The 115343-nt window shown below is 45.7% G+C and carries 103 protein-coding genes (1 of these 103 running past the window's edge); 39 read left to right on the plus strand and 64 right to left on the minus strand.

From position 1 onward, the window contains the following. The first annotated feature begins 591 nt into the window (after positions 1-591). A complete protein-coding gene (locus M0413_RS10220; protein WP_249554046.1) occupies positions 592-1761 on the plus strand; it encodes an acyltransferase family protein in 1170 nt (389 codons plus the stop codon). Between the two features lie 379 nt (positions 1762-2140). Here M0413_RS10220 and dnaJ read toward each other — a convergent pair whose 3' ends face one another. Beyond that, positions 2141-3274 (minus strand): molecular chaperone DnaJ, encoded by a 1134-nt coding sequence (gene dnaJ, locus M0413_RS10225; protein ID WP_037414972.1) that lies wholly within the window; start codon positions 3272-3274, stop codon positions 2141-2143. Positions 3275-3383: 109 nt separating this feature from the next. Next, positions 3384-5303 carry a molecular chaperone DnaK gene (dnaK, locus tag M0413_RS10230; protein WP_037414974.1) on the minus strand — a complete coding sequence of 640 codons (1920 nt, stop codon included), beginning with the start codon at positions 5301-5303 and terminating at the stop codon, positions 3384-3386. 286 nt (positions 5304-5589) lie between these two features. Here dnaK and M0413_RS10235 point away from each other — a divergent pair, with 286 nt between their 5' ends. The 3 genes from M0413_RS10235 to M0413_RS10245 all read left to right on the plus strand — a co-directional run bounded on the left by M0413_RS10235 (position 5590) and on the right by M0413_RS10245 (position 7523). Then, positions 5590-6510: a DMT family transporter gene (locus M0413_RS10235; protein WP_249554048.1), complete on the plus strand. Its 921-nt coding sequence runs from the start codon at positions 5590-5592 to the stop codon at positions 6508-6510. Between the two features lie 123 nt (positions 6511-6633). Then, the gene (gene ybaK, locus M0413_RS10240; protein ID WP_169547468.1) at positions 6634-7110 is read left to right on the plus strand and encodes a Cys-tRNA(Pro) deacylase; all 477 of its coding nucleotides are present in this window, start codon (positions 6634-6636) and stop codon (positions 7108-7110) included. 110 nt (positions 7111-7220) lie between these two features. Further along, positions 7221-7523 (plus strand): hypothetical protein, encoded by a 303-nt coding sequence (locus M0413_RS10245; RefSeq protein WP_037414983.1) that lies wholly within the window; start codon positions 7221-7223, stop codon positions 7521-7523. A gap of 58 nt (positions 7524-7581) precedes the next feature. Here the strand turns inward: M0413_RS10245 and M0413_RS10250 are convergent, their stop codons facing one another. The 5 genes from M0413_RS10250 to M0413_RS10270 form a co-directional block, all read right to left on the minus strand. Continuing rightward, positions 7582-8859: a glutamate-5-semialdehyde dehydrogenase gene (locus M0413_RS10250; RefSeq protein WP_249554050.1), complete on the minus strand. Its 1278-nt coding sequence runs from the start codon at positions 8857-8859 to the stop codon at positions 7582-7584. A 12-nt stretch (positions 8860-8871) separates the two neighbouring features. Continuing rightward, positions 8872-9990 (minus strand): glutamate 5-kinase, encoded by a 1119-nt coding sequence (proB, locus tag M0413_RS10255; RefSeq protein ID WP_037414989.1) that lies wholly within the window; start codon positions 9988-9990, stop codon positions 8872-8874. Between the two features lie 177 nt (positions 9991-10167). Further along, positions 10168-11457 carry an NCS2 family permease gene (locus M0413_RS10260; protein ID WP_037414991.1) on the minus strand — a complete coding sequence of 430 codons (1290 nt, stop codon included), beginning with the start codon at positions 11455-11457 and terminating at the stop codon, positions 10168-10170. A gap of 408 nt (positions 11458-11865) precedes the next feature. After that, positions 11866-14031 carry a TonB-dependent siderophore receptor gene (locus tag M0413_RS10265; protein WP_172587439.1) on the minus strand — a complete coding sequence of 722 codons (2166 nt, stop codon included), beginning with the start codon at positions 14029-14031 and terminating at the stop codon, positions 11866-11868. A 919-nt stretch (positions 14032-14950) separates the two neighbouring features. After that, positions 14951-16489, minus strand: a complete 1539-nt coding sequence (locus M0413_RS10270) for a M17 family metallopeptidase (protein ID WP_249554052.1) — start codon at positions 16487-16489, stop codon at positions 14951-14953. A gap of 218 nt (positions 16490-16707) precedes the next feature. Between M0413_RS10270 and M0413_RS10275 the strand changes: the two genes are divergently transcribed. The 3 genes from M0413_RS10275 (at position 16708) to M0413_RS10285 (ending at position 20620) form a co-directional block, all read left to right on the plus strand. Further along, positions 16708-18171: an aminoacyl-histidine dipeptidase gene (locus M0413_RS10275; protein WP_249554054.1), complete on the plus strand. Its 1464-nt coding sequence runs from the start codon at positions 16708-16710 to the stop codon at positions 18169-18171. A 184-nt stretch (positions 18172-18355) separates the two neighbouring features. Then, on the plus strand, positions 18356-18910 hold the full coding sequence (locus tag M0413_RS10280; protein WP_218677770.1) for a PDC sensor domain-containing protein: 555 nt from the start codon (positions 18356-18358) through the stop codon (positions 18908-18910). 63 nt (positions 18911-18973) lie between these two features. Next, positions 18974-20620, plus strand: coding sequence for a methyl-accepting chemotaxis protein (locus tag M0413_RS10285; protein WP_055647152.1), 1647 nt, complete (start codon positions 18974-18976; stop codon positions 20618-20620). Between the two features lie 30 nt (positions 20621-20650). Here M0413_RS10285 and dinB read toward each other — a convergent pair whose 3' ends face one another. The 17 genes from dinB to M0413_RS10370 all read right to left on the minus strand — a co-directional run bounded on the left by dinB (position 20651) and on the right by M0413_RS10370 (position 38334). Next, entirely contained in the window at positions 20651-21724 is a 1074-nt protein-coding gene (gene dinB / locus M0413_RS10290) for a DNA polymerase IV (RefSeq protein ID WP_047533933.1), read from the minus strand. A gap of 174 nt (positions 21725-21898) precedes the next feature. Then, entirely contained in the window at positions 21899-23902 is a 2004-nt protein-coding gene (locus M0413_RS10295; protein ID WP_249554056.1) for a methyl-accepting chemotaxis protein, read from the minus strand. Between the two features lie 299 nt (positions 23903-24201). After that, positions 24202-24669, minus strand: coding sequence for a bacterioferritin (bfr, locus tag M0413_RS10300; protein WP_011071356.1), 468 nt, complete (start codon positions 24667-24669; stop codon positions 24202-24204). 9 nt (positions 24670-24678) lie between these two features. Continuing rightward, positions 24679-25152: a bacterioferritin gene (bfr, locus tag M0413_RS10305; RefSeq protein ID WP_037415005.1), complete on the minus strand. Its 474-nt coding sequence runs from the start codon at positions 25150-25152 to the stop codon at positions 24679-24681. 238 nt (positions 25153-25390) lie between these two features. Next, positions 25391-25615 carry a (Na+)-NQR maturation NqrM gene (gene nqrM / locus M0413_RS10310; protein ID WP_011071354.1) on the minus strand — a complete coding sequence of 75 codons (225 nt, stop codon included), beginning with the start codon at positions 25613-25615 and terminating at the stop codon, positions 25391-25393. A gap of 11 nt (positions 25616-25626) precedes the next feature. Continuing rightward, positions 25627-26685, minus strand: coding sequence for an FAD:protein FMN transferase (locus tag M0413_RS10315; RefSeq protein WP_037415060.1), 1059 nt, complete (start codon positions 26683-26685; stop codon positions 25627-25629). Between the two features lie 98 nt (positions 26686-26783). Further along, complete coding sequence (nqrF, locus tag M0413_RS10320; RefSeq protein ID WP_249554058.1) at positions 26784-28040, minus strand: NADH:ubiquinone reductase (Na(+)-transporting) subunit F; 1257 nt, start codon at positions 28038-28040, stop codon at positions 26784-26786. 46 nt (positions 28041-28086) lie between these two features. After that, positions 28087-28695 carry an NADH:ubiquinone reductase (Na(+)-transporting) subunit E gene (gene nqrE / locus M0413_RS10325; protein WP_006080469.1) on the minus strand — a complete coding sequence of 203 codons (609 nt, stop codon included), beginning with the start codon at positions 28693-28695 and terminating at the stop codon, positions 28087-28089. Between the two features lie 5 nt (positions 28696-28700). Next, the gene (locus M0413_RS10330) at positions 28701-29333 is read right to left on the minus strand and encodes an NADH:ubiquinone reductase (Na(+)-transporting) subunit D (RefSeq protein WP_037415013.1); all 633 of its coding nucleotides are present in this window, start codon (positions 29331-29333) and stop codon (positions 28701-28703) included. Continuing rightward, positions 29333-30121, minus strand: coding sequence for a Na(+)-translocating NADH-quinone reductase subunit C (locus M0413_RS10335; RefSeq protein WP_037415022.1), 789 nt, complete (start codon positions 30119-30121; stop codon positions 29333-29335). Before M0413_RS10335 ends, M0413_RS10330 begins: the two co-directional genes overlap by 1 nt. Further along, positions 30114-31313, minus strand: a complete 1200-nt coding sequence (locus M0413_RS10340; protein WP_037415023.1) for an NADH:ubiquinone reductase (Na(+)-transporting) subunit B — start codon at positions 31311-31313, stop codon at positions 30114-30116. The genes M0413_RS10335 and M0413_RS10340 overlap by 8 nt, the downstream gene beginning before the upstream one ends. Then, positions 31313-32647: a Na(+)-translocating NADH-quinone reductase subunit A gene (locus M0413_RS10345; RefSeq protein ID WP_037415063.1), complete on the minus strand. Its 1335-nt coding sequence runs from the start codon at positions 32645-32647 to the stop codon at positions 31313-31315. Before M0413_RS10345 ends, M0413_RS10340 begins: the two co-directional genes overlap by 1 nt. Before the next feature lie 403 nt (positions 32648-33050). Beyond that, complete coding sequence (locus M0413_RS10350; protein ID WP_144374727.1) at positions 33051-35102, minus strand: TonB-dependent receptor domain-containing protein; 2052 nt, start codon at positions 35100-35102, stop codon at positions 33051-33053. Positions 35103-35232: 130 nt separating this feature from the next. Beyond that, positions 35233-35742 (minus strand): S-ribosylhomocysteine lyase, encoded by a 510-nt coding sequence (gene luxS / locus M0413_RS10355; RefSeq protein ID WP_037415025.1) that lies wholly within the window; start codon positions 35740-35742, stop codon positions 35233-35235. Positions 35743-35897: 155 nt separating this feature from the next. Further along, positions 35898-37004: a TRAP transporter substrate-binding protein gene (locus tag M0413_RS10360; RefSeq protein WP_144374728.1), complete on the minus strand. Its 1107-nt coding sequence runs from the start codon at positions 37002-37004 to the stop codon at positions 35898-35900. 212 nt (positions 37005-37216) lie between these two features. Next, positions 37217-37537, minus strand: coding sequence for a BolA family protein (locus tag M0413_RS10365; RefSeq protein ID WP_037415031.1), 321 nt, complete (start codon positions 37535-37537; stop codon positions 37217-37219). A 134-nt stretch (positions 37538-37671) separates the two neighbouring features. Beyond that, positions 37672-38334 (minus strand): alpha-ketoglutarate-dependent dioxygenase AlkB family protein, encoded by a 663-nt coding sequence (locus M0413_RS10370; RefSeq protein ID WP_144374729.1) that lies wholly within the window; start codon positions 38332-38334, stop codon positions 37672-37674. Between the two features lie 259 nt (positions 38335-38593). On the opposite strand from M0413_RS10370, the gene M0413_RS10375 reads away from it, so the two are divergent. Both M0413_RS10375 and M0413_RS10380 read left to right on the plus strand, forming a co-directional pair. Continuing rightward, positions 38594-39727 (plus strand): methyltransferase, encoded by a 1134-nt coding sequence (locus M0413_RS10375; protein WP_144374828.1) that lies wholly within the window; start codon positions 38594-38596, stop codon positions 39725-39727. A gap of 211 nt (positions 39728-39938) precedes the next feature. Next, positions 39939-43091, plus strand: a complete 3153-nt coding sequence (locus M0413_RS10380) for a DUF2339 domain-containing protein (RefSeq protein WP_144374730.1) — start codon at positions 39939-39941, stop codon at positions 43089-43091. A 78-nt stretch (positions 43092-43169) separates the two neighbouring features. Here the strand turns inward: M0413_RS10380 and M0413_RS10385 are convergent, their stop codons facing one another. Next, the gene (locus tag M0413_RS10385) at positions 43170-44462 is read right to left on the minus strand and encodes an O-acetylhomoserine aminocarboxypropyltransferase/cysteine synthase family protein (protein ID WP_144374731.1); all 1293 of its coding nucleotides are present in this window, start codon (positions 44460-44462) and stop codon (positions 43170-43172) included. A 593-nt stretch (positions 44463-45055) separates the two neighbouring features. Here M0413_RS10385 and M0413_RS10390 point away from each other — a divergent pair. After that, on the plus strand, positions 45056-45454 hold the full coding sequence (locus M0413_RS10390) for a GreA/GreB family elongation factor (RefSeq protein ID WP_037427074.1): 399 nt from the start codon (positions 45056-45058) through the stop codon (positions 45452-45454). 530 nt (positions 45455-45984) lie between these two features. Here the strand turns inward: M0413_RS10390 and M0413_RS10395 are convergent. Beyond that, a complete protein-coding gene (locus tag M0413_RS10395) occupies positions 45985-46764 on the minus strand; it encodes an AraC family transcriptional regulator (protein ID WP_144374732.1) in 780 nt (259 codons plus the stop codon). Positions 46765-46950: 186 nt separating this feature from the next. Between M0413_RS10395 and M0413_RS10400 the strand changes: the two genes are divergently transcribed. Continuing rightward, complete coding sequence (locus tag M0413_RS10400; protein WP_144374733.1) at positions 46951-47841, plus strand: DMT family transporter; 891 nt, start codon at positions 46951-46953, stop codon at positions 47839-47841. 134 nt (positions 47842-47975) lie between these two features. Continuing rightward, positions 47976-49607 (plus strand): methyl-accepting chemotaxis protein, encoded by a 1632-nt coding sequence (locus M0413_RS10405; RefSeq protein ID WP_249554060.1) that lies wholly within the window; start codon positions 47976-47978, stop codon positions 49605-49607. 149 nt (positions 49608-49756) lie between these two features. On the opposite strand, the gene M0413_RS10410 is transcribed toward M0413_RS10405, so the two are convergent. After that, positions 49757-50596 carry an FAD:protein FMN transferase gene (locus tag M0413_RS10410; RefSeq protein WP_037415047.1) on the minus strand — a complete coding sequence of 280 codons (840 nt, stop codon included), beginning with the start codon at positions 50594-50596 and terminating at the stop codon, positions 49757-49759. Between the two features lie 562 nt (positions 50597-51158). Between M0413_RS10410 and M0413_RS10415 the strand changes: the two genes are divergently transcribed. The 4 genes from M0413_RS10415 to M0413_RS10430 all read left to right on the plus strand — a co-directional run bounded on the left by M0413_RS10415 (position 51159) and on the right by M0413_RS10430 (position 54801). Beyond that, positions 51159-52496 carry a Na+/H+ antiporter NhaC family protein gene (locus tag M0413_RS10415; protein WP_249554062.1) on the plus strand — a complete coding sequence of 446 codons (1338 nt, stop codon included), beginning with the start codon at positions 51159-51161 and terminating at the stop codon, positions 52494-52496. A 190-nt stretch (positions 52497-52686) separates the two neighbouring features. Then, the gene (locus M0413_RS10420; protein WP_037415052.1) at positions 52687-53382 is read left to right on the plus strand and encodes a hypothetical protein; all 696 of its coding nucleotides are present in this window, start codon (positions 52687-52689) and stop codon (positions 53380-53382) included. Between the two features lie 11 nt (positions 53383-53393). After that, entirely contained in the window at positions 53394-54158 is a 765-nt protein-coding gene (locus tag M0413_RS10425; RefSeq protein ID WP_037427083.1) for a 23S rRNA pseudouridine(2604) synthase RluF, read from the plus strand. 373 nt (positions 54159-54531) lie between these two features. After that, entirely contained in the window at positions 54532-54801 is a 270-nt protein-coding gene (locus M0413_RS10430; protein WP_169547450.1) for a hypothetical protein, read from the plus strand. Between the two features lie 7 nt (positions 54802-54808). Here M0413_RS10430 and M0413_RS10435 read toward each other — a convergent pair whose 3' ends face one another. Both M0413_RS10435 and M0413_RS10440 read right to left on the minus strand, forming a co-directional pair. Continuing rightward, positions 54809-55429, minus strand: coding sequence for a LysE family translocator (locus M0413_RS10435; RefSeq protein ID WP_037427088.1), 621 nt, complete (start codon positions 55427-55429; stop codon positions 54809-54811). Positions 55430-55515: 86 nt separating this feature from the next. Continuing rightward, positions 55516-57066, minus strand: coding sequence for a S10 family peptidase (locus M0413_RS10440; protein WP_249554064.1), 1551 nt, complete (start codon positions 57064-57066; stop codon positions 55516-55518). A gap of 203 nt (positions 57067-57269) precedes the next feature. On the opposite strand from M0413_RS10440, the gene M0413_RS10445 reads away from it, so the two are divergent. The 4 genes from M0413_RS10445 to M0413_RS10460 all read left to right on the plus strand — a co-directional run bounded on the left by M0413_RS10445 (position 57270) and on the right by M0413_RS10460 (position 63351). Next, the gene (locus M0413_RS10445) at positions 57270-57815 is read left to right on the plus strand and encodes a thioredoxin family protein (RefSeq protein ID WP_037427092.1); all 546 of its coding nucleotides are present in this window, start codon (positions 57270-57272) and stop codon (positions 57813-57815) included. Between the two features lie 503 nt (positions 57816-58318). Continuing rightward, the gene (locus tag M0413_RS10450; RefSeq protein ID WP_249554066.1) at positions 58319-59785 is read left to right on the plus strand and encodes a sigma-54 interaction domain-containing protein; all 1467 of its coding nucleotides are present in this window, start codon (positions 58319-58321) and stop codon (positions 59783-59785) included. 159 nt (positions 59786-59944) lie between these two features. Continuing rightward, positions 59945-61378, plus strand: a complete 1434-nt coding sequence (ccoG, locus tag M0413_RS10455; protein WP_249554068.1) for a cytochrome c oxidase accessory protein CcoG — start codon at positions 59945-59947, stop codon at positions 61376-61378. Between the two features lie 368 nt (positions 61379-61746). Beyond that, positions 61747-63351, plus strand: coding sequence for a long-chain-fatty-acid--CoA ligase (locus M0413_RS10460; RefSeq protein WP_055647027.1), 1605 nt, complete (start codon positions 61747-61749; stop codon positions 63349-63351). Between the two features lie 93 nt (positions 63352-63444). Here the strand turns inward: M0413_RS10460 and M0413_RS10465 are convergent, their stop codons facing one another. The 4 genes from M0413_RS10465 to M0413_RS10480 form a co-directional block, all read right to left on the minus strand. Beyond that, on the minus strand, positions 63445-65232 hold the full coding sequence (locus tag M0413_RS10465; protein ID WP_218677779.1) for an ABC transporter ATP-binding protein/permease: 1788 nt from the start codon (positions 65230-65232) through the stop codon (positions 63445-63447). A 287-nt stretch (positions 65233-65519) separates the two neighbouring features. Then, positions 65520-66077 (minus strand): heme utilization protein HutZ, encoded by a 558-nt coding sequence (gene hutZ / locus M0413_RS10470; RefSeq protein WP_037427099.1) that lies wholly within the window; start codon positions 66075-66077, stop codon positions 65520-65522. Between the two features lie 33 nt (positions 66078-66110). Further along, positions 66111-66596 carry a heme utilization cystosolic carrier protein HutX gene (hutX, locus tag M0413_RS10475; protein ID WP_370687114.1) on the minus strand — a complete coding sequence of 162 codons (486 nt, stop codon included), beginning with the start codon at positions 66594-66596 and terminating at the stop codon, positions 66111-66113. Positions 66597-66695: 99 nt separating this feature from the next. Beyond that, positions 66696-68789: a TonB-dependent hemoglobin/transferrin/lactoferrin family receptor gene (locus M0413_RS10480; RefSeq protein WP_249554070.1), complete on the minus strand. Its 2094-nt coding sequence runs from the start codon at positions 68787-68789 to the stop codon at positions 66696-66698. A 245-nt stretch (positions 68790-69034) separates the two neighbouring features. Here M0413_RS10480 and M0413_RS10485 point away from each other — a divergent pair, with 245 nt between their 5' ends. From M0413_RS10485 to M0413_RS10515, 7 genes are all read left to right on the plus strand, one after another. Then, positions 69035-69955, plus strand: a complete 921-nt coding sequence (locus tag M0413_RS10485) for an energy transducer TonB (RefSeq protein WP_249554072.1) — start codon at positions 69035-69037, stop codon at positions 69953-69955. Positions 69956-70051: 96 nt separating this feature from the next. After that, positions 70052-70795 (plus strand): MotA/TolQ/ExbB proton channel family protein, encoded by a 744-nt coding sequence (locus M0413_RS10490; RefSeq protein ID WP_037421517.1) that lies wholly within the window; start codon positions 70052-70054, stop codon positions 70793-70795. Beyond that, positions 70792-71229 carry an ExbD/TolR family protein gene (locus M0413_RS10495; protein WP_047538389.1) on the plus strand — a complete coding sequence of 146 codons (438 nt, stop codon included), beginning with the start codon at positions 70792-70794 and terminating at the stop codon, positions 71227-71229. Before M0413_RS10490 ends, M0413_RS10495 begins: the two co-directional genes overlap by 4 nt. 93 nt (positions 71230-71322) lie before the next feature. After that, positions 71323-72276, plus strand: coding sequence for a hemin ABC transporter substrate-binding protein (locus M0413_RS10500; RefSeq protein ID WP_249554075.1), 954 nt, complete (start codon positions 71323-71325; stop codon positions 72274-72276). 2 nt (positions 72277-72278) lie between these two features. Further along, on the plus strand, positions 72279-73295 hold the full coding sequence (locus M0413_RS10505) for a FecCD family ABC transporter permease (RefSeq protein ID WP_037427112.1): 1017 nt from the start codon (positions 72279-72281) through the stop codon (positions 73293-73295). 11 nt (positions 73296-73306) lie between these two features. Continuing rightward, a complete protein-coding gene (locus M0413_RS10510; RefSeq protein WP_249554077.1) occupies positions 73307-74125 on the plus strand; it encodes a heme ABC transporter ATP-binding protein in 819 nt (272 codons plus the stop codon). 86 nt (positions 74126-74211) lie between these two features. Next, the gene (locus M0413_RS10515) at positions 74212-74553 is read left to right on the plus strand and encodes a DUF2956 domain-containing protein (protein ID WP_169547436.1); all 342 of its coding nucleotides are present in this window, start codon (positions 74212-74214) and stop codon (positions 74551-74553) included. Here the strand turns inward: M0413_RS10515 and M0413_RS10520 are convergent. From M0413_RS10520 to M0413_RS10530, 3 genes are all read right to left on the minus strand, one after another. After that, positions 74550-74918, minus strand: coding sequence for a hypothetical protein (locus tag M0413_RS10520; protein ID WP_249554078.1), 369 nt, complete (start codon positions 74916-74918; stop codon positions 74550-74552). The two genes, M0413_RS10515 and M0413_RS10520, sit on opposite strands and share 4 nt — an antisense overlap. A 114-nt stretch (positions 74919-75032) precedes the next feature. Then, the gene (locus M0413_RS10525) at positions 75033-76502 is read right to left on the minus strand and encodes an NAD(P)/FAD-dependent oxidoreductase (RefSeq protein WP_249554079.1); all 1470 of its coding nucleotides are present in this window, start codon (positions 76500-76502) and stop codon (positions 75033-75035) included. Next, positions 76499-76849 carry a winged helix-turn-helix domain-containing protein gene (locus M0413_RS10530; protein WP_169547434.1) on the minus strand — a complete coding sequence of 117 codons (351 nt, stop codon included), beginning with the start codon at positions 76847-76849 and terminating at the stop codon, positions 76499-76501. Before M0413_RS10530 ends, M0413_RS10525 begins: the two co-directional genes overlap by 4 nt. Positions 76850-77047: 198 nt before the next feature. Here M0413_RS10530 and M0413_RS10535 point away from each other — a divergent pair, with 198 nt between their 5' ends. Together M0413_RS10535 and M0413_RS10540 are read left to right on the plus strand one after the other, a co-directional pair. Then, positions 77048-77599: a DUF924 family protein gene (locus tag M0413_RS10535; RefSeq protein WP_144374829.1), complete on the plus strand. Its 552-nt coding sequence runs from the start codon at positions 77048-77050 to the stop codon at positions 77597-77599. Between the two features lie 166 nt (positions 77600-77765). Then, the gene (locus tag M0413_RS10540; protein WP_231570547.1) at positions 77766-78587 is read left to right on the plus strand and encodes a substrate-binding periplasmic protein; all 822 of its coding nucleotides are present in this window, start codon (positions 77766-77768) and stop codon (positions 78585-78587) included. Between the two features lie 5 nt (positions 78588-78592). Here the strand turns inward: M0413_RS10540 and M0413_RS10545 are convergent, their stop codons facing one another. The 3 genes from M0413_RS10545 to M0413_RS10555 all read right to left on the minus strand — a co-directional run bounded on the left by M0413_RS10545 (position 78593) and on the right by M0413_RS10555 (position 80052). Beyond that, positions 78593-79030 carry a universal stress protein gene (locus M0413_RS10545; protein WP_088586037.1) on the minus strand — a complete coding sequence of 146 codons (438 nt, stop codon included), beginning with the start codon at positions 79028-79030 and terminating at the stop codon, positions 78593-78595. Positions 79031-79202: 172 nt separating this feature from the next. Then, positions 79203-79634 (minus strand): universal stress protein, encoded by a 432-nt coding sequence (locus M0413_RS10550; protein WP_249554080.1) that lies wholly within the window; start codon positions 79632-79634, stop codon positions 79203-79205. Between the two features lie 19 nt (positions 79635-79653). After that, positions 79654-80052: a SpoIIAA family protein gene (locus M0413_RS10555; RefSeq protein WP_037421553.1), complete on the minus strand. Its 399-nt coding sequence runs from the start codon at positions 80050-80052 to the stop codon at positions 79654-79656. Positions 80053-80248: 196 nt separating this feature from the next. Here M0413_RS10555 and M0413_RS10560 point away from each other — a divergent pair, with 196 nt between their 5' ends. Then, on the plus strand, positions 80249-81673 hold the full coding sequence (locus tag M0413_RS10560) for a coniferyl aldehyde dehydrogenase (protein ID WP_249554081.1): 1425 nt from the start codon (positions 80249-80251) through the stop codon (positions 81671-81673). A 22-nt stretch (positions 81674-81695) separates the two neighbouring features. Further along, the gene (locus tag M0413_RS10565) at positions 81696-82304 is read left to right on the plus strand and encodes a TetR/AcrR family transcriptional regulator (RefSeq protein WP_249554082.1); all 609 of its coding nucleotides are present in this window, start codon (positions 81696-81698) and stop codon (positions 82302-82304) included. 88 nt (positions 82305-82392) lie between these two features. On the opposite strand, the gene M0413_RS10570 is transcribed toward M0413_RS10565, so the two are convergent. From M0413_RS10570 to M0413_RS10615, 10 genes are all read right to left on the minus strand, one after another. Continuing rightward, complete coding sequence (locus M0413_RS10570; protein ID WP_037421563.1) at positions 82393-83199, minus strand: CsgG/HfaB family protein; 807 nt, start codon at positions 83197-83199, stop codon at positions 82393-82395. After that, positions 83199-83594, minus strand: coding sequence for a curli assembly protein CsgF (locus M0413_RS10575; protein WP_037421565.1), 396 nt, complete (start codon positions 83592-83594; stop codon positions 83199-83201). The genes M0413_RS10570 and M0413_RS10575 overlap by 1 nt, the downstream gene beginning before the upstream one ends. A gap of 10 nt (positions 83595-83604) precedes the next feature. After that, the gene (locus M0413_RS10580; RefSeq protein ID WP_249554083.1) at positions 83605-84015 is read right to left on the minus strand and encodes a curli production assembly/transport protein CsgE; all 411 of its coding nucleotides are present in this window, start codon (positions 84013-84015) and stop codon (positions 83605-83607) included. Positions 84016-84267: 252 nt separating this feature from the next. Continuing rightward, the gene (locus M0413_RS10585; protein WP_249554085.1) at positions 84268-85923 is read right to left on the minus strand and encodes a sensor histidine kinase; all 1656 of its coding nucleotides are present in this window, start codon (positions 85921-85923) and stop codon (positions 84268-84270) included. A 40-nt stretch (positions 85924-85963) separates the two neighbouring features. Beyond that, on the minus strand, positions 85964-87400 hold the full coding sequence (locus M0413_RS10590) for a sigma-54-dependent transcriptional regulator (protein WP_099456896.1): 1437 nt from the start codon (positions 87398-87400) through the stop codon (positions 85964-85966). 97 nt (positions 87401-87497) lie between these two features. Further along, a complete protein-coding gene (locus M0413_RS10595) occupies positions 87498-88697 on the minus strand; it encodes an ABC transporter permease (RefSeq protein ID WP_249554087.1) in 1200 nt (399 codons plus the stop codon). A gap of 11 nt (positions 88698-88708) precedes the next feature. Then, complete coding sequence (locus tag M0413_RS10600; RefSeq protein ID WP_203432137.1) at positions 88709-90013, minus strand: ABC transporter permease; 1305 nt, start codon at positions 90011-90013, stop codon at positions 88709-88711. Between the two features lie 8 nt (positions 90014-90021). Then, a complete protein-coding gene (locus tag M0413_RS10605) occupies positions 90022-90762 on the minus strand; it encodes an ABC transporter ATP-binding protein (protein WP_037421582.1) in 741 nt (246 codons plus the stop codon). A 108-nt stretch (positions 90763-90870) separates the two neighbouring features. After that, a complete protein-coding gene (locus M0413_RS10610; protein ID WP_037428407.1) occupies positions 90871-91146 on the minus strand; it encodes a hypothetical protein in 276 nt (91 codons plus the stop codon). A gap of 94 nt (positions 91147-91240) precedes the next feature. After that, positions 91241-92503, minus strand: a complete 1263-nt coding sequence (locus M0413_RS10615; protein ID WP_037421587.1) for an efflux RND transporter periplasmic adaptor subunit — start codon at positions 92501-92503, stop codon at positions 91241-91243. Positions 92504-92892: 389 nt separating this feature from the next. Here M0413_RS10615 and pyrC point away from each other — a divergent pair, with 389 nt between their 5' ends. The 5 genes from pyrC to M0413_RS10640 all read left to right on the plus strand — a co-directional run bounded on the left by pyrC (position 92893) and on the right by M0413_RS10640 (position 97024). Continuing rightward, a complete protein-coding gene (pyrC, locus tag M0413_RS10620; RefSeq protein ID WP_249554089.1) occupies positions 92893-93924 on the plus strand; it encodes a dihydroorotase in 1032 nt (343 codons plus the stop codon). Between the two features lie 131 nt (positions 93925-94055). Beyond that, on the plus strand, positions 94056-95102 hold the full coding sequence (locus M0413_RS10625) for a hypothetical protein (protein ID WP_249554090.1): 1047 nt from the start codon (positions 94056-94058) through the stop codon (positions 95100-95102). 131 nt (positions 95103-95233) lie between these two features. Continuing rightward, a complete protein-coding gene (locus M0413_RS10630; RefSeq protein WP_249554091.1) occupies positions 95234-95596 on the plus strand; it encodes a nuclear transport factor 2 family protein in 363 nt (120 codons plus the stop codon). Between the two features lie 195 nt (positions 95597-95791). Then, entirely contained in the window at positions 95792-96238 is a 447-nt protein-coding gene (locus tag M0413_RS10635) for a hypothetical protein (RefSeq protein WP_069453393.1), read from the plus strand. Between the two features lie 492 nt (positions 96239-96730). Next, positions 96731-97024 (plus strand): DUF3144 domain-containing protein, encoded by a 294-nt coding sequence (locus tag M0413_RS10640; RefSeq protein ID WP_037428416.1) that lies wholly within the window; start codon positions 96731-96733, stop codon positions 97022-97024. 216 nt (positions 97025-97240) lie between these two features. Here the strand turns inward: M0413_RS10640 and M0413_RS10645 are convergent, their stop codons facing one another. The 5 genes from M0413_RS10645 to M0413_RS10665 all read right to left on the minus strand — a co-directional run bounded on the left by M0413_RS10645 (position 97241) and on the right by M0413_RS10665 (position 102661). After that, positions 97241-97579, minus strand: coding sequence for a hypothetical protein (locus tag M0413_RS10645; protein ID WP_047540620.1), 339 nt, complete (start codon positions 97577-97579; stop codon positions 97241-97243). A gap of 193 nt (positions 97580-97772) precedes the next feature. Then, complete coding sequence (locus M0413_RS10650) at positions 97773-98909, minus strand: glucosaminidase domain-containing protein (protein WP_249554092.1); 1137 nt, start codon at positions 98907-98909, stop codon at positions 97773-97775. 427 nt (positions 98910-99336) lie between these two features. Continuing rightward, positions 99337-100419, minus strand: a complete 1083-nt coding sequence (locus M0413_RS10655) for an HD domain-containing phosphohydrolase (protein WP_047538334.1) — start codon at positions 100417-100419, stop codon at positions 99337-99339. Between the two features lie 77 nt (positions 100420-100496). Beyond that, complete coding sequence (locus tag M0413_RS10660; RefSeq protein WP_249554093.1) at positions 100497-102032, minus strand: methyl-accepting chemotaxis protein; 1536 nt, start codon at positions 102030-102032, stop codon at positions 100497-100499. Positions 102033-102442: 410 nt separating this feature from the next. After that, positions 102443-102661: a hypothetical protein gene (locus tag M0413_RS10665; RefSeq protein ID WP_037428423.1), complete on the minus strand. Its 219-nt coding sequence runs from the start codon at positions 102659-102661 to the stop codon at positions 102443-102445. A gap of 1081 nt (positions 102662-103742) precedes the next feature. Here M0413_RS10665 and M0413_RS10670 point away from each other — a divergent pair. Next, positions 103743-104528 (plus strand): 5'-methylthioadenosine/S-adenosylhomocysteine nucleosidase, encoded by a 786-nt coding sequence (locus M0413_RS10670; protein ID WP_172591419.1) that lies wholly within the window; start codon positions 103743-103745, stop codon positions 104526-104528. Positions 104529-104645: 117 nt separating this feature from the next. Then, positions 104646-105914: a NupC/NupG family nucleoside CNT transporter gene (locus tag M0413_RS10675; RefSeq protein WP_172591599.1), complete on the plus strand. Its 1269-nt coding sequence runs from the start codon at positions 104646-104648 to the stop codon at positions 105912-105914. A gap of 187 nt (positions 105915-106101) precedes the next feature. On the opposite strand, the gene M0413_RS10680 is transcribed toward M0413_RS10675, so the two are convergent. The 6 genes from M0413_RS10680 to M0413_RS10705 form a co-directional block, all read right to left on the minus strand. Continuing rightward, positions 106102-106485 (minus strand): MAPEG family protein, encoded by a 384-nt coding sequence (locus M0413_RS10680; RefSeq protein ID WP_011073500.1) that lies wholly within the window; start codon positions 106483-106485, stop codon positions 106102-106104. 91 nt (positions 106486-106576) lie between these two features. Beyond that, positions 106577-107401 carry a cobalamin-binding protein gene (locus M0413_RS10685; protein WP_249554094.1) on the minus strand — a complete coding sequence of 275 codons (825 nt, stop codon included), beginning with the start codon at positions 107399-107401 and terminating at the stop codon, positions 106577-106579. Positions 107402-107416: 15 nt separating this feature from the next. Beyond that, on the minus strand, positions 107417-108454 hold the full coding sequence (locus M0413_RS10690; protein ID WP_172587402.1) for a T6SS phospholipase effector Tle1-like catalytic domain-containing protein: 1038 nt from the start codon (positions 108452-108454) through the stop codon (positions 107417-107419). A 592-nt stretch (positions 108455-109046) separates the two neighbouring features. Continuing rightward, a complete protein-coding gene (locus tag M0413_RS10695) occupies positions 109047-109961 on the minus strand; it encodes a HEPN domain-containing protein (protein WP_240292415.1) in 915 nt (304 codons plus the stop codon). A gap of 87 nt (positions 109962-110048) precedes the next feature. Further along, complete coding sequence (locus M0413_RS10700; protein WP_172589347.1) at positions 110049-110417, minus strand: hypothetical protein; 369 nt, start codon at positions 110415-110417, stop codon at positions 110049-110051. 88 nt (positions 110418-110505) lie between these two features. Beyond that, a complete protein-coding gene (locus M0413_RS10705; protein WP_249554095.1) occupies positions 110506-110973 on the minus strand; it encodes a hypothetical protein in 468 nt (155 codons plus the stop codon). A 792-nt stretch (positions 110974-111765) separates the two neighbouring features. Between M0413_RS10705 and M0413_RS10710 the strand changes: the two genes are divergently transcribed. Then, complete coding sequence (locus M0413_RS10710; protein ID WP_240292419.1) at positions 111766-111990, plus strand: hypothetical protein; 225 nt, start codon at positions 111766-111768, stop codon at positions 111988-111990. An 86-nt stretch (positions 111991-112076) separates the two neighbouring features. On the opposite strand, the gene cobO is transcribed toward M0413_RS10710, so the two are convergent. The 4 genes from cobO to M0413_RS10730 form a co-directional block, all read right to left on the minus strand. Next, positions 112077-112700 (minus strand): cob(I)yrinic acid a,c-diamide adenosyltransferase, encoded by a 624-nt coding sequence (cobO, locus tag M0413_RS10715; RefSeq protein ID WP_069453400.1) that lies wholly within the window; start codon positions 112698-112700, stop codon positions 112077-112079. 15 nt (positions 112701-112715) lie between these two features. Next, positions 112716-114335, minus strand: coding sequence for a cobyric acid synthase (locus tag M0413_RS10720; protein WP_413739952.1), 1620 nt, complete (start codon positions 114333-114335; stop codon positions 112716-112718). Between the two features lie 126 nt (positions 114336-114461). Next, complete coding sequence (gene cobU / locus M0413_RS10725) at positions 114462-115067, minus strand: bifunctional adenosylcobinamide kinase/adenosylcobinamide-phosphate guanylyltransferase (RefSeq protein WP_249554097.1); 606 nt, start codon at positions 115065-115067, stop codon at positions 114462-114464. Further along, a protein-coding gene (locus M0413_RS10730; protein ID WP_037414785.1) for an adenosylcobinamide-GDP ribazoletransferase crosses the window boundary here: on the minus strand, positions 115064-115343 show its final stretch. Its footprint extends 509 nt past the window's final position; 280 of the gene's 789 nt are visible here — the last part of the coding sequence; the start codon falls outside the window, past its right edge; its stop codon occupies positions 115064-115066. Before M0413_RS10730 ends, cobU begins: the two co-directional genes overlap by 4 nt.

Raw genomic sequence — 115343 nt, forward strand, 5'->3', positions numbered from 1 at the left:
GTAGTAATCTTCATAGGTGGACCCGTCCTCTTTCTGATGAGTTTTAGCGACTACATCGTGGCCCATTGCGAGGCCGATTTAAAGTGGATGGGTCCATTCCATTATCCATGACCGGACTCACGCAATTTATTCCAACGCCCCGCGGCAACTTCGCAGGGGAAGGTGAACTCCTGAATTTGTAGTGTTATCGATTAATCCCCAAAGCACTTAGCCTGTATTATTTTTTTGGAAAAATATTAATCACTGAACTTACTATAATGAACAAAAAATGAACGCTCACGCGATTAAACTGAACTTCACACTTTCAATAATCACAACTAAACTCGCAGAAATCTGGTTTGGCGATATATAGTATCGTTATTTCTATTTGTTAATAGCCAAGGGAAGAACCTGCAATCATTTATGATGTCAGCGTGAGTTTGTTTCACTTATATTTTAAATAAACTTAAAGCGTTTTTAAAATATTGATGATAAAATCAATAAAACTTAGTCACCATGCTGCTACTGGCGAAAATAAAAGCAATACATCCTTTAATCTAAAAACCATTTATCTTGAACATGAATTATTATTTTTAAATTGCGAGTAATAAATTGATAAATACTAAAACTAGATATGTAAGACTAGACGCATTTAGAGGTTTTTTAGCAATAGGAGTCGTTGCTTATCATTCACATCTCCACCCATTTTTCCCATGGTATTGGATGTCTATGGATGTGTTTTTTGTAATGTCTGGCTTTCTTATAACCAAATCTATGATTAGTATCAAGGAAAAAAAAAGAGGAGCAACAGATTTTTTCGTATATAGGGCCGTTAGATTACTCCCTCTTTTTTTTATTGTGCTTTTTTCAGTTGAGCTATTTATTTTTATATGTAATCAAAATTTACTATTTCAAAGTTGGAGTGACAAAGTTGAATCAGGTTTCTCTTTGTATTATTTTTTTATGTTGCAAAATGTTGACTTTATTTTGTGGGGGGAAAAGGTGTTTCCTAGAGGAATTGGTTTGGACCACTTTTGGTCGCTCATTATTGAGGAACATTTCTATGTAGTGATGGGTTTGTTATTTTTTTATTTTTATGACTCAAGGTTTTTCTCGGTAAGAAATATACTATTAATTTCTGTATGTCTTATTTTATTTTCGAATTTATATCGTTATTATGGCGGTCATTGGTGGACATTACCTGCAAGGCTTGATGGGTTTGTTCTTGGAAGTGTTTTGGGCATGTATATTTTTATAGAAAAATTCAGCTTCCCCATTTCTTATAAGTTAAAAAACTTTTTCATTTTTATATTTATATTTAGTTTAGGCTTTACGCTATTTAACATATTCAATTCCTACAATATGCCTTATTATGACTACATGAATTCAAGTTCGAGGGGGACGGATATTCTTTTAGCATCATTACTATCTGTTTTTCTGATCTATAATATTTTTAAACAAGATATTATGCATCCAGAAGCTAACGGAATAACAAAGTTATTTTCATTAATTGGGCTTTTCAGCTTTGAATTATACGTTATTCATTACCCAATAAAGTATGTTATTGAAAAGTTATTAATGGGTGTGATGGAAAACTGTTGGAGTTATAACAACTCATTGATTAACCTGTCGTGCGATAGTTTATTTTTTGTTTTATTATTATGTATTTCCATCCCTACAGCTTGGTTAATTCATGTAAAAATTACCAGCCCAATATCAAATAATAGAAATAAAATAATAAAAAATATTAGTTTATTTTTTAAAAAGACCAGAAAGGCATAACATTTATCAGATATACGAAGGACTTAAAAGGGATTAAGCACGTCATGGAAGTGACCGTTGACGGCATGGTCGCTCATTCACATCTGACCCATAGGGATATGGGAAATGTCACTATGATGCCGGGAGCATCATTGACCATGTGATCGCGGCATTCGCACATCCATACGCAGCATATGCCGTCATCGAGCCCTCAGGATGACTTATTTTTACCCCATAGTCAGGCGAGTCACTGAAATGACTGTGCTTAATTGATTGCTGCGGACAGAGTTTGAAATTTGAGCATGCAATCAAGCATAAAAAAGCCCCGCTAGTGCTAAACACTGCGAGGCTTTATTTATCTAGTGCGCAGCTAACATAACCGCTGCGCCACCCAACCTAATTAGCTATTTAGGTCTTGGAAAAACTTCTTCACGCCATCGAAAAAGCCTTCAGCCTTTGGGCTGTGCTTCTTTGATTCACCGGTTAAGGTGGCTTCAAATTCCCGCAGGAGTTCTTTTTGACGCTCGTTTAAGTTGACTGGCGTTTCCATCACGACTTTGCAGAGCAAGTCGCCAACGGCATGGCTGCGAACCGATTTAACCCCTTTTCCACGCAGACGGAACATACGGCCCGTTTGCGTTTCGGCTGGGATCTTCAGGCTGACTTTACCGTCCAGTGTTGGCACTTCAATCTCACCACCGAGCGCCGCTTTACTGAATGAAATCGGCACTTCGCAGTAGAGGTTGTTGCCATCGCGAACAAAGATGGCATGTTCACGCACACTGACCTGAACGTATAAATCGCCCGCTGGGGCGCCAAACTCGCCCGCTTCACCTTCACCCGCTAAACGAATACGGTCGCCAGTGTCGACACCTGCTGGGATCTTAACTGACAGTGTCTTCGTTTTTTCGACACGGCCATCGCCATGGCACTTAGTGCAAGGATCTTTAATGATCTTGCCGCGACCATGGCAGGTTGGACAAGGCTGTTGCACGGTAAAGAAACCTTGGCGCATTTGCACTTGGCCTTGACCATGACAGGTTGTACAGGTGGTCGCCGACGTGCCTTTTTTCGCACCGCTGCCGTCACACACATCACAGCTGGCTAAGGTTGGAATACGCAGTTCTTTGGTGAGGCCTTTTACGGCTTCTTCCAGTGATAACTCTAGGTTGTAACGTAAATCTGAGCCGCGGGCTGCTTGGCGTTGACCGCCACGACGTCCACCGCCGAAAATATCGCCAAAGACATCACCGAAAATATCACCGAAATCGCCCGCGCCGCCGTAGCCACCACCGCCGCCGCGATTGGGATCCACACCCGCATGACCAAATTGGTCATAGGCCGCTTTTTTGTTGGCATCGGTAAGGATTTCGTAGGCTTCTTTGACTTCTTTGAAGCTCGCTTCGGCAGCTTTATCGCCAGGGTTGCGGTCGGGGTGAAACTTCATCGCCAAACGCTTGTAGGCTTTTTTAATTTCACGTTCGCTGGCGTCACGACCAACGCCTAATACTTCGTAATAATCTCGCTTTGACATAATCTCATGCTTCTCAGCTTAAGTTGAACGAACGGGCGTTAGGGTTTCCCCGTAACGCCCGCCTAGAAATTAACTATTTGAAATCAATCAATTTGATTGAGAGCAAATGTTATTTCTTGTCGTCTTTCACTTCTTCAAATTCAGCATCGACAACGTCATCGGCAGTCGCGTTAGACTGTTTAGCAGCACCTTCTTGTGCGCCGCCTTGAGTTTGAGCTTTAGCCTGAGCGATTTCCATCAGCTTAGCAGACGCTTCAATCAGCGCTTGAGTCGCTTTTTCAATGGCTTCTTTGTCGTTGCCTTTTACAGCAGTTTCAACCGCGCTCATTGCCGCTTCAATCTTAGCTTTGTCTTCGCTTGGCAGTGCATCGCCCGCTTCTTCAACTTGTTTCTTAGTTGCGTGAACTAAGCCGTCAGCTTGGTTGCGAGATTGCACTAACTCTTCAAACTTCTTGTCTTCTTCAGCGTGGGCTTCAGCATCACGTACCATTTGCGCCACTTCTTCTTCGCTTAAGCCTGAAGAAGCTTTGATGGTGATGTTTTGTTTCTTACCGGTTTTCTTGTCGGTTGCAGAAACATGCAGAATACCGTCAGCGTCGATATCGAACATCACTTCAATTTGTGGCATGCCACGTGGTGCAGGCTCAATACCGTCTAAGTTAAATTGACCTAATGACTTGTTCGCGCTCGCTTGCTTACGCTCACCTTGCAGTACGTGAATGGTTACTGCACTTTGGTTGTCATCGGCTGTTGAGAACACTTGCTGTGCCTTAGTCGGAATAGTAGTGTTTTTCTCAATCAGCTTGGTCATTACGCTGCCCATGGTTTCGATACCCAGAGACAGTGGTGTTACGTCTAACAGCAGAACGTCTTTCACGTCGCCTGACAGTACGCCCGCTTGAATCGCAGCACCTACGGCTACGGCTTCGTCTGGGTTTACGTCTTTACGAGGTTCTTTACCGAAGAAGTTAGTCACCGCTTCTTGAACCTTAGGCATACGGGTTTGACCGCCCACTAAAATCACTTCATTGATGTCTGATACTGATAAGTCAGCGTCAGCCAGTGCCACTTTTAATGGCTCTAAAGTACGAATGATTAAGTCTTCAACCAGTGACTCTAACTTAGCACGGGTGATTTTCACCACTAAGTGCTTAGGACCTGTTGCATCTGCAGTGATGTATGGCAGGTTCACTTCAGTTTGGTTGGTGCTTGAAAGCTCAATCTTCGCCTTTTCAGCCGCTTCTTTCAGACGTTGCATTGCTAATGGATCTTTACGCAGATCTAAGCCTTGCTCTTTCTTGAATTCGTCAGCTAAGTAGTTGATTAAACGGTTGTCAAAGTCTTCACCACCTAAGTGAGTGTCACCGTTAGTCGCTAATACTTCGAAGGTTTGGTCGCCGTCGTTGCTGTCGATTTCGATGATCGAGATATCGAATGTACCACCACCTAAGTCATACACTGCAACGATGTTGTCGCCTTGCTTCTTGTCGATACCGTAGGCCAGAGCTGCAGCCGTTGGTTCGTTGATAATACGTTTAACTTCAAGACCTGCGATGCGGCCCGCATCTTTAGTGGCTTGACGTTGTGAATCGTTAAAGTATGCAGGAACGGTAATTACCGCTTCTGTCACTTCTTCACCTAAGAAGTCTTCTGCTGTTTTCTTCATCTTTTTCAAGATTTCAGCAGAAACTTGTGGTGGAGCCATTTTGTTGCCACGTGATTCAACCCAAGCATCACCGTTGTCGGCTTGGATAATTTTGAATGGCATGATGTTCACGTCACGTTGAACTTCGTCATCTTTGAAGCGACGACCGATCAAACGCTTGATCGCGAAGAATGTGTTATTTGGGTTAGTTACAGCTTGGCGTTTTGCTGGCTGACCCACGATGGTCTCATCATCGGTATAAGCGATGATAGACGGGGTTGTGCGATCGCCTTCAGCATTCTCTAATACGCGTGCTTTGCCACCATCGAGGACAGCTACACAAGAGTTTGTTGTGCCTAAGTCGATACCAATAATTTTACCCATGAGGTCCTCCGAAAAATTTCTGTCAAACTAAATTAATAAGTTGGTTTTGATATGGGGCCGGACGCATTTTTTTCAAGTCCACTGTTGGCCACCTTCTCAGCCTTAACACCTATATTGGGACAGGGAATTTAATTACAAGGGCCATACAAAAAATTTTCTGATTTATCTTTTCGAAAAACTCAGCTGTATAAAATATTCAAAACGGTAAAATCCGCTTGCATATCAACAATAGCTGTTATTCAATCTGCGCACATTGAGTGGCGGTTTAAGTGCATAGGGTAAGAGTGTGAAATCTTCAAATTTGGCGTATGTGTACGGCATGGGTGCGGTATTCCTCTGGTCGACGGTGGCAACCGCCTTTAAGATTGCCCTCGGATTTTATAGCCCGTTGCAACTGGTGTTTGTGGCGGTACTCACCTCAATCGTCGCCCTTGGCGCCATTCTCGCTTGGCAAAAAAAGCTACCGCTACTTAAAGCGCAGCTGTTGCGTCGCCCGACTTTTTATCTGATCACTGGGCTGATTAATCCCTTTCTTTATTATGTGGTGCTGTTTAAAGCCTATTCACTGTTACCCGCCCAGCAGGCGCTCTCACTTAATTACACGTGGGCGGTATTGCTACCGCTGTTAGCTGCGCCACTGCTGAAACAACATTTGCGTAAGAGCGATATGATTGCGGCACTGATTGCCTACTCTGGGGTATTTATTATTGCCACCGGCGGCGATGTCAGCGGTTTTCGCTTCGATAGCCCCCTTGGCATTGGGCTGGCGCTGACTAGCACCCTGCTCTGGTGCCTATATTGGATTGTGAACACCAAAGATCAAGGCGACCCCGTCGTCAGCCTACTGTTGAGCTTTTTAATCGGTTTACCCTTTATTACCATCACGCTGTTACTTACCGATGCGATCCCTAGCTTTAGCATTAAAGCCGTGATGGCGGGGATGTATGTCGGCTTATTTGAAATGGGGATTACCTTTGTACTCTGGTTAATGGCGCTTAAAACTGCGACTCGCACCGCCAATATCAGCACCTTAGTATTTTTATCGCCGGTGATGTCGATTGGTTTTATTGCTTGGATTTTGCAAGAAACCATCGCCACCGCAACCTACATTGGCCTAGGCTTTATTTTAAGCGGCATGATGTTGCAGCAATTATTCCCGCGCTATCTGGAGCGCAAAACCAAACTCAACACCAAACTTGCGGACTAAGCAACGGATAAGGTGCCTTACTCGGGTATAGATAATTTATGCCCGAGCTAACATTTTAAACGCCAATAAAGGGCTACTATGGCGGACTTTTATTGCCCCAGAAATTGACGCAAGGAGTAAAGCATGACACCTGCCGTACAAATGGCAAAGAAAGCCAAAATCCCCTTTGAAATCTTAGAATACAGCCACGACCCACACTGCGCCGCCTACGGCGAAGAAGCCGCCAATGTGTTAGGCCTCGCTCCCGCGCAGGTATTTAAAACCTTACTGGTCGCGACCGATAAAGCGCATCCGCCGCTTGCAGTTGCGCTCGTTCCAGTTGATCATCAACTCAATTTAAAAGCCGTAGCCAAATGTTTAGGCCAGAAAAAACTGCAAATGGCCGATGCGGATTTAGCGCAAAAGTCTTCCGGCTATTTGGTTGGAGGGATCAGCCCGTTAGCGCAAAAGAAGCAACTGCCAACGCTGATTGATGAAAGTGCGAAGCAATTTGACAAAATCTATGTCAGTGCTGGTCGCCGTGGGCTTGAGATATGTCTCGCTGCAAATGACTTAGCGAAGTTGTGCCGCGGAACATTTGCCGATATTAAAACCCTATAACTTAAACTCGGTCTAGAAAATTCTTTTACACGCTATCCATAAAATCATTGAAAAGCCCCCCTTAACCGTCTATAAATTAAACAATCGGTTAAGTGACTAAGGATAGTCATATGGAAAAATCAACCCATTGGAATCAAGAAGATGGCATAACCCCTATCGGTTGGGTTGCCATGCTGGTGTGTATCGCCCTTTTTATCTACGAGCATTTTTGGGGGAATGGTTTTACCACCATGGTGGTGATGCTCTATTGCAGCTTTTTACTTCCGTCGGTATTACTGACTCGCAAAGTGCAAGAGAAGTATTTTCTCTATACCTTGGAATATATCCGGCCCTTTCGAAAATTCACCACAGTGATGTCAATCGCTTTTGTATGTTTATGGCTGATTGCCACCTATACCCCACTTATCCACTAAGATAAAGATTTACCACTAAAAAGCCGCTTTTCAGCGGCTTTTTAGTGTACCAATCAGGCTATGAACGACTCGTATAATCGCCCCACGCTAACCACTTATAGGTGGTTAGCGCCTCAAGCCCCATTGGGCCACGGGCATGGAGCTTTTGCGTGCTCACTGCCACCTCGGCACCTAGGCCAAATTGGCCGCCATCGGTAAAGCGGGTACTGGCATTTACATACACAGCGGCCGAATTAACCTCATTCATAAAATACGTTGCAGCATGGATATCATCGGTCAGAATCGCCTCAGAGTGCCCACTGGAATAGGTACGGATATGGGCAATTGCTGCATCAATATCACTCACCACTTTAATGCCTAAGGTCAAAGATAACCATTCGGTCGCAAAGCTTTGCTCCGTTGCCGGGGAAATATCAAACCCCAACCCATCGAGCAGTGTATAGCTTTGTTCACACACCGAAAAACGCACACCTAAACGATGTAAATACTCGGCAATTTGTGGCACAAAGCGCTCGGCAACGGCGTTATCCACCAGCAAGGTATCCAGAGCATTGCATACCGTTGGGCGCTGCACTTTTGCGTTGGCAATCACCTCAAGAGCCCGCTCAAGATCGGCATGTTTATCGACATACAGATGGCAGATCCCAATGCCACCTAAAATCACCGGAATTGTCGCTTGCTCGGCACAAAGGCGCTGTAAGGCTTGTCCGCCACGGGGAACAATCATATCGACATATTGGTCGAGCTTAAGTAGCCCTGTGACTAAGGCTCTATCGGGAGAATCAATCAATTGCACCGCATCGACAGGCAGACCTTGGCTTGCAATCGCTCCACGGATCACTTCACTAATCAGTTTGTTGGATTCGAGGGTCTCTTTTCCGCCACGTAAAATCACCGCATTACCGGTTTTAAGTGCCAACACCGCAATATCGACCGTCACATTCGGCCGTGCCTCATAGATAACCCCAATCACCCCAAGCGGTACGCGGCGGCGCGTGAGCCTTAAGCCATTGTCCAACACTCGGCTACCGAACTCTTCGCCAACGGGATCGGCAAGGCGAACCACATCGCTAATGTCACCGATAATCCCCGCTAGGCGCGACTCGGTCAGTAATAGACGGTCGATCATCGCATCACTCAAACCATCAGCCTTTGCGGCTACAACGTCTTTGGCGTTCGCCGCAAGAATAGCCTGAGTGTTCTGCGTCAAGGCCTCGGCAATCGCCTCGAGTAAATCCGCTTTCTGTGCGGCGCTAAGATTTGCTAAGGCATAGCTGGCTTGCTTAGCTTGACTACCCAGTTGTTGTAAATATTGCGCTTGATTAGTTTGACTCAAAACAGACCTCGCTTATAAGACGACCATGTCGTTGCGGTGCACTATTGCGTCACCATAATCGTAACCGAGTACAGACTCGATTTCGTCGGAATGTTTACCTGCAATTAACCCTAAGGCCTCACCACAGTAACGGGTTATGCCTCTGGCAATGATTTTGCCTTTTTGGTCAACCAATTGCAGCGTTGCCCCGCGTTCAAATTCCCCTTTAACGCCAATAATGCCCTTCGATAACAGGCTGCGACCTTTTTCGGTCACGGCTTTAACGGCGCCCGCATCGAGCACCAGTGAACCTTGGGCGGCGGGTCCCGCTAAAATCCACTGTTTACGACTCTCTAACGGATTTTCGATCGCACTAAAATGGGTGCCAATGGATTCTTTAGCGACCACCTTTTTAATCACATCGGGATGATGACCCGAGGCAATGACCACTTCAATCCCCGCACGACGAGCGATATCGGCCGCTTCGAGCTTAGTCGACATCCCCCCGGTGCCTAACCCCGAGACCGAACCACCCGCTAACAGGCGCAAACTGTCATCAATTTTCTCAACCTGCGAAATCAGTTTGGCATTGGGATTGGTGCGTGGATCAGCATCGAATAAGCCCTTTTGATCCGTCAACAAAATCAACAGATCAGCATCACACAGCAATGCTGCGCGCGCTGACAAGTTGTCGTTGTCACCCACTTTGATTTCGTTAGTTGCAACCGCATCATTTTCATTGATGATGGGGATAATATTGTGTGCCAGCAAAGCATTAAGCGTATCGCGGGCATTCAAATAGCGCTCTCTATCGTGTAGGTCTGCACGGGTCAGCAGCAATTGCCCCACATGTAAACCGTAGATGCTAAAGAGTTGCGCCCAAGCGAGAATAAGCTGACTCTGCCCGACAGCGGCTAATAACTGTTTGTTAGCCATAGTGTCGGGCAATACCGGGTATTGGAGATGTTCGCGTCCTGCGGCAATTGCCCCAGAAGTACATAATACGACTTCGACCCCTGATCTCATCAGTGCGGCCATTTGACGAGCAAGCTCAACCATATGGGCTTTATCTAGCTGTTTACTGCCAGAAGTCAGCACACTCGTCCCCAACTTCACCACCACGCGGCGATACGCTATCTCACTTAAGTTCATTATTCATTTGTAGAAAATAACCGGACAATCCTTATACCTAATCCGCTAGATAATTGGTAGTCAGAGGGCTGGATGCGGGTAGAAATTTTCAATTCTGCTTGGGATCGCGCATTAAAAAGGGCCATCGATTAGATGACCCTCAAAAAATATCCCTTAAACGGCAACTCGTTCTAAGTATCAGCCGTAAATAAATTTCGCAATAAACATCGCCGCGAGCACAAGCACACCGATATTTAAATCGCTAAACCGACCCGTTAACAGTTTGATGGCCGCATAGGAAATAATTCCCAGTGCAATCCCCGTCGCAATCGAGAAGGTCAGCGGCATCAGGATACACACCACGACTACAGGCGCAGCCTCAGTTAAGTCTTCCCATTCAACGTGAACCAACCCTGACATCATCAGAATAGCCACATAAAACAGCGTACCTGCCGTGGCATAGGCGGGGATCATCCCTGCTAAAGGCGATAAAAATAATGCCAAGATAAACAGCAAACCAACCACCACCGCCGTTAAGCCAGTTCGACCGCCCGCACTCACCCCAGCAGTACTTTCGATATAACTGGTGGTGGTTGAAGTCCCTAAGGCTGCACCTGCAATCGTCGCTAAACTGTCAGCGGTTAAGGCACGATTTAATCGAGGTAAACGGCCCTTTTCATCGAGAAATCCACCACGCTGTGCAACCGCAACCAAGGTGCCTGAAGTATCAAACAAATCCACAAATAAGAAGGCAAACACCACTGAGAGCATCGTTACTTCAAACACTTGGGATAAATCCATCGCCATAAACGTGGGCGCAATTGAAGGCGGCATAGAGACGATGCCGTTGTAATGCACATCGCCAAACACCAATCCAAGCCCAGTAATGATCAGGATACTTAAAATCACCGCTGACTTCATGCCACGCTGCACCATAGCAATAATCAGGAAGAAACCTAATACCGCCATCACCGCCGGAAACGCAGTAATATCGCCCATGGTCACCAAGGTTGCAGGGCTTGCCACTACAATGCCTGCACTCTTAAGGCCGATCAGCGCTAAGAACAGACCAATACCCGCAGCAATACCAATACGCAGCGACATAGGAATACTGTTAACAATCCACTCGCGAATACGCACTAAAGATAGGATCAGAAAGCAGATCCCCGATAAGAAAACCGCACCGAGTGCCGTTTCCCAGCTGTAGCCCATCTCACCCACCACTGTGTAGGTAAAAAAGGCATTGAGTCCCATACCTGGGGCGAGCGCGATAGGATAATTCGCCATCAGCCCCATCACGATACAACCTACGGCCGCAGCTAGACAGGTAGCCACAAACACGGCGCCATGATCCATACCCGCATCGGCTAACATCATGGGATTCACAAAAATGATGTAGGCCATCGTCATAAATGTTGTCAAACCTGCTATCGCTTCCTGCTTGAGGCTCGTTTGATTTTGTTTCAGTTTGAACAGCTTTTCTAACATGGAACTGGGTTCCTTTTATTTTTAAGTAGGTAGGGTCTAAAAATGTAAACACTATGTAGCGGTGTTTTTCGCAGGGGATTATAGGGAGTTTGTGCTGGTCAGGCCAGAAAATTGATGGGGATTTTATTGATAGAAATCGCTAAACAGAACAAAAAACCACCGCACTTAATTTACATTAAAGTTCACTGTAAATAGGGGTTAGCATACCAGTCTTAATCTAGGAAAATTCAAACGTCGTTCAGGATTAACAGCGTATTGTTTTTAAAGCGAAATAATCACAAAACAGTACAATGGTTTTCCCATACAGGCATATTAGGCTGCATCTGCGCAGCCAATGGGATTTAAGTCGATAGCAAAAAGCCGGTGCCCTTAAGGGCACCGGCTTTTTGAGTTCAACGGGTAAAATGCTTAAAAACGATAGTTAAAGCTGACGGTAAAATTGCGTGGCGCGCCGTAGTGATACACACTGTATGCTAGGCCAGACGCTGACATATAGGCATAATATTTCTCATCCAGCAGATTCTCTACGTTAACCTGCAAATCCATATTCTCAGCCAGATCGTAGCGCGCCATCAGATTCACTAGGGAGTAAGCATCCTGCTTAATTGCCACATCACTGACATCTGAGTAACTGTCACTTTGCCAATTCACTCCACCACCTATGGTTAACTCAGGCAATAAGTTCACAAATTGATAGGTGGTAAACAGTTTAAATTGCTTCTGCGGACTGGTAGTTGCGACTCGCTTACCCTCTGCATCTTCGGCATTAAATTGCGAGTAACCCGCAGAGATATTCCAGCCATCGGCAGGCTCACCCACCACTTCTAGCTCAAAACCCTTACTCTTTGTGCCTTGTGCGGCCTCATAGTAATTCACGGGTTTACCACCGATATAAATCGTTCCGGCTAAGGTTGCCAAGTTATCTTGGTCAATTTGGAACACGGCTACAGTGGTATGTAGACGATCGTCAAGATAAGCACTCTTCAGACCTAATTCGTAGGCTTTGCCCTCTAATGGATCGAGGTAATTTTGATCGGCATCGAAATTATTCTGCGGATTAAAAATCCCGGTATAACTGGCGTAAATACGATGCGCGTCATTGATATCGTACAAGGCGCCAACATAGGGCACAAACACGCCATCATCGCCAAAGTTAGTATCGGTACCATAGCTCACGCCTTCACGGTTCCAGCTTGAAATACGTCCACCGGCAATCAGTTTAAAATCATCGGTAATGGTCAGGCGGGTCGCCGCATAAAAGCCTTTTTGCTCGGTATCCATATTGAGCTGACGGTTCGCGTTGCTCGACCATTCAGGCTCAGCAAACTGATTTTGTTGCCATTCGTAGAAGTTATCGACCACTTGTGAGTCCCAACCCGTCATATTGTCACGGATAGGCTCATAGGTATCAGCGTAGGATTTTTGCTTACTATACAAAGCCCCCGTCACAAACTCATGGGTTTGACCAAAGAGGTCATAGTCGCCTTTAAGCTGCACATCAAAGTTATTCGAGTTACTTTCACCATGGCTGTGATAACGCTGACCACTAAGCCCCGCCCCCGTGTCTTTATCGAGTAAACCCGACATGTAAATCATCTTAGTGGTGGTTTCATATTCCATGCGGTTGTAGTTAGCCACCAATTGCCAGCCATTGCTAAAGTAATGATTTAGGTTAGCAAAGTAGTTAATGTTTTTAGTTTCCCAGCGGCTCCAATCGGCGGCTGTAGTGGTCGATGTATCCCAATCTGTGGCAGAACCATCGCTAAAGACGGCGGGCAACGCGCCCCACATCGCCCCCTTCGGATCGTTGTGGTTATAGCTACCACCGACACGCAGTAAAGTGTTGGCGGTGATATCGCTATCGACAACACCATAGAGAATGGTTTTACGGTCTTGATATAGATCTTGATAGGAATCGCTATTCACATACTTAGCGACCAAACGGCCACGCACACTGCCGTCGTCATTCAAACCATTAGACACATCCGCGGTGACTTGTTTTTTATCCCAACTTCCAGTGGCGACATCCACATAACCTTTAAGATCAGAACTGTCAGCATGCTTACGCACTAAGTTAATCGAGGCAGAAGGATCGCCAGCGCCGGTTAATAATCCGGTAGCGCCACGCACAACTTCAACACGCTCATAGATAGACACATCCGATACCGTTTCGCCAGCATCACCGCCTAAACTCCAAGATAAAGGCACTCCATCAATTTGATAGTTTTGCACGGTAAAACCGCGGGCCGAAAAACCGTTACGCACATTATCGGTTTTTGAAGATGATAAGCCCACAGTGTTATTCACCACGTCGACCACAGTATTTAATGCCTGATCTTCAATCCGATCTGCCGTCATGATGCTGACCGACTGAGGCGTTTCTCGTAATGTGAGTCCTAGTCCTGTCGCGGTATCAATATTGCGACTCACAGTGTATTTACCCATCACTGTGATTTTTTCGATATTTTGATCTTGTGCCTCTGTTTTAGAAGAGGTTTGTTCTTCGGCCATCAATGCCAAAGGATTCAAGGCTAGTGTGACCGCAGCCGCCAGAGGAAGTAGATTAAAACGCATAGTCGTTCAGCAAGTTTCGTCAAGGTGCGCATACGGTAACACCATTGAGAACGATTTGCATTTGTATTTTATGTGACAAATGTAACAAATTCATCATTCTTAAGTCGTACAAAAAGATGAATAGATTAATGACAAGGTTTTATGTTTTAAAAACAACTAATTAAATTAACTATTGCGAAGAGTAGTCATCGCAAGATGGCCGCAAAAAATTTTACGTTTATGGGAAGGAATGAGAGGCATTGCGTCATAACGACAGAAAAAAGCTAAAAAAAAGCCTGCTCAATGAGCAGGCAAGACATGTTTCAAGCGTCCCTTTCGGGGAAGTACATTACCGCGCTAGCGGGAAAAACCTGGCATACCCATGCAAAAACACCGATATGCTACTTGAGTCTAAACACGCCCAAAAAGGCGATACAAAGGTTGATGGATGATGGAAACTAGATTTAAAGGGATAGTTAGCCCTTAAAGCTCATAGCGAATAAACCGCCACGCAAAACATCAGTGTTAAACCAAGTATTTTGCCAATAAAAATGGTTGTTGCCTGTATAAGACATAGTCAATTACTCCTAAGTAAAGTTGAGATTAAGTACTCTAGTAAAGCTTGGCTCGGTTCCTTGGAACTAGAGATTCTCAAATCCGTTGAGACGACTTGTCACTCGGGTCCTTGGAGAAGGGTATCCATCCTGGATAGACTAGAGGGGAAAGGCTTAATGCCCTGTCCACGAAAACCATTATATGTTTTCGTAGTTTTATTACAAGCTTTTTTTGTATTTATTTTGATTAAGGCTTTTTAATGTAATTAAATTACACAAACCATCAAAAATATTGGCGACCTGCATCACATAAAAACAGAAATAATCCTGCAACCACCTAATAAATAAGATATTACAGAATTATTTCTATTTGTTACGTTATTTCGTTAACGATTGATCAGATATTGATACAAACTAACCAAGGGGCTGGCAGTGGGTTTACCGTAGAGCGGATCGCCCTCTGTGGCACTGCCCGCAATATCTAAGTGTGTGTAAGCTAAAGGAATAGCGGCATTAACACTGTGTTCAAACAGACCTGACGCCTTAAGTAGAAAGGCTGCAGGATATTGATGCCCGCGGGCAGTTACTGAAGACGGCGCATTGTTTGAAGATAAAATATCAGCCGCCCCAGACACTTCGCGGATCTTGGCAAAATCCTCACGGCGTAATGTGGAAACCTCAAAGGGTTCGCCCCAGTGGCTCGCTTGTGACGCAAGTGTCTGCGCGCACAGTGCACCACTGGCGACCGCATTTTCAATCGCTGCGGGATAATTACCGTAGCAGCGCACCACATGTCCCGTGAGCGTCGCAACCGAAAACAGCTCAGGCTTAACAGCCGTTACTGCTTTGATCCGTAGATGGCTTAACAGGTCTGCCAATACTAAGCGCCCTTCCGCATCCGTATTACCAATGCGTACCCGCACGCCCGCATGGCTGGTGATAATTTCGTCGGTGACAAACGCTTCGCTGCCAATGCTATTACGCACTAAACCCAGTTCGGCAATTACGCGGATCCCTTTAGGCTTGAGCATAGACAAGGTTTTAAATAACCCAGCCACAGCAGAGGCGCCGCCTTTATCGCGGCTCATGCCGGCCATTGCGCCGCCGACTTTCAGATCGGCACCGCCCGTATCGTAGACCACGCCTTTGCCAGCAAATAAGAAAGTACGAGTAATCTCACCTTCGGGCAGATATTCGAGTTTCACCACCCGCGGTTGATGCCGACCAACCGCAAAGGAAGAGCGCGCCACCGCACTTAATAGTGGATAATCTCGCTCGAGAATATCCCTATCTTCCACCACTGCAGTTTTAATCACACTGTCTTTAAAGGCTTGCAAACAATATTCGGCAAAGGCCTTCGCCGACATACGCTCAGGCTCAGTACCACATAAATCTCTTGCCAACACACGGCCAGCTTCTAATGCGTTGAGCAATTGACTCTTTTCAGATGATAACGACAATAAACCTATCGCTTCAAAGGCCGGCGTTAAACCTGTCGCCTCACGTAACTCTAAGGTTTGCCATAATTCTTGACCACAGGCCAACGCCGCGACTTCGGTCGCAAAACCAAACTTAGGGGTTGCTGAAGGAACAACATAAAGCAGCGGACGCTTAGCCCCCGCGTCTTTGGCGATAGCAATCGCGGCTCTTGCCGCATCGCCATAAATACGCACATCGGCATAATCATCAGTCACTTGAGTGACGGGCGCTATGATTAAACGGCCACCGGCTAAACCGGGGGCAAACAGTAACGTCGGGCTCTTACCAACCCGCTTATCGACCTTAGCACCGTGCTCGGCCAACAAACTGATCTCATCAATTCCGATAGAAACGAGATCCGGTGTGACCACCACAACCACATCCCAACCTTCGCCATCAAAAATGGCATTTTCTGCTTGTACATCAATAAAGTTAACTTGAAACATGACCCATCCTTTTTCATTATTGTGCCAGCATTATTCCCGCTATAACGCTTAATTACCAATCAAAAAATCGCTTTGACACTATCGAAAATACAGAGGGTGGCAACTTTCGCTGCCACAAACGCACACGGAGTTATCGAGATGATTAATCGCCCGAGCAGAATGTGTTAGGATTAGCGCAAATTTGCCCCATACCCACAAGACCTGATGAGGGACCTTCTGTGACAGCGTTAAGTCAGTTATACCCACAGCCTTTATGGCAATGGTTCGAACAAATCTGTGCGATTCCCCACCCTTCCAAACATGAACAAGCACTCAGCCAACACATCCAAGCCTGGGCTAAGAGCAAACAACTCGATGTAGTAGAAGATGCCGTCGGCAATTTAATCATTCGCAAACCCGCAACTGCGGGAATGGAAGATCGTAAAGTCGTTGTGATCCAAGCCCATATCGATATGGTGCCGCAAAAAAATGCCGACAAAGTGCATGACTTTACCAAAGATCCTATCGAAGCCTACTATGTTGACGGTGACTGGGTAAAAGCCAAAGGCACAACCTTAGGCGCCGACAATGGCATTGGTATGGCATCGGCCTTAGCGATTTTAGGCTCAGATGACATCAAACACGGTCCACTCGAAGTACTGCTCACCATTGACGAAGAAGCCGGTATGACAGGCGCCTTTGGACTACAAGCAGGTATGCTTGATGCCGAGATCCTGATCAACACCGACTCAGAGCAAGAAGGTGAGATCTACATGGGCTGCGCTGGCGGTGTCGATGCTCAGATCACTTTGCCTATGGTATGGCAAGCGTCGGAGCAAAGTTATGCATCATTTAGCCTGCATTTATCGGGCTTAAAAGGTGGTCACTCTGGGGTCAACATCCATTTGGGTCGTGGCAACGCCAACAAGATTTTGGCGCGCTTCCTGTTCGAAAATGCCGATGAGTTAGCCCTAGAGTTAACCCAATTTACCGGTGGTTCACTGCGTAATGCTATCCCACGCGAAGCCAATATCAGCTTTATGTTACCTGCTGAAAATGTCGATGCACTGAATGAAAAAGTGCGGGCTTTTGAAGCCTTAGTCCACGCCGAACTGGCCATTGCCGACCCAGATATGCGCTTAGTATTGAGCGAAATCCCAACGCCAAAACGCGTGATGAGCGAAAACAGCCAAAATACCCTTATCGACTTATTGCATGTTTGCCCTAACGGGGTAATGCGCATGAGTGATGAAGTAACTGGCGTAACCGAAACCTCACTCAACGTTGGTGTGATCAGCACTAACGATGAAGAAGTCAGCATTCTTTGCTTAATTCGCTCGCTCATCGATTCTGGCCGTAGCCAAGTTGAAGGCATGCTTACTGCGTTAACCAACTTAGCGGGTGCAGATATTGAACTTAGCGGCGCTTACCCGGGTTGGAAGCCAGACAACACTTCGCCGGTGATGGCAATTGTGCGTGAAACCTATGAGTCAATCTACAACAAAGAACCCGTTATCATGGTGATCCACGCTGGCCTTGAATGTGGTCTGTTTAAAAAGCCCTATCCAGAAATGGACATGGTGTCGATTGGCCCGACCATCCGTTATCCGCACGGCCCAGATGAAATGGTCAATATCACCACCGTAGGTCAGTACTGGGATCTACTATTAGCCGTGCTAGAGCGCATTCCTGCTAAGGCCTAAGTAAACTCTCCTCAGACTCAACCGCGCATAGTATGCGCGGTTTTTTTATTGTTTTTTCAGATAGAAATAAGGTGTTAATTCCCATCAACAATTTTGATTCTCTACTATAGTTGTTTAGCAACCCCATAAAACTAGTGGCATTTAGCTACATCTTTATAAACTTGCTAGCTTAAGGAAAGAGATCATGAAACTAGGAAAAATTGTTTCTGCCGCCCTATTAGTTTTCATCAGTCACATGAGTTTTGCCGAAGAAGTGCCGCAAGAAGTCATAGATTTAACAAACACCTTAATGCCATTAGGAAGAGAGCCTGTACTTGTTACAGCAGTAAAAGCACAAAATACTCAGGGAAAAAGTTTAGATTCCATCAAAGAACTCGACCAAAAGTGGATAGCCACTGAAGGTATCGATCCCTTTATGTCATCATTGATGAGTAATGATGCAGCCAAATTCTTAACAACCTTCGAAGCAAGTAAGCCTTATTACCAAGAAATTTTCCTAATGGATAATCAAGGGGCTAACGTCGCTATGACAGCTAAAACCTCTGACTATTGGCAGGGTGATGAAGATAAGTGGCAAAAATCCTTCGCAAATGGAAAAGGGGACAAACATATTGGCCCCGTTAAATTTGATACCAGCTCACAAGCCTATTTAGTGCAAATATCTATCCCTGTTATGGATGGTGACACTGCCATTGGCGCAATAACGATAGGGATTAACCTTGATGAATTTGGCAAGTAAGTACTAACGGCAACATTGATTTTAATACGCTACTCATCCTAGCTGATCTCAAGGAAATCATATATGCGTTGGTATAAGGATCTATCAATAAACCAAAAACTTATCTACCCGAGTCTACTACTTGCTGGGGTCGTTATTTTTGCATCTTTCACAGGGATTGTGGGCCTAAAAGCACTAAAACAAAGTGCAGATAAACTGGCATTAGAATATTTACCTAGCCAATCCCTGCTGCTACAAGCGGATAAAGAGTTATACCAAGCGCAAGTGGCAGAAAGAAGTCTAATGTTTGTTAATGTTGGAACAGACTCCTACAACCAACTTTTGAAGCAACACAACCAAAGTATTGAGCTAGTCAACCAACACTTAACACATTTTGCCAAGGTAACAACAAGCCAGCAGGCTCTAAATCAACTCACAGAGTTAACCCAAACCTTTAATGAATGGCAAAAAATAACCAATGAAATTAGTAATCAACGCACTAACAATGGCCGAAATGGTCGCACCACAGCAATAGATTTAAGCTTTGGTCAAGGTGCAACCCTCTTTGATAAGCTCCATGTACAAATCAGTCATCTGACCGATGAGCTAAATAGCCATACAAAGGGTGCCGTAGAACAAGTTGAAGCTGATGCCCTAGAAGGACAAAAACTACAACTTGTCGCCCTTGCAATCAGCATTATTATTTGCGCCATCTATGTCATAGCATTACCTAAATTAATTAGTCGGCCACTCGCTGTTTTATTGGCGAAAATTCATGATATTACCGATGGTGATGGAGACTTAAGAGCAAGGATTAACTTAACCTCCAAGGATGAGCTTGGAGACTTAGCCCGTGCCTTTAATCATTTCCTGGACAATCTGCATAGTATTATTTCGCAGTTTAAAGACTCGACCGCCAGGCTTACGCTATCAGCACAAGGGCTTGCCCACGCCAGCGAAATGGCCAAGCAAACCTTAAGGACACAGGAAGAAACGACTCGGAAAGTGGCTGATGCAAGCGACCATATTGCAGCCTCTGTGCAAGAGGTTTCAAGCAGCGCTAACCATGCAGCAGAGGCGGCTAAACAGGCTGACAACTTTACCGCCACAGGCCAAGAAAAAGTACAAAACACCATAGCTGTTATCCGACAACTCGCCCAAGATGTTAGCCAAGCAGAAAACCAAATTAACAAGCTAGAGCTCGAAGGGCAGCACATAGGAAAAGTACTTGAAGTGATTCAAGCTATCGCCGAACAAACCAATTTACTTGCCCTAAATGCTGCTATTGAAGCCGCTCGTGCAGGAGAACAAGGCCGAGGTTTTGCCGTCGTGGCCGATGAAGTGCGCTCTCTCGCCTCCAAAACCCATCAATCAACGGAGGAAATAAAACTGATGATAGCGAATGTCCAAAATGGCACTCAAAGTGCCGTTGCAGCTATCAATATCGGTAATCAAAAAGCGATTGCTAGTGTGGAAGCCGCCAGCAATGCTGGAGAAGCTTTGGCTCATATTGCGGAAATGGTGAGCGAAATCAGCGAAATGAATAATCAAATCGCGCTTGCCGCGAAAGCACAGTCAATAATGGAAAACGAAAGCCATCACAATATTCAGCATATTGCAGAGCAATCAGAAGAGAGTCGACATACAACAGACGAAATCCATGCTGCAAGTATCCAACTTTCAACCATGGCCAATGAACTAACAGCCTTAGTCAGCCGCTTTAAGTTATAGCGATTGATAACGTGTAAGGGATGAGATTGATTAAATTGATAACGCGAGTTGGGTTTGCAATGGATCAACCTTCGCAATCGGTGATTTATCAGTAAGTCCCACAGCCACGCCGAGTAGCCGAATCCCCCTCCCTTCTTGCCTTGTCATTGCCTGGGATAATAATTCGTAAAACATCATCACAGACACATCATTACTGCGATGTTCAATGGTTGTTTGTTTAAAGTCACTGAATTTAAGCTTCACCACCTGCTTATGGATTTGTCGATCCTTGGCACTACGACTTAGGCGAGTTGATAACTCTTGTATTAATCCAGGCATCACTTGCTGGCACTGCTCGAGGGTATAAATATCCTGCGCCAACGTAGTTTCAACGCCGACAGATTTACGCTCGCGACTCACTGATAACCCACGCTCATCAATCCCATGGGATCTTTCAATTAATACGGCACCAAATTTGCCAAAACGAGTAATAAGGTCTTGTTTTGGATAAGTTTGTATATCTCCGCAAGTATTTAACCCCAAAGAGGAAAGTTTTTCTGCGGTGACTTTCCCCACACCGGGGATCTTGCGTAGGGATAAGGTTTTAATGAACTCAGGAACCTTGTCGGGCGAAATAACATACAAACCATTAGGTTTATTTAAGTCAGAGGCCACCTTGGCGAGGAATTTAACAGGAGCAACGCCAGCCGAAGCAGTAAGCCCTGTTTCGGCCAAAATATCATGGCGAATCGCTTCAGCAATCAGAGTTGCAGAGCCCTTAAACAGCTTGCAATCGCTAACATCTAAGTAGGCTTCATCGAGGGAGAGGGGTTCAATCAATTCAGTGTATCGAGAGAAGATAGCGCGAATTTGTTGCGATATATCCTTATAGACCTGCATTCGACCGGGGACAAGAATTAAGTCTGGGCACAGTTTAAGCGCATAAGCCGTTGCCATAGCGGAGCGCACACCAAATCGGCGCGCTTCGTAATTACAGGTGCTGATAACCCCTCGCCGCTCACGGCTCCCACCAACGGCTAACGGTTTACCACGGTATTCGGGAAAGTCTCGCATTTCCACCGCAGCAAAGTAGCAATCCATATCAACATGAATGATTTTTCGCACTAAAGGTTCCTCCAACACCCAAAATACTGTATATAAAAACAGTAATCAAGTATCTAGGACATATTTACGCAGTCGCGAAGTTCACCTATCGACTCAAGCATCCTTATCCAAGTATAACATTCCCAAAAAAACCAAAGGAACGCTAAGGCTCCTTTGGTTTTAAAACAACAGCATTTAAATTTTAAATTGACCAATATTACGTGTCAGTTCTCGAGTTGCTTGCTCAAATCCTTGTAGACTTTGGGAGAGATCTTGGCTTGACAATAGGGATTGATCGGATAAACCACGCACGCTCACCACGTTTTGCGCCACTTCATCGGCAACCACTGCCTGCTGGCCTATCGCCACAGTAATTTCCACCGTTTGCTGCTGGATAGACGTAATCGCACTGGCGATGTCGCTGAGGGCTTGCTCGACTTGCGTGGTTAAGTCTTGCCCTACTCTTGCCTGCTCAACCCCTGATTCCATCACTTGTTCGGCTTGTAGCGCACTTTGTTGCAGAGTTTGGATAATGCCTTGAATATTGGCGGTAGAATCTTGGGTACGCAAAGCCAGCGTGCGCACTTCGTCAGCAACAACGGCGAAGCCTCGACCTTGATCACCCGCCCGCGCCGCCTCGATGGCCGCGTTCAATGCCAGCAAGTTAGTTTGGTCGGCAATATTGCGGATCACGCTCAAGACTTCACCAATTTGCTCTGAGCTGCTTCGTAGCCGCTTAATCACATTAGCCGCTTCGATGACTTGAACCGATAATGCCTTCATCCCTTCGGTCGCACGGGACACGATTTGCGTACCACCAAGGGCCTGAGTCTGTGCCTTTTCGGCAAAATCATTTGCGCGTTGAGCACTTATCGCCATTTCTTGGCTAGTCTGCGCCATTTGAGTTGCTGCCGTGGCGACAGAATCGATTTGTTGTTTTTGCGATGACACCGACGAGACAGCTAAATCACACACTTGGCGCGCATCCATCACTCCAGTGCCGACCTCTTGGGTTAAGCTACGGGTATGCAGTAACATTTGCTGCACCTTTTCAGCAAAACGATTGAAGGCATCACCCAACTTGCCTAACTCATCTTCGCGCTCCATCAAAATACGTTGGGATAAGTCACTGTCACCCTCGGCAATATCTTCCATGGCATCGAGTAATTTGCTGAGCTGGCGTCTAAAGGGCAATAGCATCAACCAAACAGTAATCCCCACTAACAGCATGATCCCTAATGCAACAAAACAGGCATTCCAAAAGGCTTTGGTAACAGGCGCTTCAATTACTTCATGGGGCAACATAAAGGCTAAATGCCACTTTTGCTTAGGACAATCCCCGCCTACAGTCACAAAGGTCACTCGCTGTGATACGCCATTAAAACTGACCTCGGCAAACCCCTGAGGCTCGCGCTGCATTTGTTGCATTAATGCTGTAAAACCGGAGGTATCTTTAAATTGGCTATCAACCTGATTAGCAAGTGAGCCCGGCGGGAATTTATCCGAGAATCCAGGGAAATACACAAGCTTACCTTCATCCGTCATCAGGAAGGCTTGGCCATAGTTGCGGTATTTAATCGGTGCTAACAGGTTTTTACCAATGGTATCGATCAGAATATCCATACCACCAATGCCAATAAGTTCGCCATTAGCACTATAGACTGGGGTTTTAACCGTTGCAGAAATAGAACCATCGTTGGCATCGACCGCAGGATCGCCCACAAACAGGCCACGTTGATCAATCGCCTCCTGCCACCAAGGACGCTTATTGGTGTAATAATCAGGATCGCCATCGAAACGGCCATTAAGGTCAAAATACTCAAAGGTGTTTGCCGAACCAAAGAATACTGATTTCACATCGCTATCACGGTCGGAAAACGAGCGAAAATAACGAATAATATCTTGATATTGCTGATCCTGCGCCAGATTACTGCCTCGGGCATGATACTGACTAAACCAGTTGATAAGCCCAGGCTCGGCAAATACCGAGTGGATTACTTGCCCCTTGGCAACAAAGTAACCACCAATCTCATTCGCCTTGAGAGCCACAAGTGCCGAAATGTCGGCATCCACCTGCTTACGTGTATTATTACTTTCTTTATTCACGAGCAAAGCGGCAACTAAAGTAAGCAGTACAGCGAGGGCACCGACGATAGTTACCACTAACTGCAAACTTAGAGAACGTTTTATATACCTCATTCATCTTCCCGTCTGGTTAACCAACCACTTAACATAAAAGCCTGCAAAAACAGCCTCACACGGTAACAATTTTTACCCGCCAACAACAGCCAATATGATGAGAAAAAACGTAAACAAGTATTTGTAAAGAATAGACATTAATGAAATAACAGGAATCGCTAAACAATCCACCTCAAACAGAACATCTCATTACTACAGCGAATTTTTACAGAGTGTTAGACTAAATACTCAAAATCCCAAAACAAAGGCCAGTCATAAAATGACTGGCCTTTGTGCTTGAGCCGCGCAATCGGATATTGTTACATCTTAGTTTGCAGATAATTCGCTAAACCAATGCGGTCAATTAAACCGAGCTGTTTCTCTAACCAATACATATGGTCGGATTCGGTATCATCGAGTAGCACTTCTAAGATCTCACGGGTTTGATAATCTTTTTTCTGCTCACACAACGCAATGACTTTACGTAAATCATCGGCCACCTTGTATTCATAGGCGAGATCGTTACGCAGCATCTCTTCAACATTTGAACCGATGTTGAGCGCTTCCCGCGCGGCCACATTTGGCACGCCTTCAAGGAATAAAATACGCTGTACTAATTTGGCCGCATGGCCTTTTTCATCATCCGACTCGTGGGCAATACGCTCATAGAGTTCGTTTAGTCCCCAGTCTTCGTACATATGGGCATGCACAAAATACTGATCCATCGCCGATAACTCTCCGGTTAGGAGTCGATTTAACGCATCGATGACGTCTTTATCACCTTTCATATTCAGCTCCTATGACTCACTAATTTGCGATTGAAGATAGTTTTGAATGCCAGTTAAGCTAATCAGCTCCTGCTGTGACTCGAGCCAATCTAAATGCTCTTCTTCATCTTCAAGAATATCTTCGAGCAGATCGCGACTGACATAATCCTGCTCAACTTCGCAGAGTGTAATGGCATCCCGCAACAGCGAGAGTTGTTCCTGCACCATGGCTAAATCGCAATCGAGCATCTCTTGAGTGTGTTCGCCAATACGCAGTTTTTCGAGCTGTTGTAGATTCGGTAATCCCTCTAAAAATAATACCCGCTCAATAAGCTTATCGGCGTGTTTCATATCTTGGATGGATTTCTTGTATTCGACGTGGTTTAGCTTCTCCAGCCCCCAATGCTTGAACATTCTGGCGTGGAGAAAATATTGATTAATGGCCGTTAACTCACAGGTAAGCACCCGATTGAGTTGTCCCACCACTTTTGGATGACCTTTCATAAGTTACGATCCTTGATATGAGTGAAAGATTGATCTAAATCAAGCTTCTAGCCTAGTACAGTTTTCAAGCTAACTCAAATTTTCTTTATTTTTCACAAACTTAAAGATAAAAAGCATTCTCATTATCGCTTAGATTAGCCTGCTATCCTCCTCATAAATCAAGGATTAATTTTAACGATGCTAAATTTGAGGCAAAAAAATAGCCTCCAGAGGAGGCTATTTTAGTTGAAGCGGATAATTAAATGATCCGGTCTTTGGTTAACTTCGCTCGGCGCGCTTCTTCAGCGGCCATACGACGCTTACGCTTGTCGCAGGGATCATCACAATCGCAGGCTTTTTCAATCCCTAATACACCTAAACCGCCACAGCTTCCTTCAACGGCTTTGCGCTTGATGAGATAACCTATCGACATAAGCAAAAAGAACAGTAATAAAATCACAAATGCCGCGATAAAAGTGCTCATGTTAACTCCAACTACTTAAGGAAAGGCTTGAAGGCGTCACTGTAGTAGACTTTAAATCCTTCGCCTTGCTTTTCTATTAGCATTATCGCCAAGTGTTCTTTCTTGGCAAGCTCCAATGACGCTTCTGTGCCTAAAACCATCATCGCCGTCGCAAAACCATCGGCCGTCATACATTCTTTATGCAAAACGGTCACAGATGCTAACTTATGATTGATAGGCAAACCGGTACGCGGATCGATTATATGGGTAAAACGTTGACCTTCTTCCTCATAATAATTGCGGTAATCCCCCGACGTCGCCATGGCCATAGTGCCCGGTTCTATCACCTGCTGTACCGCCATGCCCTCATCGGTCGGCTTCTCTATGGCGACACGCCACGAACTGCCATCGCCTTTGGTGCCTTTAATGCTCAGCTCGCCACCAATTTCAACTAAGTAACCCGTTGCGTGATATTTATCTAAAATAGTAGCCACTTTATCAACGCCAAAGCCCTTGGCGATAGATGACAAATCCACGTACAAATGGGCGTTATGCTTGCTTAAGCGATTGCCTTCGATAGAAAGCTCACTGATACCCGTTTTAGCCTTAGCTGCATCAATCTCGGCTTGAGTCGGCACTTTGGTTGGGCGCTTATCGGGGCCAAATCCCCATAAGTTCACCAGCGGCCCTAAGGTAATGTCTAAGGCTTTGTCTGTCACGTGATACAAACGCATGCCTTCTTTAACCACTTTGACAGTATCCGGCGACACTTCGACACTTTGCTCAAGCGGTAACTGGTTGAAACGGGACAATTCTGAATTAGGTCGATAGGTCGACATCTGGTTATTGACTTGCTCTAGGGCTAAGTCAATTTCGGCCTGCAATAGCTGGGCCGTGGGCATTTGCTCATTAGGAACCACTTTAATATGGTAAGTCGTGCCCATTGTGCTGCCCGCAAGGGAGATAACCTCATCCTGTTTGCTACAGGCTGAAATAAAAAAGGCTAGACCTACAAGGACCAGCCAGTTCACTGAATGCTTTAACACTGAGGTTTTTAACACGGGGGTTTTTAACGCTAGGGTTTTAAACATAGTGACTAACAACTCTTTTGGATGCCCTTTAATGCAAAAGTTGCAGATGAGAGCTTTACTCCACATCTGCAACTCTTCTCACCTTGGGCTAATTCACATTAGCCGCCGAAGTCATCCAACAGGATGTTTTCGTCTTCGACACCAAGATTTTTCAACATACCGATCACGGCCGCGTTCATCATTGGAGGTCCACACATGTAGAACTCACAATCTTCTGGCGCGTCATGGTCTTTCAGGTAGTTTTCATACAATACGTTATGGATGAAACCTGTGTAACCATCCCAGTTATCCTCAGGTTGAGGATCGGACAGGGCCACATGCCATACGAAGTTGTCGTTTTCAGCCGCTAAGCCGTCAAAGTCTTCTACGTAGAACATTTCACGCTTAGAACGTGCACCGTACCAGAAGCTCATCTTACGCTTAGACTTCAGACGCTTCAGTTGGTCGAAAATGTGTGAACGCATTGGTGCCATACCCGCACCACCACCGATAAACACCATTTCTGCATCGGTATCTTTCGCGAAGAATTCACCGAATGGACCAGAAATAGTCACTTTATCGCCAGCCTTTAGGCTCCAAATGTAAGATGACATCTTACCGCATGGTAAGCTCAAGTTACGTGGAGGTGGCGTTGCGATACGCACGTTCAACATGATGATGCCGAACTCTTCTGGGTAGTTAGCCATTGAGTAAGCACGGATCGTTTCTTCGTCAACTTTAGATTCAAGATTGAAGAAACCAAAGTGCTCCCAGTCACCACGGTATTTTGCCGGTACGTCGAAATCAGCATATTTAACATGGTGTGCTGGCGCTTCGATCTGGATGTAACCACCCGCACGGAACGGAACAGATTCACCATCAGGAATTTGCAGCTTCAGTTCTTTAATGAAGGTCGCCTTGTTATCGTTAGAGATAACAGTACATTCCCACTTCTTGATACCGAAGATTTCTTCGTCAAGCTCGATTTCCATGTCGTTCTTAACGTTCACCTGGCAAGACAGACGACAACCTTTACGGGCATCACCCTTGCTGATGTGGTCCAATTCTGTTGGCAGAATATCACCGCCGCCAGACTTAACCACTACGCGACATTGGCCACAAGAACCACCGCCACCACAGGCACTCGATACGAAGATACCGTTGTTCGCCAGCACGCCTAACAGCTTGCCACCGGCACCGGTTGTAATCGCTTTTTCAGGATCGTCGTTGATGCCGATCGTGATGTCACCGCTAGACACTAGCTTAGATTTAGCGAATAAAATCACTAACACTAAGACTAGGACGATAGCAGTAAACATACTCACACCGAGGTAAACCTCAAGCGGAGTAGATTTAAAAATACCAAGAATATCCATTAACTTATCCTTAGAAGGTCCAATTCAAGAAGCCGTTTGGTGTCTCTTACAGAGACACACCAGAAAACGACATGAAACCTAAGGCCATTAAACCAGCGGTGATAAAGGTAATACCTAAACCACGTAGGCCATTGGGCACATCGGCATACTTCAGCTTCTCACGGATACCGGCCATCAATACGATAGCTAATGCCCAACCTACTCCAGAGCCGAAACCAAACACCACACTTTCGCCCAGTTTGTAGTCACGCTCAACCATGAATGATACCGCACCGAAAATCGCACAGTTCACAGTGATCAGAGGTAAGAAGATACCTAACGCGTTGTACAAAGGAGGAAAGTACTTATCCAGTGCCATTTCCAGAATTTGAACTAAAGCCGCAATCACACCGATAAAGGTAATGAATTTCAAGAAGCTTAAGTCAGCTTCAGGTGCACCAGCCCAAGCCAGTGCGCCAGGCGCTAACAGCCCTTGGTAAATAACTTGGTTAGCAGGAACAGAGATAGTTAACACTACAACTACCGCAATCCCTAGGCCCATCGCGGTAGTCACTTTCTTTGATACCGCTAAGAAAGTACACATACCTAAGAAGAAGGCCAGTGCCATGTTTTCAATGAAAACAGAGCGAATTAACAGGCTAATATAATGTTCCATCTCAATTACCCTTTTGCTTCAACTTGCTCTGGCTTATAGGTACGAATAATCCAAATCAGCATACCGATTAGGAAGAACGCACTTGGCGGCAGTAATAGCAAACCATTTGGTTGATACCAACCACCATCAGAGATCTTGTGCAGGATTTCAACACCGAACAGAGAACCGTTACCAAACAGTTCACGCACGAAGCCAACGGCTAACAGAATCGCACCGTAACCTAAACCGTTACCGATACCATCCATAAAGCTCATCATTGGTGGTGTTTTCATCGCATAGGCTTCAGCGCGTCCCATTACGATACAGTTCGTAATGATAAGACCCACGAATACCGATAACTGCTTAGAAATCTGATAAGCATAAGCCTGCAGCAATTGGTCAACCACAATTACCAGAGAGGCAATAATGGTCATCTGCACGATAATACGTACGCTGCTAGGAATATGATTACGGATCATTGAGATAAACAGGTTCGAAAACGCTGTTACCGCAGTTAATGCCAACGCCATTACCAGTGCAGTTTCGAGCTTGCTCGTTACCGCTAACGCACTACATACACCAAGGACTTGTAATGCAATCGGGTTGTTGTTGACGATAGGTCCAGTCAAAACCTGTTTCAGTTCTTTAGCGTCAGACATTAGCTGAGACCTCCATTGCGTGCTTTTTCAATGAAACTCGCAAAACCTTCTTTACCTAACCAGAACGTCAGAGAGTGTTGAACACCGTTACTGGTCAGAGTCGCGCCGGATAATGCATCTACACCGTATTCAGTGCTAGCAACAGCGGGGTTTTTGGTTACGCTGATCGCAATATTACCTTGCGCATCAAATAACTTTTTACCATGCCATTTCGCTTTCCACTGAGCGTTTTGGACTTCACCACCCAGACCAGGGGTTTCGCCTTGCTCGTAGTAAACTAAGCTTTGAATCGTGTTCAGATCAGCATCTAACGCGAGGAAAGCATACATAGTCGACCACAGGCCATAACCATGGATAGGCAGGATCACACTGGTTAACTTACCTTGATCGTCGCGAACCAGATAAACCACTGCATCTTCTGAAACACGCTTAACTGAAGCGATATCGTTTTCAGGTACAAATGAGGTTTTCACATCGCGAGACGCTTTGCGTTGATCAAATGTATTGGCGTCAACACCTTCAACCCAATCACCAGTTTTTAAGTTTACTAACTTAGCTTCGATATGCTTACCGTAAGTTTCCAAAATTTGCGCTTTGGTCACTTTACCGGCTTTAGTGTCAATCAGACCCGCAGCTTCCAGAATGTACTTTTGCTTATCAAGCAGTTTGTTTTCTGCTTGAGTTGGGCGCAGTAATACTGCCGCAGTCGACACAAATATCGCACAAATTAGACATAAGCCAACGACGATAAATAGCGTTCTTCCGAACGAATCTCTATTACTAGCCACGAGCAATCCTCCGCTTGATATTTGCCTGAACCACGAAGTGGTCGAACAATGGCGCGAACAAGTTAGCAAACAAAATCGCTAACATCATGCCTTCTGGGAACGCAGGGTTAATCACGCGGATAAACACAGCCATTGCACCAATCAAGATACCGTATGCCCATTTAGCTTGGTTAGTGAATGACGCAGACACTGGGTCAGTCGCCATAAACATCATGCCAAATGCAAAACCACCTAACACTAAGTGCCAGTACCAAGGCATTGCAAACATTGGGTTAGTGTCGCTACCCACAACGTTCAGCAGCGTAGAAATGGCAATCATACCCAGCATTACACCACCCACGATGCGCCATGATGCGATACGGGTATAGATGATGACCAAACCACCTAAAAGAATCGCTAGCGTAGACACTTCACCGACAGAACCTGGAATGAAGCCGAAGAACGCATCCCACCAGTTTTGGTTGAAGGCATAATCCAAATTGCCCGCAGCAGCTTGACTCAGTGCAGTCGCACCAGAGTAACCGTCAGCCACAACCCATGTAGTGTCACCAGACATGTTCAATGGGTAAGCGAAGAACAGGAATGCACGACCGGCAAGCGCTGGGTTTAAGAAGTTACGCCCTGTACCACCGAACACTTCCTTAGCCACAACCACACCGAAGGTGATACCTAGTGCAACCATCCATAATGGAATAGTTGCTGGCAAAGTTAAGGCGAACAGGATAGAGGTAACGAAGAAACCCTCGTTAACTTCATGACCGCGGATAGAGGCAAACAACACTTCCCAAATACCACCGACAGCAAACGTCACCGCGTAGATAGGTAGGAAGAAACAGGCGCCATACCACATTAATGCAGGCCAACCAGAGTTTGCTGTCAGTTCAGTACCGAACATGCCAAACAAGCTCACTTGCCATACATCTGGGGTCGCAAAACCCGCAATTAATGCGAGTTGTGCTTGTAAACCTACGTTGTACATACCGACGAACATCGCGGGAAATGCACAGGCCCAAACCGTAATCATCATACGTTTTAGGTCAAGGTTATCGCGAACATGGGTTTTTCCCTTGTTCACTTTACCTGGCGTATAAAAAATGGTGTATGCCGCTTCGAATAGGGCATAAAACTTTTCGTATTTACCGCCTTTCTCGAAGTCGGGTTCAATACGTTCGAAAAAATCTTTCAAGCTCATTAGCCTTCCCTCTCGATCGTATCTAAACAGTCACGCAGATATGAACCGTAGTCATATTTGCCTGGACATACGAACGTACACAGTGCGAGATCTTCTTCATCTAACTCTAACGCGCCTAGGGTAGCCGCGCCGTCAAAGTCACCCGAAATCAGGTCACGCAGTAACATTGTAGGAAGAATATCCAGAGGCATTACACGCTCAAAGTTACCGATTGGCACCATTGCACGGTCCGAGCCACCAGTGCTCGTTGTCATATTGAACAAACGAGAAGAGCTTAAGTGACCAAGGAATGCGCGAGTGATAGAGAACTTGTTGGCGCCAGGCAATACCCAACCCAAAAATTCTTTTTCAGTACCTTCTTCAAGCAGACTGACCTGCATATGGTAACGGCCTAAATATCCTTGAGGACCAACTGCAGTACGGCCATTCAGCACAGAGCCTGAAATGAAACGCACGTTACCATCTAAGGTTTCGCCAGCAGTCAACTCAGTCATGCTTGCACCTAAAACAGTGCGAACCAAACGTGGCTTAGCTGCTTTAGGACCGGCAATTGCAACCACACGTTCGGTATTCAGTTGACCCGTCGTAAATAGCTGACCAATGGCTATTACATCTTGGTAACCGACATGCCAAACAGTACGTTTTGCAGAAGCTGGAAGTAGGAAATGGATATGAGTACCAACAAGACCTGCTGGGTGAACACCGGCAAATTCTTCAACTTGGGCATTAGCAGCAGGAATATCGGCGCCAGGCGCTTTGCAAAGGTAAACTTTACCTTCGGTAAGTCTTGCTAAGACTTTAAGACCATTAGCAAAATCTTCTTTATGCTCGCGGATCACCACTACGGGATCGGCAGCATGGGGTTGCGTATCAATGGCGGTTACAAATATACCCGCAGCAGAAGAATCTACGGCTGGCACTTTGCTGAAAGGACGAGTACGCAATGCAGTCCATAAACCTGACTCAATCAGGTTGTCACGGACCAGTTGCGAGTCAAGCGTATCAAGAGCAGTGGCGTCATACTTAGCAAAGGAAACGCTTTCGTTACCTTCCACTTGAATAACAACAGACTGCAGCACACGCTGGGCGCCCCGGTTAATGTCTAATATAGTACCACTGGCTAAAGCCGTATATTTTACGCCAGGATTTTTCTTATCTTCGAAAATCACCTGACCTTTTTGTACTTTATCGCCCACTTTGATCTTCATCGTTGGACGTAAGCCAATATACTCTTCACCCAAAGTAGCTACATGTTTAATGGCTGGGCCATTATGGATAACTTGCTCTGGTCCGCCTGCTATAGGCAGTTCCAATCCTTTCTTAATTGTAATCATATCCACAAGCACTACGTTTTGAAGGAAAGACAATGCGCCGCGTTCCTGCTAAATACGTAGGTTTTAAACAAAACCTACTGCATTGAGCTAGCGCAGATTTATCACAGAAATGCGATCGCAATCACGCTGGTCGCGCGCATTTTACCCCAATTGCCGTGCCATCGCCACGAAAATTATAGGTGTTTTCAAACCTAAAATAAGGATTTAAAAGAATCATGCACTACAGCGTTCACCTTCCGACCGAGTGAGGGCTCAGAAAGAGAGAGTATTACGGTCACTAAATACTATAACATTAATTTTAAAAGAATTAATTTAGCAAAAGGTCGATATATCAAGATAACCAGAAATATAAATACCTTTTCGCTTTCTTGCTGAACAAACGTCAAACAAGATTTAACTCAGTTTAGAAACGCCATTGATAGCCCAAATAGCTGATCCGTCCATTTTCTACTCGAATTCCGCTATTTGATGCTGAGGTTACCAAGGACTCATCAAGTAGATTTTCGACCCGAACATACAATCGATGGTGCTTATCAATATCGTAATTAGCCGCTATATCGGCACGCCATTGACCGTCAACACGCTGCAACTCACTACCATACTGACTGAAATCACGCTCAGATTGATAAGCAGCAACAAGGTTTAATTGATATTGGGCGTATTCAATCCCCGCACTCAATTGCAATTGATGCTCGGGTAACCAAGCCAGTTTGTCGCCCTCCAGGACGCAACCTTGGATATCGGTGCAGGTGCTCGTCTGATATTCAGCGCTAAGATACTGATAGCTTAAGCCTAAGGGCAATTCAAATTCACCCAGCATCCACTGATAACCTAGGCCGAGTTCAATCCCATAGCTGAGCACATCAGGAATATTCTCTTGGGTGAGTAGACGACTATCAACACACATGGAATAGCTATCACAATCAACATGTAGATTATCAAATTCTTGCACATAGGCGCGCAAATCGGCCTTAATCCCTTCGCTCGCATATTGGGCGCTGACTTGATAATGGAGTGACTCCTGTGCTTCCTGAGTAAGATTGCCTGCACTCGCGGCTGCCCACGCTCGGCGGATATCAGTACTAAAGCGCCAATCGCCAGCGTCATACAGCACACCAAATTGTGGCATCCAATCGCTATCAGAAAAGTCCGCTTCATCAAGCCCTGCAAAGACTAAGCTAAGCTCACGATTGACACTGACATGCTCGTAAGTAAGCCCTAACTTGATTTGCATACCTTGCCAACGCCATAAAGAGTCGATTGCCGACGTCAGCGCAGTGGCATCATCGGTGTAGGCTAACACCGCATTAGACTCATCACGCACTATACTTCTGTCCGCTTGCCACAAAGCCGTTTGATCACCGAAACGCATTTCGGCTTTATCGGTATGATAACGAGCACTGTAGGTAATTTGATGCTCTCCATATTGGTTTATCGCCTGAGTCTGAGCACCAAACGCACTGTAATCATTATCTTGTACCAACATATTGATATCGGCACCATTAACACTGGGATTTCGGTCAAAGGCGGCAATGTCGTAAAGCGTTCCCAAGCCAATATTTTGCCCATTAAACGCGCCAAGCTGATCCAGTTGTTGTGAATATGATTGATAGTAAAAGTCGCTAATCACTCGACTGTCACCCAAATCCACTTGATGTGATAACTGGTATTTATGCTGTCTCCCTTGGTGGGTATCTTGTGCTGTAGCGGAATATAGCTGTAATGGATCTTGCTGCCAGTCGGCAGCCGTTATCCCAAGCAATGAGCGATAACTATCGTCATCGATAAATTGATAGGTAAATTCAGTTTGCTGTGGACTGCGAGCACCAAGCAAGCTCGTGGCGTTGACCTTAAATAAGATATCCGTTTTTTTTCTGTCAGCATCACTGCCGTTTAAAAAATTCGCATCGCCTTGTTGTTTTAAATAATTGGCGGCAAATAAGGCTCCGTATTCTTTTTGCTTAACGCCCCAACGCAGGCCAGCATTTACATCGGAATCCGTTGTCCCCTCAATTTGAACACTGCCGGATTGCGGGCGCTCAATAATGTTAAGGCTTTGATAATCCACAACCCCAAACGCTCCCTGACCACCAACAGCCATATTGGCCAGTGGTGTAGTCGTCACACTTTGCTGTAATAAAAGATGGGGTAAGAGTTGCAGTTGAGGGGCTGAGTAAGGCGCTGGTGAGAAATACACCCGATCTTGCATTACAGCGACACCTTGGCTGGCAGAACGCATACTGATATTGGCGGAATTGCCACTATGGTCGGCTCGAAGCAAGGTTAAGCTATTAAGATTGCTTAATTGCATCGCATCATCGCTGGAATGGTACTGATCATTGAGCTTGGCTAAATCGAGCGTTTGTGAATAAAGGGGATTTGCATTGAGTGAGTTAGCGTAAATACAGGAAACCGCCAGCGCGGTCAGCGACATGACAAAATAGCGACTTGGCATACCAAGCTCCCAAAATTTTTGTTAGCGTACGGCGTTTGTTGTTATTTTGTAAAATAGCGGAATTAGTTCGAAAAAAAAAGCGACTAATGTCGCTTTCTTGACGCTTTCGCGTTAAGCCCATATTTGCGGCTTAGAGTTTACCTAAAATCTCATCACTGAGTTTTAAATCATCGTTGCGGTTAACACTCACACCAGCAGCGATAATATTGCGTGCAATTTCCTGTGCTTGCTCCAAAGAGTGCATCTCGTAGGTACCGCATTGATATTCGTTCAGCTCAGGAATTTCAGATTGTTCAACGACTTTCAGCACATCTTCCATAGAAGCAAGCCAAGCATCCGCCACTTGATGTTCAGTGGGCACACCAATCAGGCTCATATAAAACCCAGTGCGACAGCCCATTGGCGAAATATCAATAATTTCCACATCATTGCCATTTAGATGGTCACGCATAAAGCCTGCAAATAAATGTTCCAAAGTGTGAATACCACGCTCGCTAAGGATATCTTTATTCGGCGCGCAAAAACGTAGATCAAATACTGTGATCGCATCACCTTTGGGGGTAGTCATATGTTTGGCGACACGCACAGCAGGTGCATTCATTCGAGTATGGTCAACAGTAAAGCTATCAAGTAATGGCATAGGGATCTCCAAATTATCAGGGCGATACAACGCCACTGGCGCTATCTATTTATATGAGTGCAAGCATAACACCAAACAGTAACAAGTTAACGCAAGATGAAATCATCTCATATCAGTAAGGTGCTAATATGAACATTTTGGGTAAATAGCCATCATTAATGCTGTCGTTGTTGGCTGTAGGCATCTTCAGAAATCTTATGGTATTCACGCACGCCTTGCTCATAAGCATGATAAGCCCTATAGACTTTGTCCATCATGGGATCTTGTTGCGCCTGCTCTGCAATCACCTGTTGTGAGATCCGTTCAAGTTCAGTTAACACGGCAGACGGAAACGCCTTAAGCTCTACCCCTTCCTCTTTTACCAGAGTTTCAAGTGCACTGACATTACGCGTGGTGTATTCATCCAACATATCTTGATTAATGGCACGCGCAGCCGTCTTAACGATGGCTTGCAAATCTTTAGGCAGATTCTCAAAAGCGTCCTTGTTAATTAAAAACTCCATATTGGAACCTGGTTCATGCCAACCGGGATAGTAATAATATTTAGCCACTTTATGTAAGCCAAAGGCGAGATCATTCACAGGCCCAACCCACTCAGCCGCATCGATTGAACCAGTTTGCAGAGCACCATAGAGTTCTCTTCCTGGCATATTGACGGGCACAGCACCGGCACGTTTGAGCACCTCACCACCGAGTCCTGGCATGCGGATCTTCAATCCTTTAAAGTCAGCTATCGTATTAATGGGTTTATTAAACCAACCACCCATTTGCATTCCCGTATTACCACCAGCCAGAGGGATAATGCCAAAGGGACGATAGACTTCCTCCCACAGCGCCATACCACCACCATAATGTAACCAGCCGTTCATCTCTTGTGCTGTCATCCCAAAGGGAATTGAAGAAAAAAACTGGGAGGCGGGGGCTTTGCCCTTCCAATAATAGGAGGCTGCATGCGCCATCTGGATTTTACCTTGGCTAACGCCATCGAATACCGCAAAGGCAGGCATTAATTCTCCCGCGCCGTAGACGCTAATGTGCAATCGGCCGTGGGACATCTCATCGACAAGCGTGGCAAAACGCTCAGGGGCCATGCCTAACCCAGGAAAATTTTTTGGCCAAGAAGTGGCTAAACGCCATTCAATCACCTGTTTAACAGGAGGCCTTTCAGCAACGGAAATAGACTCCGCATGTTGAGATGAGGGATTACAGCCAGTCACGCCAAAAAACAATACCGCTAATAACAGCCCCCCCAAATAACGCATCACGCACTCCCCGCAACAAAAACTGTTAACCACATGAAAAATAGCACTCTTTTTGTAGAAAATAGGCGCTTAACTCAATAAATAGAACATATTGTTAACACAGAATATTCGACAGGGGAACCTAAGAATGAGACCAATTTGACTTAAAACAAAAAGCCACTTTAATAAAGTGGCTTTTTGTTTTAAGCATGACCCGTCCTAAATAGCGTTAATTAGCCGCGACAATTGGGGGTTTTAGGCACCTCGACGTTCGTCGCCCATTCACTTTGAGTAAAGGTATGAATAGATAGCGCGTGGACACCATTAGCTAACTCATCGGCTAAACAGTTGTTCACCAAGCGATGACGGGCAAGCAAACGGAGCCCTTCAAATTCATCGCTGACCACCACAACTTTAAAGTGAGTCTCTGAATTAGGAGGTACATGATGACGATGACTTTCGTTAAGCACTTCTAAATAGGTTGGTGAGAAGCTCTCAGTTAACTTCTGATTGATGGTCTCAGCCACGGTGCTCTGCACTTGGGTATTGGACATATTCAACTCTCAATATGGGTAAATCCAGTGGCCGCAGAGTACTGCTTCAAGTATAAAAGATCAAATTTCAGCGCCCGTTTTGCAACTTAAAACCTAACAAATCCGACAACATTTTGAATTCAATAACCTTTCAATTATCCATGATAATTAACGATAAGTTGCCTAAATGTGTAGTTCCAACGAGGCTCTGTGACCTTTAGGCGCTTAGGTACACTGTGCAACCAGTCACGTTGCATAGGCCAGTGCATAATTAATAAATCACCACTATGTAAACTAATCGTGTATTTAAGCTTGCTATGTTTATGTTTAATCACAAAATCACGAGTCGCACCTAAGCTGATTGAGGCAATATCGCTGCCGTGGGCAATTTCAGGTTCATCATCACTATGGGCTCCCATACAATCCTGACCATCGGCGTAACGGTTAACTAACACCCCATTACTGCCAAGGCTAAAATCTCGCTGCAATTTATCGCGTAATTTTTGCAGATACTGAGGCCAAGGCAAGGCGCGAATAAATAGCCCCGAATACATATAGTCACATCCCAAATCGCCATACCAAACCTGCTGGCGAGGGATCGAATGGTATCGTCCAAACACTTGAATTTGCGGGCGAGTAAGCGGATATGATTGCGCCTCATTAATCAACGCATTTTGCAGCGCCTTACCTAGATAATCCCGCACTAAGGTGATAGGTGGTTCGAGTTGTCCAATATCGAGGCTTTCGATGGCAAGCACATCATCAGGTGTATCCAAAGGATAATCCTCAAATTCGAATCCTAATTCAGCTTGTTTCATACCCCCACCTTATTCACAGTTCGCTCTTTCGACAATCAGCCTAACGCCAATGATAGTAGTGTTTTACGTAGGTTTGCGCAGCGTTGCGAGTCAACAGTGTATCCAGCCTCAGTCTGAGGATTCAAATTTGACCAGTAAACTTGGCTGCCATGGTACGGCATCAAAGGCATACCTCAAGGTATACAAACTAAGGCAAACATCGCAAGCGGCCATGAAATCTGCGATAATCAGCGCCTTATTTTTATTGGCACAACACAACATGACGACACAATTTTCAGTAGCAGGAATAGAACTCGAACTATTTCGCTATCCCGCATCGCAGGAATCGAATCTTCAAGCGTGGGATGCCGCAGACGAGCATTTAATCAATAGTTTGATTGAAGGTGAACAACCAGCTGTGCCAACGGCCATTATTAACGATAGTTTTGGCGCCTTAAGTTGCGCCCTCTCGCGTATCAATCCCAACTGGCCGCTTCGCGTTGAAACCGATGCCAGAACCAGTTTTTTAGGTGCCGAGCAAAATCATCATCGCAATCAATTGCCGATGGATAACCTGCAATGGTTTACCAGTCGCGACACCTTGCCTCAAGATGTCGCCTTAGTGTTGATGAAATTACCGAAGAATCTCACCTACTTTGCCCACCAGCTCATGCGCCTGTCGCAGGTATTACCCGCTGGCTGTCGCGTCTTAGTTGGCGCAAAAGCCAAATCAATCAACGCGAGTTTACTGGCATTATTTGCTAAACACTTGGGGCCAGCGAGCGCCAGCCTTGCTTGGAAGAAAACCCGCGTGATCACTTGTATTAGTGATGGTAAGCCAAGAACACTGCCAAATGAAATCATTTGGGATATTCCAGAGTTTAGCATTAAAATCAGCAACTTAAGCAACGTATTTGCCGCCAACAAGCTCGATATTGGTGCACGAATTATGCTCGATAATCTACCCCAAGGAGAGTTTAAAACGGTTGTCGACCTTGGCTGTGGTAATGGCGTGCTAGGGCTTCGTGCCGCCCAATTATATCCCAATGCCGATATCCATTTTATCGATGACTCCGAAATGGCTGTTGCCTCGGCAAAGGCCAATTGGACAACCAATCAACTCCCCGAAGGCAAGGGACATTTTCATTGGGATGATTGCATGAGCCACTTTCCCGATGATATAGAGCCTGATTTAGTACTGTGTAATCCGCCCTTCCATCAGGGCGAAGCCATTACCGATCATATTGCTTGGCAAATGTTTTTAGATGCCCGTCGTCGGTTAAAAAATGGCGGGATTTTACATATAGTGGGCAATCGTCACTTGGCTTACCATGTGAAATTACAACGCTTATTTAAAAACTGCACCACCGTTGCCTCAAATGGCAAATTTGTCATCCTGCAAGCCCAAAAATAGTCCTTTCTACACCGCGAAACTGGCGCTAGCGATTAGCGCTGTTTTCGCAAAATTAGCTCAGATGCTTATCATCAGAATGTTCTGAACAGCGGCTTTTAACTAGCCGCCGCCCGAAGTTGTCAGTACAATCCGCGAAAGCAAATACATAAAACTAAACGACTTAGACTTTTATGTACCTGATTTATATGGATAGCGTATTTAGGATACTGATATGCCGTTAAAGGATGACGTAGAGCAACTCAAGGTAGAATTGACGCAATTAACTTTGCAGCACCTCGCGCAGCAATCTTCACTTGACCGCCAACTAGCTGAGTTCTCAGCCAAACTCGATACCTTAAGCTTAAAGCTTGAACAGCAAAATTATGGCTCCACTCCAACGAGCAGCATAACTGAGCTAGCCGCTGCCGAGTCATCCCCGATTGCGATCACAACAGATGCTCACGCAATAGCGAGTCATGCCACTCTGCAGTCCGAAACGGTTTCACATCCTACTGAGTCACAAGCCCCAGCCACGTCACCTTGGCAGGATGATCCATGGCAGCGCCAAACTAACCCGCGCTCTCGCGAGCAACATGATTCGCCACAAGCCACTGATATCGAGCTGATAAAGCAAACTCGGGTAGAACTAGGTGTTCAAGCAACAAGCCAAGTTGAAGCCCAAGTAGAAGCCTTTTTATCGCAAGGCGTTGCCGCAATAATGGCGCCCTTTGTGGCCATAAAAGAACAGCTAAAAGGCTTCTATCAACATTATCAAGCGAAGGGCTTGGGGCCAGTGTTTTTAATGACCGTGGCCGGCATTATTACCCTCACCCTAGGTTTTGGTTATCTGCTGCAATATTCCATCAATCACTGGTTTTCTGAACTCGGTAAAGCATTGCTCGGTTTTGGCTGTGCAAATGCGATTATCGCTGGCGGCATTTTTATCCGTCAAAAACGCCAAGGTATGGCCGACTTTGGCTCGGGAATCGTTGGATTAGGGCTGATCTTAAACTACCTGTGCGCTTATTTTATTGGCCCCTATTTTGAGATTATTCCCAACGGCGCCAGCTTTATTCTATTGCTATTGATTACCTTAGCGGGCTATGGCCTTTCAATGCGCCTCGATGCCAAAGTCATTGCGGTCATCGCCTTAATTGGTGGCTCAACGGCACCTATGATGCTGTTATCCCAAAGCTATGCGCCGCTGTTATATATTCCCTACTTACTGCTGATTGGTACTGGGGCATTAGCACAAAGCCGCAAATTGCAGTGGCCATTACTGCTTGAAATGACCGCCTTATTACATATCGCTTGTATTGAAGCCTTCAGCTATTTTGTCGATTTACCACTCCAGCAATGGCACGGCGAAGCTGTGCTGGCCGTTGTGAGTCTTAACGCGCTCTTTTATCTCTATGGGCTAGCTGGGCTTATCGTTAACTCATCGACAACATCACTAAGCCATAGGGTATTGGCACTGCCGATTGCGTTATTGGCTTTTGTGATCTTTGAACTGACACAATTTACTGAGTTTGCAGGGGAAATCTTTATCGCTAACGCACTAGTCTGCGTAGGGCTGTACCTTAAACTTAACAATCGGCTCGCTAAATCCCAAAGTAGCCTCTTGCTGGTGTTTGGCGGAAGCTTTGCCGCCTTTGCGGCACTTTATCTGGTAAGCCATGATTTCTTAGGATTAGTATTGCTACTCGAGGCAATATTACTGTTGTGGATTGGGCTCAACGAAAAACTGATTTCAGTGCGCGCCGAAGCCTATGTCTTGCTAATGATGGGACTGGCGCTCAATGCCTACAGCCTACTCTCGGGCTTGACCTTACTCGAACTCGGCGGCTTATCGCCAGTGGGTGCCCTTGGCTTCCCCCTTATCGCGTTAGCCTTAAGTGCTGGCGGATTGTTCTTTACGATCAATCAACTAACAAATAATGAATTAATACTTTCCAAGTTAGAAGGACAACTCAGCTATCTACTAAAAGAAAGCCTCAGCGGGTTTTATGTCGCGACGCTATTGATTACAGCTTATCTTGTTAGCAGTGATTACTACCTCGCCATTGTGCCACTCCTTAGCCTGTTACTCTTATATTTAAGTAGCAAAGACAAACTGGTGGTCAGTGAGTTTGCCGCCTGGCTATTGCTGCTACCATTGTTGTTTGCTGTAATCGAAGGCGTTACCCTCTCCGGCAGCATGAGTTTTAGTGCTCAGCCACTGATGGCCAAAATCGCGCGGATTGAATTGTTCGCCGCCCTATTGCTGGGTCATTATTGGTATCGTAGATGCTATCCAGAATCCTTATTCGCTCAGGCCGCCAAACAGATACAAATCGGCTGTTATCTTCTTTTGCCACTGCTTTTATTACCTAAAGTCATCCGCAGTTATTGGGAGTTTACCGCAGCCGCATTCTGGTTTAGCAACCTATTCAGCCTTGGACTTGCCTATGTGGTTAGACACAAAGCCCTTGAGATTGAAACTAAAATTCTGACCTGGCTTGCCATACTCACCACAGCGAGCTTATGTCTGATTGAAATCTGGCAAGGGCTTATTGCGCTGCTGATTGGCATGCTTGTTATGGGATTTGTACTCATTCGTTATCGCACTCTCCCCGACAGGTGGCGGCTACTATTAACCCTTCAATGGCAACTGAGTCCCTATTACTTTGCACTGCCGTTGGCCGTACTTGTCTATGGATTAAATCGCACTGATGTGGTGGCTTGGTCGATGACGGCTTTAGCGCTCAGTGGCTACTTTGCACTATTACTCCAAAGAGGGACTAACCATACGGGCGAAAAGACCAGCTTATTCGGTCACATTGCCTGTGAAATCCAAGCCGCAGTGCGCTCAAGCTACAGTCTTGCCTACGGTCTTTGCCTTGGCCTAGCGCTGCTGCCTATCCTGCTGCATTTTGAGATATCGTTGAGAGTAGATTTGAATAATGCGTTACTGATCCTCTGCGAATTTACCGCCTTAGCATTGCTTGCCACGCTGATATTACGCCGCGGCGTTGCTATCCGTTTACATCGACGCTTCTTACCGCTGCAATGGTTAAAATGGGGTTGGCATGGATTACTTGCGCTCAGCTATCTCACCTGGAGTTATGTATTTGATAACATGATTGCCGCGCCGCTCAGTGCGATTTTATTAGTGGTGCATGGCAGTGTATTGATGTTTATCAGCTTAAAACCCCAACATGCGGATATGATCCGCCTCGCCGCAGGGCTCTTTACCTTAGCCACGCTCAAGGTGTTATTACTGGATATGGCGTCCTTCGAACTGGTGCAAAAAGTCATCGCCTTTATGTTAATTGGAGTCATTTTACTGAGCGTATCTTACTTCTATCAAAAAGCGCGTAACCGCCTTCAAGAAGCAAATGAGTAAGAGACGTTTATCCTTCAAACGCAAAAGGCCGCTTCTACTAGCGGCCTTTTTCAAACACATACGATGATATGACAAACTTTACATCAATGCTTTTTCCAGCGCCTGCGAAACATCGGCGATAATATCGTCGATATGTTCAATGCCGACGGAAATACGAATGAGATCTTCAGACACCCCAGCTCTAGCAAGTTCATTCGCATCCAGCTGTCTGTGGGTGGTGCTGGCAGGATGACAAGCTAACGATTTCGCATCACCAATGTTCACTAAGCGCAAAACCATCTTCAGGGCATCAATAAACTTACCTCCCGCGATTTTACCTTCCTCTGGCGTTACCGCTTTAATACCAAAACTGATGATCCCAGAGGCTTTACCGCCAGTGATCTTTTCACAATTCTCACGGTAAGGACTGCTCGGCAGAGCACCATAATTTACCCAGCTAACGGAAGGATGCAGTATCAAGTATTCGGCCAATGCCAACGCATTTGAGCAATGGCGCTCCATTCTAAGGCTTAAGGTTTCAAGCCCCTGCAACAGTAAAAAAGCACTGTGTGGTGAAAGTGCCGCCCCCGTATTACGCAGCGGCACCACACGGCAACGTCCGATAAAGGCCGCAGGGCCAAAGGCTTCGGTGTAGACCACACCGTGGTAGGAAGGATCGGCCTGATTTAGCAAGGAAAAACGTTCTTTATTCGCCACCCAATCGAATTTACCCGAATCGATAATCACACCGCCAATGGTTGTACCATGGCCGCCAATGTATTTAGTGAGGGAATGAATAACGATATCGGCACCATGCTCAAACGGGCGACATAGGACTGGCGTGGCGACAGTGTTATCGACAATTAAAGGCACACCGTGTTTATGGGCAATCTCGGCTAAACGTTTAAGGTCGACAATATTACCGGCGGGGTTACCGATAGACTCACAAAATAACGCCTTGGTTTTGGCATCGATTAAAGCTTCAAGTCCTTCAAAATCATCAAAGGCCGCCATCCGCACTTCGACTCCTTGGCGCGGCAGCGTATGGGCAAACAGATTGTAAGTACCGCCATAGAGCTGGCTGGTGCTGACGATATTATCGCCAACCTGAGTTAGAGCTTGAATCGCATAGGTAATAGCCGCCATGCCAGACGCCACAGCAAGCGCACCGATCCCACCTTCAATAGCGGCAAGACGCTGCTCAAGTACGCTGGTCGTTGGATTCATAATCCGCGTATAAATATTCCCAGCAACTTTTAAGTCAAATAAATCAGCACCATGCTGGGTATCATCGAAGGTATAGGACGTCGTTTGATAAATAGGTACCGCAGCAGCTTTAGTCGTTGCCTCTGATTCATATCCGTGGTGTAACGCCAGTGATTCAAGTTTCATTTTTGCTTCCTTCCCCTGAAAAATTCCCAACCATTGCGCCTAAGCCAACACAAACATTGGGGGCACTTTGCGAAAATAGACACTAAAACCGCACAAGATTTGTGCACTGCACCCAAGCTACCAGACGGCCATCTAGAAGTCTAAACATTTTTATACATAGTGCTTTAAAATTTAACTGCTGCAATTAAAGAACAAGTATTTTGAGTAAAATAAGTTTCACCCATTTATCCGTTATTATATTGTTATTAATATGACAATCATTTTCAGGCTTGCTTTATTTTTTTAGTTGGCCTATGGTATGGACAGTTTATTAGTCATTAATCATTAACTCTGTTAGATGATTAATTTAATCTTAAAATTATATGGAGATGTAGCCCGTGTTAAAAAATGCATTTTCATTACTCAGACTTAAGTCAGCTTGGTTAATGCTGAATACACTTGATTATTTATCCCGCGCGGTACGCCTGTCTCTTAAATTCCCAGTTTAAGCCGAGTGCTACTCGCACTCGGCATCTGATTACCCACATTTCAATTTATTGCTCCTATTTTTATGCTGGGGCTTAGCTGTTATCTAGCTCATATTTGGGGTAGCTATGTTTTATTCTTTTTTTAGTAATCTATTTCAGTCTTTTATGTTGAAAACAGAAACCTATTACTTGCAAAACAGTTTTAATGCCTCATTACGCCCCACCGCACTGGCGGCGGTGATAGCAAAGCTCGATCAACTTAAAAGTGAAGAAACCCTAGATAAAGTGACCGTTGGGCGTGAAGTGCTCCTCGTTAATCAACAGGATCAGCAGGAGTATCGTATAGAACTGGTATACCCACCTAGACACAAACCAAGAGCGGGTCGCTACTCTGTCATTTCCGATTTAGGTGTGAGCTTACTGGGGCGAACCAAAGGTGAATATGCTGAGGTAAATATTTTAGGTAAGCCCGTGCTGTTTATGGTGAAGGATATTTCACTTAGCAAGAGACAACCTAAAAATTAACGGAAAAAAATAACAACTTTAGAATAAAGCATGTTCAAATTTCAGTGGCAACATGCTTTTAGGTCGCTATTTGCGGCGGCATCTAGCACAGGCATAAAAATATATTGGAGGATACGATTTTGAAGTTATTTACTGGCCGCGAAATAAATTAATAGCAGAGAGCTAACACTTACTCCTCTTAAAAACTTACTAAGTATGGCAGCGCTTATGTAGAAACCATAAAGAGGTCAAAGTGTTTTATCTCGCTCAGAATGCTTTAAATTATTCAAATTTATCGATAGATTAATTTGAACTAACTGTCGGTGAGAATGCGGCGCTACACTCGATAGTTTGACTTTACTTAATCTCATTTTAGTTAGGAGTATTTTCCATGAGTAAAGAAAAAGCGAAAAAACCGCCGATGAAAACCTTAAAAGAGAAGCGACAGGATAAGCGGAATCGCCAAAAAGCCTCCGATTAATGCCTGTTATAAAAATCCCTTAAATCCTCTCTTTTGTGACATAGGGTGCGGCAATAGCCGCGCCCTATTTTTATGCGAGTTGGCGGCGATATTGCTCGGGTGAGTATTGAGCATATTTTTTAAACATCACAATATAGGGTGAAGTTTGGTTATAGCCCAATGTCAGGGCAACTTCTTTGATTGATAAGCCTTCACGTAGCAATTGCAACGAATAAATAAACTTATGCCGCTGACGCAATTCAGTAAAACTCATTCCAAGGCGGTCTTGGCAACGCCGAGCGAGTGTGCGTTCTGTGGTATGTAATTCACTCGCCCAGCTTTTAAGGCTTATTTGACTGGCAGGCTCGAGTTCAAGTTGCTGCAAAATAGGTTGCAACAGTTTATCTGTACTCGAAGGCAAAAATTGTGGCTGCGCCTGACCTAAGATTAACTGGTCAATTAACACCTCAACCAAACGTTTATCCGCATCCGTTTGTGCAACACGCACCTGCCGCTGGCGGAGATCGTTCACTATTGCCTGCGCTATCGGCGTCACCACAAGTAAACAAGTTTCATCAGGAAAAACCTGCGCCCGACTCGTAACAATATTCAATGAGCAATAATGGATACTGCGGCGGGTGTAACTCTCATGCTCTACGCCTGCTGGCACCCAAATCGCATATTGGGATGGCGACAAAAATCGTTGTCCAGCCGCATGCAACTCCATAATGCCACCGCTGATCAGCTGTAATTGCCCCCAAATGTGGCTATGTTTTGGTGTAATGGTATTGGGCAGAAAGGCTTCATAGTTGAAGAAAATATCTGCCACTGGCGCTTGCTCAGAATTAAGTGGATGGTAAATAGGGTGCATCGTACTCCTAAAACTCGACTTTACATCCAATCAAAACATCGATTGATGCGGTGGTTGTCTATCGAGGAACTGACATTGTCTTTTAAGCAATATTTATATCATAAAAGACCAGCAATAATAGCGACTATCTATGACAGCACGTTTGCCACTAGGCATCGGCTCGTTTCCCCCAATGAAGACTGACCTATGTTGTATTTATTTCCACTACTCGCCGTAATGATTTGGGCGGGTAACGCCATTGTTAACAAACTTTCCTTTGGAATTATCGCCCCTGAAGCCATTGCCTTTTATCGCTGGTTTTTTGCCATGCTTGTGCTTACCCCTTTTATGCTCAAACCCGTCTTGAAAAAACGTAGAACAATCATTCCTCTACTACCGAAATTAGCGACCTTAGCCTCCTTAGGAATGGTATTAAACCAAAGCCTTGCCTATTTTGCCGCCGCGACGACAACCGCCACCAATATGGCATTAATCAACTCGATAGTGCCTATGGTAAGCCTGTTTTTGGCGGTACCTTTACTCAAGCAAAGGCTCTCGCCATTAGTTTTTGCTGGCAGCCTAATCTCACTGCTGGGCTTAGTGTTTATGCTAAGCCACGGGGATATGGCTAATCTGGCGATAGGGGTTACTGAGGGGGATTTATTATTACTTATCAGTGCGTTTGTTTACGCCCTTTATGGGGTACTGCTAAAACGCTGGCAGCTACCGATATCGACGTGGGAATCAGTGTATATTCAGGGCATTATCGCTGTGTTGATGTTAACTCCGCTGCTGTTTAGTGCGCCAAGCGTCACGATTAGCAGCCAAGCTACACCACTTATTGTGTACGCCGCCCTTGGCGCATCACTCATCGCCCCTTGGGCGTGGATTAATGGCATTAGCAAATTGGGCGCCGAACGCACCAGTATTTTCTTCAATCTAATGCCAATTCTGGCGGCTATATTTGCGGCGATAATCTTAAATGAGACCTTAGCCGTTTATCACTACCTTGGCGGTTCAATGGTTATCTTGGGGGTAATGTTAGTGCAGATAAAGCCCAAACCTAAAATATCAGCCCTAAGCGCCTGTGCTGATTAAATCGACTCAATAGCCCCATATCAGTGGGGCTTTCCTACGATGATTCTCCTTAATTGTCTGTTGTTACTGCAAACCACAAAATAGCGACTAAGCTATTTAATAAGCAATTTTGTCAGTACGTTATGGAGTACCCTATGTTTAATAGTATTCGAGTAAAGTTTTCGCTGATGTTTGCCATTATGGCGACCGCCTTGATCGTTATGGCAATTACTGATGCTATGCAAAGCCGCTCAACTCTTAAGCAAATGCAGGAGTTTAGTCAGTTATTTAATCCTGCGATTTCAGCCATTCTCAACGCTGACCGCGATCTCTACCAAGCACAGCTAAGTGAAGAAGTGTTACTCAGATCCGATCTGGGTAGTGACAGCCGTAAAAGCGAAATAGATAACTGGCAAGAGAATGTCGATCAGGCCCGCGATCGAATGGGGGAGTTTAAAAAACTCTTGCAGGATCATGCCCAAGTATTGCAATCCACCAATGGCTTTGAAGCACAGTTTTCGCTCTGGTATCAAGCCTCATCTGACGTGATAAATGCAGTAAAAAATAGTCAGTTTGACCTAGCAAGACAACTACACGAAAGCAAATCCAAAAAAGAGTTTAAAGCCCTAAGAAACATCTACAATACCGCAGGTGAAGCCGCCGACAATCGCGTTAAAGAACTGGATTTACAAGCCACCGAGCAGGCTACAGCCCAAACTCAAATGTCAGTTACGATCGCTACGCTTGTCGCTATTGTCGCCCTCGTGATTGCCTACTTTGGCCCTAAGATTATTGTCAACGCGATTCAAGACATTACTAATAGAATTAATGACATAGTCGATGGCGATGGCAACTTAACCCAACGAATTCCTATCACTCGCCAAGATGAAATTGGCGAACTGGCCAATGCTTTTAACTTGTTCGTTGCCCAGCTGCAACAGATGGTAATCGCCATTATCAGCCAAACCAAAGATGTGAGCCATACTGTTGAAAACCTAGCGACTAAATCAGCTACTACCATAGGGATCAGCCACGAGCAGGAACAATTTGTCGACACCATAGTTACAGCCGTAAATGAAATGAGTGCCGCGGTAAGGGAAGTGGCCAGCAACGCCCTGCATACTGCTACCGAAATCACTAAGGTCAATGATCAGACTATTGAGGGGAAAAAAATCCTCACGCAATCGGTGCATCATATTCAGCAATTGTCTGAATCGGTTAAAAATGCAGTCGCTGTTATCGAAAAGCTCTCCGTCAACTCCGCTAACATTGCCTCGGTACTGGATGTGATCCGCTCAATTGCGGAGCAAACTAATCTGCTCGCTCTTAATGCTGCCATTGAGGCTGCTCGTGCCGGTGAACAAGGGCGTGGTTTTGCGGTGGTCGCCGATGAAGTACGTACTCTGGCGAGTCGTACTGAAACGTCGACTCAAGATATTCAGCGCATGATCGAAGAATTGCAGCGGGGCGTTAATGATGCGGTGAAGAGTATTGAATCAGGCGCCAGCCTCACCCATTCTACGGTTACCCTTGCCAGTCAGACTCAAGATGCCTTAGATCAGATCCTAAATTCCACCTCTAAAGTCAGTGAGATGTCGACTCAAACCGCGACCGCAACAGAAGAACAAACCCACGTCACAGAGGAAATCAATCGTAACTTGACTGAACTGTCTGATAAAACAAGATATTGCAATATGGTGATCCAAGAAACACAGCAAATAGTGGTCAATACCCGAGCCATTTGTAGCAATCTACAAAAAGAAGTCTCGCGCTTTAAAGTCGCTTAAAGAGAGGCATTTGAGATACTGGCCAAGCCCAAAAGGATTGGCCAGTTTTTATTTAAAACAATGGCTTGAATAGAATAATCCGATAGGTACATCAAACTGCGGCACGTCAACCACACCGCCTTAGTACCGAGCATGTTTAAATATAACGGTTAACAGACTAACTGGCCGCCAAGCTGATTAATTTTATCTTTTGCAGCTTTAGCTGAAAGATAACCTGCCACCTTGGTTAGTGCATCTGCACGCCATGCGAAAGGCGCTTGAACGCTAACAACACGCTCATTAGACGCATCAAAGCTCATCATATCGACATTACCTGTCGGCAGTAATAATGCTGGACAACCTAGGCTCAATTGCTGCGAAACTCGTGAGCTTGCCAGAGCCATATTGCGGACTGTTATCTTCTGGCTTAATCCATTTGAGCCTCGACAAAGCACATCCAAGGAGGCAGAACCAAATACTCGCAAGTCCCCTCCCGCATTGACCCAACCACCAGAAACCCCTGCACGACGTAACTCACTTACTGCCATATCAACCGCATACCCCTTGGCGATGCCGTCAAAAGTAACAATTAATGGCCGAGCTAACCGCGCTTGGTTCCCTTTAATTTCAATATCTTGCCAATCGCCCTGCAAAAGTAGCGGCATACCAAGGTAGCAAGGTAACGCCCCGCGAGACATCATTTCACCACCAATGGTGCAATTAAATAAGTTGTCGCTAGCTTTACCAAACCACTTGGCTAATTTAAATACCCTCAGACTATCTTGGCTTAGAGTGACCCAATGGCCAGGCTGACGGTTTAGAAGATTTAACTCACTATCTTGCTGATGAAAACTTAATAAACGTCCAATTTGTGCAATGCGAGAAAAAGCCGCAGTAATCGCAGCTTGAATGGCTTGCTCATCGAGTGTTGGTTGGCTGGGTTCTTCAACTACCGATTCGACTGCAATTTCAATTAACGTGCCCAGTAATGGCTTAGCTCTTCGTATCACGATGCTGCTGGCTATGTGAGGTGTGGATGAAGGATCACCGTTTTACCGCATCTGGTTACTAACAGCAAGAGTGGCCTTAGTATGTTATGCGAAAAGATACCCGCAAAATTAAAATGTTAAAAACGAACATAACTCCTCACACTCTCAGCACGTAGTACTGTGTCAAAAACAACAGAAAACCCAACAACACCGAATCGTACACCAACTTAAGATCCACTAAACTGTATCAGCGGTGGAGGAAGAAATAGCCCCCTATTGCTATATTACTGAGTAATTCACATTTAGCATTGGCTAACAACAACCAGCAAATCATTAATAGAATAATTTTAATATACTGTTTATTAAGATTAAAAATTAAGACAAACCACGATTTAAACCTCTTTTTAACGAACAGATTACAACGGAAGTAAAAACATCTAGACGTCTAGATTGACAGTAAATTGGCAATCCAATATGCTTGGCACCAAGTTGCTAGGATATGATGCCAAGGCGACATAGATTTAGAGCGAGTTTGACTGCCAAGGAGCACGCAGACAACCCGCCGAGTAAAAGAGAAATTACATTGAGTCAATCAACCCAAACCACTGCACCGAGTAACCCAGCATCATTTGTTGCCCTGTTACCCTTATTCGTTTTTTTAAGTCTGTTTATTGGCGCAGGGGTCTATTTCCAAAGCCAAGGTGTAGACTTTGCTTTCTATCAATTACCGAGTGTGATTGCTATTCTGCCGGCCATTATTCTGGCTTTGGTGTTATCAAAGCAAAAATTAAATCAAGCCATTGATACCTTTATTGGTGGAATTGGCCATAGCAATATTATTGCCATGTGTTTAATTTACTTGCTGGCTGGCGGCTTTGCGGCGGTAGCGAAAGCCACTGGCGGTGTCGATGCAACCGTAGCCTTAGGTTTATCTCTTATTCCCTCAAACCTATTACTGCCAGGCTTTTTTGTGATTGCCGCCTTTATTGCAACGGCCATGGGTACCTCTATGGGCACGATCGCCGCCGTGGCACCTATCGCCTTAGGCGTTGCCGATCAGGCACAAATTGATTATGCCCTGATGGCCGGCGCCGTGATGTCTGGCGCACTGTTTGGTGATAACCTCTCAATTATTTCGGATACCACGATTGCGGCCACTCGAACTCAAGGCTGTGATATGAAAGATAAATTCCGCGAGAACCTGATTTTTGCTATCCCAGCTTCACTGCTGACCTTTGTTGCCTTTGTCATCGCAGGACAAGGACAAGCCGATCTAGCCGCTCAAGATATCGACTTTATTAAGGTGATACCTTACCTGACGATTCTAGTATTAGCAGTTGCAGGACTAAACGTATTTGTCGTCTTAACCTTAGGCATACTGCTTGCGGGTGCCACTGGCTTGCTGACGATGGACTATGGCGTAATCCAATTTGGTAAGGATATCTACGCGGGCTTTAGCAATATGCAGGAAATTTTTATCCTGTCGATGTTAGTCGGTGGTTTAGCCGCGCTGATGCAGCAACAAGGTGGTTTAGCCTTTGTGAGCAAACAGATTGAAAAGCTCATCACCCGTTTCTCAAAAGCCCAAGGCGAAGCCTCATGCCGCGCGGCCGAATTAGGGATGGCGGGAATTGTAGCCGTGACCAATAGCTGCGTTGCTAACAATACGGTGTCGATTGTTGTCACTGGTGACATTGCGAAAGATCTCGCAGAAAAACACGGCGTAACACCTAAACGAGCTGCCAGTGTACTCGATATTTTTGCCTGTATTATCCAAGGGTTAATACCCTATGGTGCCCAAGCGCTGTTAATCGCCTCGACATTTAGCATCACACCGCTAGCAGCCGTGTCCCATGCATGGTATTGCATGATCCTTGCAGCAGTAGCTATTGCAATTGTCATGTTCCGTAAACGCCACTGATGTAGTTAAGTATCACAAGGTTTATTGAAAGCAACACAAAACAAAGGGAGCCACTTGACTGGCTCCCTTTGTTTTAAAGGTTAAATGCAGCGCTATTTAGAATACTTGCCTTCATGAAGGGATTCAGGCAAGTTACACCCGATTATTCAACCTTGCCCCTTAACCCACACCACTATTCATTAAAAGCCAAATGAATCCAAGACAGCGTGAACCCAGTTTTTACGATTTACATCGCCTAATCACTTGGTTGATTGTGGGAGCCGCACTGCTCAGTGCGATAGGAGTGATGGTTGCTCTGTATGGACAATACCAAACCATGGGCGTTAGCGCCCTATTTATCCGCGCCGATTTTTTAGGGGACTATACCCACTCGCCCCTTGCCTATGTGTTTAATTTAGGATTATTGGCCGCAGGGATTTGCATGCTGATCTCTATGGCTGGGCTGTACTTACTCAAGCTCGATAGCTTTAGCCAATATATTGCACTCACAGGAGTTTGGGTTGGCACTTCGGTGATTTTGATGGGCATTTTTCCGATTAACTTTCTAACCATGCATAGATTGGTTTCCACTAGCTATCTCTTAAGCACGCTAACCTTGCATGCCTTAGTGATTATTGCCGGAGTCGTTCCTAAACTTATCTGTCCAAGGCCCTTGTTTTACTTGAGTTTATTAAGTTTTATCAGCGCTATTAGCCTGAGTTTACAACTGGATTGGAGCCAACTGGATTTTCCGCCCTGTGATATAGACAATCATTTCTGTTTGGTTAGTACCAATATGTGGCTGCAAACGAACCTCAATATTATTTGGTGCTTAAGCCTTGCATTTGCGATGCGTCGTTTATCCAAAATCCTGTATTATCGCGCCCAAGTCCATCACCCATTTTAACTTAATCGTTTATGCGTCTAGCTAAATACCTTGCCCAATGTGGTATCAGTTCACGCCGAGAGGCCTGCCGCTTAATTGAGGCAGGACGCATTACGCTAAATGGTAAGATTGCCACACATCACGACCCAGTCCAGCTCGATACAGATGGTCAATGCCTTGATAGTATTTGCTTGGATGCAAAGCCTGTATTAGGCAGCGAAACTCCTACCTATTGGCTATTCAATAAGGCCGTAGGTACAGATTGCCGTTTACTCAAAGACGATAAATCCAGCTTGCTCCACTTACTGCCACCAACACCAAGACTCTACCCCGTCGGCAGATTAGATAAGGATTCCCGCGGATTATTGCTGCTCACTAACGATGGCGAACTCACCCACAAACTGATGCACCCCAGTTTTGCCCACAGTAAAACCTATCATGTGCAGCTAGAGAGGGCCTTCACCGATGAGTTTATTAAGCTAATGGCCAGCGGCGTAAAGTACAAAGAGGTAGATACTCTCCCCTGTAACGTTCGTAGGCTTAGTGAAGATAAATTTGAAATAGTGCTGATCCAAGGCTTAAATCGGCAAATTCGGCGGATGTCCAGCGCCTTAGGTTATAAGGTTATCGATTTACAGCGAGTGGCCTTAATGACACTCAGCCTTGAAACAGTAAGCGAAGATAATTGTACAGAAAGCAAAGCAGCAACAAACACACTAAACACTCTACCAGAGGGAGAAATGCGACCGCTAACACCCACTGAAATTACAACGCTAAAAGCCGCACTAGCGATATAGTCAGATGAAGTGTGGTAACGAATCTCAGACCAATGTGACGTTACGCCCCATAAACCATTTATTCAGCTAAAAGATTTTACACTGTGCAGCGCTAACGAGGTAACCTGAGCTCGGGATAAGTAGAGCCGCTGAATAGGCATCTTTTCGGGCCTCTGTGCGTTGCTCTGTCTAACCATAGCTCGCGATGCCGTACGACTGAGCGCCTTGATATACGCAAAAATCTGCGCACTCAGTCAGAAAGAAAAGATTTTTCCTTTCAAAAAAATCATTTATAGCATTGATTTAGTTTGTTAAATTTAGATTTTTTCGACACTCGTTACCCCGAGTTCAGGTAAGGTAAATTATTATGCTTTCAACATGTGAGTGGTTTATTGTGAATTTAGGTGATGCGCTTATATCACAATCAACATTAAGCGCACATCAATATCACCTAACCAAAGTTTATCAACAAGCTGGTAGCCCTGAGAATCTGCTGGCAGTATTTAAGCACGAATCCCAAGATCTCCATTGCCACATAAAGCTATTTCTTACTTCGGAATTTCAAGAATTAGCAATGTTAGATGGCGCCGTCAGATGCGTAAAACCTAATTTTAGCGGTACTAGCTATTTGGCGGGCAATCCAAGTTATATGCTCAAAAAATAGTGAACAACTACACATAGAGGCTATACAGCACCCGTATTGCCAGCAGAATCAATACCACACCAGAAAGTTTATCAATCAAGCCCGCTTTTTCCCGCAACTTAGGCAATATACTCGAATGGGACAACACTAACGCAATTAAGGTGTACCAGAGCCCATCAACTACCAGTGGTGTTAGTACGATAAGAGCTTGACCTGTAAAACTATCTGCAACCATCACAAACTGGCTAAACAGCGCTAAAAAGAACAGCATAATCTTAGGATTGAACAGGGAAATCGCGATACCATCGCGCGCCGCCGTGAGCGTATCCGTCGCCTCCCCAGCCGTAAGTTTTGCCTGCATGCCACCGTTTGAGCGTAATGCTTGGAGCCCCATCCATGCCAGATAGAGCGCGCCTAAAATCGCTATCCCATTAAAAACCAAAGGCGCATTTTTCAGCATTACCGCAAGACCAAGTAGCGTGACTAGCGCATAGACCCCTATGCCAATCGAGTGCGCCCAAGCACACACAATCCCTTTCCCGCGACCACCGCCTAAGGTATGACGCACGACCATCGCCAAACTCGGCCCAGGGGACATAGCGCCCAAGCAACAAATCGCCAATAGTCCCAACCAAGTACTAAAGCTCATTTTCACCCCTTTAAAGCATAAAAAGGCCCTCAAAAGGGCCTTCACAGGAGTGGCAGTTTAACACTGGCCTAGCAATACGGTCACTCTCATTTCACCCCGTTGGGATGATAAAAAGCGCGAATATCTTGCACAAGTTGCGCAAGCGATGCAGGCTCTACATACATCATATGACCCGCCTTGTAGTAATGCATAGTGACGCGGCTATTATCAATGCCGTTATCGGCAAAGGTATTTTCAGTCGCAAAGAAGGGCGTTGCGAAATCAAAATATCCGTTACCGACAAAAATACGCAAGTCTTTATTCTCGCGCTGCGCCTGCCCTAAATAGGGTGCCACATTCACATAATGCATTTGTTTACCGCTAATATTCCAGTTCCAGCCACGGTTAACATCGGTGGAAAGCACGTTGAAGGGGCGTGATAATTTAACCCCTAAATCCTCATACAGATATTGATGGATAGCCGCTGTATAAGCACCATCAATACCATATCCTGACGGGTCGTTATCGGTCGAGTCACCGCCACTGTCGTAATCTTTGCCAGTATAGCGACTGTCTAACCGCCCGATGGTCAAATCCTGATCCCTGAGCAATTCCTTGGTATAGCGACTCGCACTCACCCGTAAATTTACTCTGTCGAGGTAGGACTCACTCAAGCCCGTAAAACGCGCCAACTGTTTGCGTACAGCCTGATAATCACTTTGCGCTAAACGGCTGCCCTGTAATAGGGCTAAGGCGTAATCCTTAATAGCAAATTGACGCGCCTGTTCGACAAATGCTTCGAGCCCCAAGGCCTTATCGGCATCACTGACTTTGTTATGATAAAACGCAGTCGCCGCCATGGTCGGTAAAAAACCAATGTAGGGTTGGTTGTTACCCGGTTGATAGCGAGCGTGACTAAAGTCGAGAATCGATGAAATCAGCATCACGCCATTGACAGAGATATCGGTCCAGCCGCCTTGAAGTTCATCCACTAATGCCGCGGCTCGCGTCGTACCATAGCTTTCACCGGCAAGGTATTTGGGCGAATTCCAACGCTTATGTTCAATCAACCAACGGCGGATAAACTCGGCAATGGATTGGGCATCTTCTTTTACGCCCCAAAAATCGGTGCCTTTCTTCTCACCCAGGGCGCGGCTAAAACCGGTACCCACAGGATCGATAAACACTAAGTCAGATTCATCGAGTAATGAGTAATCGTTTGCTTCAATCCGATAAGGTGCCGCACCATCATCTTTGGCATCACTGGGCACAATCACGCGTTTGGGCCCAAAGAGTCCCATGTGCAGCCAAAGCGAGGCTGAACCTGGGCCACCGTTAAAAATAAACGTGACTGGGCGTTTACTGCTGTCCTGCACATCATCCCTTAAATAAGTAATAGAAAAGATACTAGCCTGAGGCTCCCCCTTATCATCCTCTAAAATGGTCTCACCACTAATGGCTTGATAACTGATCTTCTGATTTTGAATCGTCATTTTATGCTTAGTGGTCACCACCTCTGGCACTAACTTATCCACTTTGGCTTCGCCTTTTTGAGCAGGCTCGGCATGGCCGACCATGGACACAGTAAATAACAAGGGCAGCAACATACTTGCCCATGTTAGCCCTGCGGGCGTTGACTTTTTATTTAGCACTCGCATCAATTATCCTTCCCTTCTGTAGTCATTATTTTGTGGTCTTTTTATTAGTGCACCAGCTTACAAAGACTGCGCACTCGGCGCAAAAGCACAATTGCAACTGAATGCGTCAAAGGTTTAATCGGCTTTTAAAACATAAATTCACGCAGATTTAAGCTGTTAGCCGCTAAGATAGAATGGATTATCGGAAACTTATGTAGGCATCTATGGGCACTATCACTCTCATCAGTCTGGTCATTCTCGCATTACTTGTGGGCGCGATTGGTCTGTTAATCTGGCAACGTAGCAAAGGTAAGCGCATTCCACTGGCGGTGATTTTTGTGTTGGGATTTTTCGCCGTTGGCCTAGGCGGAATTATCGGTTTTGTGCATAAAGGCGAAGATTATCAAGCCTATCAAAAGCTACAGTGGCGCACGCTGGCCCCCGAAAAAATCGCCCCACTGGTCGCCCAAGGCTACACAGTGTTTGTGGATATCACCTCAGACTGGTGCAGCATTTGCCAAACCAATAAGGCTGAAGTCACCCATAGGGAGCAAGTGGTGAATGCACTGATGGCCGACAAGATTATTTTGATGCAGGGAAATTGGAGCGAAGCCGATTCCACCATAGCGAACTACATGCAACATGAAGGAGTACCGGGCACACCTTACAATAAGGTCTATGGTCCAAGAGCGCCTAACGGCATAGTACTACCGTCAAAACTCACCATCGATGCCGTGCTTAATGGCTTAGCCCAGGCTAAAGCCTTGTAATCTATTTTGCTTATTTGGCTTAATCTTCAAAAATGGAGTATTGAGAGCGCAATAAAAAAGGCTGCATCGCAGCCTTTTTGCACACTTCAAATAAGTAGAAAGCAATTTTCCGGAAAGGTGGGCAGAAAATCACTCCGTACTCTCAACAGCCGTCTAACCCCAAAACACTATAAAAATAGTTTTATAACTAGCGAGTTACTTAAATAAATATCTTAGCGAAGTAATGCGTATTCCCATATAAGGGTAAGCGTACTGGTCTATTTCAACCTTGCCAATAATATTTATGAAACATTTTTATAACAATTTAGCAATTTAAGCCAGCACTAAATAAAACTTTCTATTGATTAAAATATAAGCTTTTTATTATCAACAAGTTAATGGTCAGACCTCTAAGCTAGCCTCAAAACCATTCTATTCAAACATGACAAAGTAACTCGCGATATATCGCGACACGACTCAAGGGGTTATACTCTGGCACTCATTCGTATCAAGGAATCAACGGAATGACCTCAACACAGCCCGCCGCAATGCCCTTGGATAAACATTTTTTGCCAGAGAACCAGTTACTGCTCAATGCCGTGGGTGAAGGCATTTATGGGTTTGATTTAAATGGTAATGCCGTCTTTATTAATCCCGCCGCCGAGCGCATGACGGGCTGGAAGAATGAAGAGTTACTCGGCAAAAATATCCATAATTGCCATCATCATAGCCATGCGGATGGCAGTCATTATCCCCAGGAAGATTGCCCCATCTACAACACCTTAAAGGATGGGATAGCAAGGGAAATTACCCACGATGTGTTTTGGCGCAAGGATGGCAGCAGCTTTCCCGTGTATTACAGCTCTACGCCCGTCTATCGGGACAACAAACTTATCGGTGTAGTCGCGATATTTCGTGATATCAGTATTCAAAAACAAACCGAGCAGTCGCTACGCCAGGCTTTAGCACAGGTTCAAGCTCTGTCGGAGCAACTGGCCAGCGAGAATCATTATCTCCAAGCCGAGTTAGCCGATAAGACCGGCGATGTTGATATTTCGGGCAGTAGCGCAGTGATCCGCCATATGATCCAGCAACTGCATATGGTGGCCAATACCGACAGTACCGTATTGATTTGTGGCGAGAATGGCACAGGCAAAGAGCTGGTTGCCCGCAACTTACATCAACTGAGTCGCCGCAAAGATAAGCCTATGATCAGCGTTAACTGCGCGGCATTTTCAGCCTCACTGTTAGAGAGTGAGTTGTTTGGCCATGAGAAAGGCGCCTTTACGGGTGCGACTCAACAGCGCAAGGGCCGCTTCGAACTCGCCCATCAAGGCACCCTGTTTCTCGATGAGGTGGCCGAATTAAGTTTGGAGGCGCAATCTAAGTTACTGCGAGTGATCCAAGAGCAATCCTTTGAGCGACTCGGCGGCAGCGAAACCATCAAGGTCGATATTCGATTAGTCGCCGCCAGTCATCATGATTTACTCAAACGCGTTGAACAGGGCTTATTTCGAATGGATCTCTATTACCGCTTGAATGTCTTCCCAATTCAAGTGCCACCGCTGAGGGCAAGACTGGAGGATATGCCCGAGCTTGTCAGCCATATACTGCACTCCCTTAACCGTAAGCTGGGTAAAAAAATCCGCGGCGTAAGCCAAAAAGGTCTGCAAAAACTACTGGCCTACAGCTGGCCCGGCAATGTGCGCGAATTGCAGAATATCCTTGAGCGTGAGGCTATATTATCTCAAACGGATATTTTACATATCCATGCCATGCCCACGAATCACCTGCAGACTCAGACAGCGACATCGCCGTTACAAACCTTGGCCGAGGCAGAAGCACAGCATATTGAGCAAACATTAAAACTGCTGAACTGGCGTATTTCGGGCGCAAAAGGCGCAGCCAGTGTACTCGGCGTCCCGCCAAGTACCCTCAGATCGCGAATGAAGAAGCTCGGGATTACACGTCAAATCACTAATGATGAATAGTCTCAAAAACGCGAGATATCGCCAATTGACGATATATCGCGACTCACATAAAAACCAATCTAATTTAAATCAATAAATATCAAATAGTTAAATGCAAATTATTTTGGCCTAACGCTTGCTATAGGGAGCCGAATCTTATTTAAGCCGTTAGGACAGCATATGCCCAAGAGTGACACCCAACACAGAGAGAACGCCAAACATCCCTCTGCCGAGCAATTTATCCCCGTAAAAAATATCCAGACGGAAGATAAGCCAGCACACAAAAGCAGTGGCCAGATTCATTTCCGAGAGCAGAAAGGCTATTTTCAGCGTCTCAGAACCACAATGAATAGCCTGTTAGTACTGCTGTTTTTTGCACTGCCGTTTATTTCATTTGATGGTCGGCAAGCGATACTGCTGGATGTGAGTCAGCAACAATTCTTCTTTTTTGGCCTCACGCTCTGGCCACAGGATTTCACCTTACTCGCTTGGGTGTTTATTGCCGCGGCTTTTGGCCTCTTTTTTATAACCGTATTTTGGGGACGGGTCTGGTGCGGCTATCTTTGCCCACAAACCGCGTGGACCTTTATGTTTGTCTGGCTCGAAAGCCAAATTGAGGGTAACAGCAATAAACGCAAGTTGCTCGATAAGGCGCCATGGTCTGCGAGTAAACTCAGTAAAAGAACGCTCAAACACAGCCTGTGGGGATTAGCCGCCTTGATTACTGGCTGTGGATTTATCAGTTACTTCATCCCAGCCCGTGAACTCTACTTGGATATTTTTACTGGCAACGCCGGCTTTTGGACAACCTGCTGGGTATGGTTTTTCGCGATTTGCACTTACTTAAACGCTGGCTGGATGCGCGAACAAATGTGCTTACACTGCTGTCCTTATGCGCGTTTTCAGGCCGTGATGTTCGATGCTAACACCAAAACCGTGACCTATGATGCCGCACGCGGCGAAGCCCGCGGTCCCCGTAAACGCAAGCAACAAACCGAACTCGGTGATTGTGTTGACTGTAACTTATGTGTCGAAGTCTGCCCGACGGGGATTGATATTCGCCAAGGCCTTCAATACGAGTGCATTAACTGCGGCGCCTGTGTCGATGCCTGTAATGAAACCATGCAAAAATTCTACTACAAACAAAACCTTATTAGCTATGTTAGCGAGAATGAATTAAAAGGTGTCGCCCATTCCAATTTGCGCTCGCCACGCTTTTTAGGTTACGGCGCTGCCGTTGTTATTATGTTGGTTGTGATAGGTTTAGATCTCTCCAGTCGCAGTGAGATTCAGCTTAACGTCATTCGCGACAGACAGAGTCTGTACCGCGAAACCGCCGATAATAAAGTTGAAAATACCTACCAGCTGAAGATCCGTAACAAGACTCAACAAACCAAGCAATACCAACTCGCGGTCAACAGCGAAATGCCATTCAGCTTGATTGCTGACCCGGTAATCACCCTCGCGGCAGGTGAACAAGCAGATTACCCCGTGACAGTATTAGCCGATAAGAATGCAATCCCTGCGGGACGCAAACTTATCGAATTCTCGGTAACCGATGTCAGCGAACCCAAACAAAGCGTCAGCCAAGAAACCGGCTTCTTTAGCCCTTAATTCATAGCCTCAACGCTCCCATTTAGCTGTAGACAACCAATAAGACGCCATCGATTGAGCGTCTTATTGGTTTTTAAAATGGCCACATCCTATTGCGCGCCCTTTTCTTTCCCCCAATTCAGCTAACAATTGCTATAAAAATGCCCCTAAAACATCAACACGCCCTAATATACCCAAGTTAATAAAGACTTAACTCTACTCCGCCCATATAGAGTAAAAACACTATTTTTAACATAAAGATAGTAGCAATCTTTGGATAGAATTATTTGGCGATAAAGATTGACCTTATAGGTTGAATCCTTCTAATCTAAACACTCGTTTGATTTTAAAATAATAATAACGACTAAACCGATTTGAGGTAGTTAGGCATGGCATACGATCAAGAGTCACAACTCGAACTTGGCAAATACTCTTCACTCATAGACTTAATCGAACGCACTAGCCAACGCTTTGGCGATAAAACCGCATATGCTTGCTTAGGTAAAAGCAGTAGCTTCAATGAGATAGAACGCGATTCACGCTATTTTGCCGCCTATTTGCAGAATAACACTAACCTAAAACCTGGCGATCGGATCGCGATTCAATTACCCAATATTACCCAATTCGTCATCGCCGCCTATGGTGCACTACGAGCAGGCCTGATTCTCGTCAACACTAACCCGCTTTATACTGAACGTGAGCTTATCCATCAGTTTAATGACTCAGGCGCTAAGGCCTTAGTGGTATTGTCAGATCTGTTGCCAACCCTCGCCAAAGTGGTTGCAACCACACCAATTGAATTGGTGATTTCGACCCACCCGTTAGATCTTATCGATCCACAAGTTCAGCCCAAAACGGGGCTTAAAAATGTCGAATTCTGTCACGTATTAAAACAAGGTGCAGAGTTACCATTTACGCGCTTTGTGCCCGCCTTAGGCGATTTAGCCGCGCTGCAATATACCGGTGGTACAACGGGCCTCTCCAAGGGAGCCATCCTGACCCACGGCAATATGCTCGCCAATGCGGCGCAGGTAAAATCCCGCATCGGCAGTGTTATCACCGAAGGGGAAGATATTTTTGTCGCGCCACTGCCGATTTACCATATCTACGCCTTTATGGTGAACTTGGTGCTGTATTTTGAATGTGGTGGTTGCTCGGTATTAATCCCAAATCCCCGTGATATTAATGGCTTAATCAAGACGCTGGCGAAATACCCCTTCACCGGTTTTGCAGGGCTTAACACCTTATTTGTCGCCTTGTGTCATCAACCTGAATTTAAAGCGCTGGATTTCAGTCATTTAAAAATCACTATTTCTGGCGGTACAGCGCTGACCGCTGCCGCAGCCAATCTATGGCAGCAAACCACAGGCAATACCATCAGTGAAGGTTATGGCTTATCCGAGACCTCGCCAGTGATCTCGCTCAATGCACCGGGATATCAAAAGATTGGCACTATCGGTAAGCCCGTTCTCGGCACTGAGGTCAAACTGTTAGACGAAAACGGTAATGAAGTCGCGCAAGGGGAAGCCGGTGAGCTCGCAGCCCGTGGCCCACAGGTGATGCTAGGTTATTGGAATAATCCCCAAGAAACGGCTAATGTGATGACGGCTGATGGTTTCTTTAAAACGGGGGATATTGCGATTCTGAACGAGGAAGGCTTCCATCAAATCGTTGATCGCAAAAAGGATATGATTATTGTCTCTGGCTTTAACGTCTATCCTAATGAAGTCGAAAACGTGCTTGCTAGCCACCCAAATATCATCGAATGCGCCGTAGTTGGCGTAAAGGATGAGCACTCTGGAGAAGCAGTCAAAGCCTGTATCGTGCTGAAGGATGACAGCCAAGACCCTGAACTGATGAAAACCACCATCATCAACTTCTGCCGCGAGCAACTCACTGCCTACAAACTGCCTAAGTTAATTGAATTTATGCCGCAGCTACCTAAGAGTACTGTGGGTAAGATTCTGCGTAGAGAACTCAAAAATCAGCCTTAAAAACCATTAAGTAATTTGAACGGCTTTAAATCTAATAAAACCCCAGAGCAACACTCTGGGGTTTTATTTGAGCCTCTTTACCCAATCCAAGTCTTACTCGCTCAATGGGTTAACCTCATCCGTTAGCAGCTGCAAACTGGCAAACTCGCGATATAGATCATTGGTTTGCATTAGAGTTTGATGCTTACCACTGGCAACAATTCGCCCCTTATCAAACACAATAATTCGATCGGCATTAATTACGGTTGCAAGCCGATGGGCGATGATCAGCGTAGTTTTACCCGCCATTAACTCATCAAGCGCCAGCTTCACTTTTTGCTCACTCAAGGCATCGAGTGCACTGGTGGCCTCATCGAGTAATAGGATGGGTCTGTCGGCTAAAATGGCCCTCGCAATGGCAATACGTTGTTTTTGCCCGCCAGATAAGCGCACACCGCGCTCACCCAAATAGGTTTGATAACCTTCATTAAATTCACTGATAAACTCATGGGCACGGGCCGCAATACAGGCATCAATCACTTCCTGCTCGCTGGCATCAACGCGGCCATAGCGCACATTTTCCAGCACACTGGTGGCAAAAATCACTGAGTCCTGCGGCACCAGCGCAAACTGCGCCCGCAAATCCTGTGGTGAAAGCGCAGCAATATCAATCCCATCCAATAAGATACTGCCCGATGAAGGCACATAAAACCGCTGTAATAACTGAAATAGCGTGCTCTTGCCGGCACCACTCGGGCCGACCAAAGCCACCCGCTCGCCAGCATTTATTACAAGGTCTAAGTCGCTGAGCACTAACTGAGTTTGCTCGGGATAATGGAAGTTAAGTTGTTGCAGTTGCAGCTCGCCGCGTACTTTATCTGGCAGAGTTTTAGGCACCAGTGGCGCCGGAATATCGACCTCAGTTTCGGCTAATTCGATTAAGCGTTCTGCGGCGCCCGAGGCGCGTTGGATTTCCCCGACCACTTCACTAATGGTCGCAACCGCGCCTGCCACCATCACGGCATAAAACATAAAGGCTGAGAGTTCGCCGCCCGTCATCTTACCTGACATCACATCGTGGGCGCCGACCCAAGTCACTAGCGCAATGGCAGCAATACTGAGGAACATCACTGAAGAAATCAGCAGCGCGCGGTAACGAATGCGGCCGCTGGCGGCGGTCATCACATCTTCGACACGGCCATTGAACAGGCTGCGGTCCTTATCCTCATGGCCATAGGCCTGCACTGTGTGGATCTCATGCAAGGTTTCATCCACATAGGCACCGAGATCCGCCACCCTATCTTGGCTTTCGCGCGCTAAGGTACGCACTTTTCGGCCAAAGAAACCGACAGGCCCCAACACCAAAGGCACGGCCAGTAGCACGAGCAGTGTCATCTTCACGCTGGTGATCCCCATCATCGCCAGCCCACCAATAACCGTCACGCCGGAGCGCAGTGCCATAGAGAGACTCGAACCGACAACGGTTTGCAGTAAGGTTGAATCGGCGGTAAAACGTGAAATCACCTCACCAGTGCGCACCTTGGCATAAAATGCCGGAGATAATTTAAGTAATTGATTATAAACTGCAAGCCGAATATCGGCACTGACACGCTCCCCAAGCCATGTCATCAGATAAAAACGGCAAAACACCGCAGTGCCACTCACTGCGGTGATGAGCAACACCAATAGAATAATTTCATTCAGCCGCTGGGCGTTATCCTTAATAAAACCTTCGTCCACCATCAGCCGCACGCCTTGGCCGAGGGATAACCAGGCCAAAGAACCGATCAATAAAAATACAATCGCCGCGACAACTCGCAAACGATAGGGCTTAAGAAATTGCCAAATCCATGGCAATACTGCCCGTTGGCGAACCGAGGTGTGTGAAGATTGTTGAGACACAATGGACTCCAATAATGGTCGAAGAGGTGGAATGCTCGAATCGGTGGGCTCTATGAGCGGTTTGTTCACTCTTGTTATCCTTCGGCTTTATTTGTCATTCAACTTAGCACAAATGACAATCAACTGAGCACACAAGAAAGCGCACACGATAACCAAAGTGATGCTAGCAAAGCAAAAATTCAAGGCTAAGAATATAAAAGCCAAAAATAAACCCGCATTGATAGCGGGTTTATGATTGCGCCTTGAGTAGGGCAAGATCAAAGTACAGAAGTGTAAAACACAGATATCTAAGCTACCTGCATATCTTCAGGCGTTTTTGGGGTGCCATGGTGACCATCACGCTTCCAGTTCACATCGAGTAATTCACTGCCTGTAAGAGTAAAGGCTTGGCCAAAGCCTTTGACATACAATCCTTGATGGGGCGCTAACTTGTACAGGTTAAAGTCCGTCAGCGCTGCCAAATTATCCGACATGTCGCCAAAACGTTTAGATAACAGGCTGACTCCTTTGCTAAACGAGGGCGTATCACGTGCAACCGCTTGAGCCATGGCATCAAAGGTTAATCGTTTGCGGGCGAATACAGATTTGGCTTCGACTTCATCCTCCACCAGCATCACAGACACTTTAGTAGACTGTTTAAGATTATGGCCGTGGCGCGCTAAGTCACTCACCAAGATATAAAAACCATCGTCTGCTAAGGCAAATGGCGCGTAACTGGCATTAGGTTGACCATCGGTATCGACGGTGGCGAGTTGTAAGGTTTTACGTTGCTGTTTAAAGACCTCTATTTCAGGTAACAGTTTGTCCCTTAAACGCTGTTCTTGCTCGGAAATGTCAGGCTTCATATTAGTTTCCTCAATAAATTACGTTCATCAATGTTAATCAGCAAAGGTAGCGGCCAGCGCTTTAAAACGGCGCACTTGCTCAGGAAAAAGCACTCTTTGCTTGTCACGTCCTAAATAAACTTTAAATACCACTTCCCCCTGAGGTCCAAAAAAGTTAATGGAATGGCTCTCGCTGCCCCTAAAAGGTCTGCTGATCAAAGCTATCGCCCGCATGCCATCCAATTTAAGATGGCCATGTAAGCCATCCCCTTTGCTGTAGAGGTTGTAGTAACCATGGGCAAATTTTCCTTGGGGAAAATCGCCTTTAAATTCAAATACACTGCCCGAAAGCATCACTATGGTGGTTAACGAACCCCACTCGGGTAAGCTTTGTAGTAACTCGTCCATATGGGCCAAAGGTAAAAATACTCGCTGCGCTTTAGGTAAGGCGGTAACCACCTCAAGCTCGGCAATCCCTAACTCACTGGCCAATTGTGCAGGCATTAAATCTGGTTGAGTTTCAAATCGTTGTCGCAACATTTGCTGGGTTTCAGCATTTGAATCTCGGCGACTCAGCACGTTATCCGTGTTTTCAATGTCGACTGTTTGGGTCATTTCCTAGATCCTCTATCCCAAGGTTTAGAACATGTAGCGTGCAGACAGCTTCATATTACGGCCGGGCTGATACAAGGTTTGCCATGCCTGCAGATACTTCTCATCACCAATGTTTTCAATGGCAAAATCAACTCTCAGGCCCGACATCACGCCCATCGCGGGCTCCCATGCTAGGTACACATCCCAAAGGGTGTATTCATCATATTTTGCAACACTGTAACCTTTGGGTGTATTCGCTTGGCTGGCAACATAGGTCACTCGCGTGCCTAGCTTCATATCGCCTTCCATAATCCCTTGGGACAAGTCGACATTAAACTTATTGGCTGGCATCCCTTCGATATAATCGCCAGTGTTACGGTCTTCTCCGCGGGTTTGACCATAATTCATCGCTAAACGCGTTTGTCCGATGCGATAACGACCGCTGAGCTCAAAGCCCGTTAATTGAGCGTCTTCCACGTTGTTCCACGAGGTTGTTTGCTCAAGTCCTGGTATCCCCCGATATGGATTAGAGACTTGCTGAACAATAAAATCGTCCACATCGTTACGGAAGATGTTTAAAGTAATCGCTAATTCATCATCACCTGCTAACTCATTGAAGCGAAAGTCAGCTTTAAGCTCTTTATTACGGGCCACTTCTGACTTTAGGCTAGGATTTGTCGCAAAGGTGTTACATAACCCTTGGGGTAAAAAACCCGGTATTGGCGGAATGCAGTAATGGGTACCGCTAGAGAACATTTCCTCCACCGTCGGCGCTCGGAAGGCCTGATCATAGCGCGCACTTAAGGTCAGCCATGGCTGCGTTTGCCAACTTAATCCAAGTGAAGGAGATAGCTCAGTATCATCAGCAGATGCATTAAGGTTATGACTCTCGTTTTTAAAACTGTCATAACGCAAAGCTGCATCGAGGTTTACCGTTTGTGTCAGTTGCACATCCGCCCGAGTAAAAGCTCCCCATACCGTTGTTTCGCCATCAATATCCTCAGGACGCTGCCCAACCTGTCCCTTATCGTCTCTAACGGTTTTAAGGGTATCGCGATAGCCATCCACACCGTAGGTCAACTTAGTGTTACCGAGTTGAGAACTATTGTTCACATTAACGCCAACGGTGCGGTATTCAGTACTATCTAATTGGCCTTTAGTGACACGGTCTTCATCGTAATCTGTGCTATTCCAATAAACCTGCACATGAGTATCCAAATAAGGATTATTGGCTGGCGCTAAGCTGTAATTGAGGGTGATATTTTGATCGTCCGTTTTGCGGCGCACTAAAGGCACTGAGCTACTCACAGCCGCAGAAGGATTACTTGGCACCAATTCATTAATCTTGTTAACTCTTGCCGATAACGCTAAGCGCGAGGCTTCATCAGCCTGCCAGCCGAATTTAGCCAGTCCACTGCTTCCTGAAGAAGCGCTGTTGGCTAAGGTTTCATCATTGCCGGTATTAATATTATTGGAATCAACATAACTGCCATTGAGCAACCAATCGACTGTTGCTTGCTGGCCATAGACTGCGGCGCTGGTTTTAGTGCGGTCGCCATTGGTGTCATAGCCTTGCTTGACATAACCACCAAAGGTTTCATTTGGCGCTAAAAAATCCTGAGCAGACTTAGTATTTTGTGCAACAACACCGCCGAGGGCACCACTGCCCCACAAACTACTGGCAGGACCACGGATCACCTCGATAGATTTAAGTAGTTCAGGGTCCATAAAATAGGAACCGCGATGACCCGAACTGGTATTTTGCCTTGCACCATCGATCGTTTGTAAAACACGATCACCGCTTAAACCACGAATCTCGACGCCCTGAGAGGTCGCTCTTGGGCCATTTGTTAAGTTAATATTCGCTTCGTTTTTTATTACTTCGGCAACCGATGAAGCCTGTGAAACGTTAAGCTGCTCTTCTGCGACAACAGCCACACTTCGACTGGTTTCAGACACTTTCTCACTCAAACGCGTCGCACTCACTAACACTTCATCAAATTCAGTTTCAACCACCCCCTGTTCAGCACTCTTCTGAACCGCAGTGGGTTTGACGCCTTCTTCAGCCGCTAACGCAAAACTTAGCGCCGTACTACTTAGTGCCATCGCAACGGCGATCACTAACGGCTTTTTGTTCATATTATCTTCCTCAAATTATTAATTTTATTAATCAATTAGTATCTAAAAAGACCCGTAACAGTCATTCGCCCACCTTGGCATTTTGCTAGTTTTTTGAGCATTCACTTTAGCAATTGCAGGCACTCTAACTGAGAATGTAAATTAGATCAAATGAAAATCATTATCATTTGCGATCTTATTTATATTTATGTATCTTAATTAGCAATGATTGATGAGTGAATGCTTTGGGAATGGGAAGGTTTGCCGTGACACCGAAACGATATTTAGCTTTTGGCGCATTAACTGTTGCGATTCAAACGGGTGTGATTGCATCGCAGCCTTCGATTTCATTACCGAAGGATCTTAACGAATCTGCTCAAATGCACACATTCAATGAGGTAAACAAAGCGGTTACCTTAAGCTTTGCAGCACATCATTCAGTGGAAAAATCAGCGGTCATATCTGAGCTAAAAAGTACGCCAGCGAATGCAGATCCCGTGGATACGATCTCTCAAAATGGGCGTAATGCAAGCTCGTCTAATGCCAAGGTAGCTAATGCCCGTTTGTCTAATGCCAGTAAGCCCCAATCGGCGCCAAAACGAACTGATACGGCGACAACTGAAATGGCAAAGCAAGCCCACGTACCGACCACAGCTAAGCCGCAAACTGTTAAATCCGCTGAACAAAACAAGCCAACGCCGAACACATCCTCTAAGGTAGATGCGACAACGGCTATGCAGCTAATGGCTGCAAATACACTACATCAACAAGAAACAGAAGAAATAGCAAAATCTTCTGAGCGAGAGATATCGCAAATGGCAGAAATCAAGACTCAAGATAATGCAGCTATTAACAACAGCGATGTGACGCCCACAAGTGCCAGCAAGAACACCAAAGCCACTCCCGAGGTTATCGAGCTGGCAACACCCACTTTTGCCAGTCAACCTCCCCAACCAACATATCCGCGCATGGCGCGCAAAAAAGGCTTGGAAGGAACCGCAACAATTGAAGTGATGTTTAACGAATTTGGACAACAACTCGCCCTCACGTTAGTCAAAAGCTCTGGTGTCAGCCTGCTGGATCAAGCGGCACTAGAGGCGGTAGAGACTTGGCAGTTTGAGGCGCCAAGCCCAAAACTGGCGAGCCATTACAAGGTGAGGGTACCGATTCGCTTCGCCTTAAATTGATCCTGTGGCGATGCAATCGCTTAACCACGCTAATCCTATTGCAACGAATTTGGCTGAATGCTTGATAACAGATCTAACTATAGAGACTCACCGCTTATGACTGACTTTTCTACCCTACATGGCCAGCTCGGTTCACTCACCTGGCCTTTGCTGATATGTGCATTCCTTGCCTTGATGATTTGCCTTGAGCGTAGCGCACTGTTTTTACAACAATCCGTAGCGTCAATCTCCCCAAAAAAACAAGCTTGGGTTAAAGAGCTACGCCACTCTGATGCCAAACCGACAAGCGAAAACATTCAAGCTTTACTCTCTAAAACCAGCCATCAGCAGGATTTACTGGCCCGTGGCGCAACACTGCTGTTAGCGCAAGCACATCAACCCAAACCACTCAGGGAAGAATTACTCAGTCTATGGCTGAATAAACAACAAAGGGAGCTGCAAGCGGGCCTTAAGATTTTGCAAGTGATAGGGATTATTAGTCCGCTACTGGGGTTACTCGGTACGGTGCTTGGGTTAATTGACATGTTTGCCCAACTTGGCCAGTCCCAAGGGCCAGTCACTCCTGCGCAACTCAGTGCGGGGCTTGGTCTGGCGATGAATACTACCGCTGCAGGTCTTATCATTGCGGTGCCGACCATTACCGCCGCGCATTTATTCGGGATCTGGGCGCATAGCCAATGCTTAAAAGCGAGCCATGTGCTGAATCAAATTAACTTATGGTTATCCGGTGTAGACAAGCTACCACTTGAGCAAGACTTATATCAGGCATTCGCTCGAGGAAATCAGGCCAATCAAACACCTAACACTTCACACGCCGCATCTATTGAGTCTCAGCCATGATAAGCACTCACCACACGTCGTTACCCCAAGCAGGGATCAGTGCCTTAGAGCCACTGCCCAGCGTCGATCTTACGGCATTGATTGATATTATTTTTATTGTTTTAGTGTTTCTGTTACTCACGGCAAATAGCCGTTTGCTGAGCTTACCCGTTGATGTACCTCAAAGCCCAAGCAGCGCCATTACTGCACTCGAGCATAAGCAATCGATAGCCATCAATATTATGGCGACTTCACCCTACTGGGCGATTAATGGCGAAAAATTTGCTGATTTAACCGCATTTAATTCAGCCTTTGAAGCGCAGTTAACGGCCCAACCACAGGCCACCGTCATTATTGCTGCCGATAAGGCCGCGCCAGTTGAACCGCTAATGCAGCTACTGGCACTTTTGCAGGGCAACGCCATTAATCAAACCCAAATTTTGATGGAACATTAACCCTAAACCTTAACTCAATCGTGTTTTAACCCGTTTACCCTGCAAGGTTGATAACACCTCGACCTTGCTTTTAGATGGATCAGGAGTTTACCCATGTTGTTTCAAGCTGTGCGTTATCGATTTAATAAACTCAGTCAACCGACCGATAGCAATGTATTCAATAAATGGTTGTGTCTACTCCCCGCAGTCATAACACTCTTTTCATTTAATGCTTGGAGTGCAACTCAGGATATAAAGTTGGTGAGCGCGGGTGCGGGTGTCACCGAGTTAGTGCTGGCGTTAGGGGCGGCCGATGAGTTAGTGGCTGTCGATGCCACCAGCTATGTGCCTGAGCAATTAAGCTCAGTCGCCAAACTGGGGTACCACCGCATGCTTTCCGCTGAAGGCATTATGGCACTCAGCCCTACACTAGTTGTGGGGTCCGACGTCATGGGCCCAGAAATCACCCTTAACGTACTAAAACAAGCCAATATCAAGGTAGTGCAATTACCCTCAAGCGCCGATGAGCAACAATTAATGAGCAATATCGATACGCTGGCACAATCGCTTAATCGAACAGACAAAGCGGCCCCGCTAAAGCAGGAGTTGCATCAAAGGCTAGATAAATTAAATAAGCAAAAACAACAACTCAGCCAACATAATGCTCAGCCAAAAATCCTCTTTATGTTATTACAGGAAGGACGAGGAGCCCGAGTCGGTGGCAAAGGTACCGCTGCCGATACCATTATTGCGCTATCGGGCGCAAAGAATATTGCAGACTTTGAAGGCTACAAGACATTGTCCCAAGAGGGCATTCTCGCCTTACAACCGGATGTGATTTTACTGTCTAACCGCAGCGAAAAAACTGACTCGCAAACCAACACTCAAACAACCCAGGCTCTATTAAAGGAGATGCCGCTGCTAGCGCATACTCCCGCAGGCCAAAATGGTCATATCCAAACCCTTGCCCCGCAAGCTTTACTGGGAGGTTTAGGTATTAGCGCCATTGGTGCTGCCGAAACGCTTGCAGATACCCTACTCACTCAAGGTAAAACGGCGGGAAAATAACCATGTTACAGTATCGCTGGCTTTGGCCCACAATGATGATGCTCCTCATCCTGAGCAGTATACTCTCGGTGAGTGTAGGTCCTGTAAGCATTAGTCTTATGGACTCCCTCAGTGCGGTATTTAATTGGGCAACCCAGCAAAGCATTGGCAATCTTGCACCCCATGAGCAACTGGTGGTAAGTAACGTGCGTCTACCCAGGACCTTGTTAGCCCTTACGGTAGGCGCAATTCTTGCTCAATGTGGCGCTGTGATGCAGGGATTATTCCGTAATCCACTGGCAGACCCAGGTATTATCGGGGTGTCATCGGGAGCTGCATTAGGTGCGGCCATCTGTATCGTGTTATTTCCCGACGTGGGATCTTTTATGATTTCCCTTGGCGCATTTCTCTGTGGGTTAGCCACAACCCTGATCGTTTATCGTCTGGCGAGTAACGGTTTAGGCACATCTGTGGTGTTATTGCTGCTGTCCGGCGTGGCAATTGCAGCGCTAGCAGGAGCGGGCATAGGCGTACTGACTTATCTCGCTAATGATATGGCATTACGTGACTTAACCCTTTGGCAAATGGGCAGTATTGCAGGAGCTCAATGGCAATATGTCGGCCTGTGTTTACTGGTATTAGTGCTGCTGAGTTGGCGTTTTCAGCGTGATGCCATGGCACTTAATGCCCTGCTACTGGGTGAAGCTGAAGCCAGACATTTAGGGATTGATGTCGACCGTCTTAAGTTAAGACTCATCCTACTCTGTGCATTAGGCGTAGGCGTGAGTGTGGCCGCAACAGGGATTATCGGTTTTATTGGTCTAGTAGTTCCCCATTTAGTGCGGATGATTTTGGGGCCAGATCATAAACGACTTTTACCCATGAGCGCCCTCTTGGGCGCTGCGCTTTTAGCCTTAGCTGACATAGGTGCGCGGGCATTTTTACCTCCCGCCGAATTACCCGTCGGCTTAGTCACAGCGCTTATCGGTGCGCCATTCTTTATCTTTTTACTCCTGCAACAACGCAGCAAATTAATCTAAGCGAGAACTCCATGGCTATAAGCTTATCGGCTGCGCCCGTCGCTAAACAACATTTTGAACGTACCCAATTAACCGTGGATAGGCTCAGCTACGCTATCGGCGATAAGGCGGTGTTGAACAACATTCGCGTGCAATTTCAACCGGGCAGTGTCACCGCACTTTTAGGGCCTAATGGGGCAGGCAAATCCACACTGTTAAAGGCACTGTGCCGAGAGCTCCCCACTGCGCAAGGCAGCATCAAGCTTGGCTACTGCCAACTCGTGGATTGGCCAAGGGCTGAACTGGCAAAATCCCTCGCCGTTCTGCCTCAACATGCCAGCTTAACCTTCCCCTTTACCGTGGATGAAGTGGTGGCAATGGGGCTTTATCCCTTAACCTTGAGTCAAAAAGAAGGGCAGCAGTTAGTCACAAAATGGCTTGACGAAGTGGGTGTATTGCATTTAGCCCGGCGCAGTTACCCCACGCTTTCTGGGGGAGAAAAACAAAGGGTGCAACTGGCGAGGGTGTTAACGCAGTTAAGCCAATCCCCCTTCCCGCCGATTTTACTGTTAGATGAGCCTACCTCGGCACTGGATCTGGCGCAGCAACACAAAGTATTAGCGCTAGCAAAAAATCTCGCCCACAAGCACGCCTACACTGTGATTGTGGTATTGCACGACCTCAATCAGGCAGCCCGTTACAGCGACAGAGTTATCGTCCTCAAACAGGGAGAAATCGTCAGTGAAGGTACACCTAACGATGCATTATCGATTGATATAATTCGCCAAGTATGGGATTACGAACCTGAGTTTATTTCTGCACCACAGCGTGGTTACCCACTGATTTTTTAATGCAAAATTGACTTCACTAGCGCCTTTAGCGACACAGTTGTGGGTATAATCGCTGCAATAGACACCTAAAGTCACAGTGTGAACAGATGAAAACCACTATCTCAACCGAAACCCAGCAAGATGCCTTAGCCATGGCGAAGGCCACTCAAAAACCAGGACAAACCAAAGAACAAACTAAACTGATTGCCCAGGGGATTGAAAAGGGCATTGCCGAATATAAAAAACTGCAAAAAGCCAAAGCTCGCGAACGGGATAAACAGAGAAAACAACAGTTAAGGGCAAAAAACCAACAAGTAAGCGCGGCTGGCGAAATGGATGACGGCGAAGATTTTTCGCTGCCACAGACTCAATTTACTCCTATTGCTTGGGCTGCCATCGCCCTGTTACTCCTCAGTTGGCTAGGTTTTGGGGCATATATCTTCCTTTAACGGGGGAGATTCGCGCGTATCGTATCAAAGTAGCCAGTCAGCTCCTGTGGTAGAAACTCTTGTACTGTTAGCGCCTTAGTGTCGATATTGCCAGCCCTTAGCTGGACTCGCCCCGTATCGGGCAAAAAGGCCAACTCAAGCCAGTTGGCTCTATTGGGGTAGCCATCGAGAGTTAGGCAAAGCGCGTTATCCCGCTCAATCGCAGACTGACAATCCCAGCATTGGCCGATAAGATCGAGCAACACTTGCCCGCTTTTCATATCGGTTAATCTTGGCGCGTACACCCAATGGGGCATGCGCATTTCGTGGGGAATCGTCTCAAGCTTAACGCGGCCCTGTAGGAAAAACTGTTCGGTTAATATCATCGGATCATCAAAGTACTTATCGTGTATGAATAAATCGTGTATGAATAAAAATGACTCGGTAATGGCCTGATTAACTCTCTGGTTTACTGATTAACTCTCTGGTTTATAAGTAGATTAACTCATTAAGCCTTCTAATCGATTCGCGAGCCGCTTAGCTAAGCCTTTTTGCCAAGCCGCACTCTTTGGACGGCTGTAAAGCCTATCTTCCCATGCAAAAACCTTGTTCATGCCATGATAAGCAAGCCACGGTAAAGGTTCAGGTTCCCAAGGCGTTAATACTTGCTGAATGGGGGCATTAAACGCCCAAGGCATAGTAGTAAGCGGCGTATCACGCGCTAAGATCAAGTCCACCAGCGTGCGGGCAAAAAGATTGGCAGCCCCAACACCTTCGCCGCCGTAACCACCAATAAGCCCCAATCCTACATTTTTATCGTAAATAGCGTGGGGCGCAAACTGCCGCGCTAAGGCTAAGGTTCCGCCCCAACCATGAGTAATTTGCACATCCGCCAATTGCGGAAATAACGCCAACAATAGCTGATAGCGAAAGCCAAATTCCCCTTTAAAAGCCGATTGACGATGGCTAGCGGGAGATTGGGTATTAAAGCACTCGGGATTAAATCCAAATTCAGTCCGCACTTTAGCGCCAAATCCGTAGCCGCCACGGGCGCCAAATATCAAACGGTTATCGGGGCTTCGCTGACCATAGGTAACGATGCGGCTAGCATCACTAAAGGTCGCGCGATTAGCTAAACCAATGTCCTGCCACATTTCATCCGTTAACGGCTCAGTGGCGATCAGTAAACTCTGAACAGGCAAGGTGAATCGACCCAATTCACCCAATTGGCGAAGATAGCCTTCAACGGCGGGCACCACAATCGCCGCACGAACATTTCCTTGTGGCGTCTGTAATTGGGTTTGCGCATCACCGAGATACACCATGTGATTTACTGGGGTATGCTCGTAGATCTTCACCCCTAAACTTTGCACCAGATCAGCCAAACCACAGACGAGTTTCGCTGGGTGTATTCGCGCACAATGGGGGGTATAAAGTGCCGCTTGGCCGTAGGCCATACACACTTGCTTATCAAGCTCGGGCTTATCCAGCCAACGAATATCTTCTTCACCAAAGCCATCAGCGCGCCACTGTGCTAATTCGGCTTGAATATTGGCTAATTGCTCAGGATAACGCGCGGCTACCCGTAAATTGCCGCCATGGTGTAAATCACAGTCGATATGATGCTTGGCGCAAACTGCGGCAACTTCAGTAATAGCTTGTTGGATCAAGGCTTTTGCTATTAAGCGCGACTCACCTTGAAGCTGATTAAGATAGGCTACATCGCCACTAAAACCGCCCATCAACCAACCGCCATTTCGCCCCGAAGCGCCTTGGCCAATGGTGTCAGCCTCAAGAATCACCACGGATAAATTGGGCTGGTATTGCTTAAGATAATAGGCCGTCCATAGTCCTGAATAGCCCGCGCCAATAATGGCGATGTCTGCGGCAATATCATGTTGTAGCGCAGGTAAAATAGTTCTTTGACTTAATTTAACTTCAGTATCAAACCAAAATCCGCGCTCTTTCACGCCACTGATTCACTTAATGCCACGGTTTCACTTAATGGAGCGACGCCGATAATTGAGGCTATTTCCTCGAAATGAGTATCGACCCACGCACTGCTAATCGGCCCCCAGGTCAAAATGCGATAATAACCTGCATTGTTTCGACTGCCATCTTGCACAAATTCGACGCGAATACCGATATCTTCAAACGCGGCGATAGCATCCTGCAATGTTCGCCTCGGCATTCCAGTCAACTTATTGAGTGATAACAAGTTATGCCGATCATCATCCATTAAATGCGCTAAATATAGCTTACGTAAAAACGCCTTATGTTGTTTCGATATTGACTGAGTAGCAGATTCGAGGGGCATAAAAAATCAATCCAAATATTGACCAAGTGAGTATAAAACTACTTGATATTCAGTGAATAAGAAATAGCCTCCATTCAAATTATTCGAGCAAATTGACCCGTTTGACATCTGTTCCCGCAGATACATTTTCTGCATTTGCTTGTATAAGCTCTCCATCACTGTTATTTGTAAAAAGATTAATCAATGGGAGAGCCAACGATGGGCCAAATGATTACCGCACAGCAAGTGCTATATTTCTGGTTTGAGGAAATCTCACCTCAATCTTGGTGGATAAAAGACCCAACATTTGATGCACAAATCCAATCTCGCTTTGAAGACCTATTAAAACAAGCCAAGCGCGGTGAGCTTGCGCATTGGCGCGTGACACCTCAAGGTCGTTTAGCCGAAATCATCGTACTGGATCAATTCTCGCGAAATATCTATCGCGACACGCCAGCAGCGTTTGAGGCCGACACCATTGCGCTGGTCCTTGCCCAAGAGGCTGTTGCACTCCAAATTGATAAGGAGCTTTCTCCCAAACAAGTACCCTTTTTGTTTATGCCTTTTATGCATAGCGAATCCCCTGCCATCCATCAAGTTGCTGTAAAATTGTTCAATCGAGAGGCTGCAATCGCTAATCTCGAATTTGAACTAAAACACAAGGCTATTATCGACAGATTCGGTCGTTATCCTCATAGAAACAAAATATTAGCTAGAGAGTCGACAGCAGAAGAAATCGCTTTTTTACGCCAGCCAGACTCGTCATTTTGAATATAAACAAGCTTTATTCAGATAAAAATAACTGTGGCTGTAGATTAACAAACTACACTTACAATGATATGTCAGGGGACAACTCTGGGCATCATGAGATGGCCAATGGTGTGAAAGGTAACAGTGCGTAATGAAACAAACTAACCATATTTCCTGCGTCTCTAGAATGACCTGTATTCGCTACCCATTGCTAGCAGTAATTGCATTATTGTATCCCCAATTAATCCAAGCGGCGGAACTGAAAATTGGCGTGAGCCTCTCCATTCCTCCCTATGTCATCCAAGAATCTGATAGCGGCCTAGAACTCGATTTGCTGTATCAAGCACTTGCAGTCAAAGGGCATACCGCCAATATTGAATATTTGCCTTTAGCACGCACTTTCCATGAACTTAGGGAGGGCAAACTAGACGGCATAATCAACGTAAAAGAAGGCATGATCGAAAACGTTTTCTACTCTAATGTGGCGATTCGTTATCAAAATTGCGCAATCAGCCTAGAGAAAAATAACTTTTCGATTAATAGCATTAAAGACTTAACGGATAAAAAAGTCGTTTCCTTTCAACGTGCAGCAAGCTTCTTAGGTGATGAATTTGCTCAAATGACTAAAGCTAATCCTAGTTACCAAGAACAAGCTCGGCAAATACAGCAGGTTTACATGTTGATGAAGCACAGGGCTGATGTAGTGGTTATGGATAAGAACATTTTCACTTACTATCTTAGACAGGCATTTATTGAGGGAAAACTCACCGAAGTAGAGAGTAAACAGGTGGCGGTATGTCATCGCATTTTTCCACCGACTGAGTATAAATTTGCGTTTTTAAGCGAGCAAATCCGTGACGACTTTAACCTTGGGTTAAAACAAATTACCGAAGATGGGACACTGATCGCCTTACAAGAAAAATATCGGCAACTCATGTCCCTAGAGAATGAAGCTGAAGCCTCAAATACCATTGTGGATCAATCAAAACTCAAGCAAGATCCTTTATAAGTTAACTACTTAACTACTAATACTGGGCATTTCGCCAATCTAACAACATCTTGACTCACATGGTGCTTTAAAAAATCCACTAAGCCGCTGCTGCCATGGCTTGCAATCACAATCATACCCGCATCGGCTGACTCAGCTAAAATCTCTTCGCTCGCATCACCATGACGAACAATACATTTAATCTTTAGTCCAGCCGCTAATCCCTGCTGCATTTGCAGCTGTAGACTCTGCATTTTTGTCTCCACAAACTCGGCCAACTGTTGCTCAAGTGTCGCGGGAGTATCTACCGCAATACCATAACAATGGGCACTTCTTGCAGGGCTGACGACATGCAGCAAACGGATATCTACGTGATATAGATTAGCCATTTCAACCGCATAATTAAGCGCATGGGCGGCAGTTGCCGAAAAATCCGTAGGGCATAACACTTCTTGAGTACGCATAATTTTATCCATCACTTAGGTTGTTGCGCCCAATATTAGGGCAAATGGCATTGCTTATAATCTGTATTTTATCGCAGTAACTCGGGACAAGCAGCTAGGCCGTAAAATTAATTATGCTTTAGCAATCAAAAACAAAGGGCGCCTTAGCGCCCTGTAATCTACCCAATACAGACTATTTCACGACCAATACAGGGCATGCCGCGCCATTGGCAACAGCTTCGGCAACATTCGTATGTAAAAAGTGCGAAATTCCGGTTCGTCCATGGCTAGCAATCACCACCATACCCACATCCTTACCATTCGCCTCCTCGAGGATTTGATCGACGGGATCGCCTCGGCGAATAAGTGTTGTAATCGGTAATTCGCTCTTGAGTCCCTCGAGTAACGCCTGAATTTTAGTTGCTGCGGCCTCCTCCATGCTTTTAGCGAGCTCCTCAGGGGTAATCGCTAAAATCATAAAGTTTTCATCACCAATAGGTTGCTCAACAACGTGTAAAATCTTTAGCCCTACATGGTATAGATTTGCCATTTCAATAGCATAACGTAACGCATGGGCCGCAGTTTCCGAAAAATCTGTGGGCCAGAGTATTTGACCTGAACGCATAATCTGTTCTCCTTAATGGCTAGTCATCGTGAAGCTCATCTTTGAGCCAAGTAATGGCATCCAGTTTGTCGACAAAAAACTTAACCTCGGCCGGAGTAAACCAGTTTGCCAGCTTTGCCATCACTTCCTGTAGAGTCGTTTTACCGACAATAGCAATCCGTTCAAAGTGGCGAACATGCTTAACCCCTAGTTTTAGATCATCCCAAGCGGCTTGAAGTTCCCAACCTTCAAGCTCAGTCACATCGACTAAGGCATAAATATCGGGATCTTTCACCCCAGCTAACGCGGCTTCGAGCACGGGTACCATCACCTCATAATCTTGATGAGTTAAGGTACCAATAGCTTTAAAGGCAACAAAAAAGTCATCATCACCATAACGCTCGATCCCAACTGAAATTCCATGCTTTAACAAAGTCATACATACTCCTTGTCTAACAAATGTCCTGTTAAGTGTAAAAGCTAAGTCTCTATCAGGCCGTGATCTTGCTCATAAATGCATCAGTATGCTTGCGCAAAATCACGCTAACCGCTAGGATAAACCGACTAATCAGTCGGTTTGTGTATTGAGCAACAAACGGCTTTATTTTATTAAGACTTGCACTCAAGGGACCACGATGAACATGGCAACAGACGCAGCAAAAATCTCGCCGTTAACCGAGTTACTCCAACGTCAGCGTGCAAGTTACTTAGCCGCACCTAATCCTGATTATGCGATCCGTAAAGAACGCTTAATACGCCTTAAAGCCGCCTTGCTAAAATTCCAGCAGCCGCTCGTCGAGGCGTTATCACAGGACTATGGCCATCGTTCGGTCGATGACAGTCTGATTTCCGACATTATGCCTGTGGTCAATAACATCAATTACAGCTTGAAAAACCTCAAAAAATGGCTCAAGCCAAGCCGCCGCCATGCGGGCATCTTACTCGCCCCCGCCCAAGTCAAAGTGCATTATCAGCCACTAGGCGTTATTGGGATAATCGTGCCTTGGAACTTCCCCGTCATGCTCTCCATTGGGCCATTAGTCACGGCGATTGCTGCGGGCAACCATGCCATGCTCAAACTTTCGGAATTTACTCCAGCAACCAATAGCGTTATCAAACAGTTGCTAGCCGAAGTATTTGATGAATCCCATGTTGCCGTTGTCGAAGGTGAAGCTGATGTCGCGGCGCAGTTTTCAGCACTGCCCTTCGATCATCTCCTATTTACTGGCTCAACCACGGTTGGCCGCCATGTGATGCGCGCCGCGGCCAATAATCTCACCCCCGTTACCCTTGAACTCGGAGGTAAATCGCCAGTAATTATCGCCCCCGATATGCCACTAGAGATAGCGGTAGAACGAATGATTTATGGTAAGTGTTTGAATGCTGGACAAATCTGTGTAGCGCCTGATTATGTGCTTTGCCCTAACGCTAAAGTGAGCGATTTTATTCAAGCCTATCAAGCAAAATTCCAAGCCATGTACGGCGCAATTGCCCAAAATAAGGACTACGGCAGCATTATTAATGCCCGCCAATTTGATCGTTTATTGGCTGTACTTGAGGATGCCAAAACCAAAGGTGCCAAGATTATCTCTGCCTCAAATGAAGCAATAGACAGCCAGAATCGTAAACTCGCCACTCAGCTGATTACTAATACCACTGAAGATATGCTATTGATGCAAGAGGAAATCTTTGGGCCGCTATTACCCGTTATCGGTTACGACTCTTTAGATGAAGCCATTAGCTACGTAAACCGTCGCGCCAGACCCTTAGCGCTCTATGTGATGAGTTTTGATGAAGCGAGCCAACAAAAAATCCTCAAGCAAACTCACTCTGGCGGTGTTTGTATCAATGAAACGGTATTCCATGTAGCAGCCGATGATGCGCCCTTTGGCGGCATAGGCCCATCTGGTATGGGGCATTATCATGGTAAAGAAGGGTTCCTCACCTTTAGCCACGCCAAAACCGTGCTAAGCCGTGGGCGCTTTAACACGGGTAAATTTGTCCATCCACCCTATGGCACTTTTATCCAACGTATGTTGATGAAGCTGTTTTTACGCTAATACGGGCCGCTTAGGAGTGGTTATGTCGAGCTTATTACCAACATATACAGATACTAAGCCCATGACAGATAAACGTCAGGCGATACTCGATACCGCCTTATCGTTATTTGTCAGCCAAGGCTTTCATGCCACCTCGACCGCTTCAATTGCCAAGCAGGCTGGCGTAGCGACAGGCACACTGTTTCATCATTTCCCAACCAAAGAAGTGTTGATGGAAAGCCTGTTTCTCACGATTAAACAAGAGTTTGCTAATGCATTATTGTTAAATATCAAAGAAGGGATCGATCTTAAAGAGCATGCAGAAATCCTCTGGCAGAGCGCGATTGACTGGTCGATTGATAATCCAATCAAGCAATTATTTTTTCAGCAATATTCAATGTCACCTATGATTGCGGCTTCTATCCGCGAACAAGCAATGAATAGCATCTTAGGGTTTATCGCCCAGTTGATAAAAAAAGGGCAGCTAATGGGATTAATTGCCCACTATCCCATTGAATTAATGCTTGAAAATTGCCACGGACAATACTTAGCAGCCACACGATTTTTTATAGATAACCCCGAATTGGGCAGAGATAAACATTATCGTGATGCCAGCTTTGCGCTGTTTTGGAAGGCGTTACGGGCCGACTAAACCTAAAAGCAATCGAGCCAGACTTATATCTGGCTCGATTGTGGCGATGTTTAACTGAATGAACAGATATTTAATACGATTAGTATAATCAGCTTTGGCTTAATTCAGGTTGTTTTTCTATAGGTTGCGACAACTGCGAAGCACTCCAATAACCTTGTTTTACACCCTTTTCGATAAGCTCAGCGACTGCTAACTCAATGGCTTGTAGTACACAAAACTGCACTGGTTCATTGGTGGTAAAACCTACTTCGGCTTCGGCCAAACGATTCAAACTGGTATAACGGAACAGGCCTGCACGCATTTCCTGCGAAAGTACCCTTTTACTCGTAGATACAGACATCATCACTTTGCCCGTGTGTACATCGACAGCGCGCAGATAGATAGTCACTAAATCCTCACGGTACATTTCCGAGGCGCCGATACCATAATACTCAACCCCTGTACCGCCTGTACTGGTGTTGGTCTCGTAACTGATAATGCCACCTTCTAATAGCAATCTCGCCGTCGATAACACGGGGATATCATCGCCCTTTGAGCCGTTTTGCTTATTACTGATCTTGCGCTCGGTTAATAAATTTTGCAGGCCTTCACGCTCAACGGGCGTAAACCATTTAGAGTCAATCAAGGTTTGCATCAGCATCGATGTTGCCCCTTGAGTGACCGCAGTTGAAAATGAGCTGACGTTAGCTTGAGGTTTATATTGCCCGGTTTGGTCTCGGAATGAATATACCGCAACTGGGATCGGAAATTTTGGCCCAGGCTGACTCTGTAGCTCCTTCATCACCTCACTCATTGGATTAACTTGAGCAGGAGTAATATTTAAGTCAGGCTTGGGGATCAAGCTACAGGCGGACATACTCAGCAGCATAGAAGCGATAAAGATGGAACGTGCCATTAGTTTCCGCCTCCAAAAGTTGGCATTTCAATCACCGTCACTTCGCCAGTTTCGATGTTAGTGATGGTTAACATCACTCCGGTGCCAGTAGAGGCGACTTCGATACGAAAATCACCGGTATCGTACACCCCATCTTTGATCTCACCATCAGCTACGCCGCGAGTGATGGAGTTAATGATGTTACGTTCCAATGACTCCTTAAAACGGGTAACAAAGTCCTTCTCTGTCGAGCTGGCTTTATTATCGTTTTGAGCCTGCGCTTTATTGAGTAAAAAGGAGCCATTCGCAGGATTGCCCCCAAAGCTTGGGTTGACGGGGGTATAGATTAATTCGGTTGCTTGGCTGGTGTGAGCTATGCAAAACACAGCAAGAGAAAGTAACGTCCTGAATGTCATTATTGTTATCCTACAAATCGTCCGATGTTCCTGAAAAATCACCCGTAATCGCATTAGCCCTGACTTGAGCTAAGTAATCAATCGTCAACAAAATAGCCTGCTCTGCGCTCTCCTTAATCGGGTTCGCCCGACGACCAAAGTGCGTGGTATAAATACGAGTTCCATTCACTTCTAAGGTTAAAACGGTTCCGGCCTGCGGAAACACCGTCTCATACAAGGTCACGTTAAACCCTTGAGTAAACGGCAATTCGCGCCAATAACTTGAATAGTAAAACCCAAAATCCTTACCAAAACGCGTTAAGGTTCTATCTATCACAAGCCCACTGATTTCAATATCATCATCGGCTAATGCGCCGGGAGCGCTTATAAACAAGAATGAACACAAGATACTGAACAACAACCGCTGAATTAACGATTTCACAGGTCCCTCCTTACCTACAATGCTCAAACCTTCAGATACAGCGATAGCGTAAAATGCACGCTTTGCCATGTTGTGCATGTAACATTTCACGCTTATTTTTATTAAAGGAAGGTTAACAGGATTGAAGAATGCTAGTCATTAGACTGAGACCTAAATTAGCCCAAAAAGCTAAGGTAAAAACCGCAAAATAGCCCATTTGGGTAATACGTTAGAATGAGCAATGAAAACTCTTGATACACTCTCAAACGCAGATTATTGCGGTAACCAGAGTTGTACTGACAGCCCACCATCGGTGCGATTATGCATACTAATGCTGCCTTCATGGGCCTCAATGATTTCGCGGCAAAGTGGTAAGCCTAAGCCAGTACCCGATTGCTTGGTTGAGTAAAAGGGCAATAGGGCTTGCTCTAACACTTCCTCGGACATGCCACTACCACGATCCTCAATCTTGATAATAAAGCCTGTGCCATCAACCAGCGTTTGAAAGCGAATCGAGAGCGTGACCTCATCGGGATTAGAACCTGATTCATGGGCATTTTTCAGCAGGTTTAGCAGAACTTGCTCCATTTGTCCTTGATCGAAATAGCCCATTTCAGCGGGTAATTCATTGGCTAAGGTAAAAGGATAATGCTGGGTTAAATGTTCGATAAGCTGCTGCCACGCGACTTGACGTCGCTGCGGTAAAGGCAGTTTAGCAAAGCGAGCATAGTTGAAAATAAACTGACTCAGGTGATTCGTGCGACTCTCTATAGTGTCGAATATCAGCTTAAGCTTTGGATTATCGAGATCTTTCGTCAGTAAACGCCCCGAATTCACCATAGAAGCAATGGGCGCGACAGAATTATTTAGCTCATGGCTGATAATACGGATCACCTTCTTCCACACCGCCACTTCCTGACGATTAAGCTCACGGGTCATCTGCTTGAGCAATATCAAGTTATGTTGTTGGTTATTCAATAAAAATTGGCCACGACTCAGATACCAAGTCTCAGTATCATCCTCACCCATGGTAAACAGGCCGCTCTTTTCTTGCTTAAGGGCCAAGGCAAGGGCATCGGGTAAGTCTTGCAGCAGTTCGTCGAGGCTCAAGCCTTCCATTTTGCCTTTAATATGGAAAAGATGCCGCGCCGCATCGTTGGCATACATGAGTTTTTGGTGATCGTTAAACAGCAGCATCACGTTAGGTGAGCTTTGAATCACTTTATCCAGCAGCAATTCGCGCTGATAAATATACTGCCGCTCCTGGCGCAGCTTAGCTGCCGAATCATTAAATAGCTCAGCCAATGCCTTAAGCTGGCCCTCACCATTTGCCGGAATGCTGACGCTAAAGTCATTATCGTTAAAGTTGAGTAAGCCAACCTCTAAGGCATTGAGGCTACGAGCTAAATGGCGGGTAAACCAAGCCACACCTAAGGCGCAAATACCACAGGTAAACAATAATATGAATAACCATTCGGTGATTGGTAGCCCTTGGTCTGTCCCTTGCGCTAACGTCAACTTAGGCAGCGAGATAGGTTCTGCTGGAGGAGCTGTGGGCGGCACATCAGGATGGGCTGAAGGACTAAAAAGCCCCTCTTTAAGCTGCTCGAGTTTAAAAAGCTTAATTTGCAATTGTTCTTGCTTGAGCTGCTCTAACTTTTGCAGCTCATGCTTAATCTGCTCGGCCCTTAAACGCTCCTGTAATGGCAACGCTTGTTGTAATTTCTCGTTATTTTTAATTGCCGCTTCGACGTTTTCTTGAAGCTTATCTACGTCGATGGGAGGTATATTAATTGCGGGGAGCTTGATGGGAGCTGGCACTTCAACTGACGAGATAGACGGGCGATAGCTCACAGCACCTAGGGTCAATAGCACTCCTAAGGCGCAACAAACAGTTGAATAAATGATTAATTTTGTTCGCAGTTGCACCTAAAACTCCACCTAAGACTCAATGTTTATAGAGCTATGACTATTTTTCTAGACCAAACTTATCCATGCGGCGATACAGGGCTTGCCTACTTAGGCCAAGGGATTTAGCTACTCGCGCAATCACGCCCTTGTGCTGTCTTAAGGCCATTTCAATCTGCTCACGGCTAACATCCATAGCGTCGCTCGAATCCAGTTGAGCGGACACGTCTTGATTGGCAACTTTTATCTGTGATTCAATCGGGGCAACTTCAGTTATGGTTCGCCCAAGCGTCATCGTATTTGTCGTGTGAGTGTTGTTAACATTGACTGGCGGTAAACCAAAATCAACTTCGGTTAACACTCGACTTTGCGCCAATAGCGCCGCACGTTTACAGGCATTTTCTAGCTCGCGCACATTACCCGGCCAACGATGCTGTAATAGCGCCTGTTGGGCGGGTTTACTCAAACTAAAACCCTCACCGACAAAATGTTTCACTAAGGGCAAAATATCGTCAATACGCTGATTCAGTGGCGGTAAGGCCAATTCAATCACATTTAAGCGGTAGAATAAGTCCTCACGGAAACGCCCCTCGGCAATATCTTGGGCAAGATCGGCATTGGTCGCACTGATCACCCTCACCTTCACCTTTAAGGTTTTATGGCTGCCTAAGCGCTCAAACTCCCCGGTTTGTAATACCCGCAGCAATTTCACTTGGCCCGAGAGCGGTAAATTGCCAATTTCATCTAAAAATAAGGTGCCACCATCGGCCGCTTCAAAACGACCAATGCGCGCCTTGTTAGCCCCCGTAAACGCCCCCGCCTCGGCACCAAAGAGTTCGGCTTCGAGCAACTCCATTGGCAAAGCCCCCACATTCACCTTAATAAAGGGTTTGTTTTTTAAGGGAGAATTGGCATGGATAATATCGGCAAGCTTATCTTTACCGGCACCATTAGGGCCTGTGATCAATACAGATACATCGGAGCGTGCCAGTTGTAAGGCTAAGTCAATACAACGCTGCATCGCACCACTACCAAAAACAATCCCGCACAGATCCGCATCGGCAATCGCGACTTGGCGTTGTGAATTAACTCGCTCGAGCCGATGATTTGTACGTGCAAGCTTATAGAGAGCAATTAAATTCGTAATGCTGTTTAGTAACTTAGCATCATCCCACGGTTTGCCCATGTAATCAGCGGCGCCGGCTTTAACCAACTCAACAGCGGTTTCGAGCTGCGTCCAAGCCGTCATTAAAATGATCGGCAAATCCGGCTGCCTATCACGCAATGCATAAAACAACTGCCGCCCTTCTTCCCCAGAGGTGGTATCGCGGGTGAAGTTCATATCTTGGATAACAAGATCAATATCATGGGTCGCGATCAGACCAAGGGCATCATCTGGTGTATGGCAAGTTAACACCTGATAACCATTGATCTCCAGCATTAAGCCCAAGGCCTGGCAGATGGCGTGGTTATCGTCGACAATCAGAATTGTGTCCATGTGGCAAAGTATATCCCGAGTAAAACTATTAACCTTAAAGTAACAAAAAGTGCAATAACATCCTACTGTTATCGCACTTTATGCCGCTCAGCTTATGTTACACAGTACGCGTCGCTGTCGCCGGAGATATCTTGGCAGCTTTGCGTGCAGGTAAGTACACCGCAAGGGTGGTCACCACAAATAATCCAACAACGGTGAATAATGGATAGGAAAGCGCCAGCATAGGTAAGCTATACAGGCTCATCAATTGCTGGCCTAACTGAATCGATAACAGCACACCCAAAGTGCCACCTAACAGACATAGCAGATAGTTTTCCACTAGGAAGTAGCTGATAATATCGCGCTTTTTAGCACCTAACGCACGGCGAGTGCCAATCTGCTTAGTGCGACGCTGGATATTGAACATCACCATCCCTGTCACCCCAAGTGAGGTAATCAACAACAGCAATACCACCATCATGGTCAGTACGGTTGCCATTAATTCATGGTCACGATATGCCTCGATACGGCGCTCGCTCATGGTTGTAAAGCCTTCGACTACCCGGCTAGGATATTCTTTATGCAGGGCTTCGGGGATGACCTCTTTTAAGCGCTCAATATCACCAGGCTTAGCTCTTACTAAATAACTTTTATAGTCAGCGGGATAATTCACCGACAACACAGAACTAAACTCAAGGTTACTATTATCAACCCATGCCGTTTGTAAGCGCTCCAGCACTCCAATCACCACAAAGTGCTGTGTGCCCATATATACGCTCTTGCCAAGCGCTGATTCATTCGGCCACACCTTATCGACAAAGGCTTTAGTGACTATCATCTTGCCCCCATCTTCCAGCAACTCTGTGGTGATTTCCTGGGGATAGAAGTTACGTCCCTCGACTAACTTCAGCCCTAAGGAGTCGATAAAATGCTCATCACTCATATACATGCCGGTATTGGGCGTAGATATAGCGCGCTCCTCAGGCCCTAGGGTAAAGTTACTCGACCAACCGCCGCCGCTCAGGGGAGCCATAGAGGTAGGTGCAACATCGATAACGCCAGGGATCGCACGAATGATCTCTAAATCTCGTTTATCCTGTGCTACTAAATCTGTCGATTTATCAAAATGATAAATGCTGAAATCAAAGACTTCACTTTCAACAATCCCCGACTCACGCGCCATTAAATTTAATCGTTCGGCGATAATAAAGCTGGCATTAGCGACGATAGCCACAGACAAAATAATCTGTAATAACAATAGTAAGGGGCCGCTTTTACTGCGTAATAAACTGCTGAGAATAGGTTTGATATGTAACATATTGCCCCCGATTATTGGCTCTTAAGATAAACACTTGGGTTAGTGGTACACACACGCCACGCAGGATAAATACCCGCCACAATCGCTGCAAAAATGGCAATAACAGGCGCAATGAGCCACATGCTGGCATCGAGATGAGTAATCGAAGCCTCAAGTTGAAACTTCTTTGTGAGCAACGCAAGTGAGCCCCAAGCCCAAGCCAAGCCGAGTAAGCCACCGAATAGTCCCATCAAAGACACTTCCACCATATGTTGGGCAAAGATCTGCCCTTGGCTGGCGCCGATGGCGCGGCGCACGCCAATTTCGGGAGCTCGGCGTAAAAACTTAGACAGCAACAGACCTAACATATTGACTAAGCAAACAATGAGGAAGAGTGCACTGAGGCCCACCAGCACCTTGTTATCCTCTGGCACCACTTTATTAATGACTAGCCATTGGTCAATATCGGACAATTGCACATCGGCCTTAGGTGAGCTAAAGCGACCTAATTTCTTTTGTTGTTCAATATATTGGCGAACCCACTGACGGTACTCAGCGACTTGTTCAGGCGTATCGAGTTGCACCCAAAATTGTGTCCAATGCTTTTCGGAGGTTAAACGCTGCGCGTAGTTGTTGATGCTCTCATAGTTCCAGCCATTGGTATTTCCCCAACTGCCATATTCCTCAATCGGCGCTAAGCTGTAGGGCACAAACAAGGTATCCACATTGCCAAAGGCGCCGTTGTTAAGGTCATAATAGTTTGGACTCGGCGCCCAAGGCTTAAGCACGCCAACCACCTGATAGGGCTTAGCATTGAAATAAATCGTCTTGCCGACACTATTTTGGCCCGCAAACAGCGTCTTATTCAGCTCATCGGTGAGAACCACTTCGTAGCGAGCATCTTTATCGACGCTGTCATCCCATGCCTGACCGTATTGAAACTCAAGTCCAAACAGTGGGAAAAAGTCGTTATTGGTCACCCTAACCCGAGATTGCAGTACAGGTAAAAAAGCCGGATCTTCGGTTTGCACCGCGCCGCCAGTGCGAAACATGGGGGTTTGCAGGCTCGGAATATCACTCTTAAGTAAGTTCATCCCGTCTTGATAGGTGATCTGTTGATCGAAGCGATCCCAAGCATCTGGACCTTGGCTCCACAGCTGTACCGCAAACAATTGGCTGGACTTCTCCCCCGCAGGGTTAGTGGACATCATTTTGTAAATGTTAAGAGTGGTAATCGTGATGCCTATGCCGATGGAAATCGCCATGATCATCAATGCCGACAACATGGGCGTTTTTTTAATGCTACGCCAAGCTAAATCTAAGTAATAGAAGAACATAACCGCTCCTAGCCTTGGGCGTTAGCAACCAGTTTATCGACACTGCCGTGGCTTGCACTGCGGGCCACATTGGGTTGATACATGGTAAAGTCGCAGACTTGTCCATCGACAATTTGAATATTGCGCTGGGCACGGCGAGCCAGTTCAGGATCGTGGGTCACCATGATGATGGTGGTGCCAGATTGGTTAATATTCTCTAATAATTCCATCACTTGGCGGGCCATTAAGCTGTCGAGGTTACCCGTAGGTTCGTCGGCGAGCAGAAAACGGGGTTCCCCCGCTAAAGCACGGGCAATCGCTACCCTTTGCTGTTGACCGCCGGATAATTGAGTCGGCAAATGCTTCATCCGCGCACCTAAGCCCACTTGCTCTAATGCTTGCTCCACACGGCGTTTACGCTCCTTGGCACTAAAACCACGGTAGCGCAGCGGTACTTCAATGTTTTCCGCGAGGTTAAGATCGGGGATCAAGTTAAAGCCTTGGAAGATAAAGCCAATCTTCTCATTGCGTACGGCAGCACTCTTGTTATCACTGAGGTTGGAGACATTAATCCCATCTAAAAAATAATCCCCATGGGTGAAGCCTTCGAGCAAGCCAGCAATATTTAAGAAGGTGGTTTTGCCTGAACCCGAAGGGCCTGTGACCGCCACAAACTCGCCCTCGTTTACCTCAAGGTTGAAATCCCGCAGGGCGTGGGTTTCTACTAAGTCCGTTTTAAAAACTTTACTGATATTCTTCATTGATAACATTTTAATTTCCTTAATTAATTTTTATCTTTGCGCGTAAACGGCTTATAAAACGCGCGGGACTTCAATGTAACTTGAGCATGTAACAGACGAAGCAGAGGCAACCGCTTATCAGCCCAGAAAAGCACCCATAATGAACTCACTCAACTTACCGAACAGCCCATTTAGGCAAGAGAATATCAAGCTCACACTTTCCATCGAGACATCACCAATCTGGCGCATTTCGTCTAAGGGATTGGTCCATTCCAAAATATTTAAGCCAAGGAAAAACCAACTATTAGCCTCTCCAATCCCCAGCTCTACCGCCACAACTAACAAGGCCAAAGCGAATACGCCAAACAGCTTGGAGGACATCAACACACTGATATCAACATTTTTATGACTCATTATTGGCTCCTATTTACTTATCGCCGCAGTATTTTAAACCACGGCAATTTCCAATCCATCAATTTGATTAATAAGTTTTTTCAACCAAATAACATCAATGCATCTTAACCTGTTCGGCATGATTGAAGGGCTCAACACTCGAGATTACCCATTCGTCACCCGCTTTACCGCCTTCAATCACTTCCACCTGGCTCATACTGGTGCTACCCAGTTTAATCTGGCGGCGGGTAGCGATATCGCCTTCGACTTGATAAGCCTCCTCCCCGCCACCGCTGGTCATAAAGGCACCACGTTTGACCATCAACACATTTTCCCGATGTTCGAGTAGCACTCGGGCAGAAATGCGTTGGTTTTGGCGCAACTTAAGACTATCGCTCTGGGCAAATTGCACTCTTGCGGTCACTTCACGGTTACGCACTTCGGGAGAAATCGAGGATAACTTGCCCATGAGTTTGACTTCGCCAAAGCTCAGCTCAACCTCCATGCCAAGTCCAAGTTCATCGGCGTAAGACTCTGGCACCGCAAGCTCGGCCTCATAGGCACTTAAATCGACCACAGTTAGAATCGGTTGATTGGCACTCAAACGCGTTTTTTGCTCTGTCAGCCAGTTGCCAATAATGCCGCCAACCGGCGCTTTAATATTTAAGGCTTCAACTTGGCGCTCTAATTCACCTACCGCTAACTGCTGGCGTTCAACTTCAAGCGCTTTATTCTTTACTTCAAAGGTCAAGGTATCCTTAGTTAATGCAGCATCTTGCAACGCATGCTCAAATTTAAGCTTGGCTTTATGCAGATCATCTTTGCCCTTTTCATAGTCAATCTGCCCAATCAGCTGACTTTGAATAAGCTGCTCACCACGACGACGTTCACGCTCAGCCGCCTCAAGATCAACCTTGGCCATATCTAAGGTTTGGTTGACTTGTAATTGGTTGCGTCTAGCGTCCAGCTTGGCACGCTCAAGAGCACCCTCCAAACCCGCTAATAAGGATTTCGCCTGTTCTAATTGATTGGTCAGTCTTGGACTATCTAGCTTGGCTACCACATCGCCTTTATTAACTGTATCGCCAGGATTGCTCAGTAGCGTCACTGTACCTTCTTCAGTGCTGTAGAGGATCGGTGCATTGGCCGCGACGATTTTACCTGTAGTCGCGATATCCCGAGTCAGCGTACCTACATATAAAGTCGCAGTGGTTAACTCACTACGGCTAATGGATTTGCTCACATTATCGCTACTGAAACTGGCCCACACTAAGGCGCTCACTAATAAGGTGCAGCCGCCAATAATCAAGGGCACCTTGAGACGTTTAGCGTTTGATGGCGCAAGGAGAGTATCTTGGCCGCTGGTATCTTTAATCATGGCGTTTCTCGCTTCCCTGTCGGAGGGCTGGATATGCCCATCGCTACGGACACTATTAAAAATCGATATCCAGTAATAGCAACGCCTATGCCAATTCCATTAAAGCATTTATTTTCATTGTGTTAGATAAGATTCAAGATAAAAGTGTCCGCGGACACCACAGTTGAGAACTAAAAGTGTCCGTCTAAATTTCGCAAAAGTGTCCGCTCGATATGAGAAAAGGCTGCTTGTAGGTGTACGGTACTCAGCAAAGAACAAGCTGGCAGTCGCTCAACATGCGCTAACACTTTTATTCGCCAAATGACGGAGTTTCCCTTTACAGCTAAAACCTTGCCACATAAGATCCTGCCACCCTCGCAGCAGACATATCCAATAAGATGAATCGCCCTATGAAAACACTCACTATTACGCGTCCTGACGACTGGCATATTCACCTAAGAGATGGCGCCCAATTAACAGATACGGTTCGCGATATCAGCCGCTATATGGGCCGCGCTATCGTCATGCCTAACCTGGTTCCTCCCGCCATCGATACCGAAACCGCCTTGGCTTATTACGATCGTATCAAGGCGCAAGTGCCAGCGGGCTCGCAATTTGAACCCTTAATGGTGCAGTATCTCACCGACAAAACCAGCCCAGAAGAAATCCGTAAAGCCAAAGCCTCGGGCAAAATCGTTGCCGCTAAACTCTACCCAGCAGGCGCGACCACCAACTCGGATTCTGGCGTGACCGATTTGAAGAACATCTACCCCGCCCTCGAAGCGATGCAGGAAGTGGGCATGTTGTTCCTAGTGCATGGTGAAGTGACTGATTCATCGATTGATATTTTCGACCGCGAGCGCGTGTTTATTGAGAATATCCTCAGCAAGATCGTGGCCGATTTCCCTAAGCTTAAAATCGTTCTCGAGCATATCACCACTAAGGATGCGGTCGATTTCGTGACTCAAGCGTCTGACAATGTGGCCGCCACGATCACCGCGCACCACTTGCTCTATAACCGCAACCATATGTTGGCTGGCGGTATTCGTCCGCACTTCTATTGCCTACCAATTTTAAAGCGCAATACCCACCAGCAAGCGCTGTTAGGCGCCGCGGCCAGTGGCAATAAGAAGTTCTTCCTCGGTACCGACTCAGCGCCACACGCAAAAGATCGCAAAGAAGCCGCCTGTGGCTGCGCGGGTTCTTATACTGCCCATGCGGCCATTGAGCTATACGCCGAAGCCTTTGAATCGGTTAATGCACTGGATAAATTAGAAGCCTTTGCCAGCTTCAACGGCCCAGATTTTTACAATCTGCCTCGCAACAGCGATACCATCACCCTAGTGAAAAAATCTTGGGATGTGCCAGTCAGTTACCCACTTGGCGACAACAATGTCGTGCCTATCCGCGCTGGTGAACAAATTGATTGGCAGGTTGAATAAACAGGTCTTTTGACGCGATAAACGTTGAGCCTACCGTTTATCGAGCTCGAAACCGTTAAGAGTCGCCTTAGGGCGACTTTTTTATAACCAACACGTAAAACCATAACCTATTATCTTTTAAGAGAAAAAGTATGCATACACGGAAGTTACTAACGCTATTGTCCTCAAGCCTATTACTTACCACTACACTGCCACTCAGCACGTTTGCCGCCAATGAACTCACAGGCGTTTGGCAGGGACAACTGGGTAAAAGCAAGATCAGAGTCTGCTTTAACCAATATGGCACCGGCAGTTATTACTATCAAAAATACCTCACCCCAATTCGACTCGAGCTGCAAGACGGCATCTGGAAAGAAGAAAACAACACCGGAAACTGGCAGTTTGATACCGCAACACCACAAACACTGAGTGGCCAGTGGTTTAAAGACAGCGCCAGCAAGTCACTGCCAATACAACTTGAGCGGCAAATCAGCCCGGATAATCAGGATGACTGCAGCGCCGATGCCTATAATCTGCCGCTTGAAACCAAACCTTCACTGAGCCGCGGAAAATGGCAACGCTTTCAGACTATTGAATACCGTCCGCTGACCTTTGGCACTGATGTTGGTATCGAATTTAACGGCCCACAAAAAGGCATTTCGGCAATTAATCACTGGCTTGAGAGAAAGCTCACCGATGATGCGCAGCTGGCACAAACCTTTGAGACTCGCCGCAGAATGTTGGCTCAAATGGGCAGCTTTGTGACTGACGAAACCTTTGCAGAACCCATTTTCCTTAATCAGCATTGGCTTAGTGTGCGCTTGTATCGCTGGGCAGCGGGTTATGGTGCCAATGGGATCAGCCAAGAGTTTGTCAGCTTCTCGCTTGCAGATGGAAAACCTTTCCATCCATGGCAATGGTTTATCGAAAATGAACAGCCTCAAGCGATGCCTGAGAGTATGAGTTTTCCGTTACCACAAGCACTTAAGCAAAAGCTGTTTGCCGATATTCCGCCAAGCGCAGAATGCCCCACCTCCGACGGCTCTGGCTATTATCAACTGACTCTTGAGGCAACTGGAATGAAGTTTTGGGAAATGCCCCGTGGTGACGGCTGCGAGCAGGAGTTTACCTTAACCCCTCAAGAAGCCATGCCCTTTGCCACTCAATGGGGTAAAACACAACTTAAACTATTGGAATAAATTACGTATTACAAAACTACGGTATTGGGAAAGTAGGCTGTAATGGTGATAAATATGATGACACCAAACGCGCTTTCCCATCCAACACAGCAACGCATTTCAAACTTACCCGTTTCAGTAAGGGATCATCCTTGAGCAATTTAACCGTAAACAGTGTGACACCCGAAGCCTTAGTGCGAGCCCAGTTAGTTGCCTATAACCAACACGACCTTGCAAGCTTTGTGGCACTCTTTAGCGACAACGTTTGTATTTACCGTCCACCCGCCACAGAGCCCGTTATTCGGGGTAAAGCCGCATTTCGCGATTTCTATCAAAATGAACGCTTTAACTTGCCGCATTTACATGCCGAAATCCTCAATCGTATGGTTGTTGGCAATAAGGTCGTGGATCACGAACGGATCAGCGGCATACACGACGAGCCTTTTGAAGTGATGGTGGTGTTTGAGGTAATCGATGGACTAATCCAAAATATGTGGAGTTTTGCGACTAACTGATGGGTTATCGGGCTTTACTTGATGCAAGATTGAACCGCTATATTCACTCCGCATCTTCCGAGTAAGGCATTGCCTGAACAGCATCGTATCTCAATACGTCAACATGCCCGAGTAGAAAATGGCTAAAGACCCACTACACTTAACCATCTAAATTCGCCATAAACAAGGCACACTTCAATAGCAACGAGGGAACACATGAACGCTAAAATCATCTTCACAGCCAGTATTGCACTATTGCTATCCGCAAATAGCCACGCCATTAACGATGAGTATCGCAAGTTACTTGAGCGTTCAGGCTGTACCCAAGTGTCTGAAATGCAAGGGTGCGATATCCACAAAACCAAAGAAGAAAATGCCAAAGCAATGGCTTCCCCCAAAGCCGCTGCTGACGCCATCATTCCCAATGCCCAACAATGGATAGCAACAGCCAGCTCAGGAGCAACGGTTGCAAATATTCAAATCGATGATAAACATCAGGTTTGGGTTAACGGTAAACACGTAAAATCCAGTCAAAGTGGTGGAGCGATCAAATTCAAAGACGGTATGGTGGAATTCACCATTTATCCCGATGCCAGCTCGAATAAAGAGAGTATGTGGATTGATAACGATGCAGGATCAAAAGGCCCGATTACGGCCAAGTAACGCCTAGTTACAACCTACACTTGCCATCCTGCAAAAATAGGGGCTTACGCTTACAGCAGATAAAGTTCGCTAGCATACGCGATAAGCCCTTTAATACCATGGTCGTTTTGAAAGTATCGAATGGGCTCATTCAAGCGAGACTGCCTTTACAGCCAACAGAAGACATTTCATATCCCTGAACCTCAAAACGCCCTTTACAGCATGAATCAATCACGGGCTTCTAACATTGGTCTATGATGCTTACACAGGCCCGTTAACCCTATTAGGATTAACTTTACTAGAATGGTTAACCTACCAATGTTTATCAGAAAAGTGTTACACCTATCCCAGATTTACTTTCGACAACTCATTTTAACGTGAAATCAACGGATTCTGTGAGATGGATGACTGTCCCTTGGCCGCAAAATGCCTTAGGGTTAGTAGCAATTGCCAAAAGGGTAAAGCCAAGCGCCCTTTTTCTTTAACCATTTTGCCTAACAACAGGAATTGCTGATGTCTGATAACCAAAATGCCTTTTACGCCCGCGCCACTGAGTTGATTAAGCTCGCTAACCAGCAAAACCAAAACACTGAGATCCAAACCGGTGAAGTCAGTGCTTCCTTTATGTGGGCCCTCGCCCGCTACAACGCTTGGTTTGGCTCCACCAGCTTTGAAAACAAAGAGCAAATGCAGGCCAAAAAACAAGAAATGATGGACTACTACATGGAGCGTTATAAAGAAATGCTCGACGCCAATCTCGAGGACTATATCGAAAACTTCGACCACTACCGCGCAACGCAAAAGTAATCGTTTACGCAACGCCCGATAGCCTAAGGTTATCAGGGCGTCTGATTTTTAGCTTAAGTGGTGATGACTCTCATTCCTCAACACTTAGCTAATCGTTATCCAATATTGATTAATTATCGTCACGACAAGCCAGTATTTGCGACCGAATGTCTGCCTTAAGCACTAATCATCTTGCTGTCAGTTGAATACTGACAGAAATATTAACATAGGCTCTTTTTAGCTACTCATGTTGGTTTTAATCCATAAATAAGCAACATAAATAACCACCGAAGTATATCCAGCCGATATCACTAGATTACATTTCCAAAGAGTTAACCAAAAAGATCCTCTGAAATAAGTACGCTTTCTGACCTCATGATTAAACAATGCAATTGAAGAAAATATCAACATCAGTGCGGAGCATCCCAGCATAGGTAACAACAGAAACATGATACCCAAACCTGCCGCTCCTAAAGATGCGTTAGATGTTTCATTACCAATGGGGGCGAGCATCATAAAGCCCAAAGCTATCCCTGCTATTGTAAGTATCAATCCCAAAAGTTGGAGTGTTCTCATCATCGTCCTTAAGATTAAATCCGCACATACTAGGACTATGTATGCAAAGAGCGCCAACAACATCCTATCTACGCTCTCTTTGACAATCCCTAATTTATATCGTCGTCTCTACGATTGTTAAATCTACAAAATGGCGCTTGTAACAGTGTGTAAGCGGAGCAACTAAACCCAATCTCACTTTAAACATGAATTATTAGTGGGTTCTTGTGAGCAAATGCAACGGCATATCATCATCTAAATAGGCCTCATCTGCCAGATAGAGCTTATTAGTACGGATCATCTTCTGGATCATCTCAACATAGGCGTAGCCGCGCTCTGAATATCGATCCAAGGTACCAGCAAGCGCAACACCTGTAATTGTTTGATTGGCTTGCCTTGATTCGGCACGAAGCTGACGCATTTTGTGGTAAGCACTATGGGTATTTAAATTCAATAAGTATCCTTCAACGGAGGCTAAGGGAGTCTCAAATCGCGCCAGCCCATACTGCCCCATCCCCTGGCGCTTTTGCTTTGGCTCCATACCATTACCATTAAAATCCCACTGACCAAACAAGGCATTCCCCTCAAGAGTAAAGCGCGATGTCCCCCAACCACTTTCCTTTGCCGCCTGGGCCAATACTAGAGATGGAGGCAAAATATCTACCCGTTCAAGCAGGGCTTGCCTGTGGGACGGTGATAACGACGGTATTGGATTACTGATAACTTTGTACTTAATCGCTAAAGCGACCAAACCAGTGTCGTTGAGGGGCGCAGAGATTACCTGTAGCCGTTCTTGTAACACTTTTTCATTCGCTAATAATACTAAGGGGGTCATCAATCTAAAAAACACCATCTTCTTTTGCTTCACAGGCAATTGCTCTGATACCGACCGCCATCCTTTACCTACGGCATCAAAGGTTAATCTCGGAACCGATTTATTCCCCCCATGGAAATTTTCAGCAGTGTAATTAAGGGATTCAAAAAAGAGCATCAAATCATCAATGGAGTGGATACTTACAGTGACAGGTTGAAGTTCAGCCTGCTGCACAGACCGTTGCTCACGCTCTGGTTGAAATATAATGCCGCCAATACGATGTTCACCTTGAGTATCTTGATTATTCACTTGGGTATAGGAAGGCTGAATTAAGGCTGATAATCCCATAATAGGTGGTTTTGTTGACTGACAATTTGCAAGCGGATAGCAAGTCTTTTCAGTTGTAAACGCCGTAGACAAGAGCTGATTAAACACCAATTTGTTGTCGGTCATTTCTGCTGCGGCGAATAGAGGTGAAGGCATAGACATTAGGAATAGCATAAGCATTACTAAGGGCAGTTTACAGTTTATCAACATGGAATCTCTCTGGAGAAAAACAATCGCAGTCCAACTAGCCAAAACACAGGGCGCGAAAGATAACAATAAAATCCTGACAATTTGCTTAATAGCTATGTTTGTAATACTGACTTGACTACGGAAATATCGCATGTGTCGAGCAGTTGAGGCGGCTTTTGATAAAATGACCCGCGGGCATGCCATGTTCGTTCAGTAAATTCCATCGTAAAAATGGGAACATGTAGAGATGCAAACGCGATAGACCATCGGTTTCACTACATAAGTCATCTTAGCGATCAGAAGACTGGTTGAAATGCTTAAGAACTAAGACTAAAGAAAACCAAAGATTTGAGCTTGCACATATAAAAATACTTCGCACGACTTATTATTTTTAATAAATCGAAAATAGTATGGTTACATTGAAAGGCACCAATAAATAATGACCATTTTATAGATCGACATATTGATTATGAATTGTAAGAAATTCAGGCTTATTATTGAGCACAGCCATGACACACTTAGGATCAAACTGTTGACCCGCATTATCCTCAAGATAAGCAAATGAATCCTCAAATGACCATGCCTCTTTGTATGGTCGTTTGCTTGTTAAAGCATCAAGAACATCAGCAACAGTGACTATTCTTGCTTCTAACGGAATATCCTCTCCTTTTAATCCCTCAGGGTATCCCTTACCATCGAAACGTTCATGATGGTAGTTGATAATATTCTTTAACATCTCCGTATGGTGTATCCCATTGAGACTAAACTCATTAATCATCAAATTAATCATCTCTCGACCTTTAATAGTATGAGTTTTCATCACCTCAAATTCTTCAGTGGTTAATTTCTCTGGCTTCAATAGTATTGCATCTGGCACGGCGATTTTACCTATATCATGTAACTCAGAAAATAGATAAATAAACTCAACTTCCTCATCACTTAATCCTAACTCTTTTGCGACTGTTTTAGCGATGATGCGCGAATATGAAGACATTCGGTGTAAATGATTTGCCGTTTCTTCATCACGATAACGACCAAAGGCTCTGGCAGTAATAAGTGCCCCATTAAATGTCTGAATAGAAAGAAATTCAACTGCAATGATACCTGCTAGGATTTGTGCATATGCGGAAAGTTCAGCACGTATTGCATCATCAAAATAACTACTCTCTTTAGAGTTACAAAATAAAAAACCAACAAAACGATCATTAAAATACAATGGTTCGGTATAACTAGATTCGTAGCCCGCCTCAAGCACTTTTCGACTATGTTCAGAACTATATATAAGTTGAGTACATAAATTATCTAATACCCTAGCTTGGCGGCTTTCCACTATATGTTGGAGAGACGGTGTTTCGCTCAATTTTGCCTCATATAAACTCAACGGTGGCTTACCATCTGTACTATGCACAAAGGTTTTAATTTTATCTGTATGTTGATCATATATAGCAATTGCGATTCTAGTTAATTTGTCAAAATTTTTACGGAGTCGTGCATGAACATAATGCACTCGTTCATTTATTGTCCTGTCCATGATTCACTCCGCAATTAAATCTCAATAATTACAATACAAACATATTCGTTAGCGATAAAAACAACTGTTTTTTATCGCTAACCAAAGGTTTGACTTAAATTTTTAAGTTGATTTGCTCTATTCAATAAATTTTTACTCGTCGCACTGACGCCTTCAACTTTCATACTATTGTCATGGGATATTGATGAAATAAGATTAATATTTCTATTAATATCTTCAATCACGGCTTGTTGCTCAGTTGCAGCTGAAGATATTTGGCTGGAAAAAGCGGATACTTTATCTATTTCTACCGTAATATGATTTAAATATTCCGCTCCAATTCGAGTGCTAGAAAGGCAAGTATTCGTTCTACCGACATTCAAATGCATCAACTCTTTCCATTCATTCAGTGTACGCTGAATATGCCCTATGCTCGTTTGAATTTGCTCTGTCGCTTTATGAGTACGAGTAGATAGATTACGAACTTCATCGGCAACAACTGCAAATCCTCGCCCCTGCTCACCGGCGCGAGCCGCTTCAATTGCAGCATTGAGTGCTAACAAATTCGTTTGATTAGCAATCCCTTGTATTTCAGACATGATAGTGTCTATTCGTTCTGACTCACTGGACAACGCTACCGCAGAATCAAAAGCTTGTTCAGCTTGGGTTGCTAATGAGGCAACTTCAGTTTCAACATTTTTAAGTTGCTGACTGGTCACCTGACAATGACGACGGGCTTCTTCAATCTGTAGATTACTCGCTTGGATATTACGATTAATTTCTTCTGCTGCGGATGCCATTTCAGTCACCGCAGTAGCAACTTGTTGGATCTGTAGATCTTGGGAGGTGATATCATTGCTCGTGGTAGACATAGACGTACTAATCTGATCCGCAATAGATTTCAATGAATGGGTTGCGTCATCAACTCTTCCTAAAACAGTCCGAATTCGCGCCTGCCCAAGTTTGATATGAAAATCTGCAATACTGTGGGGGGCGTCACCAGAAAAAATCAGCCGGCTAATGCTATCGTAGTCATTCTCTAATCGCTGCAAGTATCTAGGCGTTAAAAATAATTGCTGTCGATTTAAGGCAATGATAGCGAGTAAGGGCAAGATCACTAAGAGTGATTGAGGAAAGGTTAGCCACCAAACACTACAGATAATGGCTATGGATAATAAAAGAAAACTGACTAGATGATTTGATAGTAACTTATTGCCCCAAAATATATTTTTCTTGTTTTCAAGCGCTCTTAACTCCTTATACATCACACTAGCACGCGCTTTATGTTCAGGCGTAGGGCAACAACGGACTGATTGATAACCTGAGATCCGGCCATCCTCATAGATGGGGGTAACATAGGCATCGACCCAATAATAACTACCATCTTTACAACGGTTTTTAACCATGCCACGCCAAGGCTTGCCTTGCTTTAAATGTTTCCATAAATCGGCAAAGGCAGCTTTCGGCATATCTGGATGTCTAACTAAATTATGATGCTGACCAATCATTTCATCGAGTTGGTATCCAGCCACTTGGCAAAAGCCGGGGTTAGCGTAGGTAATTACGCCATTAAGATCGGTTGTGGAAACGAGCTGTAGATCTTCAGAAAATTTGACTTCACTATCTTTAGTCACTACATCCTTGTGTACCATGATCACAATCCCTGATTTACGGTTGGATTAGTGTAAAAGTATAGTAAGGTTTTCCTTAATTGCACTTTTATGAAACAGCACTACTAGGGCGTGCGAGGTTTCAGGATTATTTTGCAGCATTTGACTGACACTTATGCAAAGCAAAGTCCGTGCGATGTCATGACTCAATCTAAACAGGCGATAACATAGCAGACACGCCAACACGTCCTAAATCCCCAAAGCCAGCAGCATATAGAATGCATTCAAAGCAAACAAATTTCTTATCTGTCGATTATGTAAGCACCTAAAATCAAAGAGGGGCAAACAATCCTATTTGCCCCTCTGATGCAGTGACACTGTGGCGAATCAGTTGCTTACTTATGCGCAGCAAGAACAAACTTGATACATCGCCATTATTGAGTACATGTTTTTGTCGTTTGGCAATCAACCTGCTGCTTAAGTTGCTGTGCATATTGCTCCGCTGCTGCTTTTGCCTTTCGGGCTTCCACTTTTTGCTGCACATCTTCAGCTAATGCCTTATCAAAGGTCTCCATGCCAAAATAGTCGGCAACATCCAAATAAATAAACCAAGCGGCAGCGGCAACGAGGCCATAGGTCAGTAGACGTAACATGGTATTTAAACCTCAATAATTGTATCGACATCTGCAATATAGCTGAGGTTTCATCTAAAGAAAACTGTCAATTTAATGACCAAAAAATGTCAAATAAATACCATTAATCAATGAGATGCAAAAACACAAAAACCTTAAATTACAGAGTTTTAGCAGTTTAAGATTAAAGTTTGCGTTAAACTGTCAAAATTAACGATTTACCATAGAAAAAGATCGATTATTTGACATGTTTTTATAAAGTGACAATAAACCATAATCTCCTTAACTAATGTCAGAAAATCGGCGATAAAATCACCAATTCATATTTTTGATATAACACGCTAACGCCAAAAAGCCTCGCTGCGGTATTAGTCTTTACGTCAATAACCAAAGCTAAATAACCTGAGCTCGGGATAAGTAGAGCCGCTGAGTAGGCATCTTTTCGGGCCTCTTTGCGTTGCTCTGTCTAACCATGCTCGCTATGGCATACGATAGAGCGTCTTGATATGCGCAAAAATCTGCGCATTCAGTCAGAAAAAAGATTCTTCTTTTCAAAAAATCATTTATAGCATTGATTTGGTTTGTTAAATTTAGATTTTTCCGACACTCGTTATCCAGAGTTCAGGTTAGATATGTGAGGTCTTATCATACTGTCTTTAGGATATGCATTTTCCCCTTACTTATTAGCACTTTTTAAAAACAGGAAAAGTAGCTTTGCGCGGCATTTATAGCTCAATGATTGAGCCCCCTCCTCGATTTACCGTGGCGAATAGCACTATCAATTTTACTTAAAGGCTTAAAAACCACCCGTCACAAAATGTTCGACTGATTAAAGCTTACTCACTCGCGTAATTGACTAACCTAATATTCTGAAAACAGTTTTTTGAATTATTTAGTTTGTTAATTTATCGTTTTTTAGCCTTAAGACGCGTGCTAATGAATCTTCTTAAAAAACAACTGCAACGGCCTTTAATATCAAAATATGCTTATATTTCAATCGGCCCATCATCTTGGACATAACAATTTACTCACAGTCCCCTTGTTTGTTCCACAAAGTGAGGATTGCTAACATTCCCGCACCGCCCCTTTTTAAAACATCAATATGCAAAATCCCCAACAAGTGTTAGCCAGCAATACACTTTCCCCTATTTTGGTTCAAGGAGCGATGGACATTGAAGTTGAGACCTTAATTGCCGCTCTTGGCAAGGTCACTATCAACACATTTGGATCATGGACGTTCTGGGAGGGTGAACTGAGTGGCCACCCTGTCGTGGTCTCCCGCACTGAAATAGGTTTAGCAAACGCGGCGGCGGCGACCACACTGGCCATTGCCCACTATCGACCCAAACTAATCATCAATCAGGGCACCGCTGGCGGCCATGATCCTAAGCTGTATCGCGGTGATATCGTCATCGGTGAAACCAGTTTTAATATGGGTTCGTATCTCACCAAGTTAACCCCAAAGGGTCACGGGATTCATCCTACCCAATGGCAAAACTTCGATATGACCATGTACCTGCGTGAAAACGGCGAGGTGGTCAAGCATAACCACTTTAAAGCTGATCCAGCCTTAGTGAAGGTGGCATTATCCCAAGCACATCACTACACCAAGGGAAATGTAGTGAAGGGAATAATAGGTACTGGTGATGAATGGAATCGCGAGCTAGACCGTATCAATTGGCTCCACCATACCTTCGGCACCGCAGTCGAAGAAATGGAAACGTCCGCGGCGGCGTTAGTGGCAGAGGCTTATAAACTCCCCTTTGTCAGCATTCGCATATTGTCAAATACCGATCAACACAACCAGGACTTTGACCCGCAGACCGCAGTGGATTGCCAGCAATTTGTACTGAACATCATCCAACAACTGATAGGCACTACTAAATGAGTGACTAGGGCGGGATAAAGCCAACGCTAGCTTATCGCCCATCCACAGTGAGCTTGGCCTGCGCTTTTGCATCGCCAAGCCTGCGTTTGTTTCGCAATTCCAATGTAGATTAAATCCATGCAAATCTTAGTTAGCCTCTTAGGCATCATCACCTTACTTGCAGTGGCATACCTTGCCTCTGAAAACCGTAGAGCCATTAACTACCGTACTGTCGGCCTCGCCTTTTTACTGCAATTGGCCCTAGGGGCATTTGTGATGTACTCCGCGCTGGGGCAATCGATAATCTTCTCGATGGCTGCTGCCGTCTCCAACGTCATCAGCTACAGCAATGACGGCATGTCTTTTATGTTTGGCGGCCTTGTTAGCGATAAAATGTATGAGCTATTTGGCGCAGGCGGTTTTGTCATCGCTTTTAAGGTATTGCCAATTATTGTGTTTTTCTCAGCATTGTCGGCGGTGCTCTATTATCTGGGGATAATGCAACTGGTGGTCAAAGCCGTTGGCGGGGCGCTGCAAAAACTGCTCAACACCAGTAAGGCAGAATCCATGTCGGCCAGTGCCAACATCTTTTTAGGGGTAACTGAAGCGCCGCTACTCATTAAACCCTATATGCCGCGTATGACTCGCTCAGAGTTATTTGCGGTAATGTGCGGCGGTTTAGCCTCCATCGCGGGCACTATGCTCGCGGGCTACGCCCAATTAGGTATAAAGATGGAGTACCTGCTCGCGGCCTCGTTTATGGCGGCCCCTGGCGGCCTTCTGTTTGCTAAGCTTTTGATCCCACAAACAGAAACAATCAACGATGCGCATCTACAGCTCACAGAGGAAAATCAACCTCGCAATCTGCTTGATGCAGCCACCACAGGCACCATGAGCGGACTTTCCCTCGCCCTCGCGGTAGGCGCAATGTTGTTTTCGTTTATCAGTTTAGTTGCCTTATTCAATGGGATGCTCGGTGGTATTGGCGCTTGGTTTGGCCTCGAGGGCCTCACACTGCAACAGATCCTCGGCTACCTGTTTGCACCACTAGCTTGGTTAATGGGCGTCTCTTGGAGTGAAGCCATGCTGGCGGGCTCTTTTATTGGCCAAAAGATTGTGATCAATGAATTTTTTGCCTACATCAACTTAGCACCTTACCTGTCAGGTGACACCCTAGTCGCAACCACCGGGCAGCCAATGTCTGAGCGAACCCAAGTGATTTTATCTTTTGCGCTGTGTGGTTTTGCCAACATTGGTACTGTGGCCATCGCAATTGCCGGGATTGGCGGCCTAGTGCCAGAGCGCCGCTCCGAAATCGCCTCACTGGGCCTAAAGGCCTTGGCGGCAGGGGTTTTATCTAATCTTATGGCGGCGACTATCGCAGGATTATTCATGAGCTTAAGCTAACGCGGCCATCAATGCGGCGGCCCTAGCTACCGCATTGATGCCAAATGGCCTCGTGACCAAGGCTAGGGAGATAGAGGAAAATTGAGCACTTATCAACAAATGCTTGTCAACCAATCACTTTTAAGATGTTAACGCTGAGCTGTTAATGCTCTGCGGCGTCCAGTACTTATTTGTAAAATGGCGAGCATTAAAAAGCTTGAAAAAAGATCCCAAAGGCGCTGAAAATCGCCACAAACCAAGAGAGGGATCGTAAGGTGCCTTTATTCAATAGATATAAAATCTGATACGCAAAGCGAGCCACAATATGCACAATGGCTAACCATTCGGCCGTAGGTGTCACCTTGCCGGTTGCGATTACAGTCAGCACCGCCAAGCCAAATATCAGCAGTGATTCAAACGCATTTTGATGCCCCGCTAACGCCCGAGCACCAAATCCAGTTAACTGCGCCTGCTGGCTGCGAGGATGATGGTTATCATAACCACCCGCTTTGGCCATCGCCCAGGCCACAGGACCTTTGGCTAAGTACGGCAATAACATGGCGATAAACAAACAAGTCAGTAGTGTATTCATAGGATTTCCTTATTGCTTAGAACAATAAATGCATCTCAAACAGTGCGTTATAGCGCTTATAACAGTGAATTTACCAGCAAAAGGCGATTGATTAACGTGCCTTATCCAAGGCATCGCAAACGGCCTTTACACCAAGTAAAGCTCTAGGCGTCGCGCGGTGTAATAAATCGGCATTTAATTGATAAATATGCTGGTTTTTAACAGCAGGAATTTCGGTCCATTTACGCCAATCAATCCCTTTAACATTGCCTTCTTCTTCGCTTTGTAAAATCACCTCGGGCAAGGTTAGTAGCACATTCTCAAGACTCACCTGCGGATAATCACTCGCCGCATCATAAAAGACATTTTGCCCATGGCACACGCCAATAATCTGCTGGATCCAACTGTTTTTCGCAACCGTCATTAAGGGCGTCGACCACAACTGATAAAACACTTTAGGCTCAGATTTAGCGGCGTTTTCATTGCGGAGTCGAAGCAGCTCGCGGCGATAATCCGTTGCCACTTGATTAGCCTGCTCCACATGCCCCGTTAATTGGCCTAACTCTTCAATTTCTTTGGCAACATCTTCAAGCGTTTGTGGGGAACTGCTGTACAGTTTAAAACCTAAGCTTTTGAGTTGATTGATATCCTCGGCTTTATTGCCCGTATCCCACACCACAATTAGATCGGGATTAAGCTCTAATACGCGCTCAATCTGAATACCATAATAACCACCAATACTAGGGATTTTTTTCGCCGCTTCGGGATAATCCGCATAATCTGTGGCGGCCACAATCGCCTCTCCCGCACCAATGGCATAGAGCATTTCAACCGCGTGGGGAGACAACGCAATAATACGTTTTGCTGGCTCTGCCATAGTAGATATAGGTAACAGGGCAAGACTGACACCTAGGATAATAATGCGTCGAATTAACATGAAATTCCTTATGATTTAATCGATTAACTTTTCTGGCCAGCCATATTTTTCAAGGTAAGTCTGCAAGTTTTTAGGACGATACTGAGGATCTTGATCCCAACGCACCTTGACCGAATGATGCAACAATACCGGCGCAACATTCGGGTCAAGCGGCCGCAAATACGGCTGCTTAATCCGATAAAAACTACGGCGTGAATCGTGCAGCGTCGCCAAGGGATTAGGGTGTAAACTGGCCGTTAAATGTGGCTCGAGACTTAAATTAAACCGCTCAGCCTCAGCGATCATCCACGAAAGGGCATTATCCGACAATAAAGAGCCATCTTTATCCGGCTGATAACTGCCGCCAATATTGCTATGGGCCCCCGCAAACCACACTTGCTGCATATCCATATTGTCGCGCAATTGCCAGATAGTGGGCTCAAAGTCGCTGCGATGCTCGTCTATCGCCAAGGCATGGCGGGCAACCCGCACATTGCGACCGATTTTAGTGTCGTAAAACTCATCTTTATCTTCAAATAAGCCGAGGAAGGAAATCGGGATCCCCATGGCGCCTACCGTATCCCACACCCCAACAAACTTAATCTCCCGTGATTCGTGGCTGTGCTTTTGTCTAAACTCAACGGATTTATCGCCGCTTGGAGCAAAGGGCGCGCTGCTTTTTTTATAGTGGTCAAAGGCTTGTTGGATAAGCCTAGCATCGGGGCGCTTAAGAATACCGCAGTTATTGATAAGGCCACACAGGCAACGCACTGTGTATGCGCCTCGGCTAAAGCCAAAGAGATAAATCTCATCGCCAGGGGAGTAGTTCTGCACGATATAGCGGTAACCATCCATGATATTTTTATGCAGCCCACGCCCTGTCGCGCCGCCAATCACTTCATCGTAATAGGAGCCCACACCCCAATCGTAAAACACTTGCTGAGGTTTACCATCGCCCGCCATCGGGCTAATGGCCCGCGCCAGACGCAGCACATTGGTGGGAAAATCCACCTTAAGGTCTTTCTCGGGTCGATTCCAAGTACCGTCAGCACAAATCACAATACGTTTATTCATCGCATCATCCTTGAGGCACTGATGCCCAATCTCGATGGTAAAAAGCTGTCGATACAGACGCTAACGGGTTTTACCAAGGGATCACCGCCTCGATAGCCTTGTTTACGGGCGATGTAAGACGGAAAAACTGACCTTGCTTTACATGCTCACGTCGCAGCAAAAAACCTATACTGACATAAAACCCTCAGCTAACAAATTGGAACAATAAAATGCAGCGACAGTTTGCATGTGCAACCTTCATACGAAAGCAAGATTAATGCAGCCTTTAACAAGGTATTGGACAAAAGCGATTAATCTTTTTATCTATTTATGGAGTTTATTGTCATTGTTTCCCCAGTGACTCGCCGTGAATATATCCCTATAGGCTCGACGGCGACATCCATGTCGCCAACGGTCACTGGTGCCCCAATGCCAATTTTAACTACCCATTTGCGATATGTACGTTAAAAGCAAATGGACAAAAGCGTGTCAGCACGTCGACTGTATCAGGTGAATTTCGGATAAAAATTTCTATGGGTTAACGTTGGTTAAGGGGCGGGCTTTAGCCCGTCCCAGCGAGCACAGCGAGCGATTTGAACCAGTTGTTAGGCATTTATAATTGTCCATCAAGAAGTTCGATTAATAGCTTTTCTTCGCTTGGAAGCTCGCCGCGATTAGCTATGGCTTTAGCGCATTTCACCATAATTTGCCACGCTTCTAGCCATTCATCCCGGCTTATAGACTTGGATGCGCCGTGAGCGATTTTGCTTCGTGTTCCGTACGCTAATTTAACCTTTCGGTGAAAACTACTGCGCTGAGAGTTTTCTACACAGAGTACAGAAAGATAAAGCGCTATTCTGAACGAAACTTCGGTACTTACTGTGGGAAATAAACTCTCAATGCCTGTCCAAGCATGCAGAATGGATTGCTCAATAGAGCCAAGGAGTGGTGATGACTTAAATGCTCCAGAAAATGCTCCAATTGATGGGCTGCGAGTGGCAATATGTCCCCATTTAGAAGCAAATAATGCGGCGTCCTCGACTTGTTGAGATGACAGAGTTAACGCTTCCTGAGTGACCGAGCATTGTAGAGAAAGCTCGTGGGGCCAAGCCTCCAACTGAGCTGTCGCAGATGAAAAATTACTCGCAATTTTTGGTTCTATGCCATGGCCAATTACTGAGTCTCTTTCATTTATTCCTGAATAGTCATTGATGGATTCTGTTGCGAAAAATGGACAAATAAATGGTGATACCCCAGAGGCATATAGTCCAATCCGAAAATTCTCAAACATTTGCACTGCTTCTTCTGGAGTTTTTGCACCGGAAACAGCTAGCTCGCAATTGCAAGAGCCTAAAAGAACATCCATTAATTGGTATGGCAGGTGCAGTTTGTGTTTGATGGAAAGTGTTGCTAAATCAAAAATGCTAGTACTCCACCTGCGTGGTGCTAGCCGATAGTTACCTACAGCAAATTCCTCTACAAATTTCGGCTGTAGAAAAAGCAATGGAAAGAAGTAATGGTTCAGCATTTTGTAGAGGCCTAACGCAAAGCTTTGGGGCGGCTGGAGCGCAGCGTAAGCCGTCCCAGCCACGATAGTGGCGACAACAGCGCCTTGTTATGTTGACAAAACACGAATGCATTCCTTATAAGCGGAAATTGTGTTCTCAACAAACAGGATGACTTTGACTACATTTCCGTTGTTTAGAACACAACTTACCTCAATTTTATCTTCGATGATTTCAGCCCTAGCTACTGCATCATCAGTTGTGGGACCAAGATTAAAAAATGTATATCCGCTGGCAACTTCGCCTTTCTCAATATTTGCCAACTCACGTCTCAGAGCGTTTACAAATGCAGGCAAATACGCGGTATTGTCAAAGTAAGTGATCAAAACAGAGCCTAACCAAATATCCACGCTCTGCATCGTTGGAGATTGCTTTTCTCCAATTGAAAAAGCCAATTCACTTCGTAAACCTATGTCCATATCTTCCTTGAAACATAACGTTGAGCACATGGGCGCCGCGTAGCGGCGTCCCAGCAGGCCATTTATGGCATGCGAATGGTGCGAATTGTTATGTGTTTTGGTACTCTTTAACAGCAAAGTATTCTTTACTATCTGATGCCCAAATCACAACTCTGTACAAGTCGTTCGCAGGCTCCCATTCAGCAACAATAGAATTTATACCTTTTGCCATTGCTAACGCCGCATAATTTCCTAGTTTCACTTCTAACCTTGTAGCATCTTCAATTGCGTCAGTGCAACCCATGACAATGCACCTTCCTGATGGCAGTGAAATGTAGCCCTTACTGATATAATCCCATTCGTCCAAATTTATCTCTGGCTCAGCATCTACGACCTCAACAATCACATCGACATCTACATTTCGCATTGTTCCCACTGCTAGCGCGTGAGGCGTCATACCAAGTTTTATATCTAACGCTTTATCGGTCCAGATCTCTGAAGTATCGTCAATTTCTGCGTCATCCATCAAATAGAACTGAAAATAATCTGCAAATATGGAAAATTTATTCAATTGCATTACAGACCCTCATGAAACACATAGCGCTGAGCACAGGGGCAGTTTGTAAGTGGTGGCTTTGCGGATTACTTTTGCGTAGCAAAACCGCAAAGACGCGACTTACAAACTGTCCAGCACGCGAAGCGTGCGAACCTGCTGCGATTTGTTATAAATGCACGAAATGAATTTACTAAGAATACAAATGCTATTCCGTTGCACCCGTTTAAATTACTGCTGCCGATGATGGCAACGACCTTTCTTATTAGCAACCCACAATGCGAAGTGGGTTGTTACAAAACTTCCTAACGGCACCGGAACAACGCTACGGGCTTTTGAAAGTTAGCACATAATTCAAAAGTAAATACCGCAATCTATCCGAAGCTAACGTTTAACCTTTAAACATTTATAACATTTTATTAGTGCGCATGCGCGTTTACCTCATTAGACCAGTAAAAACGCACATCATTAACTGCTTGTATTGCAAAGAACTTATCAGCTTTTTATCTAATACACCATCCGGAAAAACGCGCATGCGCGTTTTCCAAACCTATTAACTAATTTTGGGAAAGCTTATGCGGATGATTTTTAAGGGTTTTATAAATTTTAGGCTGGATAAACGCGCAAACTAATGAGTTTAAAAACACTCAAAAGCATCTAAATTTAAATACGACTTTATACCCATATATTATTAGTCGCTTTACGGTAGGGCCAAACATTGGGTAAATAGATGAGATTTTGCAGGGCAATTAATTCGTTATTTTTCAATTCACTAAATGAATGCTAGCCAGCTTTGGGACAAAAGCTTTTAGCCAGATGAACAGTTCAATGGTCATTAAAATTGCCATTGTTGCAACAGTGACCGATGGCGGCATGGATGCCGTCGTCGAGCCTATAGGGATATATTCACGGCGTGTCACTGGGGAAACAGTGGCAATGCATATATCGCAATATCCGATTCAGCCGACTTGTTTTGGGGCAAAAGCTTTTAGCCTGATGAACCGTTCAATAGTCGTTAAGATGGCATTGTTGCAACAGTGACCGTTGGCGGCATGGCCGCCATTTTATCACTGTCCAATGTGGATATAAAAAACATCGCTTTATGGCTATAGCGACACACGCTCTGCTTAATAATCAAATCCAGGCTGTGCTTTTATTCCGGCCTCAAAGGCATGTTTAATGGGTTGCACTTCACTCACGGTATCAGCAAGCTCGATAATCGCTCGGTGGCAGGCGCGGCCAGTGATAATCACATGCTGCATGGGTGGACGGTTTTTAAGTGCAGTCAGTACCCGTTCGACATCAAGATAGTGATAACTCACCATATAGGTCAGCTCATCGAGCATCACGCAATCAATGCTCTCGTCTTGCAGTAAAGCTTCAGCTGCTTCCCAAGCGACCAGGGCGGCTGCGGTATCCTTTTCTTTATCTTGGGTTTCCCAAGTAAAGCCGGTGCCCATCACATGAAAACTGACGCCAGCGCCTTCAAGTAGATTACGCTCGCCGCATTCCCAAGTGCCCTTGATAAATTGCACTACGGCGGCTTTTTTGCCATGACCAACGGCGCGGGCAACCGTGCCAAAACCTGAGGTCGACTTACCTTTGCCATTGCCCGTTAAGACTAACAAAATGCCTTTTTCATCCTGAGCGGCGGCAATTTTTGCATCGACTCCCGCTTTGAGTTTTTGTTGGCGCGCCTTGTGGCGTTCAGCCTTTAATTGTTCTTGGTTATTATCGTTTGCTGTTGTCATGGTTTGGTATTCATCCTACGGCTTAACTGATGCGGTTAAGATTGCCTGTAATTGTGGTAAATCTAGATGTTCGGCTAGCACATCAGCCAAACGATTCAACTGTTGTTCGCGAATTTCATTGATATCAATTGCTTGTGCGTCTTCTAATCCCGCCCAGCGCAGAATTAACTGGCACGCCTCAGGGATGTCGAATAGCCCGTGTAAATAAGTGCCTAATACTTGCCCGTCCTCACTTAAGCAGCCGTCAGCAAAAGACTTTTCCGACTGTTCATCGAGCTCATTGATCAAGCGTAATGGTGCACCCTTGGCGGCATCACTGGAGGTGAGATAGTGGGACTCACCGCAGTGGATCTCATAACCTTTGACCACCACAGTCTGCCCTAACAATGTCAACTCACCTGCGACGCTACGTAACTGTTTTTCGGCTTTAAATTCGGTGGTTATGGGTAAATAACCCAACCCTTGGCTAGTCCCGAGCACATCTTCTATCCCTAACGGATCGGCAATGCGCCCACCCAGCATTTGATAACCACCGCAAATTCCCAGCACTTTACCGCCGTAGCGTAAATGCTTAGCAATTTGCTTATCCCAGCCTTGCTCCCGCAAAAAAGCCAGATCGGCTCGGACATTCTTACTGCCGGGTAAAATCAGTAGATCGGCGGCGATCTCCGGCGTCTGAGCTAAGGCTTGCGTCTGGAGTGATACATAATCAAAATCAATATCGGGATGCAGCCTGAGGGGATCAAAATCCGTGTGATTACTGGTGCGCGGATACACTAGCACTCGCACCTTAAAACAACTCTTGGCCTGCTTAGTTGGCGAGTCAGTGAGCGCATCCTCGGCGTCTAAGTGCAAATCATGCAAATAGGGCAGCACACCTATTACTGGCTTTTGCGTATACGCCTCAAGCCAATCAATACCAGGCTGCAACAGGCTGATATCGCCGCGAAAGCGATTGATCACAAACCCCTTTACCCGCGCCTGTTCTGACTCGGATAACAACGCCAAGGTCCCGACCAAATGGGCAAAGACGCCGCCTTTATCGATATCGGCAATAATAATCACGGGGCAATCAACCGCTTCAGCAAAACCCATATTGGCAATATCCCCTGCACGCAGGTTGATTTCAGCCGGGCTCCCCGCCCCTTCAACCACTATGGTGTGATATTGCTGACCTAGGCGTTCAAAGGAGTCCAGCACAGCATTAAGGGCCATGGCTTTATAATCTTTCGATTTTTCTCCAAAAAAAGCCGAGGCTTCGAGTGTCGTTAACGCTTTACCCTGGACAATAATTTGGGCGCCCGTATCTGAACTGGGTTTGAGTAAAATCGGATTAAAATCAGTATGTGGCGCTAAATAACAGGCCGCGGCTTGCAGCGCCTGTGCGCGGCCAATCTCACCACCATCAACAGTCACAGCACTATTAAGCGCCATATTCTGTGGTTTAAAAGGCGCGACGTTGACACCCTGACGGACTAGCAATCGGCAAATTCCCGCCACCAACGTACTTTTACCCGCATCTGAGGTTGTCCCCTGCACCATTAATACTTTGGCGCCTTGGGACGATGTTTTAGGCAAACTAGCGGTTGACGTTTGATTGGTTGCCGTGGGATCAGCAACGTTATGTGAATGCATGGGCAAGGACATCACTCAATAGAGGAAATAAGATAAAAGGCGCTTCTTTTTATACGAACTAAATGCAAAAGCGGCTCAAAATAACATTCACAACTTGATTTAAATGCACCAGCTCATTTAAGTGCGCTAACTCGATTTAAGCGTCAGCGGTAAACCCGCCACTACTAAGGTCACATTATCCGCAACCGCAGCAACATCTTGGTTTAACCAGCCAGCTTCATCCACAAATTGGCGACTCAGTTCCCCCAAGGGCACAATGCCTGAGCCTACTTCATTACTGATTAAAATCACCACACCTTCAAGTGTATTTAACGCACTGACAAAATCCGTTTTTGCCTGCCGCCAGTGGGCTAACACATCGTGTTGAGATGATGTCGCAACCGCTAGGGCAAAATCTGATTCGGTCGAAGCTGGCTCAGCCTGTGGGTGGACAGCAAGTAATTGATTGGTTAACCAAAGCGTTAAGCAATCCACCATGATCACCCGCCCCGGCTTAGCTAAATGCTTAAGCTTGGCGGTTAATGCCAAGGGTTCTTCAATCAACTGCCAGTCGATATCGTCCTTGGCTCGGCCATCTTGATGTAAACGGATCCGACTGGCCATTTCAGCATCGAGTGCCTGCGCGGTTGCGACGTAGCAGGCATCGAATCCTAAAGCCGTATACTGGCGTACTAAGGTTTCACCGTAACGGCTCTTACCGCTACGAGCGCCGCCCAGCACTAAATGGATCACAGAATGCTACCTACAACGAGCAGCACGAAGTAACACACAATTTCACAAATTTGCTGCGCAGCGCCTAAGGTATCGCCTGTATAGCCGCCAATTTGACGTCTAAAGATCACCACGATCAAACGGCGCAATCCGATCATAATCAACAACAGTGACAGTGCAGCAATCCCCTTTAACACCAACAGCACTAACACACCACTGGCGATCAAAATAAACAGTTCATTAATGCCTTGGTGCTGCGCTAACGGCTTAGATTTACTGGACTCATCGTCGCGCACA

This window comes from Shewanella sp. 8A, assembly GCF_023475945.1.
Taxonomy (GTDB): domain Bacteria; phylum Pseudomonadota; class Gammaproteobacteria; order Enterobacterales; family Shewanellaceae; genus Shewanella; species Shewanella xiamenensis.

What these genes read in the sequence shown, in the direction of transcription:
- M0413_RS10350 (WP_144374727.1), bottom strand. Translation starts at nt 35,102, where the DNA reads ATGCCAAGTCGCTATTTTGTCATGTCGCTGACCGCGCTGGCGGTTTCC.
- M0413_RS10260 (WP_037414991.1), bottom strand. Translation starts at nt 11,457, where the DNA reads ATGTTAGAAAAGCTGTTCAAACTGAAACAAAATCAAACGAGCCTCAAG.
- M0413_RS10370 (WP_144374729.1), bottom strand. Translation starts at nt 38,334, where the DNA reads ATGAAACAAGCTGAATTAGGATTCGAATTTGAGGATTATCCTTTGGAT.
- pyrC (WP_249554089.1), top strand. Translation starts at nt 92,893, where the DNA reads ATGAAAACACTCACTATTACGCGTCCTGACGACTGGCATATTCACCTA.
- M0413_RS10600 (WP_203432137.1), bottom strand. Translation starts at nt 90,013, where the DNA reads ATGTTCTTCTATTACTTAGATTTAGCTTGGCGTAGCATTAAAAAAACG.
- nqrM (WP_011071354.1), bottom strand. Translation starts at nt 25,615, where the DNA reads ATGAGCACTTTTATCGCGGCATTTGTGATTTTATTACTGTTCTTTTTG.
- M0413_RS10345 (WP_037415063.1), bottom strand. Translation starts at nt 32,647, where the DNA reads ATGATTACAATTAAGAAAGGATTGGAACTGCCTATAGCAGGCGGACCA.
- M0413_RS10700 (WP_172589347.1), bottom strand. Translation starts at nt 110,417, where the DNA reads ATGGACATAGGTTTACGAAGTGAATTGGCTTTTTCAATTGGAGAAAAG.
- M0413_RS10500 (WP_249554075.1), top strand. Translation starts at nt 71,323, where the DNA reads ATGTTGTTTCAAGCTGTGCGTTATCGATTTAATAAACTCAGTCAACCG.
- M0413_RS10420 (WP_037415052.1), top strand. Translation starts at nt 52,687, where the DNA reads ATGAATCCAAGACAGCGTGAACCCAGTTTTTACGATTTACATCGCCTA.
- M0413_RS10530 (WP_169547434.1), bottom strand. Translation starts at nt 76,849, where the DNA reads ATGCCCCTCGAATCTGCTACTCAGTCAATATCGAAACAACATAAGGCG.
- M0413_RS10425 (WP_037427083.1), top strand. Translation starts at nt 53,394, where the DNA reads ATGCGTCTAGCTAAATACCTTGCCCAATGTGGTATCAGTTCACGCCGA.
- M0413_RS10615 (WP_037421587.1), bottom strand. Translation starts at nt 92,503, where the DNA reads ATGATTAAAGATACCAGCGGCCAAGATACTCTCCTTGCGCCATCAAAC.
- M0413_RS10390 (WP_037427074.1), top strand. Translation starts at nt 45,056, where the DNA reads ATGTTTTATTCTTTTTTTAGTAATCTATTTCAGTCTTTTATGTTGAAA.
- nqrE (WP_006080469.1), bottom strand. Translation starts at nt 28,695, where the DNA reads ATGGAACATTATATTAGCCTGTTAATTCGCTCTGTTTTCATTGAAAAC.
- M0413_RS10515 (WP_169547436.1), top strand. Translation starts at nt 74,212, where the DNA reads ATGAAAACCACTATCTCAACCGAAACCCAGCAAGATGCCTTAGCCATG.
- luxS (WP_037415025.1), bottom strand. Translation starts at nt 35,742, where the DNA reads ATGCCATTACTTGATAGCTTTACTGTTGACCATACTCGAATGAATGCA.
- M0413_RS10645 (WP_047540620.1), bottom strand. Translation starts at nt 97,579, where the DNA reads ATGAGAACACTCCAACTTTTGGGATTGATACTTACAATAGCAGGGATA.
- bfr (WP_011071356.1), bottom strand. Translation starts at nt 24,669, where the DNA reads ATGAAAGGTGATAAAGACGTCATCGATGCGTTAAATCGACTCCTAACC.
- M0413_RS10395 (WP_144374732.1), bottom strand. Translation starts at nt 46,764, where the DNA reads ATGCACCCTATTTACCATCCACTTAATTCTGAGCAAGCGCCAGTGGCA.
- M0413_RS10575 (WP_037421565.1), bottom strand. Translation starts at nt 83,594, where the DNA reads ATGACATTCAGGACGTTACTTTCTCTTGCTGTGTTTTGCATAGCTCAC.
- M0413_RS10270 (WP_249554052.1), bottom strand. Translation starts at nt 16,489, where the DNA reads ATGTTTCAAGTTAACTTTATTGATGTACAAGCAGAAAATGCCATTTTT.
- M0413_RS10590 (WP_099456896.1), bottom strand. Translation starts at nt 87,400, where the DNA reads ATGGACACAATTCTGATTGTCGACGATAACCACGCCATCTGCCAGGCC.
- M0413_RS10380 (WP_144374730.1), top strand. Translation starts at nt 39,939, where the DNA reads ATGCCGTTAAAGGATGACGTAGAGCAACTCAAGGTAGAATTGACGCAA.
- M0413_RS10595 (WP_249554087.1), bottom strand. Translation starts at nt 88,697, where the DNA reads ATGTTACATATCAAACCTATTCTCAGCAGTTTATTACGCAGTAAAAGC.
- M0413_RS10665 (WP_037428423.1), bottom strand. Translation starts at nt 102,661, where the DNA reads ATGTTACGTCTACTGACCTATGGCCTCGTTGCCGCTGCCGCTTGGTTT.
- M0413_RS10365 (WP_037415031.1), bottom strand. Translation starts at nt 37,537, where the DNA reads ATGTCCAATACCCAAGTGCAGAGCACCGTGGCTGAGACCATCAATCAG.
- M0413_RS10565 (WP_249554082.1), top strand. Translation starts at nt 81,696, where the DNA reads ATGTCGAGCTTATTACCAACATATACAGATACTAAGCCCATGACAGAT.
- M0413_RS10685 (WP_249554094.1), bottom strand. Translation starts at nt 107,401, where the DNA reads ATGTTAATTCGACGCATTATTATCCTAGGTGTCAGTCTTGCCCTGTTA.
- M0413_RS10315 (WP_037415060.1), bottom strand. Translation starts at nt 26,685, where the DNA reads ATGTTTAAAACCCTAGCGTTAAAAACCCCCGTGTTAAAAACCTCAGTG.
- M0413_RS10555 (WP_037421553.1), bottom strand. Translation starts at nt 80,052, where the DNA reads ATGACTTTGTTAAAGCATGGAATTTCAGTTGGGATCGAGCGTTATGGT.
- M0413_RS10705 (WP_249554095.1), bottom strand. Translation starts at nt 110,973, where the DNA reads ATGCAATTGAATAAATTTTCCATATTTGCAGATTATTTTCAGTTCTAT.
- M0413_RS10445 (WP_037427092.1), top strand. Translation starts at nt 57,270, where the DNA reads ATGGGCACTATCACTCTCATCAGTCTGGTCATTCTCGCATTACTTGTG.
- M0413_RS10405 (WP_249554060.1), top strand. Translation starts at nt 47,976, where the DNA reads ATGTTTAATAGTATTCGAGTAAAGTTTTCGCTGATGTTTGCCATTATG.
- M0413_RS10655 (WP_047538334.1), bottom strand. Translation starts at nt 100,419, where the DNA reads ATGGACAGGACAATAAATGAACGAGTGCATTATGTTCATGCACGACTC.
- M0413_RS10385 (WP_144374731.1), bottom strand. Translation starts at nt 44,462, where the DNA reads ATGAAACTTGAATCACTGGCGTTACACCACGGATATGAATCAGAGGCA.
- M0413_RS10635 (WP_069453393.1), top strand. Translation starts at nt 95,792, where the DNA reads ATGAACGCTAAAATCATCTTCACAGCCAGTATTGCACTATTGCTATCC.
- M0413_RS10545 (WP_088586037.1), bottom strand. Translation starts at nt 79,030, where the DNA reads ATGCGTACTCAAGAAGTGTTATGCCCTACGGATTTTTCGGCAACTGCC.
- M0413_RS10360 (WP_144374728.1), bottom strand. Translation starts at nt 37,004, where the DNA reads ATGCGTTATTTGGGGGGGCTGTTATTAGCGGTATTGTTTTTTGGCGTG.
- M0413_RS10570 (WP_037421563.1), bottom strand. Translation starts at nt 83,199, where the DNA reads ATGGCACGTTCCATCTTTATCGCTTCTATGCTGCTGAGTATGTCCGCC.
- M0413_RS10550 (WP_249554080.1), bottom strand. Translation starts at nt 79,634, where the DNA reads ATGCGTTCAGGTCAAATACTCTGGCCCACAGATTTTTCGGAAACTGCG.
- ccoG (WP_249554068.1), top strand. Translation starts at nt 59,945, where the DNA reads ATGCCCAAGAGTGACACCCAACACAGAGAGAACGCCAAACATCCCTCT.
- dnaK (WP_037414974.1), bottom strand. Translation starts at nt 5,303, where the DNA reads ATGGGTAAAATTATTGGTATCGACTTAGGCACAACAAACTCTTGTGTA.
- M0413_RS10650 (WP_249554092.1), bottom strand. Translation starts at nt 98,909, where the DNA reads ATGTTGATAAACTGTAAACTGCCCTTAGTAATGCTTATGCTATTCCTA.
- M0413_RS10535 (WP_144374829.1), top strand. Translation starts at nt 77,048, where the DNA reads ATGGGCCAAATGATTACCGCACAGCAAGTGCTATATTTCTGGTTTGAG.
- M0413_RS10460 (WP_055647027.1), top strand. Translation starts at nt 61,747, where the DNA reads ATGGCATACGATCAAGAGTCACAACTCGAACTTGGCAAATACTCTTCA.
- hutX (WP_370687114.1), bottom strand. Translation starts at nt 66,596, where the DNA reads ATGTTGCGACAACGATTTGAAACTCAACCAGATTTAATGCCTGCACAA.
- M0413_RS10510 (WP_249554077.1), top strand. Translation starts at nt 73,307, where the DNA reads ATGGCTATAAGCTTATCGGCTGCGCCCGTCGCTAAACAACATTTTGAA.
- nqrF (WP_249554058.1), bottom strand. Translation starts at nt 28,040, where the DNA reads ATGGATATTCTTGGTATTTTTAAATCTACTCCGCTTGAGGTTTACCTC.
- M0413_RS10560 (WP_249554081.1), top strand. Translation starts at nt 80,249, where the DNA reads ATGAACATGGCAACAGACGCAGCAAAAATCTCGCCGTTAACCGAGTTA.
- M0413_RS10280 (WP_218677770.1), top strand. Translation starts at nt 18,356, where the DNA reads ATGAAACTAGGAAAAATTGTTTCTGCCGCCCTATTAGTTTTCATCAGT.
- M0413_RS10505 (WP_037427112.1), top strand. Translation starts at nt 72,279, where the DNA reads ATGTTACAGTATCGCTGGCTTTGGCCCACAATGATGATGCTCCTCATC.
- hutZ (WP_037427099.1), bottom strand. Translation starts at nt 66,077, where the DNA reads ATGAAGCCTGACATTTCCGAGCAAGAACAGCGTTTAAGGGACAAACTG.
- M0413_RS10495 (WP_047538389.1), top strand. Translation starts at nt 70,792, where the DNA reads ATGATAAGCACTCACCACACGTCGTTACCCCAAGCAGGGATCAGTGCC.
- M0413_RS10375 (WP_144374828.1), top strand. Translation starts at nt 38,594, where the DNA reads ATGACGACACAATTTTCAGTAGCAGGAATAGAACTCGAACTATTTCGC.
- M0413_RS10490 (WP_037421517.1), top strand. Translation starts at nt 70,052, where the DNA reads ATGACTGACTTTTCTACCCTACATGGCCAGCTCGGTTCACTCACCTGG.
- M0413_RS10340 (WP_037415023.1), bottom strand. Translation starts at nt 31,313, where the DNA reads ATGAGCTTGAAAGATTTTTTCGAACGTATTGAACCCGACTTCGAGAAA.
- M0413_RS10285 (WP_055647152.1), top strand. Translation starts at nt 18,974, where the DNA reads ATGCGTTGGTATAAGGATCTATCAATAAACCAAAAACTTATCTACCCG.
- M0413_RS10450 (WP_249554066.1), top strand. Translation starts at nt 58,319, where the DNA reads ATGACCTCAACACAGCCCGCCGCAATGCCCTTGGATAAACATTTTTTG.
- M0413_RS10640 (WP_037428416.1), top strand. Translation starts at nt 96,731, where the DNA reads ATGTCTGATAACCAAAATGCCTTTTACGCCCGCGCCACTGAGTTGATT.
- M0413_RS10330 (WP_037415013.1), bottom strand. Translation starts at nt 29,333, where the DNA reads ATGTCTGACGCTAAAGAACTGAAACAGGTTTTGACTGGACCTATCGTC.
- M0413_RS10540 (WP_231570547.1), top strand. Translation starts at nt 77,766, where the DNA reads ATGACCTGTATTCGCTACCCATTGCTAGCAGTAATTGCATTATTGTAT.
- M0413_RS10610 (WP_037428407.1), bottom strand. Translation starts at nt 91,146, where the DNA reads ATGAGTCATAAAAATGTTGATATCAGTGTGTTGATGTCCTCCAAGCTG.
- M0413_RS10265 (WP_172587439.1), bottom strand. Translation starts at nt 14,031, where the DNA reads ATGCGTTTTAATCTACTTCCTCTGGCGGCTGCGGTCACACTAGCCTTG.
- cobO (WP_069453400.1), bottom strand. Translation starts at nt 112,700, where the DNA reads ATGACAACAGCAAACGATAATAACCAAGAACAATTAAAGGCTGAACGC.
- M0413_RS10400 (WP_144374733.1), top strand. Translation starts at nt 46,951, where the DNA reads ATGTTGTATTTATTTCCACTACTCGCCGTAATGATTTGGGCGGGTAAC.
- bfr (WP_037415005.1), bottom strand. Translation starts at nt 25,152, where the DNA reads ATGAAAGGTCATCCAAAAGTGGTGGGACAACTCAATCGGGTGCTTACC.
- M0413_RS10295 (WP_249554056.1), bottom strand. Translation starts at nt 23,902, where the DNA reads ATGAGGTATATAAAACGTTCTCTAAGTTTGCAGTTAGTGGTAACTATC.
- M0413_RS10605 (WP_037421582.1), bottom strand. Translation starts at nt 90,762, where the DNA reads ATGTTATCAATGAAGAATATCAGTAAAGTTTTTAAAACGGACTTAGTA.
- M0413_RS10720 (WP_413739952.1), bottom strand. Translation starts at nt 114,335, where the DNA reads ATGCATTCACATAACGTTGCTGATCCCACGGCAACCAATCAAACGTCA.
- dnaJ (WP_037414972.1), bottom strand. Translation starts at nt 3,274, where the DNA reads ATGTCAAAGCGAGATTATTACGAAGTATTAGGCGTTGGTCGTGACGCC.
- M0413_RS10520 (WP_249554078.1), bottom strand. Translation starts at nt 74,918, where the DNA reads ATGATATTAACCGAACAGTTTTTCCTACAGGGCCGCGTTAAGCTTGAG.
- M0413_RS10440 (WP_249554064.1), bottom strand. Translation starts at nt 57,066, where the DNA reads ATGCGAGTGCTAAATAAAAAGTCAACGCCCGCAGGGCTAACATGGGCA.
- M0413_RS10695 (WP_240292415.1), bottom strand. Translation starts at nt 109,961, where the DNA reads ATGCTGAACCATTACTTCTTTCCATTGCTTTTTCTACAGCCGAAATTT.
- M0413_RS10670 (WP_172591419.1), top strand. Translation starts at nt 103,743, where the DNA reads ATGCAAAATCCCCAACAAGTGTTAGCCAGCAATACACTTTCCCCTATT.
- proB (WP_037414989.1), bottom strand. Translation starts at nt 9,990, where the DNA reads ATGAACTTAAGTGAGATAGCGTATCGCCGCGTGGTGGTGAAGTTGGGG.
- M0413_RS10435 (WP_037427088.1), bottom strand. Translation starts at nt 55,429, where the DNA reads ATGAGCTTTAGTACTTGGTTGGGACTATTGGCGATTTGTTGCTTGGGC.
- M0413_RS10675 (WP_172591599.1), top strand. Translation starts at nt 104,646, where the DNA reads ATGCAAATCTTAGTTAGCCTCTTAGGCATCATCACCTTACTTGCAGTG.
- M0413_RS10690 (WP_172587402.1), bottom strand. Translation starts at nt 108,454, where the DNA reads ATGAATAAACGTATTGTGATTTGTGCTGACGGTACTTGGAATCGACCC.
- M0413_RS10480 (WP_249554070.1), bottom strand. Translation starts at nt 68,789, where the DNA reads ATGAACAAAAAGCCGTTAGTGATCGCCGTTGCGATGGCACTAAGTAGT.
- M0413_RS10710 (WP_240292419.1), top strand. Translation starts at nt 111,766, where the DNA reads ATGAACAGTTCAATGGTCATTAAAATTGCCATTGTTGCAACAGTGACC.
- ybaK (WP_169547468.1), top strand. Translation starts at nt 6,634, where the DNA reads ATGACACCTGCCGTACAAATGGCAAAGAAAGCCAAAATCCCCTTTGAA.
- M0413_RS10625 (WP_249554090.1), top strand. Translation starts at nt 94,056, where the DNA reads ATGCATACACGGAAGTTACTAACGCTATTGTCCTCAAGCCTATTACTT.
- M0413_RS10680 (WP_011073500.1), bottom strand. Translation starts at nt 106,485, where the DNA reads ATGAATACACTACTGACTTGTTTGTTTATCGCCATGTTATTGCCGTAC.
- M0413_RS10245 (WP_037414983.1), top strand. Translation starts at nt 7,221, where the DNA reads ATGGAAAAATCAACCCATTGGAATCAAGAAGATGGCATAACCCCTATC.